Origin of the sequence: Amycolatopsis suaedae (assembly GCF_004214935.1) — a bacterium.
In the GTDB taxonomy this organism is placed as follows: domain Bacteria; phylum Actinomycetota; class Actinomycetes; order Mycobacteriales; family Pseudonocardiaceae; genus Amycolatopsis; species Amycolatopsis suaedae.
In genome coordinates this window covers 113,830-227,030 of record NZ_SFCC01000004.1, presented here as the reverse complement: position 1 = coordinate 227,030, position 113,201 = coordinate 113,830, and the positions used below count along the sequence as shown (strand labels likewise).

The window sequence follows — 113,201 nt, the reverse complement described above, 5'->3', positions numbered from 1 at the left end:
GATCAGGATCTCCCGGATCCCGGCGAGCATCAGCACCGAGAGCGGGTAGTAGATCATCGGCTTGTCGTAGACGGGCAGCAGCTGCTTCGACACCGCCTGCGTGATCGGGTGAAGCCGGGTCCCGCTGCCGCCTGCGAGCACTATGCCCTTCACGAGAGTCCCCTCGGTCAACGTATGGGCGTCCACTGTATCGGTGAACTTTACATACGTACGGCATGTATGTAACTTGGCGACATGGAGCGAAGCGTCGAGCTGGGCAAGCCAGCGCAGGTGGATCTGCCGCAGGGCACCGTGCGGTACTTCGAGCGGGGAACCGGGCGTCCCGTGGTGTTCGTGCACGGCCTGCTGGTCAACGCCGAGCTGTGGCGGAAGGTGGTGCCGGGCATCGCCGAGGGCGGCTACCGCTGCATCGCGCCCGACCTGCCGCTCGGCTCGCACGAGACGCCGATGTCACCGGAGGCCGACCTGAGCCCGACCGGCGTCGCCGACCTCATCGCCGACTTCCTCGCCGCGCTGGACCTCGATGACGTCACGATCGTGGCCAACGACACCGGCGGCGGCCTGACCCAGATCCTGCTGACCAGGCGGTCCGAGCGGATCGGCAGGGTGGTGCTCACGCCGTCGGACAGCTTCGAGCGGTTCTTCCCCCCGCCGCTGGCGTCGCTGCCGAAGCTCGCGCGGCTGCCGGGGTCGATGTGGCTCACCGCGCGTCTCATCGGATCGCGCCTGGCACTGCGGGTGCTGTTCGGCCTGGTGACCAAGCGGCCGATTCCCGGCGAGATCGCCGCTCGCTACACCGGCCCGATGCGCCGCAGCGCCGGTGTCCAGCGTGACCTGCGCAAGTTCGTCACCGGCGTGCACAACCGGTACACGCTGGCGGCCGCCGAGCTGCTGCCGAAGTTCGACCGGCCGGTGCTGCTGGCCTGGGCCCGCGAGGACAAGCTGTTCCCGCTGTCACTGGCCCAGCGGCTGATCCAGGCGCTGCCGGATGCCCGGCTGCGCGAGATCGGCGACACGCTGACGTTCGTCCCGGAGGACCGGCCCGACGAGCTGGTCCGGCTGGTCCTGGAGTTCCTCGACGAGGCGGGCACGGCAGACTGACCGGGTGCGACGCACCCAGCAGGATCGTTCCGCCGCCACGCGGGCCGCGCTCACCGCGGCGGCGAGGGAACTGTTCACCGAGCGCGGCTACCAGGCCGTTCCCGCCGACGAGATCGTGCGCGCGGCCGGCGTCACCAGAGGGGCGCTGTACCACCACTACGGGGACAAGCTCGGGTTGTTCCGGGCGGTGTTCGAGGAGATCGAGCAGGAGTTCACCGAGTACGTCAGGGGCGTGGTCGACGCCGCCCCCGACCTGGCGACCGGCTTGTTCTCGGCCATGCCCGCCATGCTCGACGCGTGCGAGCGGCCCGACATCCGCCGGATCGCGCTGATCGAGGGGCCGACCGTGCTGGGCTGGCACGAGTGGCGCGAGGTCGAGGCGGGCTACGGCCTCGGTCTGATCGTCGACCTGCTGGAGCGGGCGATCGAGGCGGAGCTGATCCCGTCGCAGCCGGTCGACATGCTGGCGCCGATGATCCTGAGCGCGGTGATGGAGGCCGCGCTGGTCGTCGCCAACTCGGCCGACCCGGCACGGGCGAGGGCCGACGCCGAACGCGTCATCGCCGCGTGGGGCGTCGGCCTGATGACGCCCGTGGATCAGGCAGGGCCCTTGCCGTAGTAGATCTTGCAGACGCCGCCGTCGAACTCGCCGGCGAGCATCAGGATGCCCTTGCCGTCGTCGACGGGCAGCAGGGTGGAGCTGTAGTTCGGGCACCAGTGGTTGCGTGCCTTGTTGATGTGCACCGGAGCGGGCACTTCGTACCAGGGTGCGCCGCCGAGCAGGTTGTCGTTGGCCATCAGCGTCTTGCCGTTGCCAGGCTGCGGGTGACCGTTGTCGTCGACGTAGACCTGCCCGACCAGCAGCACCCGGTTGCCGAGTGGGCCGCCCGGGAAGATGGTGGCGGTCGAGGCGTGCCGGAAGTGGTTGCGGTTGGGCATCAGGATCTCGGTGCCGGGTGCCGTCGTGCTGCCGTAGTTCGTGGCGTCCTTCGAGATCTTGTAGTACGGGTTGCACTGGTGCTTGGTGAAGTTGCAGATCTCGTACAGGAAGAGGAACCGGCCGTCGGGCAGCTTGCGGATGATCGGCATGCCCGGGCGCACGTGCCACGGCGGGATGGCCAGGGTCTGCTGCTTCGTGCTCCAGGTGACGCCGTCGACGCTGGAGACCCGGTTGAGCAGCTGGGCGTAGACCGCCGACTCGCTCTCGTCGGCGTAGTGCATCCAGAGCACGCCGGCGTTGTCCACGACCAGCTCGGGCTCCCAGATGCCGAAGTGGTTGTGTGAGCGGGCGGCCTCGGAGAGGAAGTACCAGCTGCGGCCGCCGGTGCGGCTGGCCCACAGCTTGAGGGCGATGCGGCGGTTCGGGCCGGCGTCCTGCCCGTAGCTTGCCGCCCAGAGCAGCGTGCCCGGCCGCAGCCTGCCGACCTGGCGGGGCAGCTCGTAGAGGGTGCCGCAGCACATGCCCTGCGCGCCCTCGGGGTCGCGGATCTCGCCGATCTGCTTGAACGACTTGCCCTCGTCGGTGCTCTCGAAGATCGGCGTATACCGGCCCTGGCCGTCCTCGGCGTTGACCGAGGCGATGATCTTGCCGTCCCGGGCCGTGCCCGAGTGGGACAGTCGCAGCAGCCGTGGGTAGGACGCGTTGTTGCCTGCCAGCAGCACCCTGGTGTCCACCGCCCCCGCGGGCGCGGCGAGCCCGGCGGCGAGCAACAGGCAGGTCAGCAGGGTCGCTCCGGTCTTCCGCAAGAGCATGATCGTCCTTCCACTCCGGCGACGGCGGGGATTACATCACCGCCGTGCCGTCGTGGTGGCTCACCGAGCCGGGACGGGCGACAAGATCAGCTCGACCGGGTGGTTTTACTACCTGTAGTTGGTGAACTGCAGAGCGATCTCGAAGTCCTTGTTCTTCAGGGCCGCGATGACGTCCTGCAGGTGGTCCTTCTTCTTGCCGGACACCCGCAGCTGGTCGCCCTGGATCTGGGCCTGCACGCCCTTGGGGCCCTCGTCCCGGATGAACTTCGCGATCTGCTTGGCCTTGTCGGAGGCGATGCCCTGGATGATCTTGCCCTGGACCTTGTAGATCTTGCCCGACAGCGCCGGCTCGCCGACGTCGAAGGCCTTCAGCGAGATGCCGCGCTTGATCAGCTTCTCCTTGAACACCTCGACCGCGGCCAATGCCCGCTCCTCGGTCTCCGCCTCGATGGTGATGGCCTCCTCGCCGGCCCACGCCACCTTGGCGTTGACGCCGCGGAAGTCGAACCGGGTGGACAGCTCCTTGCCCGCCTGGTTCAGCGCGTTGTCCACCTCCTGCCGGTCGACCTTGCTCACCACGTCGAAAGAGGGATCGGCCACGTGTTCTTCCACCTCACACTGGTTGGGGTCGGCTCCACCCTAGCGCTTCGGGGATACCCGTTTCCGGGCCCGCGGGGGCGTTCTGTATCCTTTTCGTCGGCCGGTACGTCCGGCTACGGCAGGTTGCCCGAGCGGCCAAAGGGATCTGACTGTAAATCAGACGGCTTCGCCTTCGGGGGTTCGAATCCCTCACCTGCCACACCAGGCAAGAAGGCCCCGTGACCAGCAGCAATGGTCACGGGGCCTTCTGCTTGCCTGTGCGGCCGTGTGCGGCTGATGGCAGCCCTACGCGGGTGGCCGTGGGCCATTCGTGGGCCACATCTCCTGGGTCAGCGCGGACAGTTCGTCAGCGGCTTCGCGAACGCAGTGCGTCGTCGATCATCGCCGCTGCGGTGTCCGGCGTGGCGTTCGCCGTGTTGACCTCCAGATCGGCCGACGGCAGAGCGGGAGTCTCGTCCCACGCCTGGAGCCGTGCCGACAGGTCGCCTGTGTCGCGTTCGGCGGCACGGCGGGCAGCTTCCTCGCGGGGGCACCACAGGTACACCACCAGCCAACGGAGGCCCGCTGCCCCGTGGAGCGCGGTGACGGCTTCCGGTTGTCCGACGTGCACCACCGGGAACAACCCTTGGGCGACCATCTGGTGCAGGTACGCGGCGTCCACAACATATGTCGCACCATATCGGGAATTCTCCCAGAGGACCCCTTCGGTTCTGCGCACGGACTCCAATTCATCACGGGTCACCATGCGATATCCGGCGGTTCGTCCGGTGCCGCACTTCATTCGAGGAAACAGGGCGTATCGACCGTCTCTCTCCGTGAGAGCTTTGGTCACGGTGTCTTTTCCGGCGGCCGGAGGGCCGTACAGGATCACCCCCCTGATCATGTACTCGCTACTTCCTCGGCCGCGAGAGACGCGACCAGTTGTTGTGCTTGCTCCTGAAGCGGCTTACTGGTCGCCGAATTGTCTATGACCGCGTGGTCGACAGGCGGCCGCAGGTCAAGGTCTATGCCAGCAATGTATTCGTCCCAGTTGGCCAGCTTCACGCTATCCCGTGCTGCGCCGCGATGGCGGACATAGGTATGCATGGTCGCCGGGTCGCAGTAAACCCAAACAAAGACCGCTTCGGTGCCAACTGATTGGCAGTCCGCCTGAATGCGATTGACCCATGCGCCGTCGGCGAATTCTCGGATGAACGGAGCAGTCACGATGACGCTATTGCCGCACTGTATGTTCTCCTTCATCGCGGATTCCAGAGCTTCATACTCGCGCCCGCGAACGCGCGACAGGTACAACTCCGATTCGCGGTCACTTCCTGGGTGTCCGAGAAGCTCTAGCGCTACCTCGACCACTGGCCGGGTAAGAGTGTCTTTATCCAGCAATGCCCACCCAGTTAAGCGGGCTAGAATTCGCCCAAGTTCGGACTTGCCGCTACCGGCGTAGCCGCCGATTATCAGAGCTTTTGGTGACGATATTTGCATCTTGCCGTCAACGCTCGGCGACAGATTGGGTGCGTTAACGATCCGGCCCGCGCGCGGCTTGCTGACAACGAGACCTTCCTTTATCAGAAGGTCCATAGCTTCATTGATCGTGAACGGGCTTACCTTCCACTCTGCTGCCAGTTCGCGCGATGAGGGCAAGCTCTGCCCGTCCCGCAGTACTCCGGCTTCAATCGCGTTTCGAATGTTCCGCGCCACCTGCTTATGCAGGGGTTCGGACCGCTGGACACCTGCGCCTTGCCTGGGGCGCGACATGGGCAGCTCCTACCTGTCGACGTGCCAACCATCTGGTTGGTCACCGGTCAGACCATACCAGATGGCTGGCCATAAAACCGCAGGTCAGCGTACCTTGCGTTACTCCATTCGAGTCAATCATCTGGTATGGCAACCATCCAACTGTTAGCTTTCGTGGTGTCGCAGAACACACCAACCGAAGGGGTTGAGATGAGTCACCCGAAGGTGAGTCGGCAGGTCGAGCAGGCTTTCCGGCTGTCTGAGGATGTTGTTTCCACTGGTCAGTACGTAGACGGGGTGTACCCGGATGGTCTGACCGAGGCCGTGATTGATGCGTTGATCGCGGAGGTGGACGCGAAGCTTGACGCGACTGAGCGGGTCGCGCTGGTTCGGGTTGACCGGTCGTTCACTGATGCCCGGCGTGCTGGCCGGGCGGCGCGGCGTGCGGCGCGGGAGCTGCTGCGTCGTCGTGCGGTGGACGTGGCGGCGTCGGCTCCGATGCCGGGGGAGGCCGCCTGATGGACGCCCCGATGATCTCGTACGGCCTGGATATGCCGGGTGAGCCGGTGCGGTTCCGGGTGGAGTCGTTCGGCTATCTGCATGGTCAGGCTCCCGGAGCCGACGTGGTGGCAGATGTCCGGCACAGCCTGAAGGACCCGCACGTCAGCCCGGAGCTGCGGGAGCTGACCGGCCGGGACACGGCGGTCAGGTTGAACGTGCTTGCCCAGCCTGGTGCCCCGGAGCTGGTGCGGGCGCTGGCCGCCGCTGCGCTCGCGTTGCGGCCGTCGGCTGAGGCCAGGGGTGTCCTGGTGCACCTTGCCATCGGTTGCCAGGGCGGCCGTCACCGGTCGGTCGTGCTGGCCGACGCGATCGCTACGGCCTTGTTCCTGGCCGGTTACGGGGTGCACGTGGTGCACACCCACCTGTCCCGGCCGGTGGTTGACCGGCCCACCTATGGCCCCGACGCGGCGGCTCACTCCGCCAAGAACGCGCACGCCGCGCCGGGTCTCCCCAACCACCACGAAAGCAGTCAGGAGAGGGCTCCCATGGTAGGCAGCGACGGCCCGGATGTGGCCGACGACGGCTGTGTCATCTACACCCCGGATGAGTTGAACGAGCTGATCACCATCACCGCTGGCCGCGCGGTGGCCGGTGCGCTGCGGGAGCGTGCCGACTTCCACCGGAGCGCCGCGTCCGATCTGCGGATCGGCACCACCGCGCAGTTGTGGCACCTGACCGAGGCCGATGACCTCGACGTCGTTGCCGCCCGTGAGCTGCGGGAGGTGGGCGAATGAGTACGCACGCCGACCCGAACGCAGGCGGTACGTCGCTGGTGGACCTGCTCCGCGCGACGCCGGAGCCGGGTGACCCGACGTGGATGCGCATCCGGTGGCTGCTGGAGGTGGCCGAGCGGTGTGAGGCGGTGGGGCTGAACGAGCAGGGCCAGGCAGCCCTTCAGGGCGTCGCTGACCTGCTGGCCGGGCGCATCGCGCACGTGGCCGGACAGCCGACGCGCGGAGGTGGTTTCCGATGACCCGGCGAGACGTTGCCGCAGTGCTGCTGGTCGATGTGACCTCGCTGCGCGGGGTTGGTGTGGCCAAGCGGGCACGGACCGACGCGCACCTGTCCTATCGGGCGAGCGACCCGTGGGCGGTGCGCCTTGCGGTGCACACCGATGCCGGGTGGGTCGGCTGGTCGTTCGCCCGGTCGCTGCTGGCCGACGGGCTCAACGGCCGGGCCGGTGAGGGGGACGTGACGGTGTTCCCGCACCGCCACGGTGAGCCGTTCGTGCACGTGATCCTGTCCTCGCCGACCGGGACGGCTTCGCTGCGGTTCGACCGGGCCGGTGTCGAGGCCTTCCTTGACCGTGCCGACAAGGCCGTGCCCGAAGGCACTGAAGCGTCGCATGTGGACTGGACGCGGGAACTGGACCTGCTGGCCGGAGGTGGTCCGCGATGAGCCGGGAGACCCATTGGGGTGAGCGTTCGTGGTGGTCCGGGGATGTGAAGACGTTGTGCGGGTTGCGTATCCCGTCCCGCGAGATCAGGGGCACGGCATGGTTCTCGTCATCGGTGAACTGCCCGGCCTGCAAGCAGCTCAAGAAGCAGGGGAGGCGGGTCCGGTGAGCGAGAAGTCCCCAGCCGTGATCGAACGGCTGATGCGGCGCCGTCACCGTGCCGCGACCGGCAAGCAGTGGCGGGATGTGCCGCTGGACCAGCGTCGCGCCTGGTTTGCCCGGTGTGAGCCGGAGGTGCGCGCGGAGCTGGGCATCGCGGCGGATGCGGTGTGGCGGAACGGTTCCTGGCAGCCCGGCGGGCAAGCCGACCTGTTCGACGTGCTGGACACCGACAGCCTGACCGGAGGTGGTCACTGATGAGCGGCTACGAGATCCACTCGGGACAGCGTTCGTGGTGGTCCGGGGATCTGACGACGTTGTGCGGGCTGCGCATCCCGTCCCGCGACGTCAAGGGCAAGGCGTGGTTCTCCGGGCCGACCTGCCCGGCGTGCAAGCGAGTCAAGAAGCAGCAGAAGAAGGGGGGCCGCCGGTGAACGGGCAGAACACGACGTGGTGGGTCCTGGGTGGACTCGCCGGGATCGGCACTCTGGCGGTGTGGCGGTCCGGGCGCCGGGCCGGGGTGAAGGCGCGCCGGGGTGCGCGGGAGATCACCCGGATGACCGGCAACGCGGTGCGGACGCTGGTCACGGCCGCGCTGATCGTGGCTATCCAGTACGCCGCGCTGCTGTGGGTGAAGAACACCACCGTGACCGCGATCGTGCTGATCGTGCCCGGTCTGCTGGCCGGTTCGGCGGTGGCCCGGCTGCTCGCGGTGACCGAGATCGTTGACTTCGGGGGGAGGCACCACCGATGAACAGCACAGCAACGGACGCGAAGCACGTGCCGCTGTCCACTGCGGACAAGCTCCGGCAGGACGCCGACGAAGCTGCCGCCGTGCGCGCTCTGGCCAACCACCCGGACGTGATCGCGCTGCGAGTGGAGAAGGTCCGCAGGCAGGTCAACGCCGCGATCTGGGCGGGCATCCTGCTCGGGTTGGCGTTCACCATGGTCAACGTTCAGCAGTTCGCCGCCGAGGGTGCCCCGCCGTGGTCGCTGGCCTGGGTGTCGGCGTGGCTGCTGGACCCGATGGTGTCGGTGGTGCTGGTGGCGGTGCTGCTGGCCGAACAGGTCACCTCCCGCTACCAGGTGATGGACCTCGGGGGTTGGGTGCACGCCACGAAGTGGTTCGCGTTCCTGGCCACCTACGTCATGAACACGTGGAAGTCCTGGACCGTCCTGGACGCGGCCGGGATCGTGCTGCACTCCATCCCCCCGGCGCTGGTGTTCCTGGCCTCGGAGACGGCACCGATGCTGCGGGACCGGCTGACCGAGGCCGTGACCCGCGCGGCGCACCCTGCCTTCACCGGACAAGCAGGCCCCATGGCGGCCGACACGGTGCCCGCTCCGGCCCCGGTGGCGGTGCCGGAGGTGGATGCCGAAATCACGATGCCAATCCCCGCGGTTCCCGCCGCACCGGCCGACCGGCCCGACCAGGCCGACCGGCCCGCGCGCAAGACGGGGCAGAAGGTCGGGCAGAAGGGTGGTCCGCGCCGTAAGGCGAAGGCCGCGAAGTCGGCCGGCAAGCCCCGCAAGCTCGCCAACGACTACGTAGCCGAGGCTCGCGCGGCATGGGCACCGGGGATCGAGATCACCCCGGCGTGGGTCCGCTCCGTGACCGACTGCGCGCGCGGCACGTCCTCGACCGTCGCTGCCCGCCTGCGGGACGAACTCGCCACCGGCACCACCGTCACGGGGCCGACCCCGGTCGACGGCATCGAGCAGAGGGAGGCCGCCTGATGAACACCCCTGAGCACGCCACCACGAACACCGCCGACCCATCGGGAGGACCGTCCGTGAACACCGCTGAGCAGCCGTCCACGAACCCGGCCACGAACACCGTCCCGGCCGACACCGTGAACACCACCGTGAACGACGCGGTGAACGGCACCGAGGGCGCCGCCACCGACCCGGGCGCGCCCGAGGTCGCGTACACCCGCGCGGGCAACGTCGTGCCGATCCGGCCGGACGCCGCGCGTACGCCGGAGGACATCCCGGAGCAGGGCGGGGACCCACTGGCTGGGCGGGGCACCGTGCTCGACGCCCCGGCCGACGCCGACGGGGATGCCGAGGTGGTGCGGCACCCGGTTCAGGTGGACCCGCCGGAGCCTGCGAAACCGTCGTGGTGGCAGGCCGCGCGGGAGGCGAAGGTGCGTCCGCTGGTTCCGGCGTGGGCGCGTTCGCGCAGTGAGGTTCGCCAGCGGGCGAAGTGGCTTGCCGGGTACGCCGGGCACACCACGGCGTATCACGCGATCCGGTGCCCGCTGTACGCGGCCAAGCTCGCCGCCCGTGCCCCGCGTGGTCTGGGTCGGGTGGTGGTGGCCGGGCACCGGTGGGTGTTCGACGCTGAGGGCAAGCCGTTGCGCATCGCGGCGGTGGCGGCCGGTGCGACCGATGAGTACCGGCGGTTGACCGAGATCCGGGAGACGCGGGTGCGCAAGCGCAGCACGGTCGTGTTCCTGCTGTTCCTCGCGGTCCTTGCCGGGGTGTTCCTGCTCGTGACCGCGCTGTCCCCGGTCTGGTCGTGGCTGACGATCGCGGCGGCTGTCGGCGTGTTCGGCTGGGTCGGCACTCCGGCGGACAAGCCGGTGATCGGCCGGGCCGTCGTCACCAGCAAGGCGCCCAAGCTCACCTCCGATGTGGTGGTGCGCGCGCTGACTGCGCTCGGCATCGCGCAGATCAACCAGGCCGTGTCCAAGGGGCCGGGGATCACGTTCCCGGCACCGATCACCCGTGACGGCCCCGGCTGGCGCGCCGAGGTGGACCTCCCGCACGGGGTGACCGTGACCGACGTGATGGAACGCCGGGACAAGCTCGCTTCCGGCCTGCGTCGGCCGCTGGGCTGCGTGTGGCCGGAGCCGGTGTCCGAAGAGCACGCCGGGCGCCTGGTGCTGTGGGTGGGTGATCAGAACATGGCCGCCGCCAAACCGGCCGCGTGGCCGCTGGCCAAGTCCGGCAAGGCCGACTTGTTCAAGACGGTGCCGTTCGGTACCGATCAGCGCGGCCGTCCGGTCGGGGTTGATCTGGTGTTCGCCAACATGGTCATCGGCGCCATGCCCCGCATGGGTAAGACGTTCTCCCTGCGCGTCCTGGTGCTCGCGGCTGCGCTGGACCCGTGGGTTGAACTGCTGCTGTTCGAGCTGAAGGGCACTGGGGACCTGGGCATGTTCGAGCGGGTCGCGCACCGCTATGCCTCCGGCCCGGACACCGACACCCTGGACAAGGCCATGGAGGCGTTGCGGGAGCTGCACCGGGAGCTGGAGCGCCGGTCGAAGACCATCCGACGGATCGCCAAGGAGAACCCGGCCGCCTGCCCGGAGAACAAGGTCACGCCGGAGCTGGCGCGTAACCGCAAGCTCGGGTTGCACCTGGTCTTCGCCGCGATCGACGAGTGTCAGGAGCTGTTTTCCCATGAGGACTACAAGGCCGAGGCGACCAAGCTGGCCGAAGGCATCATCAAGCGTGGTCCGGCGATGGGCGTGATCCTCATCCTGGCCACGCAGCGGCCGGACGCGAACAGCCTGCCGCCTGGGGTGTCCGCGAACGCCGGGTTGCGGTTCTGCCTGCGGGTCATGGGGCAGACCGAGAACGACATGGTGCTGGGCACGTCGGCGTACAAGAACGGCATCAGGGCGACCACGTTCGGCGCCAAGGACAAGGGCATCGGCTACCTCGTCGGCGCGGCCGACGACCCGCAGATCGTGCGCTCGTACTACATCGACGGCCCGGCCGCCGAAACCATCGTGGGCCGGGCACGCACGCTGCGGGAGAAGGCGGGCACCATCACCGGCCACGCCGCCGGGGAAGCCCCCGAGGCCACCGGCCCGGCGCACTCGCTCATCGCCGACGTCGCTGCGGTACTCGGGGCCGATGAGACCAAGGTGTGGTCCGAGACCATTGTGGACCGTCTGGCCGCGCTGCGCCCGGAGGTCTACGGGGCGTGGGCCGAGCTGGACGGCCGCACGAAGGCCAACCAGCTCGCCGCCGGGCTCAAGCCCTACGGGGTCGAGACCGGACAGGTCCACGGCAAGACCGAAGGCGGCAAGACCGCCAACCGGCGCGGCGTGGTCCGTGCCGACGTCGAAGCCGCCGCCAACACTCACCGCCGCAAGACCACCAACGTCGACGGAGAGTGACGGCCGTGGGGCGCTAGCGTTCGGTGCCCGCCTAGCATCCGGCGACGCTAGATCTAGCGTCCACGCTAGCGCCCCGCACCCGCTCTGATCAGCCCACTAGCTTCTAGCGCCCGACCAGCGCAAACACCCGAAACGGCCCGGAAACCGGGGGTTGCGACCCCTCACCCGGCGCGCTGCTGGGCGCGAGCCTGCCCAAATCCTGTCACACACCGTGACTATTCTTGGAAGGTCCACGATGGATACCCCACGCAACCCGCAGCACGGCTGGGCGCTGTATCTGGCCGGTCTCGGCTGGCCTGTGTTCCCTGTCCTGCCCGGCAGCAAGATTCCGTACGGGCACCGTGAAGACCGTTGCCCGCGCACCGGCACCTGTGCCGCTGGGCACCGCACGCCGGAGCAGTACGCCACCACCGACCCGGAGCTGATCGACCGGGCATGGTCGGCACGGGCGTGGAACGTCGGTGTGGCCACCGGTCCGGCCGGGCTCACCGTCATCGACTGCGACCAGTCCAAGGACGGCAGCGACGCTGGAGACGGGCTGACCGCGTTGTCCCGGGTGGCGGGCGAGCGGGGTGTGTCCATCCCGGACACCTACACCGTGACCACCCCGTCCGGCGGACGGCACCTGTACTTCACCACCCCACCTGGCGTGGTCCTGCGCAACACCAAGGGCCTGTTGGCGCCCACCGTGGACAGCCGCGCCACGGTGGCTACGTCCTCGGACCCGGATCGGTGCTCCCGCACGGCGGCTACGAGCTGCTCGACGACACCGACCCGGCCGAACTGCCCGGCTGGTTGGTCCAAGCCCTCTCCGTTCGGCCGTCTCCGGCCATCTCAGGGCGCCCGGAGAAGCCCGTAGCGCGGCCGGGAGCCTGGGCAGCGGCCGGACTCGCGCGGGAGTGCGACGCGATCCGCAACGCGGCACCGACCACCCACAACGAGGTCCTGTCACGGGCCGCGTTCCGGGTCGGGCAGATCGTCGGCGCCGGACTGCTCGACTACCACCACGCCCGCGCCGAACTGCTCGCCGCCGGGCAAGCCCTCGTGACCGCCCGGTGCCGCTGCACCCCTCGTGAGGTCGCGCGCGTGGTGGACGCCCGGTTGCCGGCCGGTGCCCGCAGCCCCCGTCACCCGAGCACCGGCACCACCGTTGGGAAGGACGCCGCCTGATGACCACCACACCCGCTCCGCTCGCCGGAGCCGACCTACTCAACCGGCTCCACGCCGCGCTCACCCGCTACGTCGTCATGCCCTCCGAACACGCCACCGACGGCGTCGTGCTGTGGATCGCGGCCAGCCACGCCCAACCCGCCTGGGCGCACGCACCCCGGCTGGTCATCCGCGCCCCCGAGCGTCGCTGCGGGAAGTCCCGCCTGCTCGACATCGTGGAAGCCACCTGCCACAACCCGCTCATCACCGTCAACGCCTCCCCAGCAGCCGTGTACCGGTCGGTCACCGCCGACCCGCCGGTGCTGCTGGTCGACGAAGCCGACACCATCTTCGGACCCAAGGCCGGGGATCACGAAGACCTGCGCGGGCTCTACAACGCCGGACACCAGCGCGGCCGTCCCGCGCTGCGCTACGACGCCTCCACGCAGCAGGTGGTCACCATCCCCACCTTCGCCATGGCCGCCTTCGCCGGGATCGGGGCCATGCCCGACACCATCGAAGATCGCGCTGTGGTCATCCACATGCGACGCCGCGCCCCCGGCGAGAAAGCCGCTCCCTACCGGTCCCGGCGTGACCGGGCACCGCTGCGGGTCCTCGCCGACGGGCTGACCGAATGGCTACGCGCCGACCTGGACACCCTGGAGAAAGCCGAACCCCGCATGCCGGTCGAAGACCGCGCGGCCGACACCTGGGAACCGCTCGTGGCCGTTGCCGACCACGCCGGGCACGGCTGGCCCGACCGTGCCCGCGCTGCCGCTGTCGCGCTCACCCAGCAAGCAGCCGACACAGGGGAGAAGTCCGACGGGGTGCGGCTGCTGGTCGACTGCCGGGCCGCGTTCAGCGGTGCTTTCGCGCTGCCGACAACCGAGCTGCTGAAGCGGCTTCGGGCCATGCCGGAGTCACCGTGGGGCGAGTACGGCCCCACCGGGCTGAGCGCCATGAAGCTCGGCTCGCTGCTGCGCGAGTACGACATCCGCTCGACCACGATCCGGTTCCCCGGCGCCGGTCAGGCCAAGGGCTACCAGCGAGCCGACTTCGCCGACGCCTGGGGCCGCTACTGCCCCGACAGCAGCCCGTCCGAGGCCGACGAGGCAGGGGGGAGCCGTCCCAGCCGTACCAGCCTCATAACCGCAGGTCAGCCCCGGTACGGCTTGAAACCTGGTACGGCTTAAGCCGTACCACCGAAAAAGCCGTACCACCCCTGACCAGGCAAAACGAGGCTGGTACGGCTGGTACGGCTACCCCCCTCACAACAGCCCGAACCGGCGCCAAAACCGCTACCCCGCGCGACAGCAAAGGAGGCCGTCATGACCCGTCACCCTCACCCGCCGATCACCATGCCCGAGGGGACCACGCCACCATGGCAACCGCGAATTGGCTCACAGTCGCCGAATTCTGTGCAGAGTTCAAAATTTCCCGACGCACCTTTCAGGAGTGGCGAGCAAAAAACCGTGCGCCACGCTGCGTGAAGTTGCCGAATGGCGAACTGCGCGTTCGCCTGCGCGACCTAAATAACTGGCTCGAATCGTGTTACGAGGGGGTGGCCTGATGGCAGCCGTCTACAAAGTCAAGGTGTGGTCTATTCAGACCAGGTACAAGATGGATCGCAGCGGGAAGCGGGTCGTTGCCCGGTATGTCGTGCGTTGGATGGTCGAAGGTGAACGGTTTGACGAAAGCTTCCGCGTACTCCCGCAGGCGGACAGCTTCCGGTCGGAACTAGTTGCAGCGTCCCGGCGTGGCGAGCCGTTCGACCTGGAAACTGGGCGACCGGTCGCGTCGCGTGGAAAAGCCAAGCGAGTCCCGTGGTTTGTATTTTCATGTGATTACATCGACATGAAATGGGATGACAGCTCGCCGAAGTACCGTTCGAGCCTTGCCGACTCCATGACTGCGATCACGCTAGGCATGCTGCGAGATAGCGGCGATGCGCCGCCCGTGAAAGAACTCTCTGTTGCCATGCGAAAGGCGTACAACAAGAACAGCCGTGAGGCGGCCCGATCTTCGGGCGACACCGGCAGGTGGCTTGATTGGCTTGAGCGCAACACCCGTGATGTGCGCGACCTTGCCAAGCCTGATGTCTTCCGGTCGGTCCTCGCTAGCCTTGAGAGGAGAAAGGATGGGCAGCGTGCGGCGCATGACACAATCCGGCTTCGCCGGATAGCTCTCCGCAATGCGCTTGATTTCGCTGTCGACGAGAAGAAGCTCTTGTCGGAAAATCCCATGGTCAAGGTGAAAGTCAAGAAGCACAAGGCAGTAGTGCGGGAGGTCGACAAGCGGAGCGTTGTGAATCCAGTCCAAGGGCGCACGCTGTTGCGTGCCGTGCTGGAACTGACGCCGCGCCTGTACGCGTTCTTTGCGCTGATGTATTTCGCGGCATTGCGCCCTGAAGAGGCGGTAAGTCTTCGTAAGCAGAACTTGTCGATACCTGAGGAAGGGTGGGGAGAGCTTCACCTTGAAAAGGCGACTCCCGAGATTGGAGCGGAGTGGACAGATTCCGGTCGGCGAGGGGAAGAACGCGGTTTGAAGCATCGCATTGAAGATGAGGGGCGAACGGTTCCATGCTCGGACGAACTCACTGAGATTCTGCACTGGCACCTGAAGGTGTACGGGACGGCTTCGGACGGGCGGCTGTTCCGGGGCGTCCGCCATGACGGCCCGTTGTCCAGCAGTGTGTACGGCCGCGCGTGGGCGAAGGCGCGGGCGGCGACGTTCGTGCCGGACGTGCTGGCCTCGCCCTTGGCGCTGCGGCCGTACGACCTGCGGCACGCCGCCGTGTCCACCTGGCTCAACGCGACCGGCGACCCGACACGCGTCGCTGAGTGGGCCGGGCATAGCGTCGGTGTGCTCCTACGGACGTACGCGAAGTGTCTCGACGGAGGCGAGCAGCAAGCACGCGAGCTGGTTGCTAAGCGCATGAAGGGCCTGTGAGCCGGGACGCGCGTGGGCCACACGTGGGCCAGGGTGCCCGTGCACGCGCTACACGGAGCCGATACCCGCAGGTGGTCGGTCATTTCGGGGCGACACGATCATCCCCCTGTAAATCAGACGGCTTCGCCTTCGGGGGTTCGAATCCCTCACCTGCCACCCCCGGAAGGGCCCCGTGACCACCAGGTCGCGGGGCCCTTTCGGTTTTCGGGCCGAAGCTCGTGAAGGCCACCTTCATTACGTGAGACGTGGTGAAGGTGGCCTTCACGTGCGTGCGGACGCGTGCTCCATGCCGCGACGCGTGAACGCCACGACGTCGTAGCGCTCCTCGACCGGCTGCCGTGAACCGGCCCGGTCCATCCGCGCCAGACCGTCGGCGAACTCCGCGGGGGACAGGTGGGCGAACTTCGACAACGGAGCGGTCGCCATCCGGGCGCGGTATTCCCGCAGGTCGGCGGCAACGGGCTGGGCGAAGGACGTCTCACGCGTGAGCGAGAGTCCCGCGGCCGTGAGGTCGGCCACGACCTCGTCCCGGCTCGGGAAGCGCCGGCTGTCGATCTCCCGCAGCCGGGGCCAGTAGTCGTAGACGAGCGCGTCCAGGCGCTCCCGGAACGTCGTGCGGACGACCACCGTTCCACCCGGGCGCAGCACTCTGACCAGCTCCGCCGCGGCGGCGCGGCGATCGGGCAGGTGGTGTACCACGCGGGACAGCAGCGCCAGGTCGAACGCCCGCGAGGCGACCGGAAGCTGCTCGGCCGTGCCCGCCACGTAGTGGACCCCGGGGACGGCGCAACGCACCATGGCGAGCGACGGCTCCACGCCGACGGCCGTGCTGACCGGCAGCCAGCGGGCCATCGCGGCACAGAACATGCCGGTGCCCGCTCCCACGTCGAGGACGCTGGTGACCGGGCCGTTCGCCAGTGACCCGATGAACCGGACCCACGCTTCCAGGGACCGCTCCGGCATCTCGTTGCCTGCCTGGTAGACGTCGGCCAGCCGCTCATCGTCGTGCGCTCGGGTCACGTCGTTCACCTCCCACGGTGAAGCTGAGTGTGCAACTCGGCCCCCGGGAGTTGGCCACAAGAACGTCGACGGGGAGCATTGGCGCCGTGGAACTGGAGCAGGCGCTGGTAAGGCTGGAGCGCACCGTCGGACTGTGGTACGTCGACCGGCGCACGGCCTTCGACGTCGTGCTTGCCGCGTGCGACGCGCTCGTCGCGGGAGCGGACGGTCCCGGCATGAGCATGGTCGCGGCTCTGGACCGCGCCGAGGCGCACGACGGCCTGCCGGAGTTGCTGCCGACCGCACTGCGTGAGGTCGGTCTGCCCAGCTGCGACCGAGGCAGCATCGCGGCCGAGGAAACCGCGCTCCGGATCGTGGCCGCTGCAGCGTTGACCGGCGAGGTCACGCCCCGGGACCTGACCACCTGGGTACACCAGCGCCACGGCCACTTCCTCAAACTCGCCGAGGAGCTGGCGAGGCTTGACGACGCCTACGAATACACCGAGTTCACGGCTCAGACCCGGGAGGAAATCGACGCTGACGTCCTGGCCGAGGCCAGGCGCATCATCGGATCGGGCCCTGGGGGATGTACGGGGTGAACGGGGGCGGCGTGAACACCGGGAAGTCCGGCGGGTCGTAGGGCTCGTAGTCGCCGTCGCCGGACTTCTCCCCGTTGAACGCGGCCCAGACCGCCAGCACCACCAACAGCGCGATGACCAGGCCGAACAGCCACGCACCGATCGTCGCCAGCGCATCGCCGACACCACGCCAGGGCTTCCTCATCCTGCCAGGATCCGGCATCTGCCGAAAAAGTTCGAACCGCTGCCGAACCGCGTCCGTGTCTGGGGTGCCTACACCACACCAAAGCACACCGCGACCGAAGGAGCATGTCCGATGCCAAGCAAGCGCTTGTTCTTGTCCGCCGCCACGGCCGCGATCGGCCTTGTCGCGCTGAGCGCCTGCGGTGGGGCGCAGGACGGACCGGTCGCCGCACCGGTGGCCGTCGAGAACGCGGGCGCCGCCGTCGGCAAGGCACCGGCCGGCAACGCCGCCGCCGGGCAGGTGAAGCTGACCGCGAAGGACGTCAACGGCGTCGGGACGGTGCTCACCGAACAGAGCGGGATGACCCTCTACCGGTTCGACAAGGACTCGGCCAACCCGTCGAAGTCCAACTGCGAAGCCGAATGCGCCACCGCCTGGCCACCACTGTTGCACGGCGAGACCGCGCCGGAACTGACCGGCGTGGACCCCAGCGTCGTCGGCAAGGTCATGCGCTCCGACGGCCGCGAGCAGGTGACCGTCAAGGGCTGGCCGGTGTACCGCTACTCCAAGGACGCCGGGGCGGGGGAGGCGACCGGCCAGGGGGTCGGCGGCACCTGGTACGCCGTGACCCCGCAGGGCGGCAAGGCCACCGCACAGCCCGCCGCACAACAGGAACAGCAGCAGCCCGAACAGACCGTCAAACTCGTCGCGGGTGAGGCCGAAGGCGTCGGCCGCGTCCTGACCGACCAGAACGGCCGCACCCTCTATCTGTTCACAAAGGACAGCAAGAAGCCGCCGAAGTCCAACTGCAACGGCGATTGCGCGAAGCAGTGGCCGCCGGTGCTGTCCGAGGTGACGCCCGAACTCGACGGCGTGGACCCGAAGCTGGTCGGCAAGGTCAAGCGCGACGACGGCAGCTGGCAGGTCACGCTCGGCGGCTGGCCGATCTACTGGTACGCCAAGGACACCGCGCCCGGCGAGGCCAAGGGGCACGGCGTCGGCGGCAACTGGTTCGCCATGATGCCCGAAGGCTGCAAGTCCGAGGCGCCCGTCCCGTCCGCCGAGCAGGAGCAGCAGGCTCCCGCCGAGTCCGGTGAGTCCAGCGGTGGGTCCGGCTACTGATCCCTTCCGGCAGGTGAGCTCCGGCCCGGCACGCGCTGTCCACCCCCCAGCGCCTGCCGGGCCGGCCCCGCTGCGTGCGGCACTGGCGCGGATCCGCCGGGAACGGGCGCGCTACCGCAGACGCCGGGCACTGGCCACCACCTTCACCGCGGTTCTGCTCGCCGCGGGCGCCCTGACCGGGGGCGTCGTCGTGGCATGGCAGGACCGGCCTGCGACGTTCCACGGCACCGCGGGCGACATCCGGCTCGCCGCCACCGTCCATCCCGCCGACGGCTGGTCCCGGATCGTCGCCACGGTGGCCGGGGTCCGGCCGGGACAGCCGTGCCTGCTCGTCGCCACCGGCGACGACGGCGTCGCCCACCTCGCGGGCAGCTGGGTCGCCGCGGCGGGCGAGGGCACGACGGAACTGACCGGCGCGGCCCTCGTCGACCCCGGCGACCTGCGGTCGATCAGCGTGCAGACCCCCGACGGCCACGTGCTCGTCTTCGCGGTCTAGGACAGGGCGAGCCAGAACGCCGTCTGGTCGGCGGAATCCTGCCGGAAACCGCCGTCGCCGCGGGAAGTGCGGTACGCGCCGGTGCCGCCGGTGATCGCCATCGTGTGGACGGTCCCGCTCGGCGCGAGCCAGGTGTGCATCGCCGAGCCGTGCACGTCGCCCGCGGAGAAGCGGAACACCAGCGAACTCTGCACCAGCACCCGCGGCGGGCCGGACCCGACGACGTCGATGATCGTCGCCCGGATCGAGCCGTCACCCACGAGGTGACCGAACGGGTTGGTCAGTTCGAGATACACGGTGAACGTGGTGCCCGCCGTCGGCTGCGCCGGGAACGTGTCCAGCTTGCGGTGCCCGGTGAACAGGATCTCGACCGGATCGTCGGCCGCCGCGGTGCCCTGCGCCGCGAGGATCCCGCCTGCCACGACGACGGGCGCGGCCAGCAGGGCCGATCTTCTGGACACCGGCTTCGTCATTCCGCCTCCTCGACAGGCCCGACTCCTGTCGACGAGCGTAGGTACGCGACGCCCTCGGCCAAGGCTGTTCACCCGACGGTCGGGTGACTCACGGCACTAAGAACCCAGATACCGCAACACGGCGAGCACCCGGCGGCTGTAGCCACTGGTGTGCGACAGCTCCAGCTTGTCGAAGATCGCGTTGGCGTGCTTCTCCACCGCGCTCTGCGAGACGTACAGCTGTCCCGCGATGGCCGCGTTGGTGTGCCCCTGCGCCATCAGCCCGAGCACTTCGTTCTCCCGCGCGGTCAGCCGCGACAGCGGATCGACGTGCGTGGTGCGGGCCAGCAACCGCCGGACCACCTCGGGGTCGAACGCCGCGCCGCCGGCGGCCACCCGCTCCAGCGCGTCGAGGAACTCACCGACCTGCGCGACGCGATCCTTCAGCAGGTACCCGACACGCTCGCCGTCACCGGTCAGAAGCTCTGTGGCGTAACGCTTCTCGACGTACTGGGACAGCACCAGCACACCCACCTCGGGCCAGCTGCGGCGGATCTCCAGCGCCGCCCGCAGGCCCTCGTCGGTGTGCGACGGCGGCATGCGCACGTCGGTGACGACCACGTCCGGCCGGTGCCGCTCGGTCATCGCCAGCAACTCGGTCGCCGTACCGACCGCGGCCACCACCTCGTGGTCCTCCTCGGCGAGCAGCCGGACCAGGCCCTCCCGCAGGAGCGTCGAGTCCTCGGCCAGCACTATGCGCACGGCAGGACCGCCCGCACCACGGTCGGCCCACCGGCCGGGCTGTCCAGCGTGAACGTCCCGTCCGCGGCCGCGACCCGCCGGGCCAGCCCGGACAGGCCGCCACCGGACGCCCGGGCGCCACCGCACCCGTCGTCGGACACCACCACGTGGACCATCCCGTCCTCCTCCACCACATCCACCCCGATCCGCGTCCCGCCACCGTGCTTGACGGCGTTGGTGACGGCCTCGGAAACCACGAAGTACGCCGCCGTCTCGATCGGCCTGCTCAGCTCCGCCGACACCGCGTAGCGCAGGGTCAGCGGCAGGCTGGACCGCTCGGCGACGGCGTCCAGCGCGGGCCGCAGCCCGCCCGCGTCGAGCACGTGCGGGAACACCCGCCAGGACACCTCACGCAGGTCGTCCAGCGTCCGCTGGGTCTCCTCCTGCGCCTGCCGCAGCAGGTCGGCCGTGCGCTCCGGATCACGGCTGCGCCGTGCCCGGCCGACGAGCATGCCCAGTGCCACCAGCCGCTGCTGCACCCCGTCGTGCAGGTCGCGCTCGATGCGCCTGCGCTCGTCGTCAACGGCGGCGACCACCTCGTCCCTGCTGGTGGACAGGTGCGCCATCCGCCGGTACAGCAGGTCGGTGGCCGACGGCGTCAGGAAGTGCGCGGCGAGCCTGCGTTCCAGCGCCGCGACACCGATCAGCCCCTGCACCGCGACGAACAACAGCAACACCCCGAGCAGCAGGAAGCCGATCGGGTCGTACCAGTCGAGCCCGTCGGGGTCGCCGGAGTCGCTGAACTGCCCGGTGGACGCCGCCATCCACAGCGCGATCACACCGACGACCGCGCCGTAGCCGATCAGCAGCAGCACCCCCAGACCCAGCCCGCCGACGATGCTGCGTGCAGTGAGATACCGCACACCTCGCCAGCCGCCGCAGGGTTCGAGGTCGGTCACTCGCAGCCACCGGGAGAGCCGCCTGCGTTCCAGGTAGACCAGTCGGTCAACAACCCGGGAGACGAACGGTCCGGTCGCGGGTACGGCGAGCAGCGGGGAGCCGACCAGTACGAACGCCAGCTCGGCGACGGCGGTGAGCCCGCCCAGTGCCAGCCCGGCTGTCGCCCGCGCCGCGGCCCGTACCTGTCCCACATCGCCGAGAGTAGCCAGCGGAGTGCACTGTCCGTACTGCGGTTTTCCGCACCGTCATTGGGTGTGCTTCCCCAGCGACCACGCCGCCCGGCACTTCTACCGTCGGAAACACGTTGGCGGGAAAAGGAAAGGGCAGAGACACATGGCGGAAGCGGGGGGCTCACTGACCGGCCTGGCAGGGTGGGCGGTCGACCTCATGGATTCACTCGGTGGCGTTGGTGCCGCCGTCATCGTCGGGCTGGACAACGTGTTCCCGCCCATCCCGAGCGAGCTGGTGCTGCCCCTGGCGGGCTTCACCGCCAGCCGGGGAACGTTCAGCCTCGGCGGCGCGCTGTTCTGGACCACACTCGGTTCGACACTGGGCGCGCTGGTGTTCTACTTCGCGGGCAGGCTGCTCGGCCGCGACCGCAGCAGGCGGCTGATCGCCAAGATCCCGCTGGTGACCACGAAGGACTTCGACCGGACCGAGGCCTGGTTCACCAAGCACGGGTCGAAGGCGGTGTTCTTCGGCCGGATGGTGCCGGTCTTCCGGTCGTTCATCTCGCTCCCGGCCGGGGTGGAACGGATGCCGCTGCCGAAGTTCCTGGTGCTCACCGCGGCCGGAAGCCTGATCTGGAACACGATCTTCGTCGTCGCAGGCTACCTGCTCGGCGAGAGCTGGCCGGTGGTCGAGGAGTACGCCGGGGTGTTCCAGAAGGTCGTCATCGGACTGGTCGTGCTGGCCCTGGCGCTGTTCGTCTTCCTGCGCCTGCGTCAGCGCAAGAAGGGGGAGCCGGACGACGACGAACCGACCCAGGTCCTTCCCGCCGTGCGGGCCCCGGCCGGCGCGGACGCGCCGACCGAGGTCCTTCCGCGAATCCGCGGGTCACGCCGCTGACGGCACCGGGGTGGCCGCCGGCGTGAGGGCCAGCTCCAGCACCTCACGCACGGTGGCCACCGGGTGCACGTCCAGCTCAGCCAGCACCTCGGCGGGTACATCGTCGAGGTCGGGCTCGTTGCGCTGCGGGATCACCACGGTGGTGATGCCCGCCCGGTGCGCGGCGAGCAGCTTCTGCTTCACTCCGCCGATCGGCAGGACCCGCCCGGTCAGTGACACCTCACCGGTCATCGCCACGTCGGCCCGCACCACCCGGCCGGACAGCAGCGACGCCAGCGCGGTGGTCATCGTGACCCCTGCCGACGGGCCGTCCTTCGGCACCGCGCCAGCGGGCACGTGGACGTGGATGCCGCGCTCCCTGAGGTCGCCGACCGGCAGCTCCAGCTCGGCACCACGGGAACGCAGGTAGGACAGCGCGATCTGCGCCGACTCCTTCATCACGTCACCCAGCTGACCGGTCAGCGTCAGCCCGGTGCCGCCGGACTCCTTGTCCGCCAGCGACGCCTCCACGTAGAGCACGTCGCCGCCCGCGCCGGTCACCGCCAGCCCGGTCGCCACGCCCGGCGTGGCCGTCCGCTGTGTCGACGCCGGGAGCGAGGACTCCGGCAGGTGCCTCGGCCGGCCCAGGTAGTCGTCGAGGTCGGCGGCGTCCACCGTCACCGGCAGCGTCACCTCGGACAGCGCGACCCTGGTCGCCACCTTCCGCAGCACCTTGGCGATGGTGCGGTTGGCGTTGCGGACCCCGGCCTCCCGGGTGTACTCGGCGGCGATCCGGCTCAGCGCGGCGTCGGTGAAGCTCACGTCGTCCGGCCCGAACCCGGCCCGCTCCAGCTCCCTCGGCAGCAGGTGGTCGCGGCCGATGACGACCTTCTCCTGCTCGGTGTAGCCGTCCAGCGTCACCAGCTCCATCCGGTCCAGCAGCGGCCCGGGAATGGTCTCCAGCGCGTTGGCCGTGGCCAGGAACACCACGTCGGACAGGTCCAGCTCCACCTCGAGGTAGTGGTCGCGGAACGTGTGGTTCTGCTCGGGGTCGAGGACCTCCAGCAGGGCGGCCGTCGGGTCGCCCCGGTAGTCGGCGCCGACCTTGTCGACCTCGTCCAGCAGCACCACCGGGTTCATCGACCCGGCCTCCTTGATCGCCCGCACGATCCGGCCGGGCAGCGCACCGACGTAGGTACGCCGGTGGCCGCGGATCTCCGCCTCGTCGCGGATACCGCCCAGCGCGACCCGGACGAACTCGCGTCCCATGGCCTTGGCGACGGACTCACCCAGCGACGTCTTGCCGACACCGGGCGGGCCGACCAGCGCCAGCACCGCACCGGAGTGCCTGCCGCCGACAACCGCGTCGCCCTGCGCGCGGCGGGCCCGCACGGCCAGGTACTCGATGATGCGTTCCTTGACGTCGGCCAGGCCGGCGTGATCGCCGTCGAGCACCTCGCGGGCCCCGGCGATGTCGTGCACGTCGGTCGTGGTGGTGTTCCACGGCATCTCCAGCACCGTGTCCAGCCAGGTGCGGATCCAGCCGCCCTCCGGCGACTGGTCGGAGGTGCGCTCCAGCTTGTCGACCTCGGCCAGCGCGGCCTTGCGGACGTGCTCGGGCAGGTCGGCGGCCTCGACGCGGGCGCGGTAGTCGTCATCGTCGGCGCTGCCGTCCAGCTCGCCGAGTTCCTTGCGGATGGCCTCCAGCTGGCGGCGCAGCAGGAACTCCTTCTGCTGCTTTTCCATGCCCTCGGCGACGTCCTTGCGGATGGTGTCGCTGACCTCCAGCTCGGCCAGGTGCTCCTTGCTCCAGGCCAGCGCCTTCTCCAGCCGGGCGGCGACGTCCAGCGTGGTCAGCAGCTCCAGCTTCTGTTCCAGCGACAGGTACGGGGCGTTGCCGGCCAGGTCGGCCACCGCCGACGGGTCCTCCACCTGCTGCACCGCGTCGATCAGCTGCCAGCCGCCCCGCTGCTGCAGCACGGACACGACGACCGATTTGTACTCGGCGGCCAGCGACCGGACGTTCTCGTCGGCGGGCGCCTCCTCGACCGGGTTCGCGGTCACCCAGCGGGCGGCGCCGGGGCCGTCCGCGGTCGCGCCGACCGTGGCGCGGCGGGTGCCGCGCAGCAGCACGGCCGTCCGCCCACCGGGCACTCTGCCGATCCGGTCGATCGTGGCGATCGTGCCCAGCTCGGCGTACTCGCCGTCGACCCTCGGCACGATGAGCACCCGCGCCTGGGAGGACAGCGACGACCGGATGCCGGGCAAGTTCGCGCTGGGAACGGCGGCCTGCGCGGACTCCACGGCCGCCCTGGTCTCGGTGTCGCCGAGGTCCAGCGGCACCACCATGCCGGGCAGCACCACGTCGTCGTCGAGCGGCAGGACCGGCAGGAGCAGTTGTTGGCTCATCAGTGCGCTCCTTCGTAGTTGAGTCTGCCTGGCTCAACTATCTGGAGCGTGGGTTTGTTTCCGCTGGCTGTTCGCTGTCAGCGAGCGCGGTTCACGGCCACGCCGCACCACGCGAACGGCCGCGCGTCGACCTCCGGGCCGGCCAGCTGCCGTTCCGGCCGCCAGTCCGGGATGTGCACGACGCCGGGTTCGAGGAGTTCCCAATCGCCGAACAGCTCGACGACCTCGTGGTGGTCGCGCAGCCAGACCGGGTTGCTGGTGTTGCGGTACTGCTCGGCGAAGTCCAGCACGCCGCGCCGCGCCTCGCCGGTCGTGCCGCCGACGGTCATGTGCGACAGGACCAGCCAGCTGCCCGGCACCAGACGGCCGCGGTAGGTACGCATGATCCCGTCGGCGTCGTCGTCGGGCCCGACGAAGTGCAGCACGGCCAGCATCAGCAGGCAGACCGGCTGGTCGAAGTCGATCAGCCTGCGGGTGGTCTCGTCGCGGAGCACGGCCTTCGGGTCGCGGATGTCGGCCTGCACGATCCCGGCCCAGTCGCCCGCCCCCTGCCGTTCCAGGAGCAGGGTGGCGTGGGCGACGGCGACCGGTTCGTAGTCGACGTAGACGACGGTCGCGTGCTCGTCGGCCGGCAGGTGCTCGCGGACCACCTCGTGGACGTTGCCGACCGTCGGCACGCCGGAGCCGAGGTCGATGAACTGCCGGATGCCCGCGTCCAGCGCGGCGCGGACGGCACGGCCGAGGAACTCGCGGTTGTGCCGCGAGCCCGGCCGCACGTGCGGCCAGCGCGCCTCGACTCTCTTGCCGAACTCCCGGTCGACGGCCCAGTTCTGGATGCCGCCGAGGAACCAGTCGTAGACCCTGGCCGCCGACGGTTTCTCGGTGTCGACGCCCTCCGGGGCCTCTGGCGCACTGGATTCGTCCGGGATGCTCACCCTTACGTTTCTAGCGGACAGCCGGGCGCCGGTACCAATAGGTCCACAGCGGCCGGTACCCCTGCGAGTACCAGAACGGCGTCGACCTGGGGTTGGCCAGCGCGTGGTGCAGCAGCGCGACGTCGACGCCCGCCTCGTCGAAGATCTGGTGCGTGTGCGCGGTCAGCGCGGTGCCGACGCCGGTACCGCGGGCCGCGGTCGACACGGCCATCGAGTTGATGTAGCCGACCTTGTCCGCCGCGACGTACGGGCGCGCCCAGTCCGAGCTGGGCGGCAGCTGCAGGGTGACCACGCCGAGCGGCTGGCCGTACACCTCGGCGATCCAGATCGACGGGTCCTCGCCGCGGATGTAGCCCTTGCTCATGCTGGCCACCATCTGCTCGCTGACCTCGCGCAGGTTCACCACGCCGAACTGCGAGTCGAACTCCAGCAGCTCCATCCCGAGCGCGGTGACGGTGGGCAGATCCTCCGGCCCGGCCGCGCGGACGTACACGCCGGGCGTCGGCCCGGAACCCGCGCCGAGCCGGTCGGCCGGGCGCACCGCGATGCCACGGATGGGGGCGAAGCCGTGTTCGAGCAGGGCGGCGGTGCCCGCCGTGTCCCGGCTGGGGCGCAGCACGACGGCCGCCGACTCCCGGTCACCGGGCTCGGCCCGCTCGGCCAGTTCGTCGTCCCACTGCGTGAGCAGGGCCGACAGTGCCGCGTCCGGCTGATCACCCGCGATACGCACAGCGAGCTGATACTCCCTGAGCGGGTGATAAATCGACCTGCTCTCCTGATCCGAGTGCTCGACCAACCCGGCGAGCCCGGCGGCATGGGAGCCGCCCGCGGCCGCGGTGAGCAGGATGCGGTCCTCCGACGGCTGCAGCGGCTGCATGGTCGGGATCAGCGGGTCCGCGTCGGCGACCCTGGCGGCGTGGGCTTCCGCGATCGTGTCCGGTTTCACACCCTTATTGAAGTCCCTGCTGTGGCAGTCGGGTGAACTGCCCCTTGTTCACCCGTGACAAGGGGGCAAAACGCGAATAACGTTCCGATCTCGCCGGCCTGCTCCACGCAGGTGGACGCGGTAACCCGCGTTGCTCACACTGGGGTGATCTCGTAATGGCTGGAAAGAGGCTGGAATACCCCCACCGGGGTACAGTGATGCCCTCATTCGCGTTGAAACCGGCGCTCCAGACTGTGCGGTGCGCCACACAGGCCGGAAGGAGGTTGCATGCCGGACGCAGGTAGCCGTACCGACGAGCACGGCCCTGACAGGCCCGCACCGGCGGCAGCCCACTCTCCCGCGGGACGCCCCGCGTTGCCCTCCGACGACACGCTCGTGGACGAACGGCGCTTCCGCGCCTACACCGCGACCGTCCTGACCGCCGGCATCGTCGCCGCGCTGGTCGTGTCGTTCTGGCTGCCCTTCGAGGGCTCGGCGCAACTGTGGTGGATCGCCCCCGTGCTGGCGTTGTCGTTCCTGCTCGCCGAGCAGCTCGGCGTCAACGTCGACGTCCGCAGCGGCATCTCGTGGACCATCTCGTTCACCGAGATCCCGCTGGTCATCGGCTTCTTCATCGCCCCGTTCGAGGTCGTGCTCGCCGCGCACCTCGTCGCGGGCGTCGGCACGCTGCTCGCCCGCAAGGTGCGGGGCAGGGTGCTGTACAACGCGGGTGCCTTCCTGCTGGAGATCACCGGCGCGTTCGCCGTCGCCGGCCTGGTCACGCACCTGATCGACGGTCAGCTCGGCTCGCACCTGCCCTGGCAGGCCGCGCTCGCGGGCACGCTCACCGCGCCGCTGGTCAGCACGCTGCTCGCGCTGGCGGCCGTGCGGGTGCTGCGCCGCCGGATGCGGATCAGCACCGCGTTGCGGCTGACCGGCCGCATCCTCGTCGTCGGGTTCGTCAACGCGTCGGTCGGCCTGTCCGGCTACCTGGTCATCGCCAACGTCGCCGAGGCGTGGCCGCTGGTGCTCGCCGTGTTCGTCGGCCTGACCGCGCTCTACTGGGCCTACTCCGACCTGCTGCGCGAGCAGCGGGACATGGAGGCGCTGTCCGACGTCAGCCTGATGGTGGCCCGGTCAGGGCAGCAGGCCGCGGCCCGTCCGGCGGGCCGGGCCGACGACTTCGGCCGCGGCGTCGACGTCGGCGAGTGGGGCACGATCGCCGAGCGGATCAAGGACCAGCTCTCCGCGGGCCGCGTGGTGCTGCGGCTGCGGCTGGACCCGACCGACGCCATGCGGGGCGTCGTCGCCGGTGAACCGCTGCCCGAGGAGAACCCCGCCGCCGACGACCCGCTGATCCGCCTGCCCGGCGCGCACGTCCGGCACTTCCGGCTCACCGAGGCCAACCCCGAGGTGCGGGCGGCGCTGCTGGAACGCGGTGCGCAGGAGGCGCTGGTCGTCCCGCTGCGCAGTGCGAACCAGCTGCTCGGCATCGTCGAGGCACACGACCGGCTGTCGCGCTGGCGCGGGTTCGGCAAGTCCGACGTCCAGCTGCTCGGCACGATGGCCAGCCACCTGGCGACCGCGCTGGACAACCGCAGGCTGCTCGCCACGCTGCGGCATGACGCGTACCACGACCCGCTCACCGGCCTGCTCAACCGGCCGGGCTTCCGGCAGGTCGCCAGGGAGCCGTTGCGGGAGCGGGTCAGCTCGGTGGTGCTGCGGATCGACCTGGACATCTTCTCCGCCGTCAGCGACGCGCTCGGCTACGCCTGGGCCGACCGGATGGTCATCGCCGCCAGCAGGCGGCTGCGCGACGAGCTGGGCGCCGACGTGCCGGTCGCCAGGCTGGAGGGCGCCTCGTTCGCCGCGCTGCTCGTCGACCGGACGCCCGAGCAGGCCCACGACGTGTCGGTCCGGCTGCGGACCGAGCTGTCCGCGCCGTACCCGGTCGACCGGCTGACCGTCGAGGCCAACGCCATGGTCGGCTACGCCGCGCCGACGCCGGAGGAACACGGCGAGCCGGTGGACGTCGACGCCCTGCTGCAGCGTGCCGACGTCGCCGTCCGCGCCACCAGAGGTGGCGAGGAGGTCCGTGGCTACGTGCCGAGCATGGGCCAGATCTTCATGCGCCGGTTCCAGATGGTCACCCAGTTCCGGCAGTCGCTGGAGGACGGCCAGGTCAGCGTCCACTACCAGCCGAAGGTGTCGCTGCCCAACCGGCAGGTGCAGGGCGTCGAGGCGCTGGTCCGCTGGGTGCACCCGGAGTTCGGCCGGATCGACCCGGACGAGTTCGTGCCCGCCGTCGAGGCGGCCGGTCTCATCGGCGCGCTGACGGAGTTCGTGCTGGAGGAGGCACTGCACCGGGTACGCAAGTGGCTCGACGACGGGCTGCGTATCTCGGTCGCGGTGAACCTGTCCGTGCGCAACCTGGCCGACGAGGAGTTCCCGCGCCGGGTGTCGCAGGCGCTGGAGCGCGTCGGCGTGCCGCCGGAGCTGCTGACGTTCGAGCTGACCGAGTCCGGCGTGATGTCCGACCCGCAGAAGGCCCTGCCGATCCTGCGGGAACTGCACGCGCTGGGCATCGTGCTGGCCGTCGACGACTTCGGCACCGGGTACTCGTCGCTGGCCTACCTGCGGCAGCTGCCGGTCGACCAGGTCAAGATCGACAAGAGCTTCGTGCTCGGCATGGGTACCGATCTCGGTGACCTGGCGGTGGTTCGCTCGATCGTGGAGCTTGGTCACTCGCTGGGGTTGACCGTGGTCGCCGAGGGTGTCGAGGAGGACGTGGCCCGCGACCAGCTGGAAGCCATGGGCTGCGACGTCGCCCAGGGCTATCTGATCTCGCGTCCGCTGTCGGAGGAGCGGCTGGAGGCGTGGCTGCAGGCCCGCACCGCCCGTACCCCCGGCCGGCACGCCGAGGCGGTGCTGACGCTGCTGACCTGAGGTTTCCCGCTTAGGGGACCCCGGGTTCGGCGGCGGATGGACCGTTGGGTAATCTCTTCGAGGCTCCAGTGAGCACGCCCCTTTAGCTCAGTCGGCAGAGCGTCTCCATGGTAAGGAGAAGGTCTACGGTTCGATTCCGTAAAGGGGCTCGGTGACTGAGCCGCGATGCGTATCATTCGTGTCGCGGCTTCGGTCGTGTCGGGCGGTGTAGCTCAGTCGGTAGAGCAAGCGGCTCATAATCGCTGTGTCGCCGGTTCAAGTCCGGCCACCGCTACGTGGGGCTCCGTGCCCCGAGACCCCGCCTGGTTGCTCACCCGGTGGGATGCTGTTGTGTAGAGAGAGGCAAGTGCTGTGGCTGCTACTGACGTGCGACCAAAGATCACGTTGGCGTGCGAAGAGTGCAAGCACCGCAACTACATCACCAGGAAGAACCGGCGCAACAACCCGGACCGCCTGGAGATGAAGAAGTTCTGCCCGAACTGCGGTACGCACCGGAACCACAAGGAAACCCGCTGAGCGCCTGAGTCCAGCGCGCTCGCGGTTCTCGCTAGACCACCAACAGGGCCGTCCCCTTCCCAGGGGGCGGCCCTGTTGTCGTCTCCACCCCCGCGCGAGTTCGACCTTCCCGCCCCCAGTGCGCGCCGTCTTTAGCCCGCTAAAGCCGCCTCCCGGGGGTACGCGGTGGCCGAGCGCACGGTACTCAGTCAATAACCAACAGGTACCTATCTTTGGTACTGAACCAACGAAAGTAGGTACCGCTAACGAGTGACGGGGGTCACGATCCGTGTACCGGTTGTTACCGGTGCCGGACACCGCCCCGTGCCCGGCCCGACCCACTGTGCCCCCTGCGTCCCGTGCCGCCCCCAGCCGTGCGGGTCGCCCCTGCCGAAAGTGAGTTGCCGGTTATGACGAAGACGACCACGCGGCGCGCCCCCGCCGCAGTCGCCATCCTCGCGGGTGCCACCGCCCTGTTCAGTGCGGGCTTCGCCGCGCCAGCCTCGGCCACGGTCGACGGCTACTCGACCGAGGTGCAGAACGCCGCGGTCGCCGCCATCACCTCGAGCGAGGGCATCAGCACCGCCGCCGCGCTCGACGTGCTGCGCGTGCAGGACGCCAGCGCCCGCACCCTCGCCCAGGTCGAGAACGCACTGGCCGGCCGCCATGCCGGTGGCTTCCTCGACGCCAAGGGCCTGCCCGTGGTGAACGTCCTCGACGCCGCCGGCGCGGCGCAGGCGCAGGCCGCGGGCGCCACCGCCAAGGTGGTCAAGCACTCGCTGGCCCAGCTCGACGCGGCCCGCGCCGTGCTGGAACCGCTCGGCGTCGCGCACACCACCATCGGCACCGACGAGAAGACCAACCAGATCGTCGTGACCGTGTCCGACGCGGCCACCGGCGCCGACGCGCTGGTCGCCAAGGCCGCGAGCCTCGGCGACGCCGTACGCGTCGAGCGCACCACCGGCCAGATGAGCAAGGCCATCTACAACGGCGAGGCCATCACCGGCGGCGGCACCCGCTGCTCGGCGGGCTTCAACGTGACCCGCGGCGGTCAGCTGCACATCCTCGACGCCGGCCACTGCACCCGCGCGGTGTCGCAGTGGAACGTCGGCCCGTCGGTGGGCGCCAGCTTCCCGACCAACGACTACGGCCTGATCCGCAACACGACCGGCAGCGGCCCGGGCGCGGTGACCCTGTGGAACGGCTCCACGCAGCGCATCAGCTCCGCCGCGGACGCCCGCGTCGGCCAGCAGATCTGCAAGAGCGGCAGCACCACCCGGCTGACCTGCGGCGTGGTCGAGGCCACCAACGTGACCGTGCGTTACCAGGAGGGCCCGGTCTACCAGACGGTCCAGACCAGTGCCTCGGTGAACCCCGGTGACTCCGGCGGCTGCCTGTTCTCCGGCAGCGTCGGCCTGGGCATCACCTCCGGCATGGGCGGCGGCAACTCCTACTTCCAGCCGGTCGTGGAGGCCATGAACGCCTACGGCGCCCAGCTCACCTGACCCCTTCGGGTGCCGCTGGCAGAGTGGCCCGTTCCCCGCAACGGCGCGGGGAACGGGCCATTCCCCTACGGGTAGCCTGCTGGCGTGCCTTTGGACCCCTCATTCGCCGGGCGGACCTACCCGCCCTCGGGAAGCTACGAAGTCAGCCGGGAGAAGATCGCCGAGTTCGCCGAGGCGATCGGCGACGAGAACCCGGTCTTCCGGGACCCCGAGGCCGCGCGGGCCGCGGGTCACCCGGACGTGATCGCGCCGCCCACGTTCCTGACGATCATCAACATCCCGTCGATCAACAAGATCGTGGCCGACCCCGAACTGGGGCTGGACTACTCGCGGATGGTCCACGGCGACCAGAGTTTCCGCTACAGCCGGCCCGTTCGCGCGGGTGACCGGCTCGAGCTGACCACTCACATCGAGGAGATCTTCGCCCGCGCCGGCAACGACTTCCTCAACGTGCGCGCCGAGATCACCACCGTCGAGGGCGAGCACGTCTGCACCACGCGTGCCCAGCTGGTCGTCCGAGGGGAGGACGCGTGAACATCGGTGACGAGCTGCCCGCCCGCGAGTACCGGGTCACCAGGGAACAGCTGATCCGCTACGCCGGTGCGTCGCTGGACTTCAACCCCATCCACTGGAACGAGCGGTTCGCCAAGGGTGTCGGGCTGCCCGACGTCATCGGCCACGGCATGCTCACCATGGCGCTGTCCGGGCGGCTGGTCACCGACTGGCTCGGCGACCCCGGCAGGCTGGTCGAGCTGAGCTGCCGGTTCACCCGGCCCGTGGTCGTCCCGGACGACGACGAGGGCGCCCTGGTCGAGCTCAGCGGCAAGGTCAGCAAGGTGCACGACGACGGCACCGCCACCGTGGCGATCACCGCGAAGTTCGACGGCCGGACAGTGCTGGGCAAGGCCGTCGCGGTGGTCCGTTAGCGGACGACCCTGAGCACGGCGTCCGCCGTGGCCTTCTGCCCCTTCGCGTTGGGGTGCAGTGCGGTCGCCGGGGACGCCGGGACCAGGCCCTCCACCCAGCGCTCGTTCGTCGGCGCGCACAGGTCGTGGCCCTTGCTCGGCCGTGCCGTGTCGACGAACCCGGCCTGGTTGGCCTTGGCCTGCTCGGACAGCGCGGTGTTGAACTTCGCCAGGCCCTCGCGCAGGTACGCGACATCGGGTGCGCCGACGGGCAGCGAGGGCCAGCAGCCGTCGCCGTCGGGCAGGATCGTCGGGTAACCGACCAGCACGACCCGCGCCTTCGGGGCCTTGGCGCGGATCTTGCGCAGCGACTCGCCCACCCGCTTCGCCGCTGTGTCGATCTTGGCGGCCAGCTGGTCCTTGCCGCCCGCGGTCAGCCGCTGCTTGCACGGCGACGCCTGCGCGGAGTCGGCGAGGCACTGGCCCGCCAGCCCGACGAAGCCCACGTCGTTGCCGCCGATGCCCACCGTGACCAGCGTCGTCTCGGCGTTGACCGCGTTCAGCTGCGGTGGGTTCACGCCGTCCCGCGTGCGTTGCTCGCCGGTGAGGCTGGCCGTGGTCGCGCCGCCGCAGCTGACGTCGACGAACTCCTTCGGCCTGAGCTCGGCGGCCACCAGGTGCGGGTAGTTCACCGCCGATCGCGCGCAGCCCGCCGGTTCGCCTGCCTGCGCGCCGGTCTTGGGCGCGGAGGTGTAGGAGTCGCCGAGCGCGACGTAGCGGCCGGTGCCGCCGCCGATCTGGGAGCCGGGCGGCGCGGGCGGCGTCTGCGAACTGCCGTCCAGCGACTTGTAGTAGGCGAATCCGAGCACGCCGAGCACCAGCACCACGAGCAGGCAGCCGGTCCCTCCGCTCTTGCTCGCCACGTCCTCCGTTCTACGCGACGAGTGGCCCGTTCGCCGTCGCCACACCGGGTGAACGTCACCCTCGGGACACCAGCTCCCACAGCTCACCGGCCAGATCCTCGGCGTGCGCCACGCTGTCGGCGACGAAGTGCGGGTCGACGAACACCTCCGTCCAGCCGGCCTCGGCGGCGGCGAGCACCTGGGGCGCGACGTCGGCGGCGGTGCCCGTCCGCGGGTTGAGCCGCAGGACCCGCCGCAGCGTGTCCGGGTCCCGGCCAGCCTGCTCGGCGGTGGCGCGGATGGTCTCCCACTGCTTCGCCAGGACGTCCAGCGGCAGCCCGCCGGGCAACCAGCCCTGTGCCCGCCGGGCAACTCGCGTGATCGCCGCGGGCGAATGGCCCGCCAGCAGCACCGGCGGATGGGGACGCTGCGCCGGGCGCAGGTCGACGACGGCCTCCGGGATCGTCCAGTTCTCGCCGGTGTGCACGACCGGGTCCCCGGTCCAGAACGCGGTCAGGGCGTCGAGAAGCTCGTCCAGCCGCCTACCACGCTTCGCCCACGGCACGCCCGCGGCCGTGTACTCGTCACGCAGCCAGCCGATGCCGAGCCCGACGTCGAGCCGTCCGCCGCTGAGCAGGTCGAGCGAGGTCAGCGTCCTGGCCAGCAGCACCGGGGTGTGCAGGGTGCCGATCAACGCGCTGCTGCCCAGCCGGATGCGGCTCGTCGCGGTCGCGGCGACGGTCAGCGCCAGCAGCGGGTCGAGATAGCGGGTGAACTGCGGTGGATACGGCTGTTCCGGCGTCCCGCGCGGGTACAGGTCGCTGGGGCGGACCGGCGTCAGCACGCGGTCGCCGACCCACAGCGACTCGTAGCCGAGCCGCTCGGCGGCCGCGGCGAACGGGGCGATCCGGTCAGGTTCGGCGAGCGGACCGTAGTGTGGAAGTCCCAGACCGATGCGAACGGCACTCGACATGCCCGAATCGTGTCACGAACGGGCCGTTCGCCGAGGTGAAATCGTGGTTCGAGGGGCGCGGTTGCACGGCCGGGTACGGCTTGCCGTAGACTTCCGAACTTGGAACGCACGAACCTGGTCCCCGCTGGGAACGCGGGGAGGGTGAAGGGCGTCCCGCGGGCGGCTTGCCGCTCGAAGGGGTGTAGCTCAATTGGCAGAGCAGCGGTCTCCAAAACCGCAGGTTGCAGGTTCAAGTCCTGTCACCCCTGCGCAGCTGAACCGGCTGAGGCAGACGACCGGAGGAGTGGTTCGTGAGCGAGGACGGCGAGAAGGACCAGGAGAAGGCGCCGAAGCGCCCTTCCCGCCCGGTCACCGCCGCGGCTCGGCGTGAGCGCCGCGCCTCCACCCGGCCTGCCGGCAAAGCCGGGGCGGCCAAGCCGGACGAGGACAACGACAAGACCCGGCCCGCGGGCAAGGCGAAGTCCGAGGCGGAGAAGTCCGACTCGAAGGCCAAGCCGACCCCGAAGCGGGACACCAAGACCAAGCAGGCCTCGGTGTTCAAGCGGCTCAGCCGCTTCATCCGCGAGGTGTGGGCGGAGCTGCGGAAGGTCATCTGGCCGACCCGCAAGCAGATGGTCACCTACACCGCGGTGGTGCTGGTCTTCGTTGCCTTCATGGTGGCGCTGGTCTTCGGACTGGACTTCGCCTTCGGCAAGGCCGTGGGTGCCGTATTCGGTAGCTGAGCGAACCGCGCGCTGCCGGTGATCGTCACCGCGGCTGCGCCGGGCGTGCCCGGATACGACACATGATCGACGAGAGGACGGAACGTGACCTCCGACAACGGCACGGAGAACGGTCAGGACCTGACCGCTCTCTCTGACGCGCAGGTGCTTGAGGCCGCTGAGAACGACGACGCCGAGCACACCGCGCCGGTCGAGGTGCCGGACACCGACGACACCGTCGCGCCGGAGGAGCCAGCCGCCCAGCCCGAATCCGACGACGACGACCCCGTCGCCAAGCTGCGTGCCGAGCTGTCGGCCGCGCCCGGCGAGTGGTACGTGGTGCACTCCTACGCCGGGTACGAGAACAAGGTGAAGACCAACCTCGAGACCCGGACCCAGACGCTGGACGTCGAGGACTACATCTTCCAGATCGAGGTGCCCACCGAAGAGGTCACCGAGATCAAGAACGGCCAGCGCAAGCAGGTGCAGCGCAAGGTGCTGCCCGGCTACATCCTGGTCCGGATGGACCTCAACGACGCGTCGTGGAGCGCGGTGCGCAACACGCCCGGCGTCACCGGGTTCGTCGGCGCGACCTCGCGTCCGTCGCCGCTGACCATCGACGACGTGCTGAAGTTCCTCGCGCCACAGGTCGAGAAGGCCGCTCCGGCCAAGGCCAAGGGCGAGACCGCCGCGGCCGAGGCCGCGCTGGGGGCGCCCGCGGTCGAGGTCGACTTCGAGGTCGGCGAGTCGGTCACCGTCATGGACGGCCCGTTCGCCACGCTGCCCGCCACGATCAGCGAGGTCAACGCGGACGGGCAGAAGCTGAAGGTCCTGGTGTCGATCTTCGGCCGGGAAACGCCGGTCGAGCTGTCGTTCAACCAGGTCTCCAAGATCTGACGGCCGGGAATTCGGCCGGCAGTCCCCGCGTTGCTGGCAGGCGCGTGGGGGACGTATCAGTTGAACAGGAACAAGAATGCCACCCAAGAAGAAGAAGCTTGCAGCGATCATCAAGCTGCAGATCCAGGCGGGTGCGGCCAACCCGGCTCCGCCGGTCGGCCCGGCGCTGGGTCAGCACGGCGTGAACATCATGGAGTTCTGCAAGGCCTACAACGCCGCCACCGAGTCGCAGCGCGGCAACGTGGTGCCGGTCGAGATCTCCGTGTACGAGGACCGTTCGTTCGACTTCAAGCTCAAGACCCCGCCGGCGGCGAAGCTGCTGCTGAAGGCCGCGGGTGTGGAGAAGGGCTCCGGCGAGCCGCACAAGACCAAGGTCGCCAAGGTGACCATGGCGCAGGTGCGCGAGATCGCCGAGACGAAGAAGAGCGACCTCAACGCCCGTGACATCGACCAGGCCGCGAAGATCATCGCCGGTACCGCCCGGTCGATGGGCATCACGGTCGAGGGCTGACACACACTCGCAATTCGTGGGAGGGGCCGCGCTGGCCCGCACCACAACTCTGAACACCCAGAAGGAACAGAGCATGACCAAGCGCAGCAAGGCCTACCGTCAGGCCTCCGAGCTCGTGGACAAGACGCGGCTGTACGCGCCGCTGGAGGCCGCGAAGCTCGCCAAGGAAACTTCCAAGGTCAAGATGGACGCCACCGTCGAGGTCGCCATGCGGCTCGGCGTTGACCCCCGCAAGGCCGACCAGATGGTCCGCGGCACCGTGAACCTGCCGCACGGAACCGGTAAGACCGCCCGCGTCATCGTGTTCGCCGTTGGTGACAAGGCCGCCGAGGCCGAAGCCGCCGGTGCCGACGCGGTCGGTTCGGAGGAGTTGATCGAGCGCATCCAGGGTGGCTGGCTCGACTTCGACGCCGCGATCGCCACTCCGGACCAGATGGCAAAGGTCGGGCGGATCGCCCGCATCCTGGGCCCGCGTGGCCTGATGCCGAACCCGAAGACCGGCACCGTGACGCCTGCCGTGGCCAAGGCCGTCGCCGACATCAAGGGCGGGAAGATCAACTTCCGCGTCGACAAGCAGGCCAACCTGCACATGGTGATCGGCAAGGCCTCGTTCGACACCGACAAGCTGGTGGAGAACTACGCCGCCGCGCTGGACGAGGTGCTGCGGGTCAAGCCGTCGTCGGCGAAGGGCCGCTACCTGAAGAAGGTCACCTTCAGCACGACGATGGGCCCGGGCATCCCGGTCGACCCGGCCCGGACGCGCAACCTGCTCAGCGAGGACGCCTCCTGAGCGAGTAAGCCTCACTGAGGGCGAGGGCGGTCCCGCGGTTCGCGCGGGGCCGCCCTCTTTTTGCGCGCTCAGAGCAGGCCGGTCAGCTTGGCGTCGAGCTGGTCGGCGAGTTTGGTCATGATCCGTGCGTAGCTGGCGTAGCTCAGCGGCGCGACGGCGTCCCACTCGACGAAGCGATCGGCCTTGGCCGCGGGCATGGCCGCGAACACCGGGTTGGCCTTGAGCTGGTCCGGCGGCAGCGAGGCGGGCCGGGTGTCCCACATCAGCACGTCACCCTGGTAGCGGTCGGCCTGCTCCCAGGCCAGCCGTTCGAAGTAGCCGCCGCCCGCGGTGTCCGGCTTGTCCGGCGTGCGGATCGGCAGGCCGAGGCCCTGGACGTAGTAGGCGAGGTCGGGGTTGCGGGCGGGAACGACTACGAAGTACTCGCCCTGCACGCCCCCGACGGCGAGGATGCTGCGGTTGGCCGCGCGCATGCGGTCACCGATGGTCCGCAGGCGCTGCGCGGCCGCCTCGAAGGCCCGCTGGTCGGCGCGGACGCGTTCGGAGTCGACGTCGCCGCCGAGGCGGCGGGCCAGCTCGGCGTACCTGCCGATGGTGGCGGGGAGGTCGGCGCCGGACTGCTGGATGCCGACGGTGGGCGCGAACTGCTTGGCCTTCTCCTCCTGGTCCTCCAGCAGGTGCCACAGGCCGGGGAACTCGGCGTACTTGCCGCTGACCAGCAGGTCCGGGTCGAGGCTGCCGAGCCGTTCCAGGTTGAGCGTGCCGTACTCGGGGCCGGTGACGTCGGTGACCTCGGCCGGTACGAGGCTGCCCGCCTCGGGCTCGACCGTCCCGTTCGAGCGGGTGAGCGGGCCGAACGTCCCGGTGACGCGGACGCCGAAGTCCTTGAGCGCGGCCGCGGCCGAGACCTGGGCGACGATGCGTTTCGGCGTCTCGGGGGCGGTCACGGTGATGCCGCGGCCGTCGGTGAACGTCCAGCCGGTGCCGGCGGCCTGGTCGTCGCCGGAACCACAGGCGGCCAGGGGGGCGAGCAGCAGGATGCCCGCTGCCAGTGCGAATGAACGCACGGGTTACCACCTCCATGATCAGGTGAGGCAACCCTAAGTGGCGGCTGTCAGCGGGTGGGGGTGGTGCCCGTCTGCTGTGGCGGTGCACACGGCGGCTCGGGGGCGTGGTCGACGATCAGCCACTGGCCCTTCTCGACCTTGCGCACCGTGAACAGGCCGAGCGCCGGGCCGTTGCGGATGCCGCCGGTGATGTTGTCCCGGCAGGAGCTGATCTTCAGTTCGTCGCCAGGAACCGGGGTGGAGCGGAAGGACGGCATCGACTCGGCGTACCGGGTGGCGTGGGTGACCTGGGCGTGCAGTGCGATCACCGCGGCCCGGCAGTCGGGGAAGCCCATGTTCTGCGCGAACTTCTGCTGGATGGGTTCGTCGAACCGGCCGCAGGCCTGCGCGACCAGCGGTTCCTTGTTGCGCGGGTCCTCCTGCGCGATCGCGTCGTACACCGAGCGGACGGCCTCGAACGGAGACGTCGAGAGGATCTTGTTGGTGTGGTAGGTCCCGCCGCCGCCCTGGGTGCCGGTGGGGCCGGTGTCCTGGTCGGCGAAGAAATAGTTCCACGCGAGGCGGCCCGCGATCACCAGCACGATCAGCAGGAGCAGCCAGCCGAGCAGCTTGCCGAGAATCCAGCGGGCCCACCGGGGGAGGCGGCGCTTGGGTGGCTGCGAGCCCGGGGGCAGTTCGGGTGGGCCCGCCTGCTGGAACCGCTCGGGCGGGGGAGGTGGCGGCGGTGCGGCGGGTGGCTGGGCCTGCTGATAGGGCACGACCCCGCCGCCCTGTTGCTGCTGCGCCTCCTGGTAGCGGAGGAAGTCCTGGAACTGCTGAAACTGCTGGAACTGGCGCACCTGCTCGGGATCCAGCCGCGGGCCCGCCGGTTCCTGCTCGTCTCGCCGTTGCTCAGCCACGCCCACCATGATGCCGGTCCGTGCCCGTCCCGTCGCCGACCGGATCGGCTTTAGCCCGCTAAAGACGCTTCGGTGGGGGTGGGGACGGGGTGCGCGCAGCGTCACGTATGCTGGTCTGCGGTTCTACCGAAGACCGCTGGTCTTCTCCTGGTCGAAAGGCCGGGGGAACGAAGGTCCCGTTGACGGCGGGCGGCCCGCGCAGGAGGAACGAGGAACGATGTCGCACGCTCACGCGTGCGCGCCGACGCCCCGCGCCTGCTGCGCCGGGGCGTTTTGTCGTTCGGGGGACTCTCGAGGCCGGCGGTCACCAGCCAAGAGAGGAGGCGACCATGGCGAAGCCTGACAAGGTGGCGGCCGTCGCCGAGATCGCGGACCGGTTCCGCAACAGCTCGGCAACCGTTGTCACTGAGTACACCGGCCTCTCCGTGGCGCAGTTGTCGCAGCTGCGCGACGCTCTCGGCACCTCTGCCAAGTACCGGGTCGCGAAGAACACCCTCGTTCAGCGTGCCGCGCAGGACGCGGGCGTCGAGGGTCTCGACGACCTCTTCGTCGGTCCGACCGCCATCGCCTTCGTCGAGGGCGAGCCGGTCGACGCCGCGAAGGCACTGCGTGACTTCGCGAAGGACAACTCCGCCCTGGTCATCAAGGGCGGCTACATGGACGGCAAGGCCCTCACCGTCGACGAGATCACGCGGATCGCCGATCTCGACAGCCGTGAGGTCCTGCTGGCCAAGGCCGCGGGTGCGTTCAAGGCCAAGTTGTCCCAGGCGGCCGCGCTGTTCCAGGCGCCGGCCTCCCAGGTCGCCCGCCTGGCCGCCGCGCTCGAGGAGAAGCGCAAGGGCGAGGCCGGCGACGGTGCCGAGGCACCAGCCGAGAGCTGATCAACCACCACCCCCGAACGTAGAGTTCGCATCTAGAGAGGAACGCCACCATGGCGAAGCTGAGCACCGAGGAACTGCTCGACGCTTTCAAGGAGCTGACGCTGCTTGAGCTGTCCGAGTTCGTGAAGCAGTTCGAGGAGACCTTCGACGTCACCGCCGCCGCCCCGGCCGCGGTCGTCGCCGCCGCCCCGACGGGCGCCGCCCCGGCCGAGGCCGCCGCCGAGCAGGACGAGTTCGACGTCGTCCTCGAGTCGGCCGGCGACAAGAAGATCCAGGTCATCAAGGTCGTCCGCGAGGTCGTCTCGGGCCTGGGCCTGAAGGAGGCCAAGGAGCTGGTCGAGGGCGCGCCCAAGGCCATCCTGGAGAAGGTCGACAAGGAGGCCGCCGACGCCGCCAAGGAGAAGCTGGAGGGCGCCGGCGCCAAGGTCACCCTCAAGTGACCCTGCTGGTCTGACCAGTATTCCGCCGAAAGGGGCGGGCACCCGGGCTCCGGGCGCCCGCCCCTTTCGCATGCCCGCCGAGGCGTCTTTAGCGTGCTAAAGCCGGTTCCCGTGACGGCCGGGGCGCTGCGAATTCCGACATACCGGCGTCGCACTCCCGGACCGACCGTCTTTAGCCCGCTAAAGCCGCTGCGGTGGGCTGCGCGGGGGACCCGGATGGGTTACGGTGCTGCGGTGCCGCGCCCGGCCGGCCACTCGAAAACTCGTGAGTAACCTCCCGGCGACCTGGCTCGTTGCACCAGGGAGCGGTCGGTTCCCGCGGCCGGAGTGCGCACGGGCTTCAGCGTGGAGGTGCAATGGGTGCCGAGGTGGTCATCGAGGGCCTGACGAAGTCCTTCGGAAAGCAGACCATCTGGCGGGACGTCACACTGACCCTCCCGCCCGGCGAGGTCTCGGTGCTGCTCGGACCGTCGGGGACGGGCAAGTCGGTGTTCCTCAAGTCGATGATCGGCCTGCTCAAGCCGGAACGCGGCAGTTGCGTGATCAACGGCGTCGACATCGTCACCTGCTCGGAGCACAAGCTCTACGACACCCGCAAGATGTTCGGCGTGCTGTTCCAGGACGGCGCCCTGTTCGGCTCGATGAACCTCTACGACAACGTCGCCTTCCCGCTGCGTGAGCACACCAAGAAGTCCGAGTCCGAGATCAAGCGGATCGTGCTCGAGAAGCTGGAGATGACCGGTCTGTCCGGTGCGGAGAAGAAACTCCCCGGCGAGATCTCCGGCGGTATGCGCAAGCGCGCCGGCCTGGCCAGGGCACTGGTGCTGGACCCGGAGATCATCCTGGTCGACGAGCCCGACTCCGGCCTCGACCCGGTCCGCACCACCTACATCAGCCAGCTGTTCATCGACGTCAACGCCCAGATCGACGCGACGTTCCTGATCGTCACGCACAACATCAACCTCGCCCGCACCGTCCCGGACAACATCGGCATGCTGTTCCGCAAGGAGCTGGTCATGTTCGGCCCCCGCGAGGTGCTGCTGACCAGCGAGGAGCCGGTCGTCAAGCAGTTCCTCAACGGCACGATGGACGGCCCGATCGGCATGAGCGAGGAGAAGGACTCGGCGCAGATGGCCGCCGAGCGCGCCATGTTCGAGGCCGGTCACCACGCGGGCGGCGTGGAGGACGTCAGCGGCGTGCCCGCGCAGATGCAGCCCACGCCCGGCCTGCCCGAACGCCAGGGCGTCCGCCGCCGCAAGGACCGCGTCATGCGGATCCTGCACACCCTGCCCGCCGAGGCCAGGGAGACGATCATCGCCTCGCTGACGCCGGAGGAGCAGCGCCACTACGGCGTCGGCCCGGCCAGACAGACCGCCCGGATCAACAATCGCGGTGACGTGCCGCCGCGGCACCACTCCGGCCAGCTGCCGACCGACCAGGTCGCCCAGCTGCCCGGCGCCCAGTGGCAGGCCCCGCCGAACCGTGGGCAGGGCAGCACGTGACGTCACGCTCCACCGCCGCACGCATCCCCGGGATGGGGATGCTCCGGGAGACCGGGAAGCTCTTCGCACTCGGCCTCGACGTCACTCGCGGCATCTTCCAGCGACCGTTCCAGCTGCGCGAGTTCATCCAGCAGTCGTGGTTCATCGCGAGCGTCACCATCCTGCCGACGGCGCTGGTCGCGATCCCGTTCGGCGCGCTCGTCGCACTGCAGCTGGGCTCGCTGATCACCCAGCTCGGCGCGCAGTCGTTCATCGGCGCCGCGAGCGTGCTGGCGATCATCCAGCAGGCCGCGCCGATCGTGACCGCGTTGCTGGTCGCCGGTGCGGGCGGGTCGGCCATCTGTGCCGACATCGGCGCCCGCACCATCCGCGAGGAGATCGACGCCATGGAGGTCCTCGGGGTCTCCGCGGTGCAGCGCCTGATCGTGCCGAGGGTGCTGGCCTCGATGCTGGTCGCGGTGCTGCTCAACGGCGTCGTCAGCGTCATCGGCGTGCTCGGCGGCTACTTCTTCAACGTCGTGCTGCAGGGCGGGACGCCCGGCGCCTACCTGGCCAGCTTCTCCGCGCTGGCCCAGCTGCCCGACCTGTGGATCAGCGAGCTGAAGGCGCTGATCTTCGGCTTCATCGCCGGCGTGGTCGCCGCCTACCGCGGCCTGAACCCGCCGCCGGGGCCGAAGGGCGTCGGTGACGCGGTCAACCAGGCCGTGGTCATCACGTTCCTGCTGCTGTTCTTCGTGAACTTCATCCTCACCCTGCTGTACCTGCAGGTCGTTCCGGCGAAGGGGAGCTGATGTCCGTCCGCTCCGCATTCGGCCAGGGGGCGCGCCGCGTGGTGAACGCCCCGCTCGGCGTGCTCGACCAGCTCGGTGACCAGCTGTCGTTCTACGTCCGCGCGCTGGCCTGGGTGCCCCGCTCGGTCCGCCGCTACCTCAAGGAGACGATGCGGCTGCTGGCCGAGGTGAGCTTCGGCTCCGGCGCGCTGGCCGTCATCGGCGGCACGGTCGGCGTGATGGTCGGCCTGACCGTGTTCACCGGTGTCGTCGTCGGTCTGCAGGGCTTCGCCGCGCTGGACCAGATCGGCACCGCCGCGTTCGCCGGGTTCGCCTCGGCCTACATCAACACCCGCGAGATCGCGCCGCTGGTCGCCGGTCTCGCGCTGTCGGCGACGGTCGGCGCGGGCTTCACCGCCCAGCTCGGCGCCATGCGCATCTCCGAGGAGATCGACGCGCTGGAAGTCATGGGCGTGCCGAGCCTGCCCTACCTGGTGACGACCCGGATCATCGCCGGGTTCATCGCGGTGATCCCGCTGTACATCATCGGCCTGCTGATGTCGTATCTGGGATCACGCGTGGTCACGGTGTACTTCTACGGCCAGTCCGCGGGCACCTACGACCACTACTTCAATCTGTTCTTACCACCGCAGGACGTCTTCATATCGTTCGCGAAGGTGCTGATCTTCTCGGTGATCATCATCCTGTCGCACTGCTACTACGGCTACCGTGCCAGCGGCGGCCCGGCCGGTGTCGGCGTCGCGGTCGGCAGGGCGGTGCGCACGACGATCGTCACCGTGGCCATCGTCAACTTCTTCATCGGGTTCGCCGTGTGGGGCACCGATGTCACGGTGAGGATCGCGGGATGAGCGGCGTCGTCGGCAGGAGGCTGCTGGGGCTGGGCTTCGTCGTCGTGATGGTCGGCGCCATCGCGTTGAGCATCGCCATGTACAGCAAGGCGTTCTCCTCGTTCGTCACGGTGAAGGTGCGCGCGGACAAGGTCGGCAACCAGCTCGCCGAGCGGTCCGACGTCAAGCTGCGCGGCCTGATCATCGGCACGGTCACCGGCGTCGCCCCGACGCCGGAAGGCTCCGAGCTGACCCTGTCGCTGCTGCCCGACTCGGCGAAGCTGGTGCCGGCCAACGTCACCGTCCGCTTCCTGCCGAAGACGCTGTTCGGCGAGCGGTTCGTGGCCATGGAGATCCCCGAGCAGCCCGCCCGGCAGTCCATCCGCGACGGTGACGTCATCGCGCAGGACCGCAGCAGCGCCGCCGTCGAGCTGTCCCAGGCGTTCGAGCACCTGCTGCCGGTGCTGCAGGCGGTGCAGCCGCAGAAGCTGTCCAGCACGCTGACCGCCATCTCCACCGCGTTGCAGGGCAGGGGAAAGCCACTCGGCGAGACGCTGTCCGAGCTGAACACCTACGTCGGCGACCTGAACCCGCACGTGCCCGCCCTGCAGCACAACCTGACCGAGCTGGCGAAGTTCTCCGAGAGCCTCGCCGACGCCGCCCCGGACGTGGTGGCGACGCTGGGCAACCTGTCGGTGACCTCGCAGACGGTCGTCGACCAGCGCAACAACCTGCAGGCGCTGTACGGAAACCTCACCACGGCCGGTGAGGACCTGCGGTCGTTCCTGGCCGCGAACAAGGAGAACCTCATCTCGCTGGCCGACACCGCGCGGCCGACGGCCGAGCTGCTGGCCAAGTACGCGCCCGAGTACCCGTGCGTGATCGGGCAGATGGCCGAGGTGCTGCCGAAGATCGACCAGGCCTTCGGCAAGGGCACCAACAAACCCGGCCTGCACGCGACGATCGAGATCGTCGCCAACCGCGGGCCGTACAAGCCGGGACAGGACGAGCCGAGGTTCGAGGACAAGCGCGGACCGCGCTGCTACGACATGAAACAGTTCCCGCAACCGTTCCCGCAGCACCCGCCGGACGGCCCGATCAAGGACGGCAGCGTCTCGCCGCCGGCGGCCCGTTCGTACAACGACGGCCTGCTGCCACCGACCAACGCCGAGAAGGTCATGCAGGGCGGCAGCGCCGCGGGCGGGCTGGCCTACAGCGACGCCGAACGTGACCTGCTCGGCCAGCTGGTCGGCATGCAGGCGGGCGTCGACCCCGCCACCGTGCCGAGCTGGAGCACGCTGCTGGTCGGCCCGCTCTACCGCGGGGCGGAGGTGACGATCCGATGAGGGGACTGACCGCTCCGCTGGTCAAGCTGATCGCGTTCATCGTGGTCACCGTGCTGTTCACCGCCGTGCTCGGCATCAGCGTCGCCAACGTGAACCTCAGCAGCACCAAGACCTACAGCGCGCGGTTCACCGACGCGACGCTGTTGCTGCCCAACGACGACGTCCGCATCGCGGGTGTCCGCGTCGGGCAGGTCACCGACGTCCGCGTGGTCGACCGGCGCCAGGCCGAGGTCGAGTTCGAGGTGGACGCCGGACGGCGGCTGCCGGAGGGCGTCACCGCGACGATCAAGTTCCGCAACCTCGTCGGCCAGCGCTACATCGCGCTCGGCCAGGGCACCGGCGACCCGGACCGGCTGCTGCCGGAGGGCGGCTCCATCCCGCTGGAGCGCACCCGGCCCGCGCTGGACCTGACCGAGCTGTTCAACGGCTTCAAGCCGCTGTTCCGCGCGCTGTCGCCGGAGGACGTCAACACCCTGTCCTACCAGGTCATCCAGGTCCTGCAGGGCGAGGGCGGGACGGTGGAGAGCCTGCTCGCCAACACCGCGTCGCTGACCACGACGATCGCCGAGAAGGACCGCGTGATCGGCGAGGTCATCGACAACCTCAACGGCGTGCTGACCACGGTCAACGAGCGCAGCCCGCAGCTGAACGACCTCATCGTGCGGCTGCAGGAGCTGGTCACCGGACTGGCCGCGGACCGGGAGCCGATCGGTGAGGCCATCGAGTCGCTCGGCGGGCTCGCCGACACCACCGCCGGCCTGCTCACCGAGGCCCGTGAACCACTCAAGAACGACATCGCCGCACTGGGCACGCTGACGAAGAACCTCAACGACAGCGAGGCGCTGGTGGAGCACTTCATCCAGTTCCTGCCGAAGAAGGTGACCGCGCTGACCCGCACGGCGGACTACGGCTCGTGGTTCAACTTCTACCTGTGCGAAGCCAGCGGCAGCGTGGCGTTGCCGCCGCTGATCAGTCAGCCGATCGACGTCCCGATCGCTCCGGCCACGAGGGAGCGGTGCACGGCATGAAGTCCTTCCAGAAGCGCAATCCCGTCCCGATCGCGGTCGTCGGCATCGCGGTCATCGGGCTGGGCGTGGTCGCGGCGCTGAACTCCGAGGCGCTGCCGATCATCGGCAACGGCACCAGCTACACCGCCGAGTTCAGCGAGGCAGCCGGCCTGGTGCCCGACGACGAGGTCCGGATCGCGGGCGTCAAGGTCGGCGCGGTGTCCGACATCGAGCTGGACGGCGACAAGGTGCGGGTGTCGTTCCGGGTTAAGGACGCCTGGCTCGGCGACCGCACCAGCGCCGCCATCAAGATCAAGACGTTGCTGGGGCAGAAGTACCTCGCGCTCGACCCGGCCGGGCAGAACGTGCTCGACCCGGACGACGCCATCCCGAAGGACCGCACCGCCGCGCCCTACGACGTGCTGGAGGCGTTCCGCGGGCTGTCGCAGACCGTCGACCAGGTCGACACCCAGCAGCTGGCGCAGAGCTTCGACGTCATCTCGCAGACCTTCTCCGACACCCCGGACGAGGTGAAGGGCGCGCTGTCCGGGCTGTCGAAGCTGTCGGAGACCATCGCCACCCGGGACAGCCAGCTGCGCGGCCTGCTGGCCAACACCCGGCAGCTGTCCGGCACACTGGCCGACCGCGACGCCGAGGTCACCCGGCTGATCGGTGACGGCAACAAGCTGCTGGAGGAGGTCGGCCGCCGCAAGCAGGCCATCACCACGCTGCTGGAGTCGACCAAGACCCTGTCGACCGAGCTGCGGGGGCTGATCGACGACAACGACGAGCAGCTCGGTCCGGTGCTCACCCAGCTCGACCAGCTCACCGCCATGCTGCAGCGCAACCAGGAGGCGCTGGGCGAGGGCATCAACAAGTTCGCCCCGTTCATCCGGGTGTTCACCAACACCATCGGCAACGGGCGCTGGTTCGACAACTACATCTGCGGCCTGGTGCTGCCGTCGGTCGGACCGATCAACGAGGACGGGTGCCACTCGCGATGACACAGACACGGTTCGGACAGGCGGCGGCCCGCTGGGTCGCCGTGGCCTGCGTGTTCGGCCTCGTCGTGGCCGGCGTGCTGTGGTGGACGCTGAAGGACCCCGGCAAGAAGCACGCCACGGCGTACTTCCCGACCGCGGTCGGCCTGTACGAGGGCAACAGCGTGCGGATGCTGGGCGTGGAGATGGGCACGGTCACGAAGGTCGAGCCGCTCGGCGACCGGGTCCGGGTGCAGCTGGAGTACGACCGGGCGGTCAACATCCCGGCCGACGCCAGCGCCGTGATCGTCGCGCCGTCGCTGGTCAGCGACCGCTACGTGCAGTTCGCGCCTGCCTACACCGGCGGTCCGGTGATGGCCGAGGGCACCGTCGTCCCGATTGAGCGCACGTCGGTGCCGCTGGAGGTGGACGAGCTCTACGCCAGCCTGACCAGGGTCAGCCAGACGCTCGGGCCGAACGGCGCCAACAAGGACGGCTCGCTGTCCGACCTGCTGAAGACGCTCGCGGAGAACTTCAAGGGCAACGGCCAGGCACTGCATGACACGATCAGCAGGCTGGGGCAGGCGTCGGGCACGCTGGCGGGCAGCTCGGACGACCTGTTCGCCACCGTGCGCAACCTCGGCGAGTTCTCCACCACGCTGGCAGGCAGCGACCAGCAGATCCGCACGTTCGAGCGGCAGCTCGCCGACGTCAGCGGCTTCCTGGCAGGCGAGCGCGCCAACCTGGCCGCCACCGTGCAGCAGCTCGGCACGACGCTGGAGTCGGTCAAGACGTTCGTGGACAACAACCGGCAGCGGCTGCGGACCAACGTCGAGAAGCTGGCCAGCGTCACCCGGGTGCTGGTCGAGCAGCGCGGCGCGCTGGCCGAGATCCTCGACGTCGCACCGGTCGGCCTCGGCAACCTGGTCAACACCTACAACGCGTCGGCGGGAACCCTGGACGCGCGGGCCAACCTGAACGAGCTGACTCAGCCGCCCGCGGCCATGGTGTGCAACCTGCTCAGGCAGACCCCGGAGGCCCTCGACGCCCTCGGCGACCTGTGCGGGAAGGTCGCGCCGCTGATCGACGGCACGGTGCCCGCACCGTCGATCGCGCAGGTCATCCAGGCCGCGAACAGCGGACAGCTGCCGCCGTTGCCGCTGCCGGTGGCCGAGGCCGTCTACGGGGGTGCGCGATGAAGCGTCTCGTGCTGGCCTGCGCCGGGGTGCTCGCGCTGGGCGGCTGCGGATTCACCGGCATCTACGACATCCCGCTGCCCGGTGGCGCGGACCTCGGCGACCACCCGTACACGATCAAGGTCCACTTCCGCGACGCACTGGACCTGGTGCCGCAGTCCGGCGTGAAGGTCAACGAGGTGCCGGTCGGCCGGGTGGAGAACATCCAGGTCGCGCCGGACGGCTGGACCGCCGAGGTCACCATGCTGGTCAACGGTGAGGTCGAGCTGCCTGCCAACGCGCTGGCCAACCTGCGGCAGTCCAGCCTGCTCGGCGAGAAGTACGTCGAGCTGGCACCACCCGCCGCCGGTCAGGCCCAGGGCAGGCTGGGCGAGGGCATGCTGATCCCGATCGAGCGGACCAACCGCAACGTCGAGGTCGAGGAGGTGCTCGGCGCGCTGTCGATGCTGCTCAACGGCGGTGGCGTGGAGCAGCTCAACACGATCACCAAGGAACTCAACGCCGCCACCCAGGGCCGGGCGCCGGACCTGAAGAACCTGCTCAACAACGCCAACCGGCTGGTCACCAGCCTGAACGAGCAGTCGGCGAGCATCACCCGGGCGCTGGACGGGCTGAACCGGCTGTCGACGACGCTGAACGGCCAGCGCGACACCATCGCCGGAGCGCTGGAGAAACTCGGGCCGGGCCTGAAGGTGCTGGAGGAGCAGCGTGGCCAGCTGGTCACCATGCTGCAGGCGCTGCGCAACCTGTCCGGGGTGGCCACCGAGACGATCAACCGCAGCTCGGCCGACCTGGTCGCCAACCTCAAGGCGCTGCAGCCGTCACTGGAGAAGCTCGGCGAGGCCGGGTCCGCCCTGCCCAAGGCGCTGGAGGTGCTGCTGACCTACCCGTTCAGCGACGCCGCCGTCGCCGGTGCCAAGGGCGACTACTTCAACCTGTACGCCAAGATCGACCTGAACCTCAGCGAGGTGCTGGCCAACCTCGGCCGGAGCAGGCAGAACCCGCTGCAGGACCTGCTGCCGCCGCAGCTGGACGGCACGCACGTCGGTGAGCAGCCGAACGCGCCGCCGCCGCTGCCGATCCCCGGCATGAGCCCGCAGCAGCCCGCACCCGGTGGGGGCCAGCCGCAGCCGCAGCAGACCGGCGTCGGCGGCATCTTCGGGATTCTGAACGGAGGTGCGGGCTGATGCTGGTTCGCAGGACGAAGCTGCAGCTCACCGCGTTCTTCCTGATCGCGGTGGTGTCGGTGGTCTACGCGCTGTTCCGGTTCACCGACATCGACCGGGTGTTCGGCGCCGGTGGTTACACCGTGCGGCTGGAACTTGCCTCCTCGGGAGGGATCTTCAGCAACGCCGAGGTCACCTACCGTGGTTACAACGTCGGCCGGGTCGGCGACCTGCGGCTGACCGAACGTGGCCTGGAGGTCGACCTCAACATCGAGCCGGACACCCCGCGGATCCCCGCCGACCTGCAGGCGCTGGTGGTCAACCGGTCGGCCGTCGGCGAGCAGTTCGTCGACCTGCGGCCGGTCAGCGAGGACGGCCCGTACCTGGAGCAGGACTCGGTCATCCCGGTCAACCGGTCCAGCACGCCGGTGCCGACCGAGCAGGTCATCGGCGACCTGGACAGCCTGGCATCCTCGGTGCCGACCGACGCGCTGCGCACCGTCGTCGACGAGAGCTACAACGCGTTCAACGGCACCGGCGGCGACCTGCAGAACCTGATGGACACCGCCCGTGAGTTCACCAGGGCCGCCCAGCAGAACCTGCCGCAGACGGTGACGCTGCTGGAGCAGGGCGGCAAGGTGCTGGAAACCCAGAACGAGCTGTCCGGGTCGTTCAAGTCGTTCAGTGGTGACCTGGCGAAACTGTCGCAGACGTTGAAGGACACCGACCCCGACCTGCGCAGGCTCATCGGCATCACCCCGCAGGTCGCCACGCAGATCAGCGAGGTGGTCGCCGAGACCGGGCCCGCGCTGGGCGCGCTCACGGCGAACCTGCTGACGACGTCGAACCTGCTGGTCACCCGGCTGGACGGGCTGGAGCAGGGACTGGTGACCTACCCGCTGCTGTCGGTCGGTGCGCACACGGTGGCCCCCGGCGACGGCACCGCGCACCTCGGGCTGGCACTGAACCTGTTCGACCCGCCGTCGTGTACCAAGGGCTACCGTTCGTACTCCGAGTTCCGCACCGGCAACCGGCCGGAGGACCTCACGCCGAGGGAGCCGATGACCGACGCGTACTGCGCCGAGCCGAAGGGCAGCCCGATCAGCGTGCGCGGCGCGCAGAACGCGCCGTACAACGGCGTGCCCACCGTGCCGTCCCAGGAGGAGGTGGACGCCAACTCCGGCCGGTCCGCCGAGGAGCTGGCGTATCTTCGGGCCACCCGCGGCGGTGTGCCGGGCGTCGGCGGCGCGCCGGGGCTGACCATCCTGAGCCCGGGACAACTGCTCGGCCTGGCCGGGTGAGCACGTGGAAGGAGATGACGTGACCGAAAGCGACGCCGCCGAGGACAGGGACCCCGCGCGCACGCCGAAGCTGGTGTTCCTCGGGTCCATGGCCCTCGCCGTCGCGGCCGTGGTGGTCGCGGGCATCTTCGGCGTCCAGTGGGCGCTGGCCTCCGGCGACGACAACGCCGCGCTGGCCCGGTCGCGGGACGACGTCGCGCGGGCCGCGACCACGGCGGTCAAGGCGTTCACCGAGTTCGACCACGCCGACCTGGGTGCCTACTTCGCCCGTCAGCGGGAGATCGCCGCGCCGCAGATGATCGAGCAGATCAACAAGTCCGAGGAGACCTATCGCAAGGCGATCACCGAGGCGAAGACCTCGGTGGTCACGACCGTCCAGGACGTCGCCGTCGAGGAGCTCGACAACCACAAGGGCGAGGCCAGCGTGCTCGCGGCCATCTCGACCGAGGTCAGCAAGGGTGCCGACAAGGGCGTGAAGTCGTTGCGGCTGGAGCTGACCATGAGCCGCGTCGGCGAGGACTGGAAGCTCACCGGCATCGGCAACGTGCCGATCGTCGGTGCCACGCAGTAGGGAGTTCGTGTTGCCACAGTCTCGCCGTCCGGCCGAGCCGCCGTCCCGCCGCCCGCGGGTGGCCGGCATCCGCAGGCCCGGAACCAGCGCGGACCGGCCGAGCCCTCGGCCGCGGCCCGCTCCTGAGCCTTCGCCGGAACCGGAGCCCGTGGTCGAGGCCACCGAGCCGGTGTCGACCGTCGGCACGGAGGTGCCGGTCGTCGAGGAGCCCGAGGAGGCGGAGGAGAAGCCGCGGCCGCGGCAGAAGTCCAAGCGGGACTGGGGGCCGAAGACCGACAGCGAGCCGGAGGTCGCCGACGAGCCCGCGCCCAAGCTCCCCGAGACGACCGAGCGGCGGGTCAGGCGGTGGTACCAGCTGGCCGCCGTGATGGTCGTCGTCGCGCTGGTGTTCGGTGGCCTCGCGGTGTTCTTCAAGATCAAGGAACAGCAGGCCTCGGGCCCCACGGAGAACGCGGCGCTGCTCGACGTCGCCAAGACCGCGCAGGTCAAGCAGGCCGTCACCACCGCGGCCGAGTCGCTGTTCTCGTACAACTTCAACGACATCGCCAAGACCGAGAACGCGGCGAACGACCTGCTGGCCGGGGACGAGGTCCGGACGAAGTACAACGTGCTGATGGCCGAGGTGAAGCGGCTCGCGCCGGAGCAGAAGATGGTCGTCACCGTGAAGGTCACCCGCAGCGCCGTGGTGATGCTCGACGGCGACCGGGCCAAGGTAATGGTGTTCGTCGACCAGACCTCGACCAGGACCGACCAGAACAAGACGTCGTCGGCCGGTGCGCAGATGTGGTTCAACACCGAGTACCGCGACGGCAAGTGGAAGGTCACCGACCTGGAGACCTACGCGGGCGGTCAGCCTGCCAAGCCGACGTCGCCCCCGCCGGCCTCGGGCCAGCCTCCGGTACCGGCCCCGCCCGGCAACTGACACGATTACTCCAGTCGAGCGATTGGGGAACGTGATGGGGTCTGGGGTCAACCGGCGGCGGATGCTGGGTATCGGTGCCGCCGCGACGGCCGGTGTGCTGGTCGGCGCGGGTTCGGCGAGTGCGGGTTCGCCCGCCGACCGCATTGCCGCCGTCTACCGGCGTGAGGTCGGCAGGGCCGGTGGCACCTGGTCGTCCGTGATCACCGCCGGCGGGACGCGGCCGGTGTCGGAGCGGGCGGACGAGGTCGTCGAGGCGTACAGCGTGAACAAGCTCGCGGTGGCGACCGCGGTGCTGGACAAGGTCGACCGCGGGCTGCTGAAGCTGGACCAGCGGGTCGACGTGACGGCCGAGATCGTCATCCGCGACACCGATGGCATCTTCGGGCTCGACGGCGCGTACCCCAGCTCGGTGACCCTCGGGCACGTGCTGGCCAACCTGCTGACCGTGTCGGACAACACCGCCGTGCGGCTGTGTGGGCTGGTGTGCCCGGCGGCGGAGCTGAACGAGATCTTGCGGGCGAAGGGCTTCGTGCACACGCAGGTGGTGCCGGTGGCCAACCCGAACCGGTTCTTCCTGGGCAAGACGACGCCGAACGAGACGCACACGCTGCTGACCAGGCTGGTCGAGGGCACGCTGCTGGCGAAGACGTCGACCGACTACCTGCTGTCGGTGCTGCGCTCGCTGACGTCGTTCACCGACGGCGTGCGGCTGCACCTGCGCTCGCCGGAGCGGCTGCGGGTGGCGACGAAGGCCGGCTGGTTCAACGACGGCCGCAACGAGGCCGGGATCATGTTCGACGAGGCGGGCAAGCCGGTGGTGACCTACTCGCTGTTCGCGTCCGGGACGTTCACCGGTGACAAGGCCGCCAACGACGCCGACTTCGGCGCGACGCACCCGGCGCTCAAGGCCAGGGCGGCGCTGGGCCGGGCGATGATGGACGCCGTCGGCAAGCTGTCGGCGCCCGCGGCCCGGACGTTCACGGCTCCGGCCTACCGGCCGTACAACGGTGGCTGAGTTGTCCGAAAGTGCCCGGATGGGCCGTTCGAATGTGAAACGCTGACGAGGTGGGCAATCCGTTCGTTGGCGAGGTGAGCTGGGACCGGCACGAGGACGCCTGGATCGGGGTGTTCCACCCGGGCTACCTGCACCTGCTGCGGATCAACGCGGACGGTCTGCGCCGGCTGATGGTGACCCGGCTGGCCGAGCACGCCCGGGGTGGCGTGCTCGGCAGGCCGGACCCGCGGCTGGACGCGCTGATCTGGGCGCACCGGATGGCGTTGTCGACGCCGCTGCCGGAGCTGGAGATCCTCATCCCGGCCGTCAACAACCTGCGGAAGTTCCTCGACGCGCTGCCGCCGTCCGGCGCGGTGGTCGAGCTGCGGGGCTGGCCGGACCGCTACGTCTGGGGCATGGTCGCGCTGGACCTGTGGGTGGCGCTGGACGCCTGGCTGCGGGCGTGGAGCTACGGCGAGCTGGTCGACGGCGTGCCGAGCCCGCCCGAGTCCGAGCTGCGCCCCTGGACCGACCTGCGTGACTGGCTGAACACGCAGATAGTCGTCCCCCTCCGCCCAGTCGACTGACCGCGCGAGTCGTACGTTCTGACGCGCGAGTCCACCGTTCCCGCCCCGCGAGTTGACCGTTGCGCTCCCGCGAGTTGACCGTTCCGCCCCCCGCCCGAACCGTCTTTAGCCCGCTAAAGCCGCCTCGGCGCTCCGGCGTGCTTGCCACGGACACGGGGGCGGATAGCCCGCTGTCCGGTGTGAAGGTCGAGTTTGTGTCGTCTCATGTGGTGAAGGTGGCCTTCACGACCATCCACCCCGGCGTCGCGGCCTCACCAGTCACATCCGGCCCAGCAGACCCAGCCGTCACCACGAAAGAGACCCAGCAAAGTTCCCCAATGTGGCATTGGGGAACTTGAACTCCCCCAATGCCACATTGGGGGCACACAGCACCCGGACTTCGCCGGGGCCCTGGCGTCAGATGCCGTGAGGCCCCCTCACGGCATCGGCGCCACCACGTCAGCGTGCGCCGAATGGTCAACTCGCGGGGGCGCAACGGTGGACTCGCAGGTCCGCAGGGGTGGACTCGCGGCGCGCGGGAGCGGGGGCACTCCTCCAAGCGGCGGGATCGGGGCGTGGCATCTTGACTGCGGGAGCCGGGACGGTCACGCTTACAGCAGCGGTCCGGGCCTCATGCGGGAGGGGCGGACCGGTGTACTGAGGAAGCGGTACAGGACAGCCTGTGAAGGCGCTGCACGCGAGGTTGGGCCCCGGTCGGAGAGCCCCCTCGACAGATGCCGCCATTAGGGCTAGACTGCTTCTTTGCGCTGCCCACTTTCAGGCTGCCCTGAGCAGGTAGCTAGGATGGTCGGCACCACCGCACCCTTGACAGACCGTGATGCGCATTGCTACCGGGCTGTCAGCCGCACATTTGTCCCCGGAAGGACGCATCTTGGCAGTCTCTCCCGCGAACCAGGCCACTGCTGCGACCACCTCGGCTGTATCTGACTCGGAGAACACGGTAATCCCCAACGCGCCCAAGCGCGTCTCCTTCGCGAAGATCCGCGAGCCGCTGACCACGCCGAACCTGCTCGACGTGCAGATCCGGTCGTTCGAGTGGTTCACCGGCGACGAGGCGTGGTTCCAGCGCCGCGTCGAGGAGGGTGAGGAGAACCCGGTCGGCGGTCTCGAAGAGGTCCTCAACGAGATCTCGCCGATCGAAGACTTCTCCGGTTCCATGTCCCTCTCCTTCTCCGATCCGCGCTTCGACGAGGTCAAGGCCTCGGTCGAGGAGTGCAAGGACAAGGACATGACGTACGCCGCGCCGCTGTTCGTCACCGCCGAGTTCGTGAACAACAACACTGGCGAGATCAAGAGCCAGACGGTCTTCATGGGTGACTTCCCGGTGATGACCGACAAGGGCACGTTCATCATCAACGGCACCGAGCGTGTCGTGGTGTCGCAGGTCGTCCGCTCGCCCGGCGTGTACTTCGACCAGACCGTCGACAAGGCCACCGACAAGGACGTCTACAGCGTCCGGATCATCCCGAGCCGGGGTGCGTGGCTGGAGTTCGACGTCGACAAGCGCGACACCGTCGGCGTCCGCATCGACCGCAAGCGCCGCCAGCCGGTCACCGTCCTGCTGAAGGCGCTGGGCTGGACCACCGAGGCCATCCGCGAGCGCTTCTCGTTCTCCGAGACGCTGCTGGCGACCCTCGAGAAGGACCACACCGCCGGCACCGACGAGGCGCTGCTCGACATCTACCGCAAGCTCCGCCCGGGCGAGCCGCCCACGAAGGAGAGCGCGCAGACGCTGCTGGAGAACCTGTTCTTCAAGCACAAGCGCTACGACCTGGCCAAGGTCGGCCGGTACAAGGTCAACAAGAAGCTCGGCCTCTCGCTGCCGTACGACACCGGCACGCTGACCGAGGACGACATCGTGTCGACCATCGAGTACCTGGTCCGGCTGCACGCCGGCGAGGAGCGGATGCAGGTCGCGGGCTCGGACGAGACCATCCCGGTCGAGACCGACGACATCGACCACTTCGGCAACCGCCGCCTGCGCACCGTGGGTGAGCTGATCCAGAACCAGATCCGGGTCGGCCTCTCCCGCATGGAGCGCGTGGTGCGCGAGCGGATGACCACCCAGGACGTCGAGGCGATCACGCCGCAGACCCTGATCAACATCCGCCCGGTCACCGCGGCGATCCGGGAGTTCTTCGGCACCTCCCAGCTGTCGCAGTTCATGGACCAGAACAACCCGCTGTCGGGCCTGACCCACAAGCGCCGCCTGAACGCGCTGGGCCCCGGTGGTCTGTCCCGTGAGCGGGCCGGCATGGAGGTCCGCGACGTCCACCCGTCGCACTACGGCCGCATGTGCCCGATCGAGACCCCGGAAGGCCCGAACATCGGCCTGATCGGGTCGCTGTGTTCCTACGCGCGGGTGAACCCGTTCGGCTTCATCGAGACGCCGTACCGCAAGGTCGTCGAGGGCCGGGTCACCGACCAGATCGACTACCTGACCGCGGACGAGGAAGACCGCTTCGTGAAGGCGCAGGCCAACGCGCCGATCGACGACGAGGGCAACTTCCTCGAGGACCGCGTCATGGTCCGCAAGAAGGGCGGCGACGTCGAGCTGATCGACCCGCTCGACGTGGACTACATGGACGTCTCGCCGCGGCAGATGGTGTCCGTGGCCACGGCCATGATCCCGTTCCTGGAGCACGACGACGCGAACCGCGCGCTGATGGGCGCGAACATGCAGCGTCAGGCCGTTCCGCTGCTGCGCAACTCCGCGCCGCTGGTCGGCACGGGTGTGGAGCTGCGGGCCGCGGTCGACGCCGGTGACGTCCTCGTCGCCGAGCAGGCCGGTGTGGTCGAGGAGCTGTCGGCGGACCTGATCACGGTCATGCACGACGACGGCACCCGCAAGAGCTACGGGCTGTACAAGTTCCGCCGCTCGAACCACGGCACCTGCTTCAACCACCGGCCGATCGTCAACGAGGGCGACCGGGTCGAGAAGGGCCAGGTCATCGCCGACGGCCCGTCCACCGAGAACGGTGAGATGGCGCTCGGCAAGAACCTGCTCGTGGCGATCATGCCGTGGGAGGGCCACAACTACGAGGACGCGATCATCCTGTCCCAGCGCCTGGTGCAGGACGACGTGCTCACCTCGATCCACATCGAGGAGCACGAGATCGACGCCCGCGACACCAAGCTGGGTGCCGAGGAGATCACGCGGGACATCCCGAACGTCTCCGAGGAGGTCCTGGCCGACCTCGACGAGCGCGGCATCGTCCGCATCGGTGCCGAGGTCCGCGACGGCGACATCCTGGTCGGCAAGGTCACGCCCAAGGGTGAGACCGAGCTGACCCCGGAGGAGCGGCTGCTGCGTGCGATCTTCGGTGAGAAGGCCCGCGAGGTCCGCGACACCTCGCTGAAGGTGCCGCACGGCGAGACCGGCAAGGTCATCGGCGTCCGCGTGTTCTCCCGCGAGGACGACGACGAGCTGCCCCCGGGCGTCAACGAGCTGGTCCGCGTCTACGTGGCGCAGAAGCGGAAGATCCAGGACGGCGACAAGCTCGCCGGCCGGCACGGCAACAAGGGCGTCATCGGCAAGATCCTGCCGGTCGAGGACATGCCGTTCCTGGAGGACGGCACCCCGGTCGACGTGGTGCTGAACACCCACGGTGTGCCGCGACGGATGAACATCGGCCAGATCCTCGAGCTGCACCTGGGCTGGCTGGCCTCGCAGGGCTGGAAGGTCGAGGGCAACCCGGACTGGGCGAAGAACCTGTCCGAGGAGCTGCGCGACGTCGACCCTGGCACGAACACCGCCACCCCGGTGTTCGACGGTGCCCGCGAGGAGGAGCTCACCGGGCTGCTCTCGTCGACCAAGCCCAACCGGGACGGCCAGCGCATGGTCGGCCCGAACGGCAAGGCGACGCTGCTGGACGGCCGCTCCGGCGAGCCGTACCCGTACCCGGTCGCGGTCGGCTACATGTACATCCTGAAGCTGCACCACCTGGTGGACGACAAGATCCACGCCCGGTCCACCGGTCCGTACTCGATGATCACCCAGCAGCCGCTGGGTGGTAAGGCGCAGTTCGGTGGCCAGCGCTTCGGTGAGATGGAGTGCTGGGCGATGCAGGCCTACGGTGCGGCCTACACGCTGCAGGAGCTGTTGACGATCAAGTCCGACGACGTGATCGGGCGGGTCAAGGTCTACGAGGCCATCGTCAAGGGCGAGAACATCCCGGAGCCGGGTATCCCCGAGTCGTTCAAGGTTCTGCTCAAGGAGCTGCAGTCGCTGTGCCTGAACGTGGAGGTCCTCTCCACCGACGGCGCCGCGATCGAGATGCGCGACTCCGACGACGAGGACCTGGAGCGGGCTGCCGCGAACCTGGGCATCAACCTGTCCCGCAACGAGTCGCCCTCGGTGGACGACGTCGTGCAATGACCTCGCACCTGGGCCGGGAGGCACCTCCCGCGTCGCCCGGCCCAGGTAGCCGACCCCTCTAGCCGAATCAACCCCAAGGGGATGCAAGGACGTGCTGGACGTCAACTTCTTCGATGAGCTCCGGATCGGTCTCGCCACCGCCGACGACATCCGTCAGTGGTCCTACGGCGAGGTGAAGAAGCCGGAGACCATCAACTACCGCACGCTCAAGCCGGAGAAGGACGGGCTCTTCTGCGAGAAGATCTTCGGTCCGACCAGGGACTGGGAGTGCTACTGCGGTAAGTACAAGCGGGTCCGCTTCAAGGGCATCATCTGCGAGCGCTGCGGCGTCGAGGTGACCCGCGCCAAGGTGCGCCGTGAGCGGATGGGCCACATCGAGCTGGCCGCCCCGGTCACCCACATCTGGTACTTCAAGGGCGTTCCGTCGCGGCTGGGCTACCTGCTCGACCTGGCCCCGAAGGACCTCGAGAAGATCATCTACTTCGCGGCCTACGTGATCACCGGTGTGAACACCGAGCTGCGGCACAACGACCTGCCGACGCTGGAGAACGAGATCGGCGTCGAGCGCAAGAACATCGAGCTCAAGCGCGACGCCGACATCGAGGCGCGGGCGCAGAAGCTGGAAGCCGACCTGGCCGAGCTGGAGGCGGAGGGCGCCAAGTCCGACGTCCGCCGCAAGGTCAAGGAGGGCGGCGAGCGTGAGATGCGTCAGCTGCGCGACCGTGCGGGCCGCGAGCTGGACCGGCTGGAGGAGGTCTGGACGACCTTCACCAAGCTGGAGCCGCGTCAGCTGATTGCCGACGAGCTGCTCTACCGTGAGCTGATCGACCGCTACGGCGAGTACTTCACCGGCGGCATGGGCGCGGAGGCCATCCAGAAGCTGGCCGCCGAGTTCGACGTCGCCGCCGAGGCGGAGAACCTGCGCGACACCATCCGCAACGGCAAGGGCCAGAAGAAGCTGCGGGCGCTCAAGCGGCTCAAGGTCGTCGCCGCGTTCCAGGTGACCGGCAACGACCCGCGCGGCATGGTGCTCGACGCCGTCCCGGTGATCCCGCCGGACCTGCGCCCGATGGTGCAGCTGGACGGTGGCCGGTTCGCCACGTCGGACCTCAACGACCTGTACCGCCGGGTCATCAACCGGAACAACCGGTTGAAGAGGCTGATCGACCTCGGTGCGCCCGAGATCATCGTCAACAACGAGAAGCGGATGCTGCAGGAGGCCGTCGACGCGCTGTTCGACAACGGCCGCCGCGGCCGCCCGGTGACCGGGCCGGGCAACCGGCCGCTGAAGTCGCTGTCCGACCTGCTCAAGGGCAAGCAGGGCCGGTTCCGCCAGAACCTGCTCGGTAAGCGGGTCGACTACTCGGGCCGTTCGGTCATCATCGTCGGTCCGCAGCTGAAGCTGCACCAGTGCGGTCTGCCGAAGGACATGGCGCTGGAGCTGTTCAAGCCGTTCGTCATGAAGCGGCTGGTCGACCTCAACCACGCGCAGAACATCAAGTCCGCCAAGCGGATGGTGGAGCGGGCCCGCCCGCAGGTGTGGGACGTGCTGGAAGAGGTCATCACCGGCCACCCGGTGATGCTGAACCGGGCGCCGACCCTGCACCGCCTGGGTATCCAGGCGTTCGAGCCGCAGCTGGTCGAGGGCAAGGCCATCCAGCTGCACCCGCTGGTCTGCGAGGCGTTCAACGCGGACTTCGACGGTGACCAGATGGCGGTGCACCTGCCGCTGTCGGCAGAGGCGCAGGCCGAGGCCCGCATCCTGATGCTGTCGGCGAACAACATCCTGTCGCCGGCGTCGGGTCGTCCGCTGGCCATGCCCCGTCTGGACATGGTGACCGGTCTGTTCCACCTGACGCGTCTCATCGAGACCGCCGAGGGTGCCGGGCAGGCGTTCTCCTCGCCGGCCGAGGCGATCATGGCCTACGACCGCAAGGCGATCAGCCTGCACGCGCCGATCAAGATCCGGATCAAGGACCGTCAGCCGGCGAAGGCCGACGAGCCGAAGCTGGCCGAGGCGGGCTGGGAGCCGGGCAAGCCGTGGCTGGCCGAGACGACGCTGGGCCGGGTGCTGTTCAACGACCTGCTGCCGCCGGACTACCCGTTCATCAACGAGCCGATGCCGAAGAAGCGGCAGGCGGCCATCGTGAACGACCTGGCCGAGCGGTACTCGATGACGCAGGTCGCGCAGACCCTGGACCGCCTGAAGGACGCCGGTTTCTACTGGGCGACCCGGTCGGGTGTCACGGTGGCGATCTCCGACGTGCTGGTGCCGGAGGGCAAGAAGGCCATCCTCGACGAGCACGAGGCCAAGGCCGACCAGGTCGAGAAGCGCTACCAGCGTGGTCAGCTCTCGCACGCCGAGCGCAACAACGAGCTGGTCAAGGTGTGGTCGCAGGCCACCGACGAGGTCCACAAGATCATGGAGACGGCGCTGCCGGACGACAACCCGATCGCGATGATCGTGAAGTCCGGTGCGGCGGGCAACATGACCCAGGTCCGTTCGCTGGCCGGTATGCGTGGTCTGGTGTCGAACCCGAAGGGTGAGTACATCCCGCGCCCGATCAAGGCGAACTTCCGTGAGGGTCTGTCCGTGGCGGAGTACTTCATCGCCACGCACGGTGCCCGGAAGGGTCTGGCCGACACCGCGCTGCGGACCGCCGACTCGGGTTACCTGACCCGTCGTCTGGTGGACGTGTCGCAGGACGTCATCGTCCGCGAGATCGACTGTGGCACCAGCCGCGGTATCAACATGAAGATCGGCGAGGACATCGGCGACGGCAAGGTCCTGCGTGACCAGCACGTCGAGACCAGCGTCTACGCCAGGACGCTGGCCACCGACGCGGCCGACGCCAAGGGCAACGTCGTGCTCAACGCCGGCGACGACCTCGGCGACCCGGCCATCGAGAAGCTGCTGGGCAGCGGTATCTCGCAGGTCAAGGTGCGCAGCGTGCTGACCTGTGAGTCCGCGGTGGGTATCTGTGCCACCTGCTACGGCCGTTCGATGGCGACCGGTCAGCTGGTGGACGTCGGCGAGGCCGTCGGCATCGTCGCGGCGCAGTCGATCGGTGAGCCCGGTACGCAGCTGACGATGCGTACGTTCCACCAGGGTGGTGTGGCCGGTGACGACATCACCACCGGTCTGCCGCGTGTCCAGGAGCTGTTCGAGGCCCGTGTCCCGAAGGGCAAGGCGCCGATCGCCGACGTCGATGGCCGGGTGCGCATCGAGGAGAGCGAGCGGTTCTGGAAGATCACGCTGATCCCGGACGACGGCAGCGAGGAGATCGTCTTCGACAAGCTGTCCAAGCGGCAGCGGCTGGCCAACACCCCGGACGGCCCGCTGGCCGACGGTGACCACGTCAACGTTGGTCAGCAGCTGCTGGAGGGCACGCCCGACCCGCACGAGGTGCTCCGCGTGATGGGTCCGCGTGAGGCGCAGATGCACCTGGTGGACGAGGTCCAGAAGGTGTACCGCGCCCAGGGTGTGTCGATCCACGACAAGCACATCGAGGTGATCGTGCGGCAGATGCTGCGGCGCGTCACGATCATCGACTCCGGTTCGACCGACTTCCTGCCCGGTGAGCTCCCCGAGCGCACCAGGTTCGAGGCGACGAACCGGCAGGCGGTGGCCGAGGGCGGCGACCCGGCTTCGGGCCGTCCGGTGCTGATGGGCATCACGAAGGCGTCGCTGACCACGGACTCGTGGCTGTCGGCGGCTTCGTTCCAGGAGACCACTCGCGTGCTGACCGACGCGGCCATCAACGGCCGCAGCGACAAGCTCGTCGGCCTCAAGGAGAACGTCATCATCGGTAAGTTGATCCCGGCCGGCACCGGTATCAACAAGTACCGCAACATCCAGGTGCAGCCGACCGAGGAGGCCAGGGTCGCCGCGTACGCGATCCCGTCCTACGACGACGGCTACTACACGCCGGATGTCTTCGGTACCGGCACCGGTGCCGCGGTGCCGCTGGACGACTACGACTTCGGCCGCGACTTCCGCTGACGTAGTTCTTCCTGACCGAAGAAGCCCCCGGAACTCCCGGGGGCTTCTTCGCGACCCCACCGCGGCGTCTTTAGCAGGCTAAAGACGCCGCTGAGCGTTGCTAAGTAATTCGGGCGGGCATGCTGGGGACGTGATGCTGACCGCGGAGATGGTGGTGGACGGCCTGGTGCCGTCGTCGCCGGTGGTGTCGCCGGACGGGCGACGGGTGGCGTACGTGGCGTGCGCAGCCGGAAAGGATGACCAGTTGTGGGTGGCCACCGGCGAGGGGGCGCCGCGACGGCTGGACGTCCCGGTGGCCAGGGTGACGGCGCCACGCTGGGCCGCCGACTCCGAGTCGATCTTCTTCCTGGCGGACGAGCGGCTCTACCGCGTCGGCCGCGAGCCCGCGGACTGGGGGAGCGGGATCCAGACGTACTGCCTGCTCGCCGACCCGGACCTGGTGGCCGTCGCCGTCGCGGACGAACCGGCAGACCCGCTGGTCCGCGGCAACCCGCCGCCCGCCCGGCTCCGGGTGCTCGACCTGCGCACCGGCGAGGTCCGCCTCCTGGCGGAGTTCGGCGAGCGGCACGTCGCCGAGGTCGTGCAGCGGCCGGGCGGTGGCCCGCTGGCCGTGCTGACCTGGGCGTCGGCCGAGCTGGGGCCAGGCCGGGTCGAACCCGCGCTCCACCTGGTCGACCCGGAGACGGGCGCGGTCACCGATCTCGGCGCCACCCCGGCCGAGGCCGGGACGCCGGTGTGGTCGGGCGGCGAGGTGATGTATCCGGCGCGGACGCCACCCGGGTTGCAGTCCGGTCCGGCCGTGTTCGACGGCACGCATCGCAACCTGACCGAGGGCATGACCGCGTGTCCGGTCGAGCTGGTCCAGGTCGACGACGGTGCGCCGCTGGTGGTGGTCGCCGACGGGCTGGACACCGCGGTCTGCCGGCTCGACCACGGTCGTCCGGTGGAGGTCTTCCGGACCACGGGCAGGCTGACCCAGCTCAGCGCGAACGGCGGTGTGCTGGCGGCGATCGTCAGCACGGCGGACCAGCCCAGTGACGTCCATGTGGGCCCGATCGGTGGACCGCTGCACCGGCGCAGCGACACCCGGCCGGAACTCCGTGACGTCACGTGGGGCGTCCAGGAGCGCCTGGCGTACCGGGCCGCCGACGGGCTGGCCCTGGACGGGCTGCTCGTCCTGCCGCCCGGCCGCACCCACGCCGACGGCCCGTTTCCGCTGGTGACCCTCGTCCACGGTGGGCCGGACGACCGCTACGCCGACGAGTTCATGCTGCACTGGGCGCACTGGGGGCAGTGGCTGGCCCACGCCGGCTACGCGGCGTTCCTGCCCAACCCGCGGGGCGGATTCGGGCATGGGCACGAGTTTGCCGCGAGCGTCGCGGGCGCGGTCGGTCAGGAGGAGTGGACCGACATCCTGACCGGCATCGACCTGCTGGTCGCCGAGGGTGTCGCCGACCCGGAGCGGCTGGGCATCGGCGGCTGGAGTCACGGCGGGTTCATGGCCGCGTGGGCGGTGGGGCAGACCGGCCGGTTCGCCGCCGCGGTGATGGGCGCGGGGATCAGCGACTGGGGACTGCAGGTCGCCGCCGGTGAGCTGGACGCGTTCGATGCCGAGCTTGCCGGAAGCACCGGCTGGGAGGGGCCCGGCCCGCACCCGCACGACCGGCGCAGCCCGATCTCCTACGCCTCGGCCGTCCGCACGCCGGTGCTGATCCTGCACGGGGCCGAGGACACGAACGTCCCGCTCGCACAGTCCGAGTACTTCCACCGCGCGCTGCGTCACCACGGGGTCGAGCACGAGTTCGTGGTCTACCCCGGCGAGGGCCACTCCATCCGGCAGCGGGCCCACCAGCTCGACGTCCTCACCCGCACCCGAGCCTGGTTCACCCGCCACCTGCCCCCGACGCCGGACTTAGCGGGCTAAAGACGGCGCTGAGCGTTGCTAAGTAATTGGGGCGGGCTTGGGCTTGCGGGGGCGGGGGAAGTACGTCGCGCGGACCAGGAGCGTGCCGGCCAGCAGCGGCGCGAGTGCGATGAGCAGCAGGAACACTGCCGTGTCGGCCCGTTCGATGATCGGGTTCCACCACAGCGGGCCCAGCGAGACGTCCACGACGGCGTCCTTCTCCGGCAGCGTGTCCCAGGACATCCAGCGCATCTGCGTGACCTCGTGCGTCACACCGTCGTGGGTGTAGAAGCCGTCGACACTGTCCGACGAGCCGCAGGTGGTGCACGTGCCGCTGCCCGCCGTGCCCTCCGACGCCGCCGTGACAGTCAGCCGCACCTCGGGCGCCAGTCCGGTGAGCGCGGCGGCCGCGTTCCCCGCCACCGAGATGCCCGGCACGAGCAGCGCCAGCGCGACGAGCGACCGGAAGGCCAGTGACATCGCCGTCAGCGGCTGCCGGTCCGCGGCCTCGCGCCGCCGGTTGAGCGGGCCGCGGATCGACGCGAACGCGCCCCGGCCACGGCCGAGCCACTCCGCCTCGCTCTCCGGCCGGAACGTCTCGCCCCACAGCTCCCCGGGTACCGCGGCCGCGAGCCTGACCAGCCGGAGCGAGTTGGCGAACATCCGCTCCTCGGTCAGCGAACCGGACTCCACGGCGTACAGCGAACCGCCGTGGAAGACCACCTCGCGCACCCGGAACCACGGGTCGCGCAGCAGTTCGCGGACCTCCTCGGTCAGTACTCCGGCGGCGAACTCCGGGTCGGACGTGGTCACGGTGAACCGCCGGTCGAAGCCGGTACCGGTCTCGAACCGGCGCAGCAGGGCGTCGGGCTTGGGCGCGCCGAAGGTGTTCCGGGTGATCCGGGCGTCCTCGAGCGGGGTGAACCGCTCCGGTTCGAACGCGCCGACGTTCGGCGTCAACACCAGCGACGGCACGGCGGGCGTGCGCAGCTGGACCATCGAGTAGGTCCCGTCGACCATCTCGGCGACCTTGGCGACGTCGGGAAAGCCTGGCTCCCCGCGCGGGCCCAGGGTGTACTCCAGCCCGAGCAGCCGGTGCCCGTGGTGGTCGAACTCGATCGCCGCGGTGACGCTGTCCGGCGCGCCGCTGTCGTGAGCGACGGCCAGGCCGTTGCTGGGTACGACGCCGAAGCTCGGCTCGGCCGAACCGCCGAGCCGGCGCATCCAGGTCTTCTGCCGGTAGCCCCGCCATGCCGCCCAGGCCGTGATGACCAGTGGGAACGCGAGCCAGATCAGGGTGGGAACGTCGCTGCCGGTTCCGGTCGACAGCCAGTACAACGACGTCTCCGACAGCGTGATGCCGGCGAGGGCGTAGCAGACGGCGGCTCCGCTGGGCCGCCGCCCGTCGAGCTTGTTGCCGACGAGCAGCAGGACCAGCCCGGCCGCGTAGCCGCCGACGATGAGCCACGGCCCGACGAGCTGGTGGTCCATCGGGCGAGCTTATCGGTCCATGTCGAGGTTCTGACGGCTGTCTTCCACGCTCTGCCCGCCGCCGCGCTGGGAGTTCTCGTCCATCTTGTCGAAGTCCTCGCCGTAGTCGACGGCCTTGGCGGCCAGGTCGACGACGGCCTTGCCGCCGTAGGCCGACCCCTTGGCGACGTCGGCCGGGTTGACGCCGGTCACGCTCTTGAGGACCTGGTTGGGTACGCCCTTCGCGGTCTCCAGCAGGACGTCGCCGGTGGTGCCGAGCCGCGTGCCGGTGCCCTTGGCGAACGCGCCGACGATGGCCTTCTCCTGACCCGGCAGCATGCCGACCTTGCCGGCCTTTGTCAGCTTCGCGCCCTGCTTCACCAGGTCGTCGGTCCACTTGATCATGAAGTTCATGAACTTGTCGAGCAGCTTGCCGAGCTTGCCCATGTGCTTGGTGATCTTGCTCAGCGCGCTGGCCGCCTTGGCGATCGACGCCGTCATCGCGGCGGCGACCGACGAGCCGAGGCTCACCACCGACGCGGCCAGCGCCGGCAGCCAGATGTAGATCATCCAGGTGACCAGCTCGGAGATGATCGCCTTGATCACCTCTTCGATGACCGTCATGGCCATCGACCACATCTGGAGCGTCTCCGCGACCGCGCCGGCGCTGGACCCGATGCCCTGGATTCCGGTGGCGAAGTCGGCGAGGGCCTTGCGCGCGGCGTCCCCGCCACCGCCCTCCCAGTCCTTCAGCGCCTCGTCGCCGGTCTTGACGAAGTCCTCGGCGAGGGTGACGAAGCCCTTCCCGATCTCGGTGAAGTTGCCTGCCGCGTTCTTCAGTGAGGGGCCGTCGCCGGTGACGAAGTGCAGCGCGTCCTCCAGCGGCTCGACCAGTTCGAGCAGCATGTTCAGGCCGTTGCTGACCAGCCAGCCGACCGGGTCCAGGACAAAGCTGGCCATGTCGGCGCCCGCCGAGGCGACGAAGCTGGCGCCGTCGGTGACGAGCTGGGCGCTGGCGTTGGCGACGTCGCCGCCGTCCTTCGCCTCGCTGAACTTCTTGAAGTTGTCGGTGATCGTCGTGTAGCCCTTGCCGATCACCGGAGCCTTCTTGAGGGCGTCCAGGCTCTCGTCGTGTGCGGTGTGCTTGACGCCGGCCGCGATGCTGGCTTTCTCCTCGGTCATGGCCGTCCCCCTGCTCAGCGCGGTCCGTCGATCGTGGCTTCGTATTTGCCGAAGACCATCTTGGCGTCGTCGTCGAAGCCCTTGTAGATGGACGCGGCCTTGTTGAGCTTGTCGGAGAAGGCGTCGACGCCGGTCTTCATCAGCCCGAGCAGCTCGCGCAGTTCGGCGAGCTTGCCGGTGTAGGTGTCCTTGACCGCCAGTCCGATGAGGCCCCACGACTCGTTGGTGACGTCGGCCTTGTCGACCAGCGCGCCGAACTTGTCGGCCTCCGTCTTGTAGTAGCCGAGGTCGGTCGCGTACTTCGTCAGTGCCTCGACGTTGACCTTGTGACCGTCGCCGGTGGTAGTCATCGGTGGTCCTCTTCGTTGTCGAACAAGTTCTTGAGGAACTGGTCACCGGCCGAGCTGGTGCTCGGCGCCTGCGTGCCGCCGGTAGCCGGTTCGTCCGCCCTTCGCAGCACCGTCTCCTCGCTGAAGTCGCCGTCGTCGCGGGTGGGCTTGGCGCTCGGTGGAGACTCCTCCGAGATCTTCGACTTCAGATCGGCCGCCGTGGTTCCCAGCGCTTCCGCCTGCGCCTCGAAGACCTGGTCTTTCAGGTTGAGGTTGAACGCGGCGCCCATGTGCGCGTCGACGATCCCGGCCTGCTGCTGGGCGGCGTCGGCGACCGCCCGGTGCAGGGTGGCGAGGATGGTCGCGGCCAGTTGCTGCGGCTGCTGCCGCATGGCGTCCGCGGTGAGCTGGATGTCCCGGACCGAGCCGCCCGGTCCGGCGACGACCGTTACCGAACGGTCCGGTGACACGGCCTGTGCCTCCAGGGTGGTCAGCTCGCTCTGCATCTCCCCGACGGTCGAGAACTGCGTCTGCGCCTGCTCGATCTTCGACTGGAACTTCTCGAACTCCGCGAGGAGACGGTCCATCTCTGCCGACACGGCGGACCCCTAACTTTGCTGGCTGCGCGTCTTCTGTGTGCGAAGTATGCAACCTCTGTCACTCCCGCGCTCCGAAGTCGCCGATCCGGGGTACCGCCCGGAGCGGCTTTAGCGGGCTAAAGACGGTTCCCGGGGCTTGACTGACGGCAGTCGGAGCCTAATACTCGGAACCAAGCGATTGGAGACGAGTTATGACTGCACGGCGTGCCGTGTCGAATCCGCTGGGACTGGCGGTGCTGGGGTTGTTGATGGAGAGTCCGGCGCACCCGCATGCGCTTGCGGCAACGCTGCGTGAGCGGGGGATGGACGCGGCGTTCAAGGTGACCACCGGCTCGCTGTACGACGTCGTGCGGGCACTGGAGCGGGCAGGCTGGATCGCGGCACGGGAGACGGTGCGGGTCGGCGCCCGTCCCGAGCGGACGATCTACGAGCACACCCCGGAGGGCACCGCGGAGTTCGTGCGCTGGGTCGACGAGCTGCTCCGCGTCCCGGCGGCCGACTATCCGAAGTTCCTCTCCGCCGTGAGCTACCTCGGTGCGCTCGGCCCGGACGGGGCGGTGGAGGCGTTGAGCGAACGGGCCGGCCGCCTGCGTGAGCAGCTCGAGGAGGCCACTCGCGAACACCGGCGGGTGCTGGACTCCGGCGAGGTGCCCCGGCTGTTCGTGATCGAGGTCGAGTACGCCGTCCGCATGCTGGAGGCGGAGCTCGGCTGGGTCGAGGACATCATCGAGGACATCGGGGACGGGAAGCTCGCGTGGCCGGCGGCCGCACCCGCCTGGGTGAGCGCGGGATGAGCGTCCTGGTCGCCGGTGCCGGACCGGCCGGACTGCTGGTGGCGGCGGAACTCGCGCTGGCGGGCGTCGGCGTGCGGGTGGTGGACCGGCTGCCTGCCCGGTCGGCGTTCTGCCGGGGGTTCACGCTCAACGCCCGCAGCCTGGAGCTGCTGGACCGGCGCGGCCTCGCCGGGCGCTTCCTCGCCGAGGGGCCGACCGTCCCGTTCACGATGTTCGCCGACCCGAGCCGCCCACTCGACCTCACCACGCTCGCCAGCGATCACCCGTACGTGCTCGGCATCCCGCAGACCCGCACCGAGGAACTTCTCGAACAGTGGCTGGCCGAACTCGGGGTGCCGGTGGAGTGGGGTCACGAGGTCGTCGGCCTGCGTGCCGGCGACACCGGGGTCGACGTGACGCTGGCGCCCGGCGGCACGGTGCGGGCCGACTACCTGGTCGGCTGCGACGGCAGCCGCAGCACGGTGCGCAAGCTGGCCGGCATCGGGTTTCCCGGAACCGACGCGACCCGGTTCGGCCTGCTCGCCGACGTCGAACTCGCCGACCCGGAAGCGCTGCCGTTCGGGATGACGACGGGGGTGGACGGCACCGTGTTCGCCATCCCGCGTCCCGGCTACCTGCGAGTGGTGATCGACGAGCCGCACCCGCCGGAGGACCGGGACACCCCGGTCACGCTCGACTACTTCCAGCGGCAGCTGGACCGCGTCCTCGGGTACCGGGTCGAGCTGCGGGCGCCGCGGTGGCTCAGCCGGTTCTCCGACGCCGCACGTCAGGCGGACCGCTACGTCGCCGGCCGGGTGATGCTGGCGGGAGACGCGGCCCACGTCCATCCGCCGGCGGGTGCGGTCGGCGTCAACGTGGCCCTCGCCGATGCGATGAACCTCGGGTGGAAGCTGGCCGCGACCGTTCGCGGTCACGCACCGGCCGGGCTGCTCGGCACCTACGACGACGAACGCCGTTCGTCCGGCGCTGTCGTGCTTCGGACCACCCGCGCGCAGTCGGTCCTCGGCGACCCAGACCCGCGACTGGATCCGGTCCGCGAACTGCTGGCCGAACTGGCCGCGTTACCGCAGGTCAACGACTACCTGGTGGAGCTGGTGACGGGCGTCGGGACACGGTACGACATGGGTGTGCCGGGCGAGCATCCCTGGCTCGGCAGGCTTGTCCCCGACCTGGGGCTCGTCGTCGACGGGGAGCCGACCAGCCTGGCGCGCCTGCTGCGGCCGGGCCGTCCGGTGCTGCTGTGGTTCGCCGAGCGGCCGCCGCGGGTCCCCGGGACCGTCGTGCTGTGCCGTGCCGAATGTCCCGTTCACCCCGGAATCGAGGGCATCCTGGTCCGTCCGGACGGCTTCGCGGCGTGGATCTCCACGGCCGCCGACCCACAGCCGCAGTCGACCCTGGACGCCGCTCTGGCCACCTGGTGCGCCCCGCCGCCGTCTTTAGCGGGCTAAAGACGGCGCCGGGGCGCGGAGAGGTCCCCCGACGAACCTCCCCGCGCCCCGGCCGAGGCGTCTTTAGCGTGCTAAAGCCGCCGCCGGCTGGCCACGATGGCCGCTCGGCCGACCGCGATCACCAGGACGACGGCCGGGAGGCCGTAGCTGATCAGCGGGTTGCCGGTCACCAGGAACTGCAGCAGCACCGTCAGAACCACCAGGGCGGGCAGGTCGACGGCGAGCTGCCCGCCGACGGTCTTGGCCAGCTTGGTCCCCAGCAGGACGGACATCCGGTCATCGGACGACATGTCGGTTTCCTCTCTCACGGACGGGGTTCCCAGCGGAAGAAGCCCGCGATCACCAACCCGAACACCACGGCCCACAGCGCCGTGGACGCCAGCCCGAGGCTCACCCCGGGCAACTGGTCGAACGCGGCCCCCGCCGCGGCTCCCGACCAGCCCTTCACCACCAGGTCGCCCGCGCCGATCAGCGGCATGACCGACGCGCCCAGCGCCACCGCCTCGTTGGCGACGTCCTGCAGGAACAGCCCGGTCATCACCAGGATCACCACCGGGAACGACGTGATGTGCGTGGCTTCGACGCTCTTGCTCAGCGCCGCCGTCGCCATTCCCGCGGCGAGCGCGGTGAACACCCCGAGCACCACACCGAGCAGCACGAGCAGTGGGTTCTCCGGCATCGGCGCACCGATCGCCACACAGAACCCGAAGTACAGCAGCAGCTGGCCCAGGCCGAGCACGACCATGGGAGCGGTGATCCCGGCGATCACCCCGGCGTCGCTCAGCTCGCTGGTCCGCAACCGCTTGAGCACCAGCGACTGCCTGCGCCCGGTGAACACCATCATGCTGGTCATGAACACCGACAACAGGAGCAGCAGGACGAACCGCGACCCCAGCAGCGGCCCCCAGCGCTCCGGCGGGTTGTCCCGGTCGCTGAACCAGCTCAGCACACACAGCCCGACCGGGGCCACCAGCGCCGAGAACAACGTGATCTTGCCGCGGAACAGGAGCTTGGTCTCGGCCAGCCCGAGCCGCAGCGGGCGCGCCATCACTGTCATCGGTCCGCTCCGATCGCCAGGAAGATCTCGTGCAACGACGCCTGCGACGCGGTCAGACCGCCCAGCCGGACCCCCGCCGACTCGGCCCAGCGCAGCAGGTCGGACAGGTCCGACTGCAGTTCGACGGTCTGCACCAGCACGTCCGTGCCCCCGGTCACCGACACCGAACCCCGCAGCGGCGGCAGCGACCCCGCGAGCTCGGCGGGAACCCGGGCGGTGATCCGCGCCGGATGCGCGCCCAGCACCTCGTCCAGCGTTCCCGCCACGGAAATCGCACCCTCGTGCATGATCGCCACCCGGTCGGCCAGCGCCTCCGCTTCCTCCAGGTAGTGCGTGGTGAGCAGGATCGTGCGGCCGGCGTCGCGCAGGCCGGCGATGACCTTCCACATCCGCTGCCGCGACTCCGGGTCCAGCCCGGTGGTCGGCTCGTCGAGAATCACCACCTCGGGACGTCCCCAGGTCGCCAGCGCGAAGTCCAGCCGCCGCCGCTCCCCGCCGGACAGCTTCTCCACCGCCACCCCGGCCCGGTGGCTCAGCTCGACGCGGTCCAGCACGTCGTCGACGTCGTCGCGCCTGCTGCTCAGCCCCGCCCACAGCCGCACCGTCTCGGCGACGGTCAGCTCCGCGACCAGCCCGGCTTCCTGCAGCATCACCCCCACCCGCGGCTTGACGGCCGTCCGCGACCGGAACGGGTCGTGCCCCAGCACGCTGACGCTGCCCCCGTCAGGCCTGCGAAAGCCCTGCACCATCTCCAGTGTCGTGGTCTTGCCGGCCCCGTTGGTGCCCAGCAACGCCAGGATCTCCCCGGAGCGCACCGTGAAATCCACCCCGCTGACGGCGGCGAACTCCCCGTAGGAGTACCGCAGCCCGCGGACTTCTATCGCTGTCATGCCGACCACGATCGTCCACACGCGACCCCCGGCAGCAGTCCCCGCTGTCACCGCCTCGCCTGACACCCCTACGCGAACGGCATGACACCTGTCATGCGCTGTTACGTTCGACCCGTGCGCAACGTGATCCAGCAGTTCCGGCCGCGCGAGCGCGACGCCGTCGAATCACTGCGCCGCTACGGCCTGTTCGGCACGGTCAGCGCCGTCGGCACGGCCGCGGTGGCGCTGCCGATCGCCGTGCTGGCCGAGGAAGGGCAGCCGCTGCGGGCCGCCCTGCTGATCGTCGGGTGCCTCGTGGTGTCCGTCCTGCACCTGCGCTGGATCCTGGTCGCCTTCCGGGACGGCGGACTGCCCGGGCCGGTGTGGTCATCGGTGGCGTGTGGCGTGATCGCCGTCGTCACCCTGCTGATCGCGCCGGGTTTCGCGGTCAGCAGCGTGGTCTGCGCCCTGCTCGCCGGAATGGCCGGGACCGAGCTGCTGTTCAGCAGGCTCCGCTGGGCGAGCTGGTGGGTGATCCTGGCCTGGTCGGCGTTCGTGGGGTTCCTGGTGTGGCTGCGGCCGCCCGACCGCGCCGACACCGACGCCGAGGTGCTGACCGTCGCTGCGGCCGCCGCGGCGGTGGCCGTCTTCGTGACGTTCGCCGAGTTCCTCACGCTGCGCCAGTGGGTGCTGGCGATGGAGCTGGAGACGGCGCGGCGCGAGGCCGACGAACTGGCCACCACCAGGGAACGGCTCCGCCTCGCCGAGGACCTGCACGACATCCTCGGCCACGCACTCGAGGTGGTCTCCCTCAAGAGCGAGCTGGCCAGCCGCCTGTCCGAGACCGACCCGGAACGGTCCCGCGCGGAGCTGACCGAGGTCCAGCGGCTGGCCCGGGGAGCCCTGCACGACGTCCGCGCGCTGGTGCAGGGCAGGCAGTCCACCGAACTGCCCGCCGAACTCACGGCCGCCCGCTCACTGCTGGGCTCCGCCGGCATCGAGTGCGAGTTCGACGCCGACACCAGCATGCTCGACCCGGCCGCGAGCGAACTGTTCGGGCGCGTGCTGCGGGAGGCGGTCACCAACCTGCTCCGGCACTCCGCCGCCACCCGCTGCGAGGTGACGCTGCGGTTCGCCCCGGAGACGGTCCGGCTGACCGTCGTCAACGACGGCGCCGCACCGATGCGCGACTCCGACGGCACCGGGCTGCGCGGCCTGGCCAGGCGGGTCACCGACGCCGGCGGAACGTTCGACGCCGGCGGCACCGGCGGCCGGTTCACCGTCGACGCCGAACTGCCGAGGAGGTTGCGGTGATCCGGGTGGTGCTGGCCGACGACGAGCAGCTGACCAGGCAGGCCGTCGAATCCCTGCTGAACCTTGAGCCGGACCTGGACGTCGTGGCCGGGGTGTCCGACGGCGCCGCCGCGCTCGCCGCACTGGCCGAGCATCGCCCGGACGTCCTGGTGGTCGACCACGAGATGCCCGTACTGGACGGGCTCGCCGTGCTGACCCGGATGCGGGCCGAGCACCCTGGCGTGCGGACGGTGATGCTCACCCGGCATGCCCGGCCCGGCGTGCTGCGGCAGGCGTTGTCGTTGGGCGCCAAGGGATTCCTGGCCAAGACGGCGCCGGCGTCACTGCTGGCCGACGTGGTGCGGCGGGTGCACTCCGGCCTGCGTTACGTCGATCCCGACTTCGCGGCGGACGCGCTGGCCGAGGTCGCCTGCCCGCTCACCGAGCGGGAACTGGACGTGCTGCGGCTGGTCGACGACACCATCACCGCGACCGAGATCGCGCGGAAACTGCACCTGTCCGCCGGGACCGTGCGCAACTACGTCTCCTCGGCGATGACCAAGCTCGACGCCCGCAGCCGCGGCGAGGCCGCACGGCTGGCCCGCGACCACGGCTGGATCTAACGCAGCGACCGCCGCGACACCGGGAAGTCGAAATAGGTGTCCGGGAACGGCTCGTCGTTCAGCGTGAAGTGCCACCACTCCTCGGGCAGGTTACCGAAACCGGCCTCGGCCAGGACGGTCTTCAGCAGCTGCCGGTGTTCCCGCGCCGCGCCGGTGACGCGGGGGTCGTCGGTGTGCGAAAGCGTGTCGAAGCAGTCGTAGCCGGTCGCCATGTCGACGGTGTTGTCCGGGAACCGCACGGGTGCGTAGCAGTTCTTCAGCGGTTCGCCGGGAAAGTACGGCCGCTGCCAGCGCGGCGGCAGCCGCACCAGGGTGACGTCAAGCGTGCTTCCCCTGCTGTGGCCGGACTTCTCCGCGATGTAGCCGTCGGCGAACAGCCGTGTCTTGTCCACCCTCGGGTAGAACTCCGTCTTCATCTTCTGGTCGCCGAGGTCGCGTGCCCACTCGACGAAGTGGTCGACCGCGCGCTGCGGGCGGAAACAGTCGTAGACCTTCAGCGTGTAGCCCATCCGCAGGACCTTGCGCTGCGCGGCCCGCAGGGCCTTCGCCGCGGGTTTGGTGAGCAGGCACAGCGGCTGGACGTAGCCGCGGATCGGCGTGCCGACGAAGTTGTGGCTTGTCGTGTAGCGGATGTCGTGCAGGATCGTCGGATCCACGTCGCGCAGCGCGACGAACTCCCTCGGGGCGGCCGAGGCGGTCGCGGTCATCGTGCCGGCGGCGAGCAGGGTCGCCAGCAACACGGTGGCGAGGCGTCGAACCAATGTCAGCACGTCGGAAAATTACCACTATCGTGTCGGGTCTGTCCCACACCGTGATCTCACGTTGACCTGACACCGGCGTGGGCGACACGATTTTCCCCATGTCTCCCCACGTCGCCCTGGTGGCGCGACGACACGTCGATCTGCGCCGGCAGGCCAGCGCGCTCTGTCCGGCCCGCTGAGGCCGGTTCTTCTCACCCGTTGAAACACGGTGGTTTCACCGTGCCCTTTTCTTTCCTGCGAACAGGGAGTAATTCATGCTGCCCAATTCGCCACGCTGGCGAAAACTGACGGTGGGCGCGGCCGCGACGGTGCTCGCCGTCGGAGCCGTGACCTACACCGGATCCAGTACCAGTGCCTACGCCGACGTCGAGGTGGTCACCGACGCGCGGACGGCGTCCGACGGCAAGCAGTACTGGGTGCGTAATCACCTCGTCCCCACCGCCAAGAATTCCGGACAGCGCAAGGAATGGCTGCTGGTCTGGGCCGGTGACGAGAACATCGCCGACACGCTCGTCAAGGACGTGAAGAACCTCCCCGGCACGATCGGCGGGGGACTCGGCAAGATCCGCAACGCCCTGCCCGGCCCGGACTTCCTCGCCGTCATCGACGCGACGAAGGGCTCGCCGGACTACGGCAAGGTCGTCAACACCGCGACCGTCGGCCCGCTGGTGGAGAACGAGCCGCACCACATGCAGTACGTGTGGCACAAGGGCGACACCATCTACGCCGGTGCGTTGTTCGCCGCCGCGACCTACACGTTCGACGTGGCGGCACTGCCGCAGCTCAAGCTCAAGGGCGTCAGCCTGCCCACCAACACCCTGGGCGGGTCGGTGCCGGACGCCTACTGGACGCTGAAGGACGGCACCGCCTACGGCACCTACATGGGTGGCCCGGTCGTGCCCGGTCCCTATGCCTACGCCAACGGTCAGGTGGCGGTCGGCAATGGCTTCGCGGGCAGTCCGGGTGCGCTGGTCCGGTTCGACCGGACCGGGAAGGTGCTCTCCCAGACGTCCGCGGCGACCCCGCAGGGCGACAACGAGAAGCTGTGCGCCAACCTGCCCAGACTGGGCAAGCCGACCTGCGCCAACCCGCACGGCATCCAGGCCCGCGAGGACCTGAACACCCTGGTCACCAGCGACTACGCCGAGCCACGCAACATCATCCTCGACCCGGTCAAGCAACCTTCGCCCTACCTGCGCAGGCCGACGGTGCGGACGTGGGACATCTCCGACCGGAACAACCCGAAGCTGCGGGCGGTGTCCTACCTGCCGGACGGTCCGCGGGCCGACCCTGCCGACCCACTGCACTCCGAGAGCCGCGCGGTCATGGAGACGACGGTGACCAACCTGCCCGGCCACAAGGGCGCGTTCGCGCAGACCATGCAGGGCGGTGCCGTGTTCTACACGCCGGACATCACCGCCAGGGAACCGCGCTGGGTGCAGGTGTTCGACGACGGCGCGGCCAACAAGGCCATCCACGCCGGAAACGACAGCAACGGCGGCGGGTCCAACGGCGGCTGGATCCAGACCAGCCCCGACGACCGGTTCCTGTACCGGGCCATCACCGGTCGCGGCAAGGGCGCGCTGGGGCCGAACGACCCCGGCTCGACGGGCGGCGTCTACGTGCTCGACATCCGGAAGCTGCTGGCGGCGGGTACGGATTTCAAGTGCCGGATCGACACGTTGCCGGAGTCGCGTAACGGCGGTGCGGAGAGCGACTGCCCGACGGTGGCCGGTGCGGCGCCGATCAACCCGGGACAGCCGGCGGCCGGTCCGCACTGGGGCGCCTACGACAACTTCACGCTCGGGGCGGACGGCTTCTACCACGAGACAGATCAGCCGTCGCGGCTCGCGGTGTCGAACTACTTCGTCGCGCGGTCCGGTTTGGACGGTGACCACAAGGTGAACATGCTGAACCTGGGCAGGGACGGGAAGGTCTCGCTGGACGAGAACTTCCGGGACGAGTTCTCCGGTCAGGTCGGCATCAACTTCAACCGCAGGTCGTGGCCACACGGCGACTTCGGCAACGCCAAGCCGCACTCGGAACTGTTCGTCGTCGCCGACGCGGACGTGAAGTAACCCATGGATCACGGCACTCATTCCAGCCTCGGGCCCGCCGGAGCCGACCTCGTCGTCGTGCTGGTCCGGCTGGCGCTGCTGCTGACCGCGGCGGCGGTGGCGGGAACCGGGCTGCTGCGCCCGGTGGCCGGTGACGTGGGCAGTACGGCCCGGCTGACCGGGGCAGGCCTCGCCGGGATCTCGGCGGTGCTCGCGCTGCTGTCGATCACGGCGTGGGACGTCAACCCGGTCGCCGGTGCGGGCCACGCCGTGCTGGTGATCGCGGTCGCCGTCGCCGTCTGGCTGCCGGGTGCCCACCGGGCCGCCCGCTGGCTGGCGGTGCCGCTGATCCTGTTGCTGGTGGTGGAAACCGCGGCTGGCCGGTCCGGTGTGGACTTCGCCGTCGACACCGTGTACGTGGCCGCCGCGGCCACCTGGTTCGGTGCGGTGATCCTGCCGCGGCGCTGGGAGTCGGCGACGCTGCGGCCGGGTCCGCTGGCCATCACCCTGGCCGGTCTGCTGGTGGTCGCCGGGGTGGTGCGGCTGGTCGCGTCCGGGGTCGGATTCGACCGGCGGCTGTACGACAGCGCGTTCGGCCTGGTGCTGACGGCGTCGGTCGTGCTGCCGATCGTGGTGCTGGTGCTGACGATCCGGGGTCTGGGATACCAGACTGGCGGAATCGTTGTGGCAGCGGCGTTTCTGGCGTGGACCGCGCTCGCCGCCGTGCCGGTGCCCGGTCCGCTGCCGGAACCCGGGGTCCCGGTGCTGGCCGAGGCGGCCGGAGTGCCGGTGCTGATCAGTCCGCACCGGCCGGGCACCAACCTCGTGCACCTGCCCGCGGCGGCGGGACAGGACGCCGAGGTCTCGGTCGGGGACGGGCCGGCGCGCCGGGCCGTCCCGCGGCTGGGTGCCGAGGGGACCTGGGCGGAGGTCGAGCTGCCCGAGGGGCGTGGTGAGCTGACGGTGCGCTCCGGCGGGCGAAACGGCACCGTCGACGTCGACACCGGCAGCGGTACCGGCCCGGCTTCGGCGTCCGGTGTGGACGGTCCGGAGTGTGCTTCCGCCGCGCTGGGCGCACTCGTCGCGGAACGCCGGGAGGTACTTGGCGCCTGCCCGGCGGACGCACTGTCCGATGAGGACGCCGACGCGCTGCGGCAGCTGGTCGGGTTCCTCGACGAGCGCGGGGTGGCCGGTGTCGCGGTCGCCGCCGACGCCTCGCCGAGGGGCACCCGGGCGGCAGAGGTGGTCAGGGACGCGGCCGCGGCACACGGGCTGCGTGCCGACAGCGGGCCCGGTGCGGACAACGCGCTGGTCGCCGTCGGCGGCTGGGCCGCGGCGCAGACCGCGCTGACCGAGGCCGCGGACGTGCAGCGGGACAGCGCGTCCTACCCGTTCGGCCTGTACCTCGCACCGTGGCTGCTGCACGGGCCGGTGGTCAACTCGGTCACCAGCTCCGCGGTGCCGCTGCGGTTCGACCCGAGGGAACAGCTGGCGGTCACCTACGCGGTGGCCGTCGGCAACGCCTTCGGTGAGGAGAGCCCGACGCCTGCCGGGTTCCACACCTGGCTGGGGCCGCAACGTCATGCGGCGTCCGGCCCGGTGCGGGTGTTCGCCGCCGCCCAGGTGACCGCCATGCCGATGGGCCCGGACGAGGTGCACGTACCGGGCATGCCGATGAACACCGAGCTCGCGGGGCAGTGGGTTCCGCGCGCCACGGTGGTGCCGGTGTCGGCGCCACTGCCTGTCCCGCGACGAGTGGAAGGGAGGTGAGAGATGAAACGGATGTCCGCCCGTGTGCTGGTCGCCGGTGCGGCGCTGGCCGTGCTGTCGCTGGTGACCGGAGGGGTCGCCGGAGCCGCCGAGACGCCGGTCTGGGTACTGCCCGGCGTCGACCTCGGCGGGCTGCTCGGGCCGGTGGCCGGTCTGCCCGCCGACGCGCTGGCGCCGGTCTACGGCTTGCTGACCCTGTTGGGTGCCTAGTGAAAGGCGAGAACTGATGCGGAAGAACCTCGTGCGCGTGGCAGCCGTCGCCGCGTTCACCGGGGCCGTGCTGGCCGGCGGGGTCGCCCCGGCGCTGGCCGACCCGGTGATCGTCGACGAGCCCGACACCAGCGAGCTGAACAACATCTGGACGTTCGATCCGCTCGGCGTTCCGGTGCTCGGCCTGATCCAGTCCGTCGTCCAGGCCCCGGGGAGGTTGTTGCCCAGCTGATTCGCGTATTCGTGGTGGAGACAGGTGGGGCCACCGTCGTAGCGGCGGTGGCCCTCACTCCGGCCGGTTGTCCTCCCCGGCGGGACGCAGCCCGCGCAGGCTGCCCGGTGGCATCGCGCGGTCGCCGGTGTGCTCGTCGACCAGCTCGGCCTGCCGGCGGACCGACTCGGTGGCCGCCTCGTGGACCGTGTTCAGCAGCGTGCCGACCAGCTCGTCGGCCGGCAGGTCGAACGCGTCTCCGGTGAGCTGGATGTCCTTGATCGTCCCGCCCGGGCCGGCGACGACCGTGACCGATTCGTCAGCCGACGTTGCGGTGGCTTCGACCTGGCCCAGCTCGTGGTACAGAGCCGTGGGGCCGGACGGTGGGGCCTTCGGAGTGGTCTTCGCGGAGTCGGCTATCAACTCCTCGTGGTCCCTCGTCACAGCACCCTCCCCTCGTTGGTCACCTGATTGTCGTACAGGAACTCCTCGCTGCCCAGGGCATCTTTCACGTCAGTGCTGCTGTCGGCACGACGTGAGAAAGGCCGTAGGCTCGATCCAATGAGCGCGGCATCCACCAAGGAGCAGCCGATGGTCGAGACCCGGCACCAGACGCAGCTGCTGACCCTGCTCCGGGACGAGGGTCCCATGTCGAGGGTAGAACTCGGCGAACGGCTGGAACTGCCGCGTGCCCGGGTCGCCGCCGAGGTGACCCGGCTGGGCGAACTCGGGCTGGTCGAGGTGGCCGGGCCGTCGGCCAGCAGGGGCGGGCGCCGGTCCACCCTGCTGCGGCTCGCGAGCGACCTGCGGATCCTCGCCGTCGACGTCGGCGCGACGTCGGTGTCGATCGCGGTCACCGACGCGTCCTGCGAGGTGTTCGCGCACACCGTCGAGGACTGCGACGTGCGGCAGGGGCCGCACTCGGTGCTGCACCGGGTGGCCGAGCTGGCGGAGAAGATCCGGCAGCAGGCGCCGGGCCGGTTGCTGGCCGCGGGGATCGGGCTGCCCGGCCCGGTGAGCTTCGCCGAGGGCATGGCCGTGGCGCCGCCGATCATGCCGGGCTGGGACCGGTTCTCCGTGCGGGACCACCTGGGCGGGCTGTGGGGCTGCCCGGTGGCGGTGGACAACGACGTGAACGCCATGGCGCTGGGCGAGCGGCACGCCGGGGTGGCGAAATCGCTGGACGACCTGGTGTTCGTGAAGGTCGGAACCGGTATCGGCTGCGGGATCGTGCTGGGCGGCAAGGTGTACCGGGGCGTGGCCGGAGCGGCGGGTGACATAGGTCACATTCGGCTCGACGACTACGGCCCGACCTGCGCGTGTGGCGAGGTCGGCTGCCTGGAGGCGTACTTCGGTGGCGCCGCGCTGGCCCGCGACGGCCTGACCCTGGCCCGCAGTGGACGGTCGGCGTTCCTCGCCGGGGTGCTGGCCGAGCAGGGGGCGGTGACGGCGCACGACGTCGGCCTCGCCGCCGCGTCCGGCGACTTCGGCGCGGTGAACCTGATCCGCGACGGCGGGCGCAGGCTGGGCCAGGTGGTGGCGTCGCTGGTCAGCTTCATCAACCCGGGCATGGTGGTGATCGGCGGCGGTGTCGCGCAGCTCGGCCACCAGCTGCTCGCCGAGGTGCGCAGTGCCGTGTACCGCCGTTCACTGCCGCTGGCCACCGGCAATCTGCCGATCGTGCTGTCCGAGCTGGGCGAGACCGCCGGCGTCATCGGCGCCGCCTGGTCCGCCGCCGACCGGGCCTTCGCCCTCACCTGAGCAGCCGGGAACCGTCTTTAGCCCACTAAAGCCGAATCCTTGGTCCTCGATCCGCTCGGACGCGGTCGGGCCCTTCAGTCGGCGTCTTCCCTCCTCGCCGTCGGCCGCTGAGCGGCCTTTGGGCTCGTCAGTCCAGACGCCGACGGCCCGACCGGTGCCGGTCGGGTTCGCCGCGCCGTCTTCAGCGGGCTAAAGACGGCGCTTCGTGACCGCAGCTAACTAGTCCGGCGGGTAACGGATCGGCCAACGGGGTCTATACGAAACCGGCAGCGGCGTGCATACTTTCGGTCAACATGAGCGAAAGTTTGGTGCAAACGGGTGCTCTATTTGGGGGTATGACGGGAATGTTCCCGTCAAACCACCTTGACGGGTGACGCGCGCCACCTTACTTTCGCTGCCGAGACAACAAAGTGAGGGCAGAGTGGCCTTAAGTGACAGCGTGCCGATCACTGGCCGGGCCGACCCGGTCAGTCAACGCACCGCCAACCTCGCCGCGCTGCTGCGCGCGCTGCGGTCGGGCCCGCTGTCCCGCACTCAACTCGCCGCCCGGTGCGGCGTCAACAAGGCCACCGTGTCCAGCCTGGTCACCGAACTGAGCGGCCGCGGCCTGGTACGCCCCGCCGGCATGCTCACCGGCGTCTCCGGCCGCCCCAGCCAGCTGGTCGAACTCCGCGGCGAGAGCGCCTACGGCCTCGCGCTCGGCATCGAGGCCGACCGCTTCTCCGCACTGGCCACCGACCTCGCCGGACGCGTCGTCGCCGAGCGCACCGCGGCCGCCGACGTTGTCACCCTCGGCCTGCACCGCGGCATGGACGAACTGGCCGAACTGGCCCACGACCTGCTCGCCGGCATGGAAGCCCCGCCGGCCGGGGTGACCGTCTCCGTCCCCGGCCTCGTCGATTCCGCCGGCGCCCTGCTGCGCTTCGCCCCCACCCTGCGCTGGCGCGACGCCGAGATCGCCGACCTGCTCGCCGCCCGGCTCGGCCTGCCGCTGGCCGCGATCGCCGTCGACAACGAGGCCAACCTCGGCGCGCTGGCCGAGGCACACGCCCGGCCCGGAGTGAGCGACCTGTTCTACCTCAGCGGCGGCATCGGCATCGGCGGCGGCCTGGTCTGCGGCGGCCTGCTACAGCGCGGCGCCCGCGGGTTCGCCGGCGAGGTCGGCCACGTCACCGTCGACCCGCAGGGCGAGCACTGCCCGTGCGGCCGCCTCGGCTGTCTGGAGACCAAGGCGGGCCTGCCCGCGGTGCTGCGCGCCGCCGCCCCGGCCGAGGACCGCCTGCACGACCCCGCGCTCGGCGTCGACGGCCGGGCCCGGCTGCTGCGCGAACGGGTCCGCCAGAACGACCAGCGCGCCGTCGCCGCCGTGCACGAACTCGGCGTCGCGCTCGGCGTCGCACTGTCCACTGTGGTCGACGTCCTCGACCCGGACGTCATCGTGCTCGGCGGCTACCTCGCCGAGCTGGGCGACTGGCTGATCGAACCGGTCCGGCTGGAACTCGGCGCCCGGACGCTGGCCAACCACGCCCGCTGCCGCGTCGAGGCGTCCTCGCTGGGAACGACCGCGGGCCTGCGCGGCGCCGCCCACCAGGCCATCGAGCGGCTGTTCACCGATCCGACCCTGTCCCCCCTGACCGAGGAGGCTCAGGCATGACCCTGCTGTCCGTCCGCGGGATCGTGAAGACGTTCCCCGGCGTGCGTGCGCTCGACGGCGTCGATCTCGACGTCGCACCGGGCGAGGTGCACTGTCTGCTCGGCCAGAACGGTGCGGGCAAGTCGACGCTGATCAAGGTTCTCGCCGGTGCCCACCAGCCCGACGAGGGCACGATCACCTGGAACGGCGAGCAGGTCACGCTGGCCAATCCGGTCGCGGCGCTCAAGCTCGGCATCGCCACGATGTACCAGGAACTGGACCTCGTGCCCGGCCTCTCGGTGGCGGAGAACATTTTCCTCGGCAGGGAGCTGGACCGCTTCGGCTTCACCAAACGTTCCGAGGCACGCGCCCGCGCCGCGGAGCTGATGGCCCGGCTCGGGCACCCGGAGATCCGCCCGGGCACCGAGGTCGGACGGCTGTCCGCGGCCGGCCAGCAGCTGGTGTCGATGGCCAGGGCACTGGCCGACGACGCCCGCCTGATCGTGATGGACGAGCCGACCGCCGCGCTGGCCGGCGAGGAGGTCGACAACCTGTTCCGCATCGTCGGCGAGCTGACCGCCGACGGCGTCGCGGTCGTCTACATCTCCCACCGGCTGGAGGAACTGCGCCGGATCGGGCACGTGGTGACCGTCCTCAAGGACGGCCGGACCGTGGCCGCCGGCCTGCACGCCCAGGACACGCCGACCTCGGAGCTGGTCCAGCTGATGGCGGGAAAGAAGGTCGAGACGGTCTTCGGCCCGCGCCACGACGGGCACGCCGACCGGGCCAACCCGGTCCTCGAGGTCGACGGCCTGACCAGGACCGGCGAGTTCGCCGACGTCGGGTTCACCGTCCACGCGGGCGAGGTCGTCGGCATCGCCGGACTGGTCGGCGCCGGGCGCAGCGAGCTGCTGGAGACGATCTTCGGCGCCCGCAAGGCCGACTCCGGCACGGTCACCGTGAACGGGAAGAAGGTGCGCGGCGGCAGCGTCTCCGCCGCGGTGTCGGCGGGGATCGGCCTGGCGCCGGAGGAACGCAAGAGCCAGGGCCTCGTCCTCGACCTGCCGGTCGCGCACAACGTGTCGCTGGCCAGCCTCACCCGCTACGCCAAGCTCGGGTTCACCGACCGCGGCAGGGAGATGGCCGAGGCCACCGCGAAGCTCAAGGAACTGGACCTGCGGCCCGCCGATCCGCGGCGGATCATCCGCACGCTGTCCGGCGGAAACCAGCAGAAGGCGGTGCTGGCCCGCTGGCTGGTCCGCGGCTGCGAGGTGCTGCTGCTGGACGAACCGACCCGCGGCGTCGACGTCGGCGCGCGGTCGGAGCTGTACCGGCTGATCGACGAACTGGCCCAGAGCGGCGTGGCGATCGTGCTGGTGTCCAGCGAGATCCCCGAGGTGCTCGGCCTGTCCGACCGGGTGCTGGTGCTGCGTGAGGGACAAGTGCTCGCCGACCGGCCGTCCGCCGAACTCACCGAGGCGGACGTGCTGGATGTGATCATGGAGGGAAGTGCGGCGTGACCGAACAGACCGAGGCGGTGCGTGCCGACAGCACGCCACCGGCGCAGACGCCGGAATCCCGGCAGCGCAACGGATCCGGCTTCCGGCCGGACGTGCGCCTGCTCGGCCTCGCCGGGGTGCTGCTCGTGTTGTGCCTGGTGGGGTACTTCACCGCGCCCGAGCAGTTCCTCACCGAGGGCAACCTGTCGACGATCCTGCGCCTGGCCGCGGCGATCGGCGTGGTGTCGGTCGGGATGACGTTCGTCATCATCAGCGGCGGCATCGACCTGTCCGTCGGCTCGATCGTGGCGTTGTCCAGCGTCTGGCTGACGACGCTGGCCACCCAGTCCTACGGCCCGTTCGTGATGGTCCTGTGCGGCCTCGCGGTCGGCGTCGGCTGCGGGCTGATCAACGGAATCCTGGTGGCGTACGGAAAAGTGGTGCCGTTCATCGCCACGCTGGCCATGTACGCCTCGGCGCGCGGCCTGGCCGAGCGCATCAGCGGCCGCAACACGCAGGTGGTCGGCGAGACCGGCTTCCTCGACTTCTTCCGCGGCGACCTGCTCGGCATCCCGGTCCTGATCTGGATGTTCGCGCTGGTGTTCGCGGTCGGCTGGGTGGTGCTCAACCGCACGACGTTCGGCCGCCGCACCTACGCCGTCGGCGGCAACCCCGAGGCGTCGCGGCTGGCAGGCATCAACGTCAAGCGGCACACCGCACTCGTGTACGCGATCGCCGGCCTGTGCTGCGGTATCGCCGCGCTGATGGTCGTCGCCAGGACGACGGCGGGCGCGTCCACCAACGGCATGTTCTACGAGCTCGACGCGATCGCCGCGGTGGTGATCGGCGGGACGCTGCTCACCGGGGGCCGGGGTTCGCTGATCGGAACCCTGATCGGCGTTCTGATCTTCACCGTGCTGTCCAACATCTTCACGCTCAACAACCTGGACACCGACATCCAGAACATCGCCAAGGGCGTGATCATCGTGCTCGCCGTCCTGTTGCAGTTCCGTTCCAAGCGAACCCCCTCCACCACCTAGGAAGGCCCCGCCATGTCCACACAATTCCTCGGCCGCCGCGGTTTCCTGATCGGCGCGGGTGCGCTGGGTGCCGGCGCGCTGGTCGCCGGCTGCACGTCCAACGAGGCCCCGGCCGCGAACAACAACCAGCCGGTGGCGCAGGGCTCGGGCAACAACGCCCAGCCGGGCAACCCGGTCACCATCGGCTTCTCGGCGCCGGCCGCCGACCACGGCTGGATGGCGGCGATGACGAAGAACGCCAAGGCGCAGGCGGAGAAGTTCAGCGAGGTCACCTTCCGCGCCACCGAGGGCACCAACGACGTCAACCAGCAGATCTCGCAGGTGGAGACGCTGATCAACGCCAAGGTCAACGTCCTGGTCATCCTGCCCTTCGACGGCAAGGCGCTGACCGCGGTGGGTCAGCAGGCGATGGACGCGGGCATCCCGGTGATCAACGTGGACCGCGTGTTCGACACCCCGCTGGCCTACCGCACCTGGATCGGCGGCGACAACTACCGCATGGGCGTCAACGCGGCCAACTACATCGCACAGCAGCTGAAGGCGAAGAACGTCACCAACCCGGTGATCGGCGAGGTCGCGGGCATCGACTCGCTGCCGCTGACCCAGGAACGCAGCAAGGGCTTCAAGGACGCGCTGGCCCGGCACGGCTTCACCGTCGGCCCCCGCGTCTCCGCGCAGTTCACCCCGGAGTCCGGCGAGCAGCAGACCGCGAACCTGCTGCAGGGCGCGCCGAAGCTGGACGCGCTGTGGAACCACGACGACGACCAGGGGGTCGGCGTGGTCGCCGCGATCGACAACGCCAACCGCAAAGAGTTCCTGATGGTCGGCGGCGCGGGTTCGAAGAACATGATGAACCTGATCAAGGCCGACGCCAGCCCGATCAAGGCCACGGTTCTCTACAACCCGTCGATGGCGTCCAGCGCCATCGCGCTGGCCCGGCTGCTCGGCCAGAACAAGGGCATCGGTGACCTCGCCGAGCACGAGATCCCCTCGGAGATCACCACCTACTCCGCCGTCGTCACCAAGGAGAACGTCGACCAGTACATGGACGTCGGCTTCGACTCCTGACGGCAGGACGATCAGCGCAACACCACACAGGGAGGGCTCTTCCGTTGAGCACGGCGACTGGGGACACGATCGGGATCGGCATGGTGGGCCACGCGTTCATGGGTGCGGTGCACTCACACGCGTGGCGCAACGTGCACCGCTTCTTCGAGGTGCCGTTGACGCCACGGCTGGCCGTTCTCGGTGGCCGTGACGGCGATCGGGCCAAGGCGGCCGCCGACCGGTACGGCTGGGAAACCGTCGAGACCGACTGGCGTGCGCTGGTCGACCGGGACGACGTCGACCTCGTCGACATCTGCACCCCGGGCGACAGCCACTGCGACATCGCGATCGCCGCGCTGGCCGCGGGCAAGCACGTGCTGTGCGAGAAGCCGCTGGCCAACACGCTGGAGGAGGCCGAGCGCATGGCCGCCGCCGCCCGCGAGGCGGCGGCGGCCGGTGTCCGGTCGATGGTGGCGTTCAACTACCGGCGGGTGCCCGCGCTCGCGCACGCTCGCAAGCTGGTCGCCGAGGGGGTGCTCGGCGAGATCCGCCACGTGCGCGCGGTGTACCTGCAGGACTGGCTGTCCGACGAGCGGGCGCCGATGTCCTGGCGCCTGCGCAAGGAAACCGCGGGCTCCGGTGCGCTGGGCGACCTCGGCGCGCACATCGTCGACGCCGCGCAGTTCGTCACCGGTGACCTGGTGACCGGGGTGTCGGCACTGACCAACACGTTCGTCCACGAACGGCCGGACGGCGGCGGTGGCACCGGCGAGGTGACCGTCGACGACTGCGCGCTGTTCCTCGGCAGGCTGTCCTCCGGCGCGGTCGCCAGCTTCGAGGCCACCCGCTACGCACTGGGCCGCAAGAACGCCATGCGCCTGGAGATCAACGGTTCCCGCGGCAGCCTGGCGTTCGACTTCGAATCGATGAACGAACTGTCCCTCTACGAGGGCACGGACCGGGGGACCGAGGCGGGCTTCCGCCGGATCCTGGTGACCGAGCCGGAGCACCCCTACGTCGCGGCATGGTGGCCGCCCGGTCACCTGCTGGGCTACGAGCACACGTTCACCCACGAGGTCGCCGATCTGCTGACCGCGATCGGCGACGGCACCGATCCCGCCCCGAGCTTCGACGACGGTCTGCGCGTGCAGCGGGTCCTGCACGCCGTGGAGACCAGCGCGGGCGACGGCGGTTCCTGGCACGCGGTGGCCGGCACCACCGACGAGAGGAGGTGACTCCGAGCCGACCCGGTAGGTCTCCACCCGTCCCCATCGGTCACGACAGGAGTAGCAACACTGTGCGTGGAAAGAGACTGTCCAGTAAGTTAGCCGCCGCCGCGCTCGCCTTCGGCACAGCGCTGTCCACCGCCACCCTCACCACTCCCGCTGCCGTCGCGCAGGACGTCACACCGGCCCACGTCGTGGCCGACGTCCTGGTCTTCTCCAAGACCGCCGGCTACCGGCACGACTCCATCGGCGCGGGCGTCCAGGCCATCCGCGACCTGGGTACCGAGCACCACTTCTCCGTCACCGCGACGGAGGACGCGGCCGCGTTCACCGACGAGAACCTGGCGAAGTACGACGCCGTCGTCTGGTTGTCCACCACCGGCGACGTGCTCAACGCCGAGCAGCAGGCGGCGTTCGAGCGTTACGTCAAGGCCGGCGGCGGGTACGCCGGCGTGCACGCCGCGTCGGACACCGAGTACGACTGGCCCTGGTACGGCGACCTGGTCGGCGCGTACTTCGCGTCGCACCCGCACATCCAGGAAGCCGACGTCAAGGTCGAGGACCACAGCCATCCGTCCACAGCGGACCTTCCGGACACCTGGAAGCGCACCGACGAGTGGTACAACTTCCGGGAGAACCCCCGGTCGAAGGTGAAGGTCCTGGCCAGCCTCGACGAGGGCAGCTACCAGCCGGGCAACGGCGCGATGGGCGACCACCCGATCTCCTGGTGCCACGAGAAGGCAGGCGGCCGCTCCTGGTACACCGGCGGCGGGCACACCACCGAGTCCTACGCCGAGCCGGAGTTCCGCAAGCACCTGGCCGGCGGCATCCTCTACGCCGCCAAGGTCCGCAACGCGAACTGCTCGACCGGCGACACCGGCGAGGCTCCGCCGGAAAGCCACTTCGACCAGATCACCCTGGCGCAGGGCGAGGAGAGCACCGGCGAGCCGATCGCGCTGGCCGTGCTGCCCAACCGGGACGTGCTGCACACCGCACGTGACGGCCGGGTCTTCTACACCACCTCGGGTGCCACCACGCGGCTGGCCGCCCAGCTCGACGTGTACACCCACGACGAGGACGGCCTGCAGGGCGTCGCGGTGGACCCGAACTTCGACACCAACCGCTGGGTGTACCTGTACTACGCGCCCAAACTGTCCACACCAGACGGTGACGCGCCGCAGAACGGCACCCCGGCGGACTTCGCGCCGTTCAAGGGCCACAACCAGCTGTCCCGCTTCAAGCTGAAGGCGGACAACACGCTGGACCTGGCGAGCGAGCAGAAGATCCTGCAGGTTCCCGCTGAGCGGGGCATCTGCTGTCACGCGGGCGGTGAGATCGACTTCGACGCGCAGGGCAACCTGTACCTGTCGACCGGCGACGACACCAACCCGTTCTCCTCCGACGGCTTCACCCCGATCGACGAGCGGCCCGACCGCAACCCGGTTTACGACGGTCAGCGCACCTCGGCCAACACCAACGACCTGCGGGGCAAGGTCCTGCGGATCACGGTGGCCGACGACGGGACGTACACCGTTCCGCAGGGCAACCTGTTCCCGGCCGGGACGGACAAGACCAAACCCGAGATCTACGCGATGGGCTTCCGCAACCCGTTCCGGTTCGCCATCGACAAGAAGACCGGCTGGATCTACCTGGGTGACTACGGACCGGACGCCGGTGCGGCGAACCCGGCCCGCGGCCCCGGCGGCACCGTCGAGTTCAACCTGATCAAGCAGCCGGGCAACTACGGCTGGCCGTACTGCGTCGGTGACAACGTGCCCTACATCGACTACGACTTCGCCACTGGGCAGTCCGGCGCGGCGTTCGACTGTGCGGCACCGAAGAACACCAGCCCGCACAACACCGGTCTGGTCGACCTCCCGCCGGTCCAGAAGGCGTGGATTCCCTACGACGGCGGATCGCTGCCGGAGTTCGGCAACGGTTCGGAGTCGCCGATGGGCGGCCCGGTCTACCACTTCGACCCGGCCAACCCGGCGCAGACGAAGTTCCCGGAGTACTTCGACGGCAAGAACTTCGCCTACGAGTGGGAACGCGGCTGGATCAAGGAGATCACCGTCGGCGCCAACGGCGAACGTGGTGCGATCCGGCCGTTCTTCGACTCGATGGAACTGGTCCGGCCGATGAACATCGAGTTCGGCCCGGACGGCTCGCTGTACGTGCTGGACTACGGCAGCAGCTACTTCGGCGGCGCGGACGACTCGGCGCTGTACCGGATCGACTACACCAAGGAGAACAAGACCCCACGGGTGAAGATCGCGGCCAGCAAGACCTCCGGGCAGGAACCGCTGGAGGTCAGGCTCGACCCGGCAGGCACCAGCGATCCCAACGGTGACCCGGTCACCTACGCGTGGGACTTCGAGGCCGACGGGGTGGTCGACTCCACCACGGCCGGCCCGGTGACGCACACCTACGACAAGCCCGGGCAGTACATCGCCAAGCTGTCGGTCACCGACGACAAAGGCCTGGTCGGCGCCGCCAGCGTCATCATCACGGCAGGCAACACCGCGCCGACGGTGAAGCTGGAGGCACCGGTGCACGGTGGCGTGTTCGGGTTCGGTGACGAGGTGCCGTTCAAGGTGACCGTGACCGACCCCGAGGACGGTCAGATCGACTGTTCGAAGGTGCAGGTCGAGTACGTGCTCGGCCACGCCAAGCACGGGCACCCGCTGAGCAGGACCACCGGCTGCGAGGGCAAGATCAAGACGCCTGCCGACGAGGGCCACGGTCTGGACGCCAACGTGTTCGGCGTGATCAACGCCCGCTACACCGACAACGGTGGCGAGGGCGCGCCCGCGCTGAACAGCAAGGCCCAGGCCACGCTGCAGCCGAAGCTCAAGCAGGCGGAGTTCTACACCGAGGCCAACGGCATCCAGGTCGTCGACCACGGTGGCGCCAGCGGCGGCAAGCGGGTCGGCTACATCGAGAACGGCGACTGGATCCGGATCGACCCGGTGAACCTGGCCGGCGTGACCGGAATCGGTTACCGGGTCAGCTCCGGCGGTCCGGGTGGGACGATCGAACTGCGGTCTGGGTCCCCAGACGGCCCGGTTCTGCAGACCACGCGGGTGAACAACACCGGTGGCTGGGACACCTACGCCGACATCGCGCCGGCCGCGGTCACCAACCCGGGAACCACAGGGTCGCTGTACGCGGTGTTCAAGGGCACCGGCAGCGGCGGATTGTTCGACCTGGACCTGATCAGGTTCGACGGGCCCGGCGTCGTCGACCCGGGTGCGGCGGCGTGCAAGCCGGCGACCGCCGAACCGGGGTACCGGATGCTCTACGACGGCACGGCGGCCAGCCTGTCCGGCTGGAAGCAGGCCGGTCCGGGTTCGTTCCAGCAGCAGGCGGACTGCAGCATCAGGTCCGTCGGCGGCATGGGGCTGCTCTGGTTCAACGAGGAGTGGGGCGCCTACAGCCTGAAGGCGGACTGGAAGGTCGACGGCGACGACAACTCGGGCGTGTTCGTCGGGTTCCCCGATCCCGGCAACGACCCGTGGGTCGCGGTGAACTCCGGTTACGAGATCCAGATCGACGCCACCGACGCGCCCGAGCGCACCACCGGTTCGGTCTACAACTTCCAGTCGGCCGACATCGCCAAGCGGGACGCGGCGCTGAAGCCGCCGGGGCAGTGGAACAGCTACGAGCTGCTGATCCGCGGTCAGCGGATCACCGTGGTGCTCAACGGCACGGTGATCAACGAGTTCACCTCGACCGACCCGAACCGGGATCTCACGCAGGGCTTCGTCGGCCTGCAGAACCACGGCAACGGCGACGACGTGTCGTTCCGCAACGTCCAGATCAAGGAGCTGGACGTGACGCCGCCCGCCGTGACGGTGAGCGGGGTCGCCACGGGTGCGGTCTACGGCGACGCGGCCGACCTCGTCGTCGACTTCGGTGCCGAGGACGCCGGTGGTGTCGCGTCGGTGAGCGCCAAGCTCGACGGCGCGGCCGTCGCCGACGGCGCGCTGGTGCCGCTGTACCGCATGTCGCTGGGCTTCCACGAGCTGGTGGTGGAGGCGACCGACACGTCAGGTAACCGGAGCAGTTCGGTGGTCCGGTTCGCCGTGACGACGTCGACCAGGGACATCGCGTCGCTGATCGACCGGTTCCGGGCGACCAGTCGGCTGTCTCTGCCCGCACGCAAGGCACTGGTGGAGCAGCTCACCGTGGTCCGCCAGGCCGAGGCGGCGGCCGACGACGAGAAAACCGTCGCCGAGCTGCGGAAACTCGCCGAGCTGGCGGGCAACGTGAGCCTGGTCACCGACGGCGAGGTGCGGGCCGTCCTCACCAGGGATGCCAATTGGTTAGCAGATCGAATCGAAGGGACTGTTGCTTTGGCTGATCCGGGTGGTTCGATCCGATTGGTTTGACCAATGAGCTAGCCCGATCGGGTCGGCGACCGGTCGATGTGACGCTGAGTCATCGTCGCCGGTCGTCGGCCCGATCGTTCGGTGGGAAAGGTGGGGCAATGACGTCCAAGTCGTCGGAGTCATCGGAACGGACCGGCCTGTGGCTGGTCGGGGCGCGAGGATCGGTGGCCACCACGGCCGCCGTCGGCCTGCTGGCGCTGCGGGCAGGCGTCACCGGACCCACCGGATGTGTCACCGAGCTGCCCGCCTTCACCGGCGTGCCGCTGGTGTCCTGGGACGACATCGTCATCGGCGGGCACGACATCGTGCACTGCCCGCTGGAGAAGCGGGCCGAGCAGCTGGCCGGCGCCGGCGTGCTCGGCCAGTCGGTGCTGGCGGCGGTCAGGGAGGGCCTGGCGGCGGTCGACGCGGAGATCCGCGACGGCTACCACCAGGCCACTCACACGGGTGACCAGGCGTCGGCCGCGTCACGGTTGTCGGAAGACATCCGGTCTTTCGCGGAGCGCAACGGCCTGGCGAGGGTGGTGGTCGTCAACGTGTCGTCCACCGAACCGCCCTGCCCGCCGCTGCCCGAGCACGACGACCTCGACCTGCTGGAGGCGGCACTGACCGACCCGGCCAGGGCGGTGCTGCCTGCCAGCTCGCTGGCGGCCTACGCGGCGTTGCGAGCGGGCAGCTCGTACGTGGAGTTCACGCCGTCGGCCGGGGTCACGCTGCCCGCGTTGCGGCAGCTGGCCGAGCGGGAGCGGCTGCCGTACGCCGGCTGCGACGGCAAGACGGGGGAGACGCTGCTGCGGACGGTGCTGGCGCCGATGTTCACCGCGCGGGCGCTGAAGGTCCGTTCGTGGTCGGGCACCAACCTGCTCGGCGGCGGCGACGGCGAGACGCTGGCCGACCCGGTGACGGCCGGGAGCAAGCTGGAGTCCAAGGCACGCGGGCTGGCCGCGCTGCTCGGCGAGCAGGTCACCGCGCCGCTGCACATCGACAACGTGCCCGACCTGGGTGAGACGAAGACCGCGTGGGACCACGTGTCGTTCGAGGGCTTCCTCGGCGCGCGGATGAGCTTGCAATTCACCTGGACCGGCTACGACTCGGCGCTGGCCGCGCCGCTCGTGCTGGACCTGGCCAGGCTGACCGCCGCGGCCCACGCCGCGGGCCAGTCGGGCCCCCTCGCCGAGCTGGCCTTCTTCTTCAAGGACCCCCTGGGCAGCGACGAGCACCGCTTCGCCGAGCAAACCGCCGCCCTCCTCACCTGGGCGGCCGCCCTGTGAGCGGCTTTAGCGGGCTAAAGACGCCCGCCGTCCTCGACTGCGGCCCCCGTCCCGGCCCCGCCCACCCCGGCCCCGGCGGCTTTAGCGGGCTAAAGACGGTCGCGGAGCTCGTCCGGGCGCCCGCCGCGTTGACGGTGCTGGGCGACACGGTGGCCGGGGCCGCGGCGTCCGGGGTACCGCTGCGGGGGCGCCGGCTGCTGCTGCCGCTGTCGTCGGCGGCGCTCTACTGGGCGGGCATGGCCCTCAACGACTGGGCCGACCGCGAACTCGACGCGACCGAACGGCCCGAACGCCCCATCCCGTCCGGCCGGATCAGCCCCAACGCCGCCCTCGCCACCGCCGGCGCGCTGACCGCCGCCGGCCTCGGTCTGGCCGGTCTCGGTGGCGGGCGCAGGGGCCTGCTGACCGCGACCGGCCTCGCCGCCGCGGTCTGGGCCTACGACACCGTGCTCAAGCCCACCGCGGCCGGCCCGCTGGGCATGGCCACCTGCCGGACCCTCGACGTCCTGCTCGGCGCGGGGCACACCGACCGGACCGTGGCAGGCGCCGCGGCCGCGCTGGGGGTGCACACCCTCGGCGTCACGGCGCTGTCCACCGGCGAGGTCCACGGCGCCCACCCGAACACGGCCCGAGCGGCACTGGCCACCAGCGGAGCCGCCGGTGCACTCGCCGTCAGCGGGCCCGCCCGGGGCCGCTGGCACCGGCTGACATCGTTGGCGGCGGGCTCCGGGTACGCCGGGATGGTCGGCCGGGCGCAGGCCGCGGCTGTAGCGGACCCCGGCGCGCGAACGGTCCGTTCGGCCACCAAGGCCGGTATCCACGGCATGGTGCCGCTGCAGGCCGCCATCGCCGCGCGCGGCTCGGTGGTGTCGGCGGCGCTGGTCGCCGCCGCCCTGCCGGTCGCCCGCCTGCTGTCGAGGAGGGTGAGCCCCACGTGACGTTCCACCTCGGATACGGGACCAACGGCTTCGCCAACCACCGGCTGCACGACGCCCTCGCGGTGATCGCCGACCTCGGTTACACCGGCGTCGCCCTCACCCTCGACCACGCCCACCTCAACCCCTACGCCGACGACCTGCCCGCCCAGGTGGACCGGGTCGCGGCCCGGCTGTCGGCCCTCGGGCTGCGCAAGGTGGTCATCGAGACCGGCGCCCGCTACCTGCTCGACCCGTGGCACAAGCACAACCCGACACTGCTGTCCGACGACGCCGCGCCCCGCATCGGGTTCCTCGAACGGGCCATGAAGGTCGCCGCCGACCTCGGCGCCGACTGTGTGTCGTTCTGGTCCGGCGTCCGGCCGCCCACGCTAGACGAGACGCTGGCCTGGCGGCGCCTGCGCAACGGCGTCGCCGAGCTGCTCGAACACGCCGGCCGGATCGGCGTCACGCTCGGCATGGAGCCCGAGCCGGGGCATCTGGTCCAGCACGTCGAGCAGGTGCTCGGGCTGCGAACCGAACTCGGCGATCCGGAGCGGCTCGGCGTCACGCTGGACGTCGGGCACTGCGTGGCCGTCGAGCCGGTCGACGCCGCCGCCTGCGTGCGCCGCGCGGGAGACCTGCTGGTCAACGTCCAGCTCGACGACATGATGCCGGGCGTGCACGAGCACCTGCCGTTCGGTGAAGGGCAACTGGACCTCGCGGCGACGCTCGCCGCGCTGGCCGAGGTCGGCTACACCGGCCTTGCCGCCGTCGAGCTACCCCGGCACAGCCACGCCGCGCCGGACATCGCCCGGCACAGCATCGCCGCACTGCGGTCGGCCATGCCGGTGTCCGCGCCGGAGGCCGACCCGCCGTGGCTGGTCGACGCCGTGCGGGCGATCCGGGAGAAGCCGTCGGCCATCGCCAGGCTGTTCCCCGCCGCCGGCCGGGAGGTCGGCAGGGCGGCCCTGCAGCCCGACGAGGATCCGCAGGGTCTGGTATTCGGGACGGTCGACGACCGCGCCAGGTCGGTGCTGCTGCGAACCCTCGCGGCCAGTCTGGAATCCCAGACATTCGCCACCGAGCTGGCCGAGCTGTACCGCTACGGCGACGACGCCGAACGCCGCGGCGTCCTACGTGGACTGTCCACACTGGAGGAACCGGACGAGGTGGTCGTCGAGGCGGGCAGGCGGCTGCTCGCCGACGCGCTGCGGACCAACGACATCCGCCTGGTCGCGGCCGCCATGGGGCCGTTCGCCCGGCACCTCGACCCGCACAGCTGGCGGCACGGGGTGCTCAAGTGCCTGTTCGTCGGTGTCCCGCTGGCCGCCGTCGCCGACCTGGACACCAGGTCCGACGACGAACTGCGCCGCATGGTCGCCGACTACGCGGCCGAACGCGAGGCAGCCGGTCGGCAGATCCCGGCCGACGCCTTCCAGATCGTGAAGAGGGGATAGCCGTGCGCATCTTCGACCCGCACATCCACATGACGTCCCGGACCACGGACGACTACGAGGTGATGTACGAAGCCGGCGTCAGGGCGCTGGTGGAACCGGCGTTCTGGCTGGGCCAGCCACGCACGTCGGTCGGCTCGTTCACCGACTACTTCGATTCGCTGATCGGCTGGGAACGGTTCCGCGCGGCCCAGTTCGGCATCCGCCACCACTGCACCATCGCGCTGAACCCCAAGGAGGCCAACGACCCGCGCTGCGTCGAGGTGCTCGACGTGCTGCCGCGTTACCTGGCCAAGGACGGGGTCGTGGCCGTCGGCGAGGTCGGCTACGACTCGATGACGCCGGAGGAGGACACCGTGTTCGCCCGGCAGCTGGAACTGGCGGCCGAGCACGACCTGCCGGTGCTGGTGCACACCCCGCACCGGGACAAGCTGGCCGGCACCAAGCGCACCCTCGACGTGGTGCGTGAGTCCGGCCTGCCGCCCGAGCGGGTACTGGTCGATCACCTCAACGAGGTCACCGTCGGCATGGTGAAGGACTCCGGCTGCTGGATGGGCTTCTCCATCTACCCGGACACCAAGATGGACGAGCACCGGATGGTGGCCATCCTGCGCGAGTACGGCCTGGAGCGGATGATCGTCAACTCCGCGGCCGACTGGGGCCGGTCCGATCCGCTGAAAACCGCCAAGACCGGTGCCGCCATGCTCGCCGACGGCTACGACGAGTCGCATGTGGACACCGTGCTGTGGCAGAACCCGGTCGGCTTCTACGGCCAGAGCGGGCGGCTCACCCTCGAACCGCTGCCCGGCTTCAGCGGGGCCGCGGAGACCTTCCAGGGCAACTCGGTGCTGCGAGGGGGACGTACGTGATCTCCTACTGCACGAACGTCCATCCCGCGGAGGATCTGCCGGGCATCCTCGCCCAGCTCGACGCCTACGCGGTGCCGGTGCGGGAGCGGCTCGGCGCCGGCCGGCTCGGGGTCGGGCTGTGGCTGGCCGCCCCGGTCGCCCGCGGCCTGGCCGAGGACCGCACCGCCAGGGCGAGGCTGCGCACGGAGCTGGATGCCCGCGGGCTGGCGGTGTACACGCTCAACGCCTTCCCGTACGGCGGATTCCACGCCGACGTCGTCAAGCACGCCGTCTACCGGCCGACCTGGACCGAGGCGGCCAGAACGAGCTACACGCTCGACTGCGTCACGGTCCTCACCGACCTGCTGGCCGACGACGCCGAGTACGGCAGCATCTCGACGCTGCCGCTGGCCTGGCGCGAACCGTGGAGCGTCGAGGACGACCGCCGGGCCGCGGCGGCGTTGCGGCAGGTCACCGATGCCCTGCGGCCCACCCCGGTCCGACTGGCGATCGAGCCGGAACCGGGCTGCGTACTGGACACCGTCGCCGACGCGGCCCGGTGGCTGCCGCGCTATGCCGACCTCGACCTCGTCGGCCTATGCCTGGACACCTGTCACCTGGCGGTGTCGTTCGCGGACCCCGGCCACACCCTGTCCGGCCTGGATGCCGCGGGCATCCGGGTGATGAAAGTGCAGGCGTCGGCGGCCCTGCACGTCGACGCACCGCGTGAGCAGGAGGCGCGGTCCGCACTGGCCGCCTTCGACGAACCCCGTTACCTGCACCAGGTCCGTGAGCTGGCGGCGGGCGGCGAGGTGCTGGCGGTCGACGACCTGCCCGAAGCCGAGGCGGGCCTGCCCGGCGACGGGCCGTGGCGGGTGCACTTCCACCTGCCGCTGCACGCGCAGCCGCCGCGGCCGCTGCGCGCCACCACCGACGTGCTGACCACGGTGCTCGCCGGCCTGACCGGCGACCCGCACGTCGAGGTGGAGACCTACACCTGGTCGGTGCTTCCGGGGGAGCCCGACCTCATCGAGGGGATCGCGGCCGAGCTGCGCTGGGCCGAGGAGAACCTGTCGCGGGAGGGAATCGCGTCATGAAACCACTGGTCCTGCTCGACGTCGTCGGGCTGACTCCGAAGGCGCTGCGGCACATGCCCCGGCTGTCGGCGGTCGCGAAGTCGGGCTGGCAGGCCGAACTCGGCACCGTTCTGCCTGCCGTGACCTGCAGCGCGCAGTCCACGTTCCTCACCGGGCTGATGCCCGCGCAGCACGGCATCGTCGGCAACGGCTGGTACTTCCGCGACCTCGGCGAGGTCTACCTGTGGCGCCAGCACAACCGGCTCGTCCAGGGGGAGAAGCTGTGGGAGACGGCGAAGGCCGCGCATCCCGGCTACACCTCCGCAAACGTTTGCTGGTGGTACGCGATGGGGATGACCACGAATGTCACGGTCACCCCACGCCCGATCTACCACGCGGACGGTCGTAAGTCGCCCGACGCCTACGTGCGCCCGCCCGAACTGCACGATCAGCTGACCGGGGAGCTGGGTGAGTTCCCGCTGTTCCAGTACTGGGGACCGACGGCGTCGCTGAAGTCGAGCCGCTGGGTCATCGGCGCCGCCCGCAAGATCCTCCGCGAACAGCGTCCCGACCTGCTGATGGCCTACGTTCCGCACCTCGACTACGACCTCCAGCGGTTCGGTCCGGACGCCCCGCAGGCCGCCGTCGCAGCCAGGGAACTGGACGGCGCGCTCGCCCCGCTGCTGGACGACGTCGCGTCGGCGGGCGCGGCGGTGGTGGTGCTCAGCGAGTACGGCATCACCGCGGTGGACCGACCGGTCGACATAAACCGCGCGCTGCGGCGCGAAGGGCTGCTGGAGGTCTACACCCAGGCGGGCATGGAGTACCTGGACCCGTGGACGTCGCGGGCGTTCGCCGTCGCGGACCACCAGGTCGCGCACGTCTACGTCCGCGACGACGCCGACCTGGACCGGGTCCGGTCGATCGTCGCCGGGCTTGGCGGCGTCGACGAGGTGCTCGACCGGGAGGCGCAGGCCCGCTACGGAATCGACCACGAACGGGCAGGTGAGCTGGTCGCCGTCGCCGAACCGGACTCCTGGTTCACCTACTACTACTGGCTCGACGAGGACCGCAGGCCGGACTTCGCCCGCGGAGTCGAGATCCACCGCAAGCCCGGCTACGACCCCGCCGAGCTGTTCTTCGACCCGGCCGACCGGTTCGCCAAGGCCCGCGCCGGGCTCAACCTGGCGAAGAAGTTCGCCGGCCTGCGCTACGCCATGGACGTCGTCCCGACCGATCCGCGCTGGGTGCGGGGCTCGCACGGCCGGCTGCCCGACTCGGCCGACGACGGCCCGGTGCTGCTGTGTTCCGAACCCGGTTTCGAGCCGTCGGGCCGGCTCGGTGCCACCGACGTCCACCCGTTGCTGCTGTCCCTGCAGGGCCTCAAGTAGAAGGAGCGTTCACGAATGGGCCGTCCGATCACGCTGTTCACCGGCCAGTGGGCCGACCTGCCGTTCACCGAGGTGTGCAAGCTGGCCGCCGAGTGGGGTTACGACGGGCTGGAGATCGCCTGCTCGGGTGACCACTTCGAGGTCGACAGGGCGCTGGCCGAGGACGACTACGTCGCCAACCGGCTGGAGCTGCTGGCCTCGCACGGGCTGAAGGTGTGGGCCATCTCCAACCACCTCGTCGGCCAGGCCGTCTGCGACGACCCGATCGACGAACGGCACAAGGCCATCATCCCGTCGCGGATCTGGGGTGACGGCGAACCCGAGGGCGTCCGGCAGCGGGCGGCGGAGGAGCTGAAGGACACCGCGCGGGCGGCCGCCAAACTCGGCGTCGACACCGTGATCGGGTTCACCGGGTCGAAGATCTGGAAGTACGTGGCGATGTTCCCGCCGGTGTCGCAGGAGGTCATCGACGACGGCTACACCGACTTCGCCGACCGCTGGAACCCGATCCTCGACGTGTTCGACGAGGTCGGCGTCCGGTTCGCGCACGAGGTGCACCCGTCGGAGATCGCCTACGACTACTGGACCACCAAGCGGGCGCTGGAGGCCGTCGGCAACCGGCCGGCGTTCGGGCTGAACTGGGACCCGTCGCACTTCGTCTGGCAGGACCTCGACCCGGTCGGCTTCATCCTCGACTTCGCCGACCGCATCTACCACGTGGACTGCAAGGACACCCGCAAGCGGTTCGACGGGCGCAACGGCAGGCTCGGGTCGCACCTGGCCTGGGCCGACCCGCGGCGCGGCTGGGACTTCGTCTCGACCGGGCACGGCGACGTGCCCTGGGAGGACTGCTTCCGCGCGCTGAACTCGATCGGCTACTCCGGGCCGATCTCGGTGGAGTGGGAGGACGCCGGCATGGACCGGCTGCGTGGTGCCGCGGAAGCGGTGACGTTCCTGCGCGGCCTGCTGTTCGACAAGCCGTCGGCGGCATTCGACGCGGCTTTCAGCAACCAGAAGTAAGGAGCCTGGAATGGGTGAGCAGAGATTCATCTCGCGCAGGTCGATGCTGCGGGGTGCGGGCGCCGCGGCGGTCGCGGTCGGGGCCGCGGTCGCCGTCCCCGGGGTCGCCGGGGCGACCTTCGGCAGGCGGATCCCGGTGCAGAAGATCAGCGTGCAGCTGTACACGCTGCGGTCGCTGCTGGAGAAGGACGCGCCGGGGACGCTGGAGGCGCTGGCCGACATCGGTTACCGCTCGGTCGAGATGGCCGGGACCTACGGCTACAGCGCGGCGGAGTTCCGCAAGCTGCTCGACCGCAACCACCTGCGGGCCACGTCCACCCACGTCGGGATCGACGGCGATGTCGACAAGTTGATAGCCGACGCGAAGACGCTGGGGCACACGTACGCGGCGGTGCCGTACGCGAAGTACCCCACGGTGGCCGAGTGGAAGGCGCTGGCCGCCCGGCTGGACAAGGCGGCCAGGGCGTTCCACCGCGCCGGTATCAAGCTCGGCTACCACAACCACGACCACGAGTTCGTGCCGGTCGAGGGCGTCCGGCCGTACGACATCCTGACCAGGGAGACCGACCGGAGGTTCGTCCACCTGGAGCTGGACCTGTTCTGGGCGGTGCACGCCGGCGTCGACCCGGTCCGGCTGTACTGGGAGAACTTCCCCCGGGTGCTGCAGTACCACGTCAAGGACCGCACGCCGGACGGCCAGATGACCAACCCGGGAACCGGCGCCATCGACTTCCGCAAGATCTTCCGGGCGACCCCGACCATCCGGGAGTACATCGTCGAGCACGACAACCCCACCGACCCCCTGGAGACCGCCCGCGTCGGCTTCACCTACCTGCGCAACCTGCGCTTCTGACGCGTTCCCGGCCCCGGCACGCCGTCTTTAGCGTGCTAAAGCCGCCTCCGGCACCCGGCGCGGCCCCTCCCGGGGTGGTGCTCGTCAGGCGGCGTCCTCGTGAAGGCCACCTCCGTCACCCAGGCGTGGCGGGGGTGGCCTTCACCGCCTCCGGGCCCCGCGGGGCGGGGTTAGAAACGGGCATGGGGGAGATTTCCGGCGCGGGTGCGGGGGCGGTGAGTGGCTCACCGGTGTGTAGGTAGCGTGATCCCACGGTGAACACTCGGCGAGATATCAGGAGGGCGCAGTGGGAACCGACATCGAGGAACAGAGCGGAACGAGCCAGTGGACGGAGCCGGTGCGCAGCACCGGACGCCGTGCCGCACCGGAGGGGGCTCCGGTTCACCCGCTGATCGACCTGTCCCGTGACCCGAACCCCGGCAGGGCGGACCACGCCAAGCCGGACGACGAGGACAACTGAACGAACAGAGCGCAGAGCCCCTCCCGGTCGCTCCGGTGCGGGACGGGGCGGTGGTGCTCTCGTGAAGGCCACCTTCATCACGTCGCACGTGGTGAAGGTGGCCTTCACGTGTTCCGGGGGTCTGCCGCACCGGCCCCGGAACCGTCTTTAGCCCGCTAAAGCCGACGTCCGGCGGGGGAGCGGGGACCGGCGGGGTCGCCCGCGTGGCGTTCGACGGCCGCGCCGGAATGGGGGTACGCTGGGTGGTCGGCACCCCATGCCACCCCCGCTGCGCGGGGTCCATCTCCGGGCGGGTATCTTTGACGACCGTGCCCGGCAGGCGTCGGGCCGCTCCGCGTGCCCTTCGGCGACGGCGGGTGCCCAGCGCACCCCGCCGACCGTCCGGGTCAGGCGGGGTTCCACGGAAATCCCGATGGGAAGTTAGTGGATCGAAAGATCCTGACGCGGGCCGACACGCCCGACCGCGGGGGCCGGGGAGAGACGAACACACAAGCAAGATCGCGACAGAAAGCTGGTCCATTGCCCACGATCCAGCAGCTGGTCCGCAAGGGCCGCCAGGACAAGGCTGCCAAGCAGAAGACCGCGGCGCTCAAGGGGAGCCCGCAGCGGCGTGGCGTGTGCACCCGTGTGTACACCACGACCCCCAAGAAGCCGAACTCGGCGCTGCGCAAGGTCGCGCGTGTGAAGCTGACCAGCGGCATCGAGGTCACCGCTTACATCCCCGGTGAGGGCCACAACCTGCAGGAGCACTCGATGGTGCTCGTGCGTGGCGGCCGTGTGAAGGACCTGCCGGGGGTCCGCTACAAGATCATCCGCGGTTCGCTCGACACGCAGGGCGTGAAGAACCGCAAGCAGGCGCGCAGCCGGTACGGCGCGAAGAAGGAGAAGAGCTAATGCCCCGCAAGGGTCCGGCCCCGAAGCGGCCGCTGATCTCCGACCCCGTCTACGCCTCGCCGCTGGTCACCCAGCTGGTCAACAAGGTGCTGAAGGACGGCAAGCGGTCGCTGGCCGAGCGCATCGTCTACGGCGCCCTGGAGGGTGCGCGGGAGAAGACCGGCACCGACCCGGTCGTCACGCTCAAGCGCGCGCTCGACAACGTCAAGCCCACCCTCGAGGTGAAGAGCCGCCGCGTCGGTGGTGCCACCTACCAGGTGCCCATCGAGGTCAAGCCGGGCCGGTCGACGACCCTTGCGCTGCGCTGGATCGTGGCGTTCGCCCAGCAGCGCCGCGAGAAGACCATGATCGAGCGCCTGCAGAACGAGCTGCTGGACGCTTCCAACGGCCTGGGTGCCAGCGTCAAGCGGCGCGAGGACACGCACAAGATGGCCGAGTCCAACAAGGCGTTCGCCCACTACCGCTGGTGACGTCCGCCCGGCTGTCGAAACCAAGCCAGCCCGGGCCCCACGCTTTCTAGACAGGGGAACACTGCAGTGGCACGTGAAGTGCTGACCGACCTGAACCAGGTCCGCAACATCGGCATCATGGCCCACATCGACGCCGGTAAGACCACCACCACCGAGCGGATCCTGTTCTACACCGGGATCAACTACAAGATCGGCGAGGTGCACGACGGCGCCGCGACGATGGACTGGATGGAGGAGGAGCAGAAGCGGGGTATCACCATCACCTCGGCTGCCACCACCACCTTCTGGGCCGACCACCAGATCAACATCATCGACACCCCGGGCCACGTCGACTTCACCGTCGAGGTGGAGCGCTCGCTGCGCGTGCTCGACGGTGCCGTCGCCGTCTTCGACGGCAAGGAGGGTGTCGAGCCGCAGTCCGAGCAGGTCTGGCGGCAGGCGGACAAGTACGAGGTCCCGCGCATCTGCTTCGTCAACAAGATGGACAAGCTGGGCGCCGACTTCTACTTCACCGTGCGCACCATCGAGGAGCGTCTCGGCGCCCGGCCGCTGGTCATCCAGCTGCCGATCGGCGCGGAGAGCGAGTTCGAGGGCGTCATCGACCTGGTCCGCATGAAGGCGCTGACCTGGCGCGGCGAGGTCAAGAAGGGCGAGGACTACGCGGTCGAGGAGATCCCGGCCGAGCTCGCCGACAAGGCCGCGGAGTACCGCGAGAAGCTGGTCGAGTCCGTCGCCGAGTCCGACGACGCCCTGATGGAGAAGTTCCTCGAGGGCGAGGAGCTGACCGAGGCCGAGATCAAGGCAGGCATCCGCAAGCTCACCATCGAGCGCGCCGCCTACCCGGTCATGACCGGCTCCGCCTTCAAGAACAAGGGTGTCCAGCCGATGCTGGACGCGGTCATCGACTACCTGCCGTCGCCGCTGGACGTGCCGGCCGTCGAGGGCACCCTGACCGACGGGGAGACCCCGGTCAGCCGCAAGCCCTCGGTCGACGAGCCGTTCGCCGCGCTGGCGTTCAAGATCGCCGCGCACCCGTTCTTCGGCAAGCTGACCTACGTCCGCGTCTACTCCGGCAAGGTCACCTCCGGCGCCCAGGTCATCAACGCGACCAAGGAGCGCAAGGAGCGCATCGGCAAGATCTTCCAGATGCACTCCAACAAGGAGAACCAGATCGACGACGCCCAGGCCGGCCACATCTACGCGGTCATCGGCCTGAAGGACACCACCACGGGTGACACCCTCTGCGACCCGCAGAACCCGGTGGTGCTGGAGTCGATGACGTTCCCGGACCCGGTCATCAAGGTCGCCATCGAGCCGAAGACCAAGGCCGACCAGGAGAAGCTGTCGCTGGCCATCCAGAAGCTCGCCGAGGAGGACCCGACGTTCCAGGTCCAGCTCGACGAGGAGACCGGCCAGACGATCATCGCGGGCATGGGCGAGCTGCACCTCGAGGTGCTGGTGAACCGCATGAAGTCCGACTACAAGGTCGAGGCGAACATCGGTAAGCCGCAGGTCGCCTACCGCGAGACGATCAAGAGGACCGTGGACAAGTACGACTACGTCCACAAGAAGCAGACCGGTGGTTCCGGTCAGTTCGCCAAGGTGATCATCCAGCTCGAGCCGCTGGCGACCACCGACGGCGCACTCTACGAGTTCGACAACAAGGTCACCGGTGGCCGCATCCCCCGGGAGTACATCCCCTCGGTGGACGCGGGCGCCCAGGACGCCATGCAGTACGGCGTGCTGGCCGGCTACCCGCTCGTCGGGTTGAAGCTGACCCTGTTGGACGGTGCGTACCACGAGGTCGACTCTTCGGAGATGGCGTTCAAGATCGCCGGTTCCATGGCGCTCAAGGAAGCCGCGAAGAAGGCCAACCCCGTGCTGCTCGAGCCGGTGATGGCCGTCGAGGTCACCACCCCCGAGGACTACATGGGTGACGTCATCGGCGACCTGAACTCCCGTCGTGGCCAGATCCAGGCCATGGAGGAGCGTTCGGGTACCCGTGTGGTCAAGGCCCTGGTCCCGCTGTCCGAGATGTTCGGATACGTGGGCGACCTGCGGTCGCGCACCCAGGGGCGCGCCAACTACTCCATGGTGTTCGACTCCTACGCCGAGGTTCCGTCGAACGTCGCCAAGGAGATCGTCGCCAAGGCGACAGGGGAGTAACAACCCCGAGTCCGCGGGCTTGGGGGAGTTCCCTAGGGTCCGCAACCGACCGGAGAACGAAGTCGCTTGCCGGCAGCCACGCCGGCAGGCGAGCAAAGCAACAAAGTCCAGGAGGACATTCCAGTGGCGAAGGCGAAGTTCGAGCGGAGCAAGCCGCACGTCAACATCGGAACCATCGGTCACGTCGACCACGGAAAGACCACTCTGACCGCGGCGATCACCAAGGTTCTGCACGACAAGTACCCCGAGCTGAACGAGTCCCGCGCGTTCGACCAGATCGACAACGCGCCGGAAGAGAAGCAGCGCGGCATCACGATCAACATCTCGCACGTCGAGTACCAGACCGAGAAGCGTCACTACGCCCACGTGGACGCCCCCGGTCACGCGGACTACATCAAGAACATGATCACCGGTGCCGCCCAGATGGACGGCGCGATCCTGGTGGTCGCCGCGACCGACGGCCCGATGCCGCAGACCCGTGAGCACGTGCTGCTCGCCCGTCAGGTCGGTGTGCCCTACATCGTCGTGGCGCTGAACAAGGCCGACATGGTCGACGACGAGGAGATCCTCGAGCTCGTCGAGCTGGAGGTCCGTGAGCTGCTGTCCTCGCAGGAGTTCCCCGGCGACGACGCCCCGGTCATCAAGGTCTCCGGCCTGAAGGCCCTGGAGGGCGACGAGAAGTGGGCCGAGTCCGTGCTCGAGCTCATGCAGGCCGTCGACGAGAACGTGCCGGACCCGGTGCGTGACCTCGACAAGCCGTTCCTGATGCCGATCGAGGACGTCTTCACCATCACCGGCCGCGGCACCGTCGTGACCGGTCGTGTGGAGCGCGGCCAGATCAACGTCAACGAAGAGGTCGAGATCGTGGGTATCCGCGAGAAGTCGACCAAGACCACCGTGACCGGTGTCGAGATGTTCCGCAAGCTGCTCGACTCGGGCCAGGCCGGTGACAACGTCGGTCTGCTCGTCCGCGGCATCAAGCGTGAGGACGTCGAGCGCGGCCAGGTCGTCGTGAAGCCCGGCACCACGACTCCGCACACGGAGTTCGAGGGCTCGGTCTACATCCTGTCCAAGGACGAGGGTGGCCGGCACACGCCGTTCTTCAACAACTACCGCCCGCAGTTCTACTTCCGCACCACGGACGTGACCGGCGTGGTGACCCTCCCCGAGGGCACCGAGATGGTCATGCCGGGCGACAACACCGACATCAAGGTGCAGCTGATCCAGCCCGTCGCCATGGACGAGGGTCTGCGGTTCGCCATCCGTGAGGGTGGCCGTACCGTCGGCGCCGGCCAGGTCACCAAGATCGTCAAGTAGTTCGAAATCCCTGGCCGAACCCCCGGGATCGGCCAGGGATTCGGCATGTGCGACACTATTCTGGTTGCTCGTCGCGGGGCGGCCGAATTCGTTCGAATTTCGGCCGCCCTGACGCGAGACCTGGTCCGGGTGGGTTTCCCATCCGGGCATGGATCGGCCAGGTGCCGGTCCCCTCAACTTCGAGGTAAGAACCAGGCACGACGACGATCCCAAGGGATCGGTCTGTGCGCCGGGCGCGACACGCCCGACCGCGTGGACCGGAGACCAGGTCGCTGACGTGCGAAAACCGGGCCCGAGCGGCCAGCCGCGGGGCTCGGTTGTGAGACAAGCGGCACGAGACGAAGGAACGAGCAGCCACCATGGCGGGACAGAAGATCCGCATCCGGCTCAAGGCCTACGACCACGAGGCGATCGACGCCAGCGCACGCAAGATCGTCGAGACGGTCACGCGCACCGGCGCCTCCGTCGTGGGGCCGGTGCCGCTGCCCACCGAGAAGAACGTTTACTGCGTCATCCGCTCGCCGCACAAGTACAAGGACTCGCGCGAGCACTTCGAGATGCGCACGCACAAGCGTCTGATCGACATCCTCGACCCGACGCCGAAGACGGTGGACGCGCTCATGCGCATCGACCTGCCGGCGAGCGTCGACGTCAACATCCAGTAAGCGTTGGGCGAGAGCGGCAGGGAAACAGAGACTCATGTCTGACAGGCAAGTGAAGGGCATCCTGGGCACCAAGCTCGGCATGACCCAGGTCTTCGACGAGAACAACCGGATCGTCCCGGTGACCGTCGTGCAGGCCGGGCCGAATGTCGTCACCCAGGTGCGGACCACGGACAACGACGGCTACGAGGCCGTCCAGCTGGCGTTCGGCGCCATCGACCCGCGCAAGGTCAACAAGCCGCGCACCGGTCACTTCGGCAAGGCGGGCGTGACCCCGCGCCGGCACCTCGCCGAGCTGCGGACCACCGACGCCGGCAGCTACGAGGTCGGCCAGGAGATCACCGCCGAGGTCTTCGAGACCGGCGCCGTGGTCGACGTGACCGGCACCAGCAAGGGCAAGGGCTACGCCGGTGTCATGAAGCGGCACGGCTTCTCCGGCCAGGGCGCCAGCCACGGTGCGCAGGCCGTGCACCGCAAGCCGGGCTCGATCGGCGGCTGCGCCAGCCCGGGCCGCGTGTTCAAGGGCCTGCGCATGGCCGGCCGGATGGGTGGCGAGCGGGTCACCACGCAGGGCCTGACCGTGCACGCCGTGCGCGCCGAGGAGGGGCTGCTGCTGATCAAGGGCGCCGTTCCCGGGAACAAGGGCGGTCTGGTCTTCGTCAAGACCGCCGCGAAGGGTGGAAAGACCGAATGAGCACCGTCGAGCTGAAGACCCCGGCCGGTAAAGCCGACGGCACTGTCGAGCTCCCCGCGGAGATCTTCGACGTGCAGGCCAACATTGCGCTGATGCACCAGGTCGTGGTGGGCCAGCTGGCCGCCACGCGCCAGGGCACGCACGACACCAAGACCCGCGGCGAGGTCTCCGGTGGCGGCAAGAAGCCGTACCGGCAGAAGGGCACCGGTCGCGCCCGGCAGGGCTCGACCCGCGCGCCGCAGTTCGCCGGTGGTGGCGTCGTGCACGGCCCCACGCCGCGTGACTACACGCAGCGGACCCCGAAGAAGATGAAGGCCGCCGCGCTGCGTGGCGCGCTGTCCGACCGCGCCCGCGCCGGTCAGCTGCACGTGGTCACCGAGCTGGTCACCGGCGAGAAGCCGTCGACCAAGTCGGCGAAGGCCGCGATCGCCGCCGTGACCGAGGCCAAGCGCGTCCTGGTCGTGCTGCACCGTGACGACGAGCTGGGGTGGCGTTCCGTGCGCAACCTCAGCAACGTCCACGTGATCACGCCGGACCAGCTGAACACCTACGACGTGCTGGTCAACGACGACGTGGTGTTCACCAAGGCCGCCTACGACGTGTTCGTCTCCGGCCCGGCCCGCGGCAAGACCGCCAAGGCCACCGCCCGCTCGAGTGAGGTTGAAGGGAGTGACGAGCAGTGAGTTCGGTCGCCATTCCTGACCCCCGGGACATCGTGCTCGCCCCGGTGATCTCCGAGAAGTCCTACGGCCTTCTCGAGGACCACAAGTACACGTTCGTGGTTCGCCCGGACGCCAACAAGACGCAGATCAAGATCGCTGTCGAGCAGATCTTCGGCGTCAAGGTGATCAGCGTGAACACGCTGAACCGCCAGGGCAAGCGCAAGCGCACCCGGTACGGCTTCGGCAAGCGCAAAGACGTCAAGCGTGCCGTCGTGACGCTGTCCGCCGAGAGCAAGCCGATCGAGATCTTCGGCGGCCCCGCCGCGTAAGGGACGGATAAGCACTCATGGGTATTCGCAAGTACAAGCCGACGACGCCGGGCCGCCGCGGCTCCAGCGTCTCGGACTTCGCCGAGCTCACCCGGTCCACGCCGGAGAAGTCGCTGCTGCGTCCGCTGCACGGCAGGGGCGGCCGTAACTCGAGCGGCAAGATCACCACCCGGCACAAGGGTGGTGGCCACAAGCGCGCCTACCGCGTCATCGACTTCCGTCGCAACGACAAGGACGGCGTGCCGGCCAAGGTCGCGCACATCGAGTACGACCCCAACCGCACCGCGCGCATCGCGCTGCTGCACTACGCCGACGGCGAGAAGCGCTACATCATCGCCCCGGACAAGCTGAAGCAGGGCGACACGGTCGAGACCGGCCCGCGCGCCGACATCAAGCCGGGCAACAACCTGCCGCTGCGCAACATCCCGGTCGGCACCGTGGTGCACGCCATCGAGCTGCGGCCCGGCGGCGGCGCCAAGATCGCCCGTTCGGCCGGTGCCCGCGTCCAGCTGGTCGCCAAGGACGGGCCGTACGCCCAGCTGCGGATGCCCTCGGGCGAGATCCGCAACGTGGACGTGCGCAACCGCGCCACGGTCGGCGAGGTCGGCAACTCCGAGCACGCCAACATCAACTGGGGCAAGGCAGGCCGGAACCGCTGGCGGGGCAAGCGCCCCACCGTCCGCGGTGTCGTGATGAACCCGGTCGACCACCCGCACGGTGGTGGTGAGGGCAAGACCTCGGGTGGCCGCCACCCGGTGAACCCGAACGGCAAGCCGGAGGGTCGTACCCGCCGCCGCAAGCCGAGCGACAAGCTGATCGTCCGCCGCCGGCGTACCGGCAAGAAGCGCTGAGCAGGGAGGTAGAAGAACATGCCACGTAGCCTGAAGAAGGGCCCGTTCGTGGACGACCACCTGCTCAAGAAGGTGGACGCGCTGAACGAGTCGGGCAAGAAGACCGTCATCAAGACCTGGTCCCGCCGCTCCACGATCATCCCGGACTTCCTGGGTCACACGATCGCGGTGCACGACGGCCGCAAGCACGTCCCGGTGTTCGTCACCGAGGCGATGGTGGGTCACAAGCTGGGTGAGTTCGCCCCGACCCGGACGTTCAAGGGTCACGTCAAGGACGACCGCAAGTCGCGCCGCCGCTGAGCGGGCACGAGAGATACGTAGGGAAGCAGATGAACGCCCAGAACAACGCCACGGTGGAGGCAGAAGAGCTGCCCACCGCTGTCGCGCGGGCTCGCTTCGTCCGGGACTCGCCGACCAAGGTGCGCCGGGTGATCGAGCTCATCAAGGGTCGTAGCGTCAGCGACGCCCTGGCCGTGCTCCGGTTCGCCCCGCAGTCGGCCAGCGACCAGCTCGCCAAGGTGATCGCCAGCGCGGCCGCCAACGCCGAGAACAACCTCGGTCTTGACGCCGACACGCTGTGGGTCCGCAACGCGACCGCCGACGAGGGCCCGACCCTCAAGCGCATCCGGCCGCGGGCCCAGGGCCGCGCGTACCGGATCCGCAAGCGGACCAGCCACATCACCGTCGTGGTCGAGTCCCGCCCCAAGGAGACGACCGGACGCAAGAAGGCGCAGAGCAAGAAGAAGGCAGGTGGCCGGTAGTGGGCCAGAAGATCAACCCGCACGGCTTCCGGCTGGGGATCACCACCGACTGGAAGTCCCGCTGGTACGCCGACAAGCAGTACTCGGAGTACGTCGGCGAGGACGTGAAGATCCGCAAGCTGCTGTCCACGGGCATGGAGCGCGCGGGCATCTCCAAGGTGGAGATCGAGCGCACCCGTGACCGGGTTCGCGTCGACATCCACACCGCCCGTCCGGGCATCGTCATCGGCCGCCGCGGCGCCGAGGCGGACCGGATCCGTGGCGCGCTGGAGAAGCTGACGAAGAAGCAGGTCCAGCTGAACATCCTCGAGGTGAAGAACCCCGAGGCCGACGCTCAGCTGGTGGCGGTCGGCGTTGCCGAGCAGCTGTCCAACCGCGTGGCCTTCCGGCGCGCGATGCGCAAGGCGATCCAGTCGTCGATGCGCTCGCCGCAGGTGAAGGGCATCCGCGTGCAGTGCAGCGGCCGGCTCGGCGGCGCCGAGATGTCCCGGTCGGAGCACTACCGCGACGGCCGCGTGCCGCTGCACACGCTGCGTGCCGACATCGACTACGGCTTCTTCGAGGCTCGCACCACCTTCGGCCGCATCGGCGTGAAGGTGTGGATCTACAAGGGCGACCTGGTGGGCGGCCTCAAGGCCAAGGAGGCGCGTGACGCCGCCGCGGCCGCCGAGCGCGCTCCGCGCCGGGACCGTCCGTCCCGCCCGCGTCGTTCCGGCGCGTCGGGCACGACGGCGACCTCGACCGAGGCCGGCCGCGCTGCGGCCGCTTCCAAGACCGAGGACGCGCCGGCGCAGGAGGCCGCCAACACGGCGGCCGCCGCTCCGGACGCGGCAGAGAAGACGGAGGGCTGACGTGCTCATCCCGCGCAAGGTCAAGCACCGCAAGCAGCACTCCCCGAAGCGTGGCGGGGCCGCCAAGGGCGGCACGAAGGTCAACTTCGGCGAGTACGGCATCCAGGCGCTTGAGCACAGCTACGTGACCAACAGGCAGATCGAGTCGGCTCGTATCGCCATCAACCGGCACATCAAGCGTGGCGGCAAGGTGTGGATCAACATCTTCCCCGACCGCCCGCTGACCAAGAAGCCCGCCGAGACCCGCATGGGTTCCGGTAAGGGTTCGCCGGAGTGGTGGGTGGCCAACGTCAAGCCGGGCCGGGTGATGTTCGAGATGAGCTTCCCGAACGAAGCCGTCGCCCGCGAGGCGTTGCGCCGCGCGATCCACAAGCTGCCGATGAAGTGCCGAATCGTGACCCGTGAAGGTGGTGAGTTCTGATGGCGAAGGCAGGCGTCGCCGCCTCGGAACTTCGTGAGCTCACTGCGGAGGAGCTCGTGCTGCGGCTGAAGGAGGCCAAGGAGGAGCTGTTCAACCTCCGCTTCCAGATGGCCACCGGGCAGCTGGACAACAACCGTCGGCTGCGCACGGTCCGCACGGACATCGCGCGGATCTACACCGTGATGCGCGAGCGGGAACTCGGCCTGTCCGTGTCCCCCGACGACGCTGACGCTGAGAGTGAAGGTGCCGCATGACCGAGCCGGTGCAGAAGAAGGACTCCGGCCGTAACTACCGGAAGGTCCGCGAGGGCCTGGTGGTCTCGGACAAGATGGACAAGACCATCGTGGTCGAGCTCGAGGACCGCAAGAAGCACGCGCTGTACGGCAAGGTCCTGCGCTCCACCACCAAGGTGAAGGCGCACGACGAGGAGAACGTCGCCGGTGAGGGCGACCGCGTGCTGCTGATGGAGACCCGGCCGACCTCCGCTACCAAGCGGTGGCGACTGGTCGAGATCCGCGAGAAGGCCAAGTAATAAGGGGTTCGCCCCTTCCGTTCCGCAAGGCTGGGCCACCGGCCCAGAACCGGCGAGACATACAGGAGTAGACGTGATCCAGCAGGAGTCGCGACTGCGAGTCGCCGACAACACGGGTGCCAAGGAGATTCTGTGCATCCGTGTGCTCGGCGGTTCGGGCCGGCGCTACGCGGGCATCGGCGACATCATCGTGGCCACGGTCAAGGACGCCATCCCGGCCGCCGGCGTGAAGAAGGGTGACGTGGTCAAGGCCGTCATCGTTCGCACGCGTAAGGAGCGGCGTCGTCCGGACGGCTCGTACATCCGGTTCGACGAGAACGCCGCCGTGCTCATCAAGAACGACAACGAGCCGCGGGGCACGCGTATCTTCGGCCCGGTCGGCCGCGAGCTGCGCGACCGGAAGTTCATGAAGATCATCTCCCTCGCGCCGGAGGTGTTGTAGCAGTGAAGGTGAAGAAGGGCGACACGGTCGTCGTCATCGCCGGCAAGGACAAGGGCGCGAAGGGCAAGGTCATCCAGGCTTACCCGGCGCGGAACCGCGTGCTGGTCGAGGGCGTGAACCGGATCAAGAAGCACACCCGGATCAGCCAGACCCAGCGTGGTGCCCAGTCCGGCGGCATCGTCACGCAGGAGGCGCCCATCCACGTGTCGAACGTGATGGTCGTCGACTCCGACGGCAAGCCGACCCGGGTGGGTTACCGCATCGGCGAGGACGGCAAGAAGGTCCGGATCTCGCGCAGGAACGGTAAGGACATCTGATGACCACCGCAGAGAAGGCGTACCCGGTGCCGCGGCTGAAGACCCGGTACCGCGAGCAGATCGCCGGCGAGCTCCAGAAGGAGTTCAACCTGGCGAACGTGCACCAGATCCCCGGTGTGGTCAAGGTCGTCGTCAACATGGGTGTCGGCGACGCCGCCCGGGACAGCAAGCTGATCGAGGGCGCGGTGCGCGACCTGGCCACCATCACCGGGCAGAAGCCCGAGGTGCGCAAGGCTCGCAAGTCGATCGCGCAGTTCAAGCTGCGCGAGGGCCAGCCGATCGGTGCGCGGGTCACCCTGCGCGGCGACCGGATGTGGGAGTTCCTGGACCGGCTGCTGACGATCGCGCTGCCGCGTATCCGTGACTTCCGCGGTCTGTCGCCGAAGCAGTTCGACGGCAACGGCAACTACACGTTCGGTCTCACCGAGCAGTCGATGTTCCACGAGATCGACCCGGACTCCATCGACCGCCCGCGCGGCATGGACGTCACCGTTGTCACCACCGCCAACACCGACGACGAGGGCCGCGCGCTGCTTCGCAAGCTCGGCTTCCCGTTCAAGGAGAACTGAGCCGATGGCCAAGAAAGCACTGGTCCACAAGGCCGCCAAGAAGCCGAAGTTCAAGGTGCGTGCCTACACCCGCTGCCAGAAGTGCGGTCGTCCGCACTCGGTGTTCCGCAAGTTCGGGCTGTGTCGGGTGTGCCTGCGGGAGATGGCGCACGCGGGCGAGCTGCCCGGCGTGAGCAAGTCCAGCTGGTAAAGGCCGTATCCTTCAAGTTCCGAGTTCGCCACAGGCCCCGCGGTGACGCCGCGGGGAACCAGGGCGAGAAAGGTTGACAGGTCACCATGACGATGACCGACCCCATCGCAGACTTCTTGACCCGTCTGCGTAACGCGAACTCCGCGTACCACGACGAGGTCGTGCTGCCCCACTCGAAGCTCAAGGCGAACATCGCCGAGATCCTCAAGCGCGAGGGCTACATCGCGGGCTACCGCGACGAGCCGGGCGAGAAGCACAAGAACCTCGTCGTCGAGCTCAAGTACGGCCCGAACCGCGAGCGCAGCATCGCCGGCCTGCGCCGGGTGTCCAAGCCCGGTCTGCGGGTCTACGCCAAGTCGACCGAACTGCCCAACGTGCTGGGTGGCCTCGGCGTCGCGATCATCTCGACGTCGTCCGGCCTGCAGACCGACCGGCAGGCCAAGCGCAACGGCGTGGGCGGCGAAGTCCTCGCCTACGTCTGGTAAGGGAGGAGATCAGCTATGTCGCGCATTGGAAAGCAGCCGATCGCCGTCCCGTCCGGTGTCGACGTCAAGATCGACGGCCAGCACATCACCGTCAAGGGGCCGAAGGGCACCCTGGAGCACACCGTCGCCGAGCCGATCACGGTCGAGCTGAACGACGGCACGCTCGAGGTGAAGCGGCCGAACGACGAGCGCAACAGCCGCGCTCTGCACGGCCTCACCCGCACCCTGGTGAACAACCTGGTGGTCGGGGTGACCGAGGGTTA

At 69.6% G+C, this 113,201-nt stretch carries 119 protein-coding genes and 4 tRNA genes (2 of these 123 only partly in view); 96 read left to right on the top strand and 27 right to left on the bottom strand.

Annotation, left to right across the window (positions count from 1 at the left end; all coding sequences use genetic code 11):
• Positions 1-153, bottom strand: the beginning of a protein-coding gene (gene rfbA / locus EWH70_RS09555) for a glucose-1-phosphate thymidylyltransferase RfbA (protein ID WP_130474931.1). It extends 729 nt beyond the left edge of the window; 153 of the gene's 882 nt are visible here — the first part of the coding sequence; the start codon lies at positions 151-153; its stop codon lies off the left edge, out of view.
• 81 nt (positions 154-234) lie between these two features.
• Between rfbA and EWH70_RS09550 the strand changes: the two genes are divergently transcribed.
• Both EWH70_RS09550 and EWH70_RS09545 read left to right on the top strand, forming a co-directional pair.
• A complete protein-coding gene (locus EWH70_RS09550; protein ID WP_130474930.1) occupies positions 235-1,101 on the top strand; it encodes an alpha/beta fold hydrolase in 867 nt (288 codons plus the stop codon).
• 4 nt (positions 1,102-1,105) lie between these two features.
• Complete coding sequence (locus EWH70_RS09545) at positions 1,106-1,720, top strand: TetR/AcrR family transcriptional regulator (protein WP_130474929.1); 615 nt, start codon at positions 1,106-1,108, stop codon at positions 1,718-1,720.
• Here EWH70_RS09545 and EWH70_RS09540 read toward each other — a convergent pair.
• The gene (locus EWH70_RS09540; RefSeq protein ID WP_130474928.1) at positions 1,699-2,853 is read right to left on the bottom strand and encodes a sialidase family protein; all 1,155 of its coding nucleotides are present in this window, start codon (positions 2,851-2,853) and stop codon (positions 1,699-1,701) included. The two genes, EWH70_RS09545 and EWH70_RS09540, sit on opposite strands and share 22 nt — an antisense overlap.
• A gap of 108 nt (positions 2,854-2,961) precedes the next feature.
• The gene (locus EWH70_RS09535; protein WP_130474927.1) at positions 2,962-3,453 is read right to left on the bottom strand and encodes a YajQ family cyclic di-GMP-binding protein; all 492 of its coding nucleotides are present in this window, start codon (positions 3,451-3,453) and stop codon (positions 2,962-2,964) included.
• Positions 3,454-3,570: 117 nt separating this feature from the next.
• Between EWH70_RS09535 and EWH70_RS09530 the strand changes: the two genes are divergently transcribed.
• Positions 3,571-3,652, top strand: a tRNA-Tyr gene (locus tag EWH70_RS09530).
• A gap of 147 nt (positions 3,653-3,799) precedes the next feature.
• Here EWH70_RS09530 and EWH70_RS35800 read toward each other — a convergent pair.
• A complete protein-coding gene (locus EWH70_RS35800; RefSeq protein ID WP_205669074.1) occupies positions 3,800-4,114 on the bottom strand; it encodes a hypothetical protein in 315 nt (104 codons plus the stop codon).
• Between the two features lie 218 nt (positions 4,115-4,332).
• Positions 4,333-5,205 carry a GntR family transcriptional regulator gene (locus tag EWH70_RS09520; protein WP_130474925.1) on the bottom strand — a complete coding sequence of 291 codons (873 nt, stop codon included), beginning with the start codon at positions 5,203-5,205 and terminating at the stop codon, positions 4,333-4,335.
• Positions 5,206-5,331: 126 nt separating this feature from the next.
• Between EWH70_RS09520 and EWH70_RS09515 the strand changes: the two genes are divergently transcribed.
• The 10 genes from EWH70_RS09515 (at position 5,332) to EWH70_RS09475 (ending at position 12,292) form a co-directional block, all read left to right on the top strand.
• Complete coding sequence (locus EWH70_RS09515; protein ID WP_130474924.1) at positions 5,332-5,703, top strand: hypothetical protein; 372 nt, start codon at positions 5,332-5,334, stop codon at positions 5,701-5,703.
• On the top strand, positions 5,703-6,479 hold the full coding sequence (locus EWH70_RS09510; RefSeq protein ID WP_205669073.1) for a RapZ C-terminal domain-containing protein: 777 nt from the start codon (positions 5,703-5,705) through the stop codon (positions 6,477-6,479). The genes EWH70_RS09515 and EWH70_RS09510 overlap by 1 nt, the downstream gene beginning before the upstream one ends.
• Positions 6,476-6,718, top strand: coding sequence for a hypothetical protein (locus tag EWH70_RS09505; RefSeq protein ID WP_130474923.1), 243 nt, complete (start codon positions 6,476-6,478; stop codon positions 6,716-6,718). The genes EWH70_RS09510 and EWH70_RS09505 overlap by 4 nt, the downstream gene beginning before the upstream one ends.
• Positions 6,715-7,143, top strand: coding sequence for an SsgA family sporulation/cell division regulator (locus tag EWH70_RS09500; RefSeq protein ID WP_130474922.1), 429 nt, complete (start codon positions 6,715-6,717; stop codon positions 7,141-7,143). Before EWH70_RS09505 ends, EWH70_RS09500 begins: the two co-directional genes overlap by 4 nt.
• Positions 7,144-7,306: 163 nt before the next feature.
• A complete protein-coding gene (locus tag EWH70_RS09495; protein ID WP_240686894.1) occupies positions 7,307-7,558 on the top strand; it encodes a hypothetical protein in 252 nt (83 codons plus the stop codon).
• Positions 7,558-7,734 (top strand): hypothetical protein, encoded by a 177-nt coding sequence (locus EWH70_RS35425; RefSeq protein WP_165436215.1) that lies wholly within the window; start codon positions 7,558-7,560, stop codon positions 7,732-7,734. Before EWH70_RS09495 ends, EWH70_RS35425 begins: the two co-directional genes overlap by 1 nt.
• Entirely contained in the window at positions 7,731-8,054 is a 324-nt protein-coding gene (locus tag EWH70_RS09490; RefSeq protein ID WP_130474921.1) for a hypothetical protein, read from the top strand. Before EWH70_RS35425 ends, EWH70_RS09490 begins: the two co-directional genes overlap by 4 nt.
• Positions 8,051-9,037, top strand: coding sequence for a hypothetical protein (locus EWH70_RS09485; protein ID WP_130474920.1), 987 nt, complete (start codon positions 8,051-8,053; stop codon positions 9,035-9,037). Before EWH70_RS09490 ends, EWH70_RS09485 begins: the two co-directional genes overlap by 4 nt.
• 56 nt (positions 9,038-9,093) lie before the next feature.
• Complete coding sequence (locus EWH70_RS09480; RefSeq protein WP_240686893.1) at positions 9,094-11,433, top strand: FtsK/SpoIIIE domain-containing protein; 2,340 nt, start codon at positions 9,094-9,096, stop codon at positions 11,431-11,433.
• A gap of 235 nt (positions 11,434-11,668) precedes the next feature.
• Complete coding sequence (locus tag EWH70_RS09475) at positions 11,669-12,292, top strand: bifunctional DNA primase/polymerase (RefSeq protein ID WP_240686892.1); 624 nt, start codon at positions 11,669-11,671, stop codon at positions 12,290-12,292.
• An 89-nt stretch (positions 12,293-12,381) separates the two neighbouring features.
• Here EWH70_RS09475 and EWH70_RS36120 read toward each other — a convergent pair whose 3' ends face one another.
• A complete protein-coding gene (locus EWH70_RS36120; RefSeq protein WP_240686891.1) occupies positions 12,382-12,564 on the bottom strand; it encodes a hypothetical protein in 183 nt (60 codons plus the stop codon).
• 38 nt (positions 12,565-12,602) lie between these two features.
• On the opposite strand from EWH70_RS36120, the gene EWH70_RS09470 reads away from it, so the two are divergent.
• The 3 genes from EWH70_RS09470 to EWH70_RS09460 all read left to right on the top strand — a co-directional run bounded on the left by EWH70_RS09470 (position 12,603) and on the right by EWH70_RS09460 (position 15,531).
• Positions 12,603-13,775, top strand: coding sequence for a DUF3631 domain-containing protein (locus EWH70_RS09470; RefSeq protein WP_205669072.1), 1,173 nt, complete (start codon positions 12,603-12,605; stop codon positions 13,773-13,775).
• A gap of 188 nt (positions 13,776-13,963) precedes the next feature.
• On the top strand, positions 13,964-14,152 hold the full coding sequence (locus EWH70_RS09465) for a helix-turn-helix transcriptional regulator (protein WP_130475162.1): 189 nt from the start codon (positions 13,964-13,966) through the stop codon (positions 14,150-14,152).
• Positions 14,152-15,531: a tyrosine-type recombinase/integrase gene (locus EWH70_RS09460; protein ID WP_130474918.1), complete on the top strand. Its 1,380-nt coding sequence runs from the start codon at positions 14,152-14,154 to the stop codon at positions 15,529-15,531. Before EWH70_RS09465 ends, EWH70_RS09460 begins: the two co-directional genes overlap by 1 nt.
• A 261-nt stretch (positions 15,532-15,792) precedes the next feature.
• Here the strand turns inward: EWH70_RS09460 and EWH70_RS09455 are convergent, their stop codons facing one another.
• A complete protein-coding gene (locus EWH70_RS09455; protein ID WP_165436214.1) occupies positions 15,793-16,551 on the bottom strand; it encodes a class I SAM-dependent methyltransferase in 759 nt (252 codons plus the stop codon).
• Positions 16,552-16,637: 86 nt separating this feature from the next.
• Between EWH70_RS09455 and EWH70_RS09450 the strand changes: the two genes are divergently transcribed.
• Positions 16,638-17,129 (top strand): hypothetical protein, encoded by a 492-nt coding sequence (locus EWH70_RS09450; RefSeq protein WP_205669071.1) that lies wholly within the window; start codon positions 16,638-16,640, stop codon positions 17,127-17,129.
• Here the strand turns inward: EWH70_RS09450 and EWH70_RS09445 are convergent.
• Positions 17,095-17,313: a hypothetical protein gene (locus EWH70_RS09445; RefSeq protein ID WP_130474915.1), complete on the bottom strand. Its 219-nt coding sequence runs from the start codon at positions 17,311-17,313 to the stop codon at positions 17,095-17,097. The genes EWH70_RS09450 and EWH70_RS09445 overlap by 35 nt on opposite strands.
• A gap of 111 nt (positions 17,314-17,424) precedes the next feature.
• On the opposite strand from EWH70_RS09445, the gene EWH70_RS09440 reads away from it, so the two are divergent.
• Both EWH70_RS09440 and EWH70_RS09435 read left to right on the top strand, forming a co-directional pair.
• Positions 17,425-18,414 (top strand): hypothetical protein, encoded by a 990-nt coding sequence (locus EWH70_RS09440; protein ID WP_130474914.1) that lies wholly within the window; start codon positions 17,425-17,427, stop codon positions 18,412-18,414.
• Between the two features lie 13 nt (positions 18,415-18,427).
• Positions 18,428-18,910 (top strand): hypothetical protein, encoded by a 483-nt coding sequence (locus EWH70_RS09435; RefSeq protein WP_130474913.1) that lies wholly within the window; start codon positions 18,428-18,430, stop codon positions 18,908-18,910.
• Here the strand turns inward: EWH70_RS09435 and EWH70_RS35420 are convergent.
• From EWH70_RS35420 to EWH70_RS09420, 3 genes are all read right to left on the bottom strand, one after another.
• Entirely contained in the window at positions 18,907-19,383 is a 477-nt protein-coding gene (locus tag EWH70_RS35420) for a hypothetical protein (RefSeq protein ID WP_165436213.1), read from the bottom strand. The two genes, EWH70_RS09435 and EWH70_RS35420, sit on opposite strands and share 4 nt — an antisense overlap.
• A gap of 96 nt (positions 19,384-19,479) precedes the next feature.
• Positions 19,480-20,124 carry a response regulator transcription factor gene (locus tag EWH70_RS09425; RefSeq protein ID WP_130474912.1) on the bottom strand — a complete coding sequence of 215 codons (645 nt, stop codon included), beginning with the start codon at positions 20,122-20,124 and terminating at the stop codon, positions 19,480-19,482.
• Entirely contained in the window at positions 20,115-21,254 is a 1,140-nt protein-coding gene (locus EWH70_RS09420) for a sensor histidine kinase (protein ID WP_130474911.1), read from the bottom strand. Before EWH70_RS09420 ends, EWH70_RS09425 begins: the two co-directional genes overlap by 10 nt.
• 142 nt (positions 21,255-21,396) lie before the next feature.
• Here EWH70_RS09420 and EWH70_RS09415 point away from each other — a divergent pair, with 142 nt between their 5' ends.
• A complete protein-coding gene (locus EWH70_RS09415) occupies positions 21,397-22,131 on the top strand; it encodes a DedA family protein (protein ID WP_130474910.1) in 735 nt (244 codons plus the stop codon).
• On the opposite strand, the gene lon is transcribed toward EWH70_RS09415, so the two are convergent.
• From lon to EWH70_RS09400, 3 genes are all read right to left on the bottom strand, one after another.
• Positions 22,120-24,519 carry an endopeptidase La gene (gene lon, locus EWH70_RS09410; RefSeq protein WP_130474909.1) on the bottom strand — a complete coding sequence of 800 codons (2,400 nt, stop codon included), beginning with the start codon at positions 24,517-24,519 and terminating at the stop codon, positions 22,120-22,122. The genes EWH70_RS09415 and lon overlap by 12 nt on opposite strands.
• A gap of 77 nt (positions 24,520-24,596) precedes the next feature.
• The gene (locus EWH70_RS09405) at positions 24,597-25,454 is read right to left on the bottom strand and encodes an SAM-dependent methyltransferase (RefSeq protein ID WP_240686890.1); all 858 of its coding nucleotides are present in this window, start codon (positions 25,452-25,454) and stop codon (positions 24,597-24,599) included.
• Between the two features lie 10 nt (positions 25,455-25,464).
• Positions 25,465-26,400 (bottom strand): GNAT family N-acetyltransferase, encoded by a 936-nt coding sequence (locus EWH70_RS09400; protein ID WP_165436212.1) that lies wholly within the window; start codon positions 26,398-26,400, stop codon positions 25,465-25,467.
• 267 nt (positions 26,401-26,667) lie between these two features.
• Here EWH70_RS09400 and EWH70_RS09395 point away from each other — a divergent pair, with 267 nt between their 5' ends.
• From EWH70_RS09395 to EWH70_RS09365, 7 genes are all read left to right on the top strand, one after another.
• Entirely contained in the window at positions 26,668-29,325 is a 2,658-nt protein-coding gene (locus tag EWH70_RS09395) for a putative bifunctional diguanylate cyclase/phosphodiesterase (RefSeq protein ID WP_130474908.1), read from the top strand.
• 76 nt (positions 29,326-29,401) lie between these two features.
• A tRNA-Thr gene (locus EWH70_RS09390) sits at positions 29,402-29,474 on the top strand.
• A gap of 52 nt (positions 29,475-29,526) precedes the next feature.
• Positions 29,527-29,599, top strand: a tRNA-Met gene (locus tag EWH70_RS09385).
• Positions 29,600-29,676: 77 nt separating this feature from the next.
• On the top strand, positions 29,677-29,841 hold the full coding sequence (gene rpmG / locus EWH70_RS09380; protein WP_130474907.1) for a 50S ribosomal protein L33: 165 nt from the start codon (positions 29,677-29,679) through the stop codon (positions 29,839-29,841).
• A 389-nt stretch (positions 29,842-30,230) separates the two neighbouring features.
• Complete coding sequence (locus tag EWH70_RS09375) at positions 30,231-31,325, top strand: S1 family peptidase (RefSeq protein ID WP_130474906.1); 1,095 nt, start codon at positions 30,231-30,233, stop codon at positions 31,323-31,325.
• Between the two features lie 84 nt (positions 31,326-31,409).
• Complete coding sequence (locus EWH70_RS09370) at positions 31,410-31,859, top strand: MaoC family dehydratase N-terminal domain-containing protein (RefSeq protein WP_130474905.1); 450 nt, start codon at positions 31,410-31,412, stop codon at positions 31,857-31,859.
• Entirely contained in the window at positions 31,856-32,251 is a 396-nt protein-coding gene (locus EWH70_RS09365) for a MaoC family dehydratase (RefSeq protein ID WP_130474904.1), read from the top strand. Before EWH70_RS09370 ends, EWH70_RS09365 begins: the two co-directional genes overlap by 4 nt.
• On the opposite strand, the gene EWH70_RS09360 is transcribed toward EWH70_RS09365, so the two are convergent.
• The gene (locus tag EWH70_RS09360) at positions 32,248-33,153 is read right to left on the bottom strand and encodes an SGNH/GDSL hydrolase family protein (protein WP_130474903.1); all 906 of its coding nucleotides are present in this window, start codon (positions 33,151-33,153) and stop codon (positions 32,248-32,250) included. The genes EWH70_RS09365 and EWH70_RS09360 overlap by 4 nt on opposite strands.
• Positions 33,154-33,208: 55 nt before the next feature.
• Positions 33,209-34,105: an LLM class F420-dependent oxidoreductase gene (locus tag EWH70_RS09355; RefSeq protein WP_130474902.1), complete on the bottom strand. Its 897-nt coding sequence runs from the start codon at positions 34,103-34,105 to the stop codon at positions 33,209-33,211.
• Positions 34,106-34,280: 175 nt separating this feature from the next.
• On the opposite strand from EWH70_RS09355, the gene EWH70_RS09350 reads away from it, so the two are divergent.
• From EWH70_RS09350 to rplA, 5 genes are all read left to right on the top strand, one after another.
• Positions 34,281-34,353, top strand: a tRNA-Trp gene (locus EWH70_RS09350).
• A 42-nt stretch (positions 34,354-34,395) separates the two neighbouring features.
• Entirely contained in the window at positions 34,396-34,827 is a 432-nt protein-coding gene (secE, locus tag EWH70_RS09345; protein WP_130474901.1) for a preprotein translocase subunit SecE, read from the top strand.
• 84 nt (positions 34,828-34,911) lie between these two features.
• A complete protein-coding gene (nusG, locus tag EWH70_RS09340) occupies positions 34,912-35,703 on the top strand; it encodes a transcription termination/antitermination protein NusG (RefSeq protein ID WP_130474900.1) in 792 nt (263 codons plus the stop codon).
• A 76-nt stretch (positions 35,704-35,779) separates the two neighbouring features.
• A complete protein-coding gene (gene rplK / locus EWH70_RS09335; protein WP_130474899.1) occupies positions 35,780-36,214 on the top strand; it encodes a 50S ribosomal protein L11 in 435 nt (144 codons plus the stop codon).
• 73 nt (positions 36,215-36,287) lie between these two features.
• The gene (gene rplA, locus EWH70_RS09330; RefSeq protein WP_130474898.1) at positions 36,288-37,004 is read left to right on the top strand and encodes a 50S ribosomal protein L1; all 717 of its coding nucleotides are present in this window, start codon (positions 36,288-36,290) and stop codon (positions 37,002-37,004) included.
• A 68-nt stretch (positions 37,005-37,072) separates the two neighbouring features.
• Here the strand turns inward: rplA and EWH70_RS09325 are convergent, their stop codons facing one another.
• Both EWH70_RS09325 and EWH70_RS09320 read right to left on the bottom strand, forming a co-directional pair.
• Positions 37,073-38,071, bottom strand: a complete 999-nt coding sequence (locus EWH70_RS09325) for an ABC transporter substrate-binding protein (RefSeq protein ID WP_130474897.1) — start codon at positions 38,069-38,071, stop codon at positions 37,073-37,075.
• A gap of 47 nt (positions 38,072-38,118) precedes the next feature.
• On the bottom strand, positions 38,119-38,979 hold the full coding sequence (locus tag EWH70_RS09320) for a hypothetical protein (RefSeq protein WP_420809045.1): 861 nt from the start codon (positions 38,977-38,979) through the stop codon (positions 38,119-38,121).
• A 320-nt stretch (positions 38,980-39,299) separates the two neighbouring features.
• Here EWH70_RS09320 and rplJ point away from each other — a divergent pair, with 320 nt between their 5' ends.
• The 18 genes from rplJ to EWH70_RS09230 all read left to right on the top strand — a co-directional run bounded on the left by rplJ (position 39,300) and on the right by EWH70_RS09230 (position 63,786).
• Positions 39,300-39,851 (top strand): 50S ribosomal protein L10, encoded by a 552-nt coding sequence (gene rplJ / locus EWH70_RS09315; RefSeq protein ID WP_130474895.1) that lies wholly within the window; start codon positions 39,300-39,302, stop codon positions 39,849-39,851.
• A gap of 50 nt (positions 39,852-39,901) precedes the next feature.
• Positions 39,902-40,291: a 50S ribosomal protein L7/L12 gene (gene rplL / locus EWH70_RS09310; protein WP_130474894.1), complete on the top strand. Its 390-nt coding sequence runs from the start codon at positions 39,902-39,904 to the stop codon at positions 40,289-40,291.
• 356 nt (positions 40,292-40,647) lie between these two features.
• The gene (locus EWH70_RS09305) at positions 40,648-41,793 is read left to right on the top strand and encodes an ABC transporter ATP-binding protein (RefSeq protein WP_130474893.1); all 1,146 of its coding nucleotides are present in this window, start codon (positions 40,648-40,650) and stop codon (positions 41,791-41,793) included.
• A gap of 38 nt (positions 41,794-41,831) precedes the next feature.
• Entirely contained in the window at positions 41,832-42,584 is a 753-nt protein-coding gene (locus EWH70_RS09300) for an MlaE family ABC transporter permease (protein ID WP_420809047.1), read from the top strand.
• Positions 42,584-43,432 carry an MlaE family ABC transporter permease gene (locus tag EWH70_RS09295; protein WP_130474891.1) on the top strand — a complete coding sequence of 283 codons (849 nt, stop codon included), beginning with the start codon at positions 42,584-42,586 and terminating at the stop codon, positions 43,430-43,432. Before EWH70_RS09300 ends, EWH70_RS09295 begins: the two co-directional genes overlap by 1 nt.
• Entirely contained in the window at positions 43,429-44,757 is a 1,329-nt protein-coding gene (locus EWH70_RS09290; RefSeq protein WP_130474890.1) for an MCE family protein, read from the top strand. The genes EWH70_RS09295 and EWH70_RS09290 overlap by 4 nt, the downstream gene beginning before the upstream one ends.
• Entirely contained in the window at positions 44,754-45,785 is a 1,032-nt protein-coding gene (locus tag EWH70_RS09285) for an MCE family protein (RefSeq protein WP_130474889.1), read from the top strand. Before EWH70_RS09290 ends, EWH70_RS09285 begins: the two co-directional genes overlap by 4 nt.
• Positions 45,782-46,768: an MCE family protein gene (locus EWH70_RS09280; protein ID WP_130474888.1), complete on the top strand. Its 987-nt coding sequence runs from the start codon at positions 45,782-45,784 to the stop codon at positions 46,766-46,768. Before EWH70_RS09285 ends, EWH70_RS09280 begins: the two co-directional genes overlap by 4 nt.
• Positions 46,765-47,943, top strand: a complete 1,179-nt coding sequence (locus tag EWH70_RS09275) for an MCE family protein (RefSeq protein WP_130474887.1) — start codon at positions 46,765-46,767, stop codon at positions 47,941-47,943. Before EWH70_RS09280 ends, EWH70_RS09275 begins: the two co-directional genes overlap by 4 nt.
• A complete protein-coding gene (locus EWH70_RS09270; protein WP_130474886.1) occupies positions 47,940-49,127 on the top strand; it encodes an MCE family protein in 1,188 nt (395 codons plus the stop codon). Before EWH70_RS09275 ends, EWH70_RS09270 begins: the two co-directional genes overlap by 4 nt.
• Positions 49,127-50,407 (top strand): MCE family protein, encoded by a 1,281-nt coding sequence (locus tag EWH70_RS09265; protein ID WP_130474885.1) that lies wholly within the window; start codon positions 49,127-49,129, stop codon positions 50,405-50,407. The genes EWH70_RS09270 and EWH70_RS09265 overlap by 1 nt, the downstream gene beginning before the upstream one ends.
• Before the next feature lie 19 nt (positions 50,408-50,426).
• Entirely contained in the window at positions 50,427-50,978 is a 552-nt protein-coding gene (locus EWH70_RS09260; protein WP_240686888.1) for a hypothetical protein, read from the top strand.
• A 10-nt stretch (positions 50,979-50,988) separates the two neighbouring features.
• Positions 50,989-51,900, top strand: coding sequence for a hypothetical protein (locus EWH70_RS09255; protein ID WP_130474883.1), 912 nt, complete (start codon positions 50,989-50,991; stop codon positions 51,898-51,900).
• Between the two features lie 34 nt (positions 51,901-51,934).
• Positions 51,935-52,915: a serine hydrolase gene (locus EWH70_RS09250; RefSeq protein ID WP_130474882.1), complete on the top strand. Its 981-nt coding sequence runs from the start codon at positions 51,935-51,937 to the stop codon at positions 52,913-52,915.
• 50 nt (positions 52,916-52,965) lie between these two features.
• On the top strand, positions 52,966-53,481 hold the full coding sequence (locus tag EWH70_RS09245; RefSeq protein WP_130474881.1) for a hypothetical protein: 516 nt from the start codon (positions 52,966-52,968) through the stop codon (positions 53,479-53,481).
• A gap of 871 nt (positions 53,482-54,352) precedes the next feature.
• On the top strand, positions 54,353-57,859 hold the full coding sequence (gene rpoB / locus EWH70_RS09240; protein ID WP_130474880.1) for a DNA-directed RNA polymerase subunit beta: 3,507 nt from the start codon (positions 54,353-54,355) through the stop codon (positions 57,857-57,859).
• 91 nt (positions 57,860-57,950) lie between these two features.
• Complete coding sequence (locus EWH70_RS09235; RefSeq protein ID WP_130474879.1) at positions 57,951-61,862, top strand: DNA-directed RNA polymerase subunit beta'; 3,912 nt, start codon at positions 57,951-57,953, stop codon at positions 61,860-61,862.
• Positions 61,863-61,995: 133 nt separating this feature from the next.
• Positions 61,996-63,786 (top strand): alpha/beta hydrolase family protein, encoded by a 1,791-nt coding sequence (locus tag EWH70_RS09230; protein ID WP_130475159.1) that lies wholly within the window; start codon positions 61,996-61,998, stop codon positions 63,784-63,786.
• An 18-nt stretch (positions 63,787-63,804) separates the two neighbouring features.
• Here the strand turns inward: EWH70_RS09230 and EWH70_RS09225 are convergent, their stop codons facing one another.
• Genes EWH70_RS09225 through EWH70_RS09210 form a run of 4 tightly spaced genes read right to left on the bottom strand, consistent with a single transcriptional unit; the run spans position 63,805 to position 67,345 of the window.
• A complete protein-coding gene (locus EWH70_RS09225; protein WP_130474878.1) occupies positions 63,805-65,256 on the bottom strand; it encodes a hypothetical protein in 1,452 nt (483 codons plus the stop codon).
• A gap of 9 nt (positions 65,257-65,265) precedes the next feature.
• Positions 65,266-66,417, bottom strand: a complete 1,152-nt coding sequence (locus EWH70_RS09220; protein ID WP_130474877.1) for a hypothetical protein — start codon at positions 66,415-66,417, stop codon at positions 65,266-65,268.
• 14 nt (positions 66,418-66,431) lie between these two features.
• Complete coding sequence (locus EWH70_RS09215) at positions 66,432-66,767, bottom strand: type VII secretion target (protein WP_130474876.1); 336 nt, start codon at positions 66,765-66,767, stop codon at positions 66,432-66,434.
• The gene (locus tag EWH70_RS09210; protein WP_130474875.1) at positions 66,764-67,345 is read right to left on the bottom strand and encodes a YbaB/EbfC family nucleoid-associated protein; all 582 of its coding nucleotides are present in this window, start codon (positions 67,343-67,345) and stop codon (positions 66,764-66,766) included. The genes EWH70_RS09215 and EWH70_RS09210 overlap by 4 nt, the downstream gene beginning before the upstream one ends.
• 191 nt (positions 67,346-67,536) lie before the next feature.
• Between EWH70_RS09210 and EWH70_RS09205 the strand changes: the two genes are divergently transcribed.
• Positions 67,537-68,139, top strand: a complete 603-nt coding sequence (locus tag EWH70_RS09205) for a PadR family transcriptional regulator (RefSeq protein ID WP_130474874.1) — start codon at positions 67,537-67,539, stop codon at positions 68,137-68,139.
• The gene (locus EWH70_RS09200; protein WP_130474873.1) at positions 68,136-69,587 is read left to right on the top strand and encodes an FAD-dependent monooxygenase; all 1,452 of its coding nucleotides are present in this window, start codon (positions 68,136-68,138) and stop codon (positions 69,585-69,587) included. Before EWH70_RS09205 ends, EWH70_RS09200 begins: the two co-directional genes overlap by 4 nt.
• Positions 69,588-69,658: 71 nt before the next feature.
• Here EWH70_RS09200 and EWH70_RS09195 read toward each other — a convergent pair whose 3' ends face one another.
• The 3 genes from EWH70_RS09195 to EWH70_RS09185 are packed head-to-tail and all read right to left on the bottom strand — an operon-like array spanning position 69,659 to position 71,534.
• Positions 69,659-69,877, bottom strand: a complete 219-nt coding sequence (locus tag EWH70_RS09195; RefSeq protein ID WP_130474872.1) for a hypothetical protein — start codon at positions 69,875-69,877, stop codon at positions 69,659-69,661.
• Positions 69,878-69,891: 14 nt separating this feature from the next.
• On the bottom strand, positions 69,892-70,644 hold the full coding sequence (locus tag EWH70_RS09190; RefSeq protein WP_130474871.1) for an ABC transporter permease: 753 nt from the start codon (positions 70,642-70,644) through the stop codon (positions 69,892-69,894).
• Positions 70,641-71,534 (bottom strand): ABC transporter ATP-binding protein, encoded by an 894-nt coding sequence (locus EWH70_RS09185; RefSeq protein WP_130474870.1) that lies wholly within the window; start codon positions 71,532-71,534, stop codon positions 70,641-70,643. The genes EWH70_RS09190 and EWH70_RS09185 overlap by 4 nt, the downstream gene beginning before the upstream one ends.
• Positions 71,535-71,648: 114 nt before the next feature.
• Between EWH70_RS09185 and EWH70_RS09180 the strand changes: the two genes are divergently transcribed.
• Positions 71,649-72,827, top strand: a complete 1,179-nt coding sequence (locus tag EWH70_RS09180; protein ID WP_165436211.1) for a sensor histidine kinase — start codon at positions 71,649-71,651, stop codon at positions 72,825-72,827.
• Complete coding sequence (locus EWH70_RS09175; protein WP_130474868.1) at positions 72,824-73,429, top strand: response regulator transcription factor; 606 nt, start codon at positions 72,824-72,826, stop codon at positions 73,427-73,429. The genes EWH70_RS09180 and EWH70_RS09175 overlap by 4 nt, the downstream gene beginning before the upstream one ends.
• Here EWH70_RS09175 and EWH70_RS09170 read toward each other — a convergent pair.
• Positions 73,426-74,136, bottom strand: coding sequence for a M15 family metallopeptidase (locus tag EWH70_RS09170; RefSeq protein WP_130475158.1), 711 nt, complete (start codon positions 74,134-74,136; stop codon positions 73,426-73,428). The genes EWH70_RS09175 and EWH70_RS09170 overlap by 4 nt on opposite strands.
• A gap of 152 nt (positions 74,137-74,288) precedes the next feature.
• On the opposite strand from EWH70_RS09170, the gene EWH70_RS36695 reads away from it, so the two are divergent.
• The 5 genes from EWH70_RS36695 (at position 74,289) to EWH70_RS09150 (ending at position 78,459) form a co-directional block, all read left to right on the top strand.
• Positions 74,289-74,369, top strand: coding sequence for a putative leader peptide (locus EWH70_RS36695; RefSeq protein ID WP_420809046.1), 81 nt, complete (start codon positions 74,289-74,291; stop codon positions 74,367-74,369).
• Between the two features lie 75 nt (positions 74,370-74,444).
• Positions 74,445-76,268: a hypothetical protein gene (locus EWH70_RS09165; protein WP_130474867.1), complete on the top strand. Its 1,824-nt coding sequence runs from the start codon at positions 74,445-74,447 to the stop codon at positions 76,266-76,268.
• 3 nt (positions 76,269-76,271) lie between these two features.
• On the top strand, positions 76,272-78,017 hold the full coding sequence (locus EWH70_RS09160) for a hypothetical protein (RefSeq protein WP_130474866.1): 1,746 nt from the start codon (positions 76,272-76,274) through the stop codon (positions 78,015-78,017).
• A 3-nt stretch (positions 78,018-78,020) separates the two neighbouring features.
• Positions 78,021-78,227 (top strand): hypothetical protein, encoded by a 207-nt coding sequence (locus EWH70_RS09155; protein ID WP_130474865.1) that lies wholly within the window; start codon positions 78,021-78,023, stop codon positions 78,225-78,227.
• Between the two features lie 16 nt (positions 78,228-78,243).
• The gene (locus EWH70_RS09150) at positions 78,244-78,459 is read left to right on the top strand and encodes a hypothetical protein (protein WP_130474864.1); all 216 of its coding nucleotides are present in this window, start codon (positions 78,244-78,246) and stop codon (positions 78,457-78,459) included.
• Positions 78,460-78,513: 54 nt separating this feature from the next.
• Here EWH70_RS09150 and EWH70_RS09145 read toward each other — a convergent pair whose 3' ends face one another.
• A complete protein-coding gene (locus EWH70_RS09145) occupies positions 78,514-78,882 on the bottom strand; it encodes a YbaB/EbfC family nucleoid-associated protein (protein ID WP_130474863.1) in 369 nt (122 codons plus the stop codon).
• 117 nt (positions 78,883-78,999) lie between these two features.
• Between EWH70_RS09145 and EWH70_RS09140 the strand changes: the two genes are divergently transcribed.
• From EWH70_RS09140 to rplF, 37 genes are all read left to right on the top strand, one after another.
• Positions 79,000-80,199, top strand: coding sequence for an ROK family transcriptional regulator (locus EWH70_RS09140; RefSeq protein ID WP_130474862.1), 1,200 nt, complete (start codon positions 79,000-79,002; stop codon positions 80,197-80,199).
• Positions 80,200-80,638: 439 nt separating this feature from the next.
• On the top strand, positions 80,639-81,853 hold the full coding sequence (locus EWH70_RS09135; RefSeq protein WP_130474861.1) for an ROK family protein: 1,215 nt from the start codon (positions 80,639-80,641) through the stop codon (positions 81,851-81,853).
• A complete protein-coding gene (locus EWH70_RS09130; RefSeq protein ID WP_130474860.1) occupies positions 81,850-83,352 on the top strand; it encodes a sugar ABC transporter ATP-binding protein in 1,503 nt (500 codons plus the stop codon). Before EWH70_RS09135 ends, EWH70_RS09130 begins: the two co-directional genes overlap by 4 nt.
• Positions 83,349-84,371 carry an ABC transporter permease gene (locus EWH70_RS09125; protein WP_130474859.1) on the top strand — a complete coding sequence of 341 codons (1,023 nt, stop codon included), beginning with the start codon at positions 83,349-83,351 and terminating at the stop codon, positions 84,369-84,371. The genes EWH70_RS09130 and EWH70_RS09125 overlap by 4 nt, the downstream gene beginning before the upstream one ends.
• A gap of 12 nt (positions 84,372-84,383) precedes the next feature.
• A complete protein-coding gene (locus EWH70_RS09120; RefSeq protein ID WP_130474858.1) occupies positions 84,384-85,439 on the top strand; it encodes a substrate-binding domain-containing protein in 1,056 nt (351 codons plus the stop codon).
• A gap of 44 nt (positions 85,440-85,483) precedes the next feature.
• Positions 85,484-86,653, top strand: a complete 1,170-nt coding sequence (locus EWH70_RS09115; RefSeq protein ID WP_240686887.1) for a Gfo/Idh/MocA family protein — start codon at positions 85,484-85,486, stop codon at positions 86,651-86,653.
• Between the two features lie 62 nt (positions 86,654-86,715).
• The gene (locus EWH70_RS09110; protein WP_240686886.1) at positions 86,716-91,035 is read left to right on the top strand and encodes a ThuA domain-containing protein; all 4,320 of its coding nucleotides are present in this window, start codon (positions 86,716-86,718) and stop codon (positions 91,033-91,035) included.
• 98 nt (positions 91,036-91,133) lie between these two features.
• Complete coding sequence (locus tag EWH70_RS09105) at positions 91,134-92,306, top strand: inositol-3-phosphate synthase (protein ID WP_130474857.1); 1,173 nt, start codon at positions 91,134-91,136, stop codon at positions 92,304-92,306.
• A 128-nt stretch (positions 92,307-92,434) separates the two neighbouring features.
• Positions 92,435-93,244: an SCO3242 family prenyltransferase gene (locus EWH70_RS09100; RefSeq protein ID WP_240686915.1), complete on the top strand. Its 810-nt coding sequence runs from the start codon at positions 92,435-92,437 to the stop codon at positions 93,242-93,244.
• Positions 93,241-94,680, top strand: a complete 1,440-nt coding sequence (locus tag EWH70_RS09095) for an EboA domain-containing protein (protein ID WP_130474855.1) — start codon at positions 93,241-93,243, stop codon at positions 94,678-94,680. Before EWH70_RS09100 ends, EWH70_RS09095 begins: the two co-directional genes overlap by 4 nt.
• A gap of 2 nt (positions 94,681-94,682) precedes the next feature.
• On the top strand, positions 94,683-95,546 hold the full coding sequence (locus EWH70_RS09090; RefSeq protein WP_130474854.1) for a TatD family hydrolase: 864 nt from the start codon (positions 94,683-94,685) through the stop codon (positions 95,544-95,546).
• Entirely contained in the window at positions 95,543-96,622 is a 1,080-nt protein-coding gene (gene eboE / locus EWH70_RS09085; RefSeq protein ID WP_130474853.1) for a metabolite traffic protein EboE, read from the top strand. The genes EWH70_RS09090 and eboE overlap by 4 nt, the downstream gene beginning before the upstream one ends.
• Positions 96,619-97,992 (top strand): alkaline phosphatase family protein, encoded by a 1,374-nt coding sequence (locus EWH70_RS09080; RefSeq protein WP_130474852.1) that lies wholly within the window; start codon positions 96,619-96,621, stop codon positions 97,990-97,992. The genes eboE and EWH70_RS09080 overlap by 4 nt, the downstream gene beginning before the upstream one ends.
• A 15-nt stretch (positions 97,993-98,007) precedes the next feature.
• Positions 98,008-99,012 carry a sugar phosphate isomerase/epimerase family protein gene (locus EWH70_RS09075; RefSeq protein ID WP_130474851.1) on the top strand — a complete coding sequence of 335 codons (1,005 nt, stop codon included), beginning with the start codon at positions 98,008-98,010 and terminating at the stop codon, positions 99,010-99,012.
• Between the two features lie 10 nt (positions 99,013-99,022).
• A complete protein-coding gene (locus tag EWH70_RS09070) occupies positions 99,023-99,865 on the top strand; it encodes a sugar phosphate isomerase/epimerase family protein (RefSeq protein WP_130474850.1) in 843 nt (280 codons plus the stop codon).
• A 286-nt stretch (positions 99,866-100,151) separates the two neighbouring features.
• Entirely contained in the window at positions 100,152-100,325 is a 174-nt protein-coding gene (locus tag EWH70_RS09065; protein WP_165436207.1) for a hypothetical protein, read from the top strand.
• Positions 100,326-100,844: 519 nt separating this feature from the next.
• Positions 100,845-101,219: a 30S ribosomal protein S12 gene (rpsL, locus tag EWH70_RS09060; RefSeq protein ID WP_003102113.1), complete on the top strand. Its 375-nt coding sequence runs from the start codon at positions 100,845-100,847 to the stop codon at positions 101,217-101,219.
• Positions 101,219-101,689, top strand: a complete 471-nt coding sequence (rpsG, locus tag EWH70_RS09055; RefSeq protein WP_130474849.1) for a 30S ribosomal protein S7 — start codon at positions 101,219-101,221, stop codon at positions 101,687-101,689. Before rpsL ends, rpsG begins: the two co-directional genes overlap by 1 nt.
• Before the next feature lie 66 nt (positions 101,690-101,755).
• Complete coding sequence (fusA, locus tag EWH70_RS09050; RefSeq protein WP_130474848.1) at positions 101,756-103,855, top strand: elongation factor G; 2,100 nt, start codon at positions 101,756-101,758, stop codon at positions 103,853-103,855.
• A gap of 123 nt (positions 103,856-103,978) precedes the next feature.
• A complete protein-coding gene (tuf, locus tag EWH70_RS09045) occupies positions 103,979-105,172 on the top strand; it encodes an elongation factor Tu (protein ID WP_130474847.1) in 1,194 nt (397 codons plus the stop codon).
• Positions 105,173-105,531: 359 nt separating this feature from the next.
• Positions 105,532-105,837: a 30S ribosomal protein S10 gene (gene rpsJ / locus EWH70_RS09040; RefSeq protein WP_003883485.1), complete on the top strand. Its 306-nt coding sequence runs from the start codon at positions 105,532-105,534 to the stop codon at positions 105,835-105,837.
• 34 nt (positions 105,838-105,871) lie between these two features.
• Complete coding sequence (rplC, locus tag EWH70_RS09035; RefSeq protein WP_130474846.1) at positions 105,872-106,528, top strand: 50S ribosomal protein L3; 657 nt, start codon at positions 105,872-105,874, stop codon at positions 106,526-106,528.
• The gene (rplD, locus tag EWH70_RS09030) at positions 106,525-107,211 is read left to right on the top strand and encodes a 50S ribosomal protein L4 (RefSeq protein ID WP_130474845.1); all 687 of its coding nucleotides are present in this window, start codon (positions 106,525-106,527) and stop codon (positions 107,209-107,211) included. Before rplC ends, rplD begins: the two co-directional genes overlap by 4 nt.
• Positions 107,208-107,519, top strand: coding sequence for a 50S ribosomal protein L23 (rplW, locus tag EWH70_RS09025; RefSeq protein ID WP_130474844.1), 312 nt, complete (start codon positions 107,208-107,210; stop codon positions 107,517-107,519). Before rplD ends, rplW begins: the two co-directional genes overlap by 4 nt.
• Positions 107,520-107,536: 17 nt before the next feature.
• Complete coding sequence (gene rplB / locus EWH70_RS09020) at positions 107,537-108,370, top strand: 50S ribosomal protein L2 (RefSeq protein ID WP_130474843.1); 834 nt, start codon at positions 107,537-107,539, stop codon at positions 108,368-108,370.
• Positions 108,371-108,388: 18 nt separating this feature from the next.
• A complete protein-coding gene (gene rpsS / locus EWH70_RS09015; RefSeq protein WP_130474842.1) occupies positions 108,389-108,670 on the top strand; it encodes a 30S ribosomal protein S19 in 282 nt (93 codons plus the stop codon).
• Between the two features lie 29 nt (positions 108,671-108,699).
• Positions 108,700-109,131 (top strand): 50S ribosomal protein L22, encoded by a 432-nt coding sequence (rplV, locus tag EWH70_RS09010; RefSeq protein ID WP_130474841.1) that lies wholly within the window; start codon positions 108,700-108,702, stop codon positions 109,129-109,131.
• A complete protein-coding gene (rpsC, locus tag EWH70_RS09005) occupies positions 109,131-109,982 on the top strand; it encodes a 30S ribosomal protein S3 (protein ID WP_130474840.1) in 852 nt (283 codons plus the stop codon). The genes rplV and rpsC overlap by 1 nt, the downstream gene beginning before the upstream one ends.
• A 1-nt stretch (position 109,983) precedes the next feature.
• A complete protein-coding gene (gene rplP / locus EWH70_RS09000) occupies positions 109,984-110,403 on the top strand; it encodes a 50S ribosomal protein L16 (protein ID WP_130474839.1) in 420 nt (139 codons plus the stop codon).
• A complete protein-coding gene (gene rpmC, locus EWH70_RS08995) occupies positions 110,403-110,657 on the top strand; it encodes a 50S ribosomal protein L29 (protein ID WP_130474838.1) in 255 nt (84 codons plus the stop codon). Before rplP ends, rpmC begins: the two co-directional genes overlap by 1 nt.
• Positions 110,654-110,935, top strand: coding sequence for a 30S ribosomal protein S17 (gene rpsQ / locus EWH70_RS08990; protein ID WP_130474837.1), 282 nt, complete (start codon positions 110,654-110,656; stop codon positions 110,933-110,935). Before rpmC ends, rpsQ begins: the two co-directional genes overlap by 4 nt.
• A gap of 73 nt (positions 110,936-111,008) precedes the next feature.
• Positions 111,009-111,377, top strand: coding sequence for a 50S ribosomal protein L14 (gene rplN / locus EWH70_RS08985; protein ID WP_020668416.1), 369 nt, complete (start codon positions 111,009-111,011; stop codon positions 111,375-111,377).
• Positions 111,378-111,379: 2 nt separating this feature from the next.
• Positions 111,380-111,694, top strand: coding sequence for a 50S ribosomal protein L24 (gene rplX, locus EWH70_RS08980; RefSeq protein ID WP_130474836.1), 315 nt, complete (start codon positions 111,380-111,382; stop codon positions 111,692-111,694).
• Positions 111,694-112,263: a 50S ribosomal protein L5 gene (rplE, locus tag EWH70_RS08975; RefSeq protein WP_130474835.1), complete on the top strand. Its 570-nt coding sequence runs from the start codon at positions 111,694-111,696 to the stop codon at positions 112,261-112,263. Before rplX ends, rplE begins: the two co-directional genes overlap by 1 nt.
• Positions 112,264-112,267: 4 nt before the next feature.
• Positions 112,268-112,453, top strand: a complete 186-nt coding sequence (locus tag EWH70_RS08970; RefSeq protein ID WP_130474834.1) for a type Z 30S ribosomal protein S14 — start codon at positions 112,268-112,270, stop codon at positions 112,451-112,453.
• Between the two features lie 86 nt (positions 112,454-112,539).
• The gene (gene rpsH, locus EWH70_RS08965; RefSeq protein WP_130474833.1) at positions 112,540-112,938 is read left to right on the top strand and encodes a 30S ribosomal protein S8; all 399 of its coding nucleotides are present in this window, start codon (positions 112,540-112,542) and stop codon (positions 112,936-112,938) included.
• A gap of 15 nt (positions 112,939-112,953) precedes the next feature.
• Positions 112,954-113,201, top strand: the 5' end (the start) of a protein-coding gene (gene rplF, locus EWH70_RS08960; protein WP_130474832.1) for a 50S ribosomal protein L6. Its footprint extends 289 nt past the window's final position; 248 of the gene's 537 nt are visible here — the first part of the coding sequence; its start codon is at positions 112,954-112,956; its stop codon lies off the right edge, out of view.

Bases quoted from the DNA above. Each gene is read 5' to 3' on its own strand.
- lon (WP_130474909.1), bottom strand. From the start codon at position 24,519: ATGAGCCAACAACTGCTCCTGCCGGTCCTGCCGCTCGACGACGACGTG.
- EWH70_RS09195 (WP_130474872.1), bottom strand. From the start codon at position 69,877: ATGTCGTCCGATGACCGGATGTCCGTCCTGCTGGGGACCAAGCTGGCC.
- EWH70_RS09105 (WP_130474857.1), top strand. From the start codon at position 91,134: ATGACGTCCAAGTCGTCGGAGTCATCGGAACGGACCGGCCTGTGGCTG.
- EWH70_RS09280 (WP_130474888.1), top strand. From the start codon at position 45,782: ATGAAGTCCTTCCAGAAGCGCAATCCCGTCCCGATCGCGGTCGTCGGC.
- EWH70_RS09290 (WP_130474890.1), top strand. From the start codon at position 43,429: ATGAGCGGCGTCGTCGGCAGGAGGCTGCTGGGGCTGGGCTTCGTCGTC.
- EWH70_RS09550 (WP_130474930.1), top strand. From the start codon at position 235: ATGGAGCGAAGCGTCGAGCTGGGCAAGCCAGCGCAGGTGGATCTGCCG.
- EWH70_RS36695 (WP_420809046.1), top strand. From the start codon at position 74,289: ATGTCTCCCCACGTCGCCCTGGTGGCGCGACGACACGTCGATCTGCGC.
- EWH70_RS09140 (WP_130474862.1), top strand. From the start codon at position 79,000: ATGAGCGCGGCATCCACCAAGGAGCAGCCGATGGTCGAGACCCGGCAC.
- rplA (WP_130474898.1), top strand. From the start codon at position 36,288: ATGACCAAGCGCAGCAAGGCCTACCGTCAGGCCTCCGAGCTCGTGGAC.
- EWH70_RS09515 (WP_130474924.1), top strand. From the start codon at position 5,332: ATGGCAACCATCCAACTGTTAGCTTTCGTGGTGTCGCAGAACACACCA.
- EWH70_RS09200 (WP_130474873.1), top strand. From the start codon at position 68,136: ATGAGCGTCCTGGTCGCCGGTGCCGGACCGGCCGGACTGCTGGTGGCG.
- rplB (WP_130474843.1), top strand. From the start codon at position 107,537: ATGGGTATTCGCAAGTACAAGCCGACGACGCCGGGCCGCCGCGGCTCC.
- rplV (WP_130474841.1), top strand. From the start codon at position 108,700: ATGAACGCCCAGAACAACGCCACGGTGGAGGCAGAAGAGCTGCCCACC.
- EWH70_RS35420 (WP_165436213.1), bottom strand. From the start codon at position 19,383: ATGACGAAGCCGGTGTCCAGAAGATCGGCCCTGCTGGCCGCGCCCGTC.
- EWH70_RS09470 (WP_205669072.1), top strand. From the start codon at position 12,603: ATGACCACCACACCCGCTCCGCTCGCCGGAGCCGACCTACTCAACCGG.
- EWH70_RS09320 (WP_420809045.1), bottom strand. From the start codon at position 38,979: ATGGTGGGCGTGGCTGAGCAACGGCGAGACGAGCAGGAACCGGCGGGC.
- EWH70_RS09520 (WP_130474925.1), bottom strand. From the start codon at position 5,205: ATGTCGCGCCCCAGGCAAGGCGCAGGTGTCCAGCGGTCCGAACCCCTG.
- EWH70_RS09285 (WP_130474889.1), top strand. From the start codon at position 44,754: ATGAGGGGACTGACCGCTCCGCTGGTCAAGCTGATCGCGTTCATCGTG.
- EWH70_RS09170 (WP_130475158.1), bottom strand. From the start codon at position 74,136: ATGACCGCGACCGCCTCGGCCGCCCCGAGGGAGTTCGTCGCGCTGCGC.
- EWH70_RS09475 (WP_240686892.1), top strand. From the start codon at position 11,669: ATGGATACCCCACGCAACCCGCAGCACGGCTGGGCGCTGTATCTGGCC.
- EWH70_RS09250 (WP_130474882.1), top strand. From the start codon at position 51,935: ATGGGGTCTGGGGTCAACCGGCGGCGGATGCTGGGTATCGGTGCCGCC.
- EWH70_RS09230 (WP_130475159.1), top strand. From the start codon at position 61,996: ATGCTGACCGCGGAGATGGTGGTGGACGGCCTGGTGCCGTCGTCGCCG.
- EWH70_RS09215 (WP_130474876.1), bottom strand. From the start codon at position 66,767: ATGACTACCACCGGCGACGGTCACAAGGTCAACGTCGAGGCACTGACG.
- EWH70_RS09460 (WP_130474918.1), top strand. From the start codon at position 14,152: ATGGCAGCCGTCTACAAAGTCAAGGTGTGGTCTATTCAGACCAGGTAC.
- rpsH (WP_130474833.1), top strand. From the start codon at position 112,540: ATGACGATGACCGACCCCATCGCAGACTTCTTGACCCGTCTGCGTAAC.
- rpsJ (WP_003883485.1), top strand. From the start codon at position 105,532: ATGGCGGGACAGAAGATCCGCATCCGGCTCAAGGCCTACGACCACGAG.
- EWH70_RS09465 (WP_130475162.1), top strand. From the start codon at position 13,964: ATGGCAACCGCGAATTGGCTCACAGTCGCCGAATTCTGTGCAGAGTTC.
- EWH70_RS09080 (WP_130474852.1), top strand. From the start codon at position 96,619: ATGAAACCACTGGTCCTGCTCGACGTCGTCGGGCTGACTCCGAAGGCG.
- EWH70_RS09165 (WP_130474867.1), top strand. From the start codon at position 74,445: ATGCTGCCCAATTCGCCACGCTGGCGAAAACTGACGGTGGGCGCGGCC.
- EWH70_RS35425 (WP_165436215.1), top strand. From the start codon at position 7,558: ATGAGCGGCTACGAGATCCACTCGGGACAGCGTTCGTGGTGGTCCGGG.
- EWH70_RS09160 (WP_130474866.1), top strand. From the start codon at position 76,272: ATGGATCACGGCACTCATTCCAGCCTCGGGCCCGCCGGAGCCGACCTC.
- rplC (WP_130474846.1), top strand. From the start codon at position 105,872: ATGTCTGACAGGCAAGTGAAGGGCATCCTGGGCACCAAGCTCGGCATG.
- EWH70_RS09395 (WP_130474908.1), top strand. From the start codon at position 26,668: ATGCCGGACGCAGGTAGCCGTACCGACGAGCACGGCCCTGACAGGCCC.
- EWH70_RS09305 (WP_130474893.1), top strand. From the start codon at position 40,648: ATGGGTGCCGAGGTGGTCATCGAGGGCCTGACGAAGTCCTTCGGAAAG.
- rplE (WP_130474835.1), top strand. From the start codon at position 111,694: ATGACCACCGCAGAGAAGGCGTACCCGGTGCCGCGGCTGAAGACCCGG.
- EWH70_RS09440 (WP_130474914.1), top strand. From the start codon at position 17,425: ATGCCAAGCAAGCGCTTGTTCTTGTCCGCCGCCACGGCCGCGATCGGC.
- EWH70_RS09220 (WP_130474877.1), bottom strand. From the start codon at position 66,417: ATGACCGAGGAGAAAGCCAGCATCGCGGCCGGCGTCAAGCACACCGCA.
- EWH70_RS09485 (WP_130474920.1), top strand. From the start codon at position 8,051: ATGAACAGCACAGCAACGGACGCGAAGCACGTGCCGCTGTCCACTGCG.
- EWH70_RS09185 (WP_130474870.1), bottom strand. From the start codon at position 71,534: ATGACAGCGATAGAAGTCCGCGGGCTGCGGTACTCCTACGGGGAGTTC.
- rpmC (WP_130474838.1), top strand. From the start codon at position 110,403: ATGGCGAAGGCAGGCGTCGCCGCCTCGGAACTTCGTGAGCTCACTGCG.
- rpsG (WP_130474849.1), top strand. From the start codon at position 101,219: ATGCCCCGCAAGGGTCCGGCCCCGAAGCGGCCGCTGATCTCCGACCCC.
- EWH70_RS09130 (WP_130474860.1), top strand. From the start codon at position 81,850: ATGACCCTGCTGTCCGTCCGCGGGATCGTGAAGACGTTCCCCGGCGTG.
- EWH70_RS09275 (WP_130474887.1), top strand. From the start codon at position 46,765: ATGACACAGACACGGTTCGGACAGGCGGCGGCCCGCTGGGTCGCCGTG.
- EWH70_RS09375 (WP_130474906.1), top strand. From the start codon at position 30,231: ATGACGAAGACGACCACGCGGCGCGCCCCCGCCGCAGTCGCCATCCTC.
- EWH70_RS09355 (WP_130474902.1), bottom strand. From the start codon at position 34,105: ATGTCGAGTGCCGTTCGCATCGGTCTGGGACTTCCACACTACGGTCCG.
- rpsQ (WP_130474837.1), top strand. From the start codon at position 110,654: ATGACCGAGCCGGTGCAGAAGAAGGACTCCGGCCGTAACTACCGGAAG.
- EWH70_RS09295 (WP_130474891.1), top strand. From the start codon at position 42,584: ATGTCCGTCCGCTCCGCATTCGGCCAGGGGGCGCGCCGCGTGGTGAAC.
- EWH70_RS09300 (WP_420809047.1), top strand. From the start codon at position 41,832: ATGCTCCGGGAGACCGGGAAGCTCTTCGCACTCGGCCTCGACGTCACT.
- EWH70_RS09415 (WP_130474910.1), top strand. From the start codon at position 21,397: ATGGCGGAAGCGGGGGGCTCACTGACCGGCCTGGCAGGGTGGGCGGTC.
- rplJ (WP_130474895.1), top strand. From the start codon at position 39,300: ATGGCGAAGCCTGACAAGGTGGCGGCCGTCGCCGAGATCGCGGACCGG.
- EWH70_RS09540 (WP_130474928.1), bottom strand. From the start codon at position 2,853: ATGCTCTTGCGGAAGACCGGAGCGACCCTGCTGACCTGCCTGTTGCTC.
- rplL (WP_130474894.1), top strand. From the start codon at position 39,902: ATGGCGAAGCTGAGCACCGAGGAACTGCTCGACGCTTTCAAGGAGCTG.
- EWH70_RS09120 (WP_130474858.1), top strand. From the start codon at position 84,384: ATGTCCACACAATTCCTCGGCCGCCGCGGTTTCCTGATCGGCGCGGGT.
- EWH70_RS09205 (WP_130474874.1), top strand. From the start codon at position 67,537: ATGACTGCACGGCGTGCCGTGTCGAATCCGCTGGGACTGGCGGTGCTG.
- EWH70_RS09510 (WP_205669073.1), top strand. From the start codon at position 5,703: ATGGACGCCCCGATGATCTCGTACGGCCTGGATATGCCGGGTGAGCCG.
- EWH70_RS08970 (WP_130474834.1), top strand. From the start codon at position 112,268: ATGGCCAAGAAAGCACTGGTCCACAAGGCCGCCAAGAAGCCGAAGTTC.
- EWH70_RS09075 (WP_130474851.1), top strand. From the start codon at position 98,008: ATGGGCCGTCCGATCACGCTGTTCACCGGCCAGTGGGCCGACCTGCCG.
- EWH70_RS09445 (WP_130474915.1), bottom strand. From the start codon at position 17,313: ATGAGGAAGCCCTGGCGTGGTGTCGGCGATGCGCTGGCGACGATCGGT.
- EWH70_RS09270 (WP_130474886.1), top strand. From the start codon at position 47,940: ATGAAGCGTCTCGTGCTGGCCTGCGCCGGGGTGCTCGCGCTGGGCGGC.
- EWH70_RS09500 (WP_130474922.1), top strand. From the start codon at position 6,715: ATGACCCGGCGAGACGTTGCCGCAGTGCTGCTGGTCGATGTGACCTCG.
- rplD (WP_130474845.1), top strand. From the start codon at position 106,525: ATGAGCACCGTCGAGCTGAAGACCCCGGCCGGTAAAGCCGACGGCACT.
- EWH70_RS09150 (WP_130474864.1), top strand. From the start codon at position 78,244: ATGCGGAAGAACCTCGTGCGCGTGGCAGCCGTCGCCGCGTTCACCGGG.
- rplK (WP_130474899.1), top strand. From the start codon at position 35,780: ATGCCACCCAAGAAGAAGAAGCTTGCAGCGATCATCAAGCTGCAGATC.
- EWH70_RS09505 (WP_130474923.1), top strand. From the start codon at position 6,476: ATGAGTACGCACGCCGACCCGAACGCAGGCGGTACGTCGCTGGTGGAC.
- EWH70_RS09265 (WP_130474885.1), top strand. From the start codon at position 49,127: ATGCTGGTTCGCAGGACGAAGCTGCAGCTCACCGCGTTCTTCCTGATC.
- EWH70_RS09190 (WP_130474871.1), bottom strand. From the start codon at position 70,644: ATGACAGTGATGGCGCGCCCGCTGCGGCTCGGGCTGGCCGAGACCAAG.
- EWH70_RS09225 (WP_130474878.1), bottom strand. From the start codon at position 65,256: ATGGACCACCAGCTCGTCGGGCCGTGGCTCATCGTCGGCGGCTACGCG.
- EWH70_RS09070 (WP_130474850.1), top strand. From the start codon at position 99,023: ATGGGTGAGCAGAGATTCATCTCGCGCAGGTCGATGCTGCGGGGTGCG.
- EWH70_RS09155 (WP_130474865.1), top strand. From the start codon at position 78,021: ATGAAACGGATGTCCGCCCGTGTGCTGGTCGCCGGTGCGGCGCTGGCC.
- rpsS (WP_130474842.1), top strand. From the start codon at position 108,389: ATGCCACGTAGCCTGAAGAAGGGCCCGTTCGTGGACGACCACCTGCTC.